The organism is Haloprofundus halophilus, from assembly GCF_003439925.1.
Taxonomy (GTDB): domain Archaea; phylum Halobacteriota; class Halobacteria; order Halobacteriales; family Haloferacaceae; genus Haloprofundus; species Haloprofundus halophilus.
The window spans coordinates 1-109325 of sequence record NZ_QQRR01000002.1; the positions used below are offsets into that span (position 1 = coordinate 1).

Genomic DNA, 109325 nt, shown 5'->3' on the forward strand with positions numbered 1-109325 from the left:
TAAGGCGGCCACAGCGGTGAGGTAACACCCGTACCCATCCCGAACACGGAAGTTAAGCTCACCAGCGTGAACGCAACTACTGGAGTGCGCGAGCCTCTGGAAACACGTTCTCGCCGCCTGCCACTCATACTTCATCCACCACCCGCAGAGCGACAGCACCGCTCCGCGGGCGTTTCTATTTCGAACCACATCGCTATCCTTAAGCGGACGACGCCAATACACTCAGATGCGCCAAGGTGGCAGAGTCCGGCCGAACGCAGCGGCCTGCAGAGCCGCCCATCGCCGGTTCAAATCCGGCCCTTGGCTTCTCATCGATTCGTCACAACGTCCACAGAAGCGACCGCGACTCGTACCGTCAGGTACCGTCGCCGGACCCGTTTTGGTCGCCCTCACTCGTGCTCGACGTTATCCGGGACGTAGTCTGAACTGCAGCCGATCCGTCCACACCCAGTTCGAGAGAGATCTTCGAATGCTACTGTAGTCGGTTTCTGTCTGCCAACTCTCTAACCCCTCGAAGGGGTCGTGGGGGCCGCCGACGTGGGTCGGTCTCCGTCGGGACGTCCCGTTTGTCTCCGTGATGCTTCCGATTTATATCAGGTGGTGCGGAATGGCCTGCTATGACGACGCCTCCGCTGAGTGAACTGGTCCCGTTCGGCGCCGAAACCCGGCCGACGAGGGTCCTCCTCGTGGACGACGACGAGGAGGCAGTCCAGACGTCGGCGGCGTTTCTCCGGCGGGAACTGGACAGCGTCGAGACGACGGCGCTCACCGACTCGACGGAGGTGCTCGAAGCGCTGCGACACGAGGAGTTCGACTGCCTCGTGAGCGATTTCGATATGCCGGGGGCGACCGGCCTCGAACTCCTGCACGAGATACGCGAAGCGGGTATCGAGACACCGTTCGTCCTGTTCACCGGAAAGGGAAGCGAGGAGATCGCGAGCCAGGCGATAACCGCGGGCGTCGACGAGTACCTTCAGAAAGGCGGTCCGGAGGTGTATCCGGTGCTCGCCAATATGGTGGAGAACCTCGCCGAGAAACACCGGGCGGAAACGTTGGTCCAGCGTGCGTTCTTGGCGATCGAGTCGGCGGAGGAAGCCATCGGAATCGTCGACGAGAACGGCGTCTATCGGTATCTCAACGAGGCGTACGCCGCGGTGTACGACCACACTCGCGCCGAACTGATCGGTCGGCACTGGGACGTGTTGTACGACGAATCGGAGGCCCGGCGGTTTCACGACGAAATCCTCCCCGAACTCGAACGGCGGGGGACGTGGCGCGGAATCTCGACCGGGCTGACGAAAGAGGGAGCCCCGGTCCCCGAACGGCTCGTCCTCACACGGATGGACGACGGCGGACACGTCTGCATCGTTCGGGAACTCGCCCGCGACGGCGAACTGGAGGCGGAACTGGCGCTCAAGACCCGAGCCCTCGACGCGGCACATCTCGGTGTCGTCGTCACCGATGCCACCGCGGAAGACAACCCCATCGTCTGGATAAACGAGGGGTTCGAGAACCTGACTGGGTACGGCCGCCGGGAGACACTCGGCCGAAACTGTCGGTTCCTTCAGGGGGAAGCCACCGACCCGGAGACGGTAGCGGAGATCCGGCGGGCGATCGGCAGCGAGGAGGCGATTTCGACGGACCTCCTCAACTACGACGCGAGCGGTGACCCGTTCTGGAACCGGCTCCACGTGTTTCCCATCGAGGACGGCCACGGGTCGGTCACGCATTTCGTCGGCTTTCAGGAGGACGTGACCGAGCAGAAGCGAAACGAGAGACTGCTGCGCGCGAGCACGATGCGGCTGGAAGCGCTGTTCGAGCACTCGCCGGACATGATCGCCATCCACGACGCCGACGGGACGATACGCGACGTCAACGAGCGAATCTGCGAGGAGCTGGGCTACACCGAAAGCGAACTCGTCGGGAGAGCGGTCTGGGAGATAGACGCGACCGCCGACTCCGAGCGTGCACGGCAGTTCTGGGCGGCGCTCCCGACGAACACGCCGCGCCGCTTCGAGGGGGCGCTGGAGCGACGAGACGGGACGACCGTCGCCGTCGAAGTCCATCTGATTCGCCTCGAGCTCGACGGCGAGGACCGATTCGTGGCGATGGACCGAGATATCGGCGACCGGAAGGCCCGCGAAGCGGCGCTCGTCGAACAGAACGAGCGGCTCGACAAGTTCGCGAGCGTCGTCAGCCACGACCTCCGAAACCCGCTGCAGGTCGCGCAGGGTCGACTCCAGCTCCTCGAAGAGGATTACGAGAGCGAACACATCCCGCACATCTCGCGCGCGCTCGACCGGATGGAGGCGCTGATAGCGGATCTCCTCGCGCTCGCACACGGCGGCGAGGCCGCGATGGAACTCGAACGAATCCAGTTGTCGTCGCTCGTGCGGGCGTGTTGGGAGACGGTCGAGACGGCGGATGCGACGCTCGTCGTTGACGCCGACGGCCACGTCGAGGCGGACCGAGACCAGCTCCGGCAACTGTTCGAGAATCTGTTTCGGAACGCTGTGGAACACGGTTCCGCAGGCAGTCGGCCCGCGTCCGACGACGATGTCGAACACGGCTCGAACGACGGGTCCGAAGCGGCTGACGACGATGCCGACCCGGTCACCGTGCGGGTCGGCCGAACGCCGACGGGCTTTTTCGTCGCCGACGACGGGCCCGGCATCCCCGAGGCGATGCGGGAGGAGGTGTTCGAGGCGGGCTACTCGACCGCGGCGGAGGGCACAGGGTTCGGACTCAACATCGTCGAGCAGGTTACGGAGGCTCACGGTTGGCGAATCGACGCCGTCGAGAGCGACAGCGGCGGTGCACGTTTCGAGATAACCGTCGCCGCCGACGGCACCAGCGACGCTCCCGAGTAGCGACCGTCGTCTCCGCGGGCACCGGCCCCGCGTTCGTCGATTCCTCTCGCGCCGACCACCGCGTTGCGGGTCCGCGAAAAGTAATTGTTATACCCCGTCTCTCCTTTGCCCAAACTATGCAACGACGCGCCGCAGCCATCTCCGTCGCGTTCTTCTTGTTAGTCGGAGCGGCCTCCTACTCGCTCATTGCGACGGCCGAAGAACCGACGATACAGTTCGAGAACGCCGAACACGAACTTCAGGAGGGTGACCAGTTCACCCAGGGAGGACAGCAGTACACCGTGACGTCGCTCGACGCGCAGGTCGAAGGCGGCGACCACGGCAGTCCGACCACGCTCTCTCGCACCGGTGAAATCGCGTGGACGAACGACTCCGCACGCTACACACAGACCTGGGAGAACAACTCCTCGGTGTCGGTCTCCAACGAGAGCTACCGCGTTCTCATCCCCAACGACTCCGACCCCGACAGCCTCACGCTCCGTGAGGAACTGAACCGCACGGCGCTGCTGCAGGCGAACGAGTCCGTCGACAACGAGATGGTCACGCGCGACGGCCAGCGGTACGTCGTCTACAACGACGGCAGCGGTAACCCGACGCTCGTCCCCGAAGACCAGTTCTTCCCGGAACCGGAGAGCACCCAGTACGACGAGGGTCAGCAGTTCGACTTCGAGGGTAACCAGACGACCGTCGAGAACATCACCGCCAGCGAGGCGACGCTGGCGTGGACCGCGCCGCAGAACAACACCGCCGCCCTCGAAGACCAGGCCAACGTGACCGTCGGCGACCAGCAGTACCTCGCCTACTTCCCGGAAAACGAGACCGTCTACCTCACGCAGGACAGAGCGAGCTACCAGGCACAACAGCAGGAGATCGCGACGTACAACCGTCACCTGAAAGGACTGCAGGGCGTCACCATCCTCTCCGGAGCGCTCGTCGTCCTGCTCATCGGTTTGGCGTACCTCCCCTCGCGGTACTGAAGCTCTCTCCCCGCGCGGAACCAGACGCAGTTCGGCCGCGTTCCCCTTCTTCCGACGCCACTTCGCGGCGATAGCCCGCCGCACGCTCGGCGACGCCCGGGCTCAGGTGTCGTCCCGCTGACGCACCGCGAGAACCGGAGCCGAGACGGTCCGGAGCACGCGTTCGGTCACGCTGCCGAGTAGATACCGTCGAACGCCGCTGCGGCCGTGCGTGCCCATCACCACGAGGTCGACGTTGTTCGAGGAGACGTACTCGCCGATCTCCTCGTGGGGAACGCCGTGGACGACGGTGGCCTCGCCGTCGACGTCGGCGTCGCGGGCGCGTTCGACGACCGCGTCCGCACCCGTCTGCGCCTGTTCCTCGAGCCGTTCGACGAAGCCGCTGTCGACGCCGCCGGCGTTGAACAGACCGCCCGCCTCCACGAGATTCACCGCCGAGAGCGCGTGGAGCTCCGCGTCGAACGCGCGGGCGATGGCCACCGCGTGTTCGGTCGCCACCGCCGCACAGTCGCTGCCGTCGGTCGGGACGAGAATCCGCTCGTACGGCGAGGCGTCGTCGTCGCCGTGGACGGTCATCACCGGACAGTCGGCCAAGCGGACGACCCGCTCGGCGACGCTCCCGAGGAGATATCGCTGCAGGCCGCTGCGCCCGTGCGTACCCATCACCACCGCGTCGACGTCTCGTTCGTCGGCGTCGGCGAGAATCTCCTCGTGCGGCACGCCCGTCCGAATCGACGTTTCGACGGGCACCGCCGTCGACGCCGCTCGTTCGTCGGCGTCGTCGAGCGTACGCTCTCCGAACCGGCGGAGGCTGTCCTGTACGTTCTCGGCGTCGCGTTCGTCGGTCGAAACCGCGACTTCGTCCGGCTCGGCGTTGACGACGTAGAGCACGTGCACCGACGCGTCGGTCGCTTCCGCCAAGAGCAGTGCGTGGTCTACCGCCCGCGCCGCCGCCTCACTGCCGTCGGTCGGAACCAGTATCGTATCGTACACACTCGAACACCACGGAGTGGTATGTCATAACTCGATATGAATGGTTCCTGCGCCCGACGGTCGGATAGAAGTGCCTCGCGGTGCAACGGCGGGTGTGTCCGAACCCAACGACGACAACGAGACGCCGCCGGCCGCCGACGTCGACGATACGCCGACGGTTCGCTGTACGCGCTGCGACCGCACCTGGGACCTCGGTTACGAACTCGACGAGCTGAGCGTCGGCAACCAGTCGTTCGAGCAGTTCGCGCTCGACCACAGACGCCACACCGGCCACTTCCCCGACGACGTGACGCCGTGGGTCGCCACCTGCCGACGGTGCCCCGACGGCGACCAGTTCCTCTCCGAACACCCCGCGCGTCGGTGGGCGGAGACCCACGCCCGACACACCGGCCACACCGTCTCGCTCGACTACGGTGACGAGCAGTCCATCGTCGAACCGGAGTGAGGTCGGCGCGAGCGACAGAGCGGGGCCGACACGAGCAACAGGGCAGGGTCGGTGCGAGCGCGGTCAGCGGCGGTACGACAGCGGTTCTCGCAGCCGCCAGACGTCCGTCTCCGGGTCGAGTCGGTGCGGTTCGGCCCCTCGTTCGGTGAGGATGCCAGCGTGGTACAGCATCGCCTTCAACTGGAACACCGTCGGCGAGTGAAAGACGTCCCCCTCCCGAAGCGCTTCGAGCCGGAGGTCGCCGTCCCCGTCCAACACCCGACTGCGAACGTCCCGGGTTCCCCGAACGAACAGTTCCACGGTGAACGTCGGGTGGAGGACGTGCAGCCACTCGACGAGGTCGACGAGCGACGGGTCGCGGACGCCGTCCTCGTGCATGGTCTGCAGTTCCTCGACCAACAGTTGGGTCGCCGGGTACGCCCAGACGACGCGTCTCGTCAACTGCCCCCACTCGGGGGCGAGGTCGCAGAACCGCGTTCTCGACCCGCGCCACTCTTCGAACGTCGACAGTGCGGCGTCGACCGAGTCGTATCGGCGCAGCGCGAACCGGACTACCTCCTCGCCGAGCGACGTGAGTTCGGTGCGGTCGGGACGCTCGTCAGTGAGTCCGAGGAACGCCGCACCCCGCCGGGCGTCGGCCGTCGCTCCGACGACGCGCTTGGCGAGTAGTTCGTCGGCGACGCCGTCGTGGTACAGCGCGAGCGGAACGCCGAGATAGTTCTTCGGGTGGTTGAGCCCGAACGACTTGTTCGCGACTCCCTGTGCCGTCGCCTGAAATCTGATGGCCGTCGCGTCGTCGGAGGTCCGGTTACCGACGACGCGCGGAACCTCCAGCGGCTCGACCGCTCCCCCCGCGTCGACGCCGAGGACGCCGACGTTGAGTTCGCGGGCGAGCGTCCGCGCCGACTGCGAAATCGCCCGAGCGGGCGCCGCGACGTACGCGGCGTTGGCCTCGTGGAGCCGGTCGTACGCCTGCACGACTCCGCGTTCGACGTCGACGGTGCCCGACCCGGTGTACCCCTTCGCTTCGACGGCGACGAGGGGCGGTTGGTCCCCGAACCGCTCGACAGCGAGTAGTTCCGACTCTAAGAGCCGGACGCCGACGAGGTCCGGGTAGCCCGACCCCACGCGAACGTGGTTGAACGGCGCGAGTTGTTCGCGTACCGTCGACGAAATCGGTTGGCCCGGGAGCCACTCCTCCATCGCGAACTGTGTGTCCACGACCGAGTAGGTGTCCGGCTGGTTCGCGTCGGGAAAGAGACGGCGTTTGGCGTGGGCGAGGACCTCCGGTTCCGAGAGCGGTGCCGCGCTGGCCATGAGCTGTCGTCTCCCGTGGATGGTATGAATGGATGGGGTTTTGTCGAAGATGCGGATTCTACAGGGTCGAACGGCCGCCGCCGAGCGCCGAGGGGTGAGAAGTCTCTAGACGGCGTTAGTCGACTGTCGATTTCGTTCCGTCGAAACGCCAAAAACGGACCCGACGGGAGTGAGCAAACGCTTCGCGTTTGCGAACTACGTCGGGGGAGCGAGACGAACGAAGTGAGTCGAGCGGACCCGACGGGATTTGAACCCGCGACATCTTGGTCCGGAACCAAGCACTCTGTCCACTGAGCTACGGGCCCTCACCCCGACGTACACGATAACTGGCTATAACCGTTGTGACCTAAACTCGCCGGCGCTGCCGTCTCGAGAGCCGTCGTCAGAAGAGAAAAAATCGAACAGTCGTCGACCGATTACGGTGCAGTACCGGTTTCGATGGTGAAATCCGCACGCGGGTAAGCGACGCAGGTGAGCGTGTAGCCCTCGTCGAGTTCGCCCTCGTCGAGCATCTGCTGGTTGTCGTGGACGACGTAGTCCTCGGAGTTGCCGCCGGAGGTGATCTGACCCGCACAGGAGACGCACTGCCCCTGTCGGCAGGCGTACGGGAGGTCCCAACCCTCCTCTTCGCCGGATTCGAGGACGGTCTGGTTGTTCGGAATCTCGATGGTCGAACCCTCTTTGACGAACTCCACCTCGAAGTACTCGACTTCGTCCTCGGGGATGTCAGCGGGGCTCGAACTCTCTTCTTGGGCCTCGCCCTCTTCGAGTTCGCCCTCCTCGCCCGCTGCCGCGCCGCCGACGGCGACGGCGCTGCCGCCGCCGATAGAGCGGTTCATCGGTTCGGGGAAGTCGGTCTCGGGGACCGTCGACGCGCGCTGTTCGAGCACTTCCTGGGAGATGTCGGCGGTGGCCGTCCACCCCGTCCCCTTCGAGAAGTGCATCGCGACGGCCAGCGCCGTCAGCGCCGCGCCCAGTCCTACCGCCACTGGGTCGATGAGAGACATATCGGCGGCTACGGAGTGCGGGTTTACAACAGTTGTGATTCCGCCGATAGCCCGGCGGCGCGGCGGTCGGCGCTCGGAGCGTCGCCGGCGAACCACCGGGAACTCCCGCTGAGCGCGTTCGCTACTCCAGCGGAATCCGCTTGAACTCCTCTTCGCTGCGGGCACGTAGCTTGTCGAATCGGCTTCGAGCGCTCACGCGCGTCTCGCCGAACGTCGCCCCGAGGAGCGCCCCGACGGCCCCGCCGGTGCTCGCGGCTTCCTTACCGAACAGTCCGCCGAGACCCGCACCGATAGCCGCGCCGATAGCTGCGTATCGCGCCCGACTCAGCATCCGTCGAAAGTGAGCAGTCGCATCGTTTCTGTCCATACTCCCCGTACGCCGCGGAGTCAGATAACGCTGTTCTCGGTTCCCCCGTCGAAACGTCGACGCAGTCAGGGCGTCTCTGTCGACGGGGGGACCGGCGAGACTGGCGGAACCGACGAGACTGGCGGGACCGGCGACTTCCGTCGTCGCGCAGTCGCAGTCCGACGGGCCTCGACCACTCGCCCGAGCAACTCGTTCGCGACCACCGGCGCAGCACCGATGAGACCTGCACCGAACGCCAGTCCGTACCAACTGAGCACCCCGCGCGGAGTCGTCTGCACCACGTAGAGCGCGGCGACTGCCGCCAGAAGCGTCGCCGCCGCGAGCGTCACGCCGCATCCGAGCAGAAGCACCGCTCTGCGGAGTTGTCTCCCCCGTCCGAGAACCGATGTCATACTTGATTCCTCGCTTCTCAGTAGTACGCTCGCCGAGGGGATAGCGTCGTCCCCGCGGTCCGTGGGACGGACCGTCCGTCTCCGAGACGCTCAGTCGCGAGCGACTTCGTGACGGCCGAAGCCGTAGCGGAGTCGGTTCGCCAACCGCCGCGAGAATCGTCCCTCGTTTCGGCTGTCGAAGCGCTCGGCGAGCGCCTGGTAGATGAGCGGCACCGGAACCTCCTGTTCGAGCGCCTCCTGGACCGTCCACGTGCCGGTCGAGCCGCCGGCGACGTGGTCGGCGACGTCGCCCAGATCAGAGCCCTCCTCGGTGAACGCCTCTTCGCAGAGTTCGAGCAACCACGAGCGGATAACCGCGCCGTTGTTCCACGTCCGGGCGACGGCTTCGAGGTCGAGGTCGTAGCGGCCGTCCGCGAGGAGTTCGAAGCCCTCGCCGTACGCCTGCATCAGCGCGTACTCGACGCCGTTGTGGACCATCTTCACGTAGTGGCCCGACCCCGACTCGCCCATCCGGTCGTGACCGTCGGGTCCGGTGGCGACGGCGTCGAAGACGGGCGTCAGTTCGTCGTACGCCCACTGGGGGCCGCCGACCATGAGCGAGAAGCCGAGTTCCGCGCCCGCGGGACCGCCGCTGGTGCCGCAGTCGAGGTACGCCGCCCGGCAGGCTTTCGCGCGCTCGACGGAGCGCTCGAAGTGGGAGTTGCCGCCGTCGACGACCACGTCGTCGGCGTCGAGGTAGGCGTCGAGGTCCGCGAGCGTCGCGTCGACGGCGTCGCCGGCCGGAACCATCAGCCAGATGCGCTTCTCGTCGCCGAGTCTCTCGACGAGGTCCTCGACGCTCGCTGCGGGCTTTGCACCCGCGTCGGCGGCGGTCTCGACCGCTCGTTCGCTCAGGTCGAACGCGACCACGTCGTGGCCCGCGGCGACCACTCGTTCGACGACTATCTGGCCCATTCGTCCGAGTCCGATGACGCCCAGTTGCATGGTCGGAGGTTTACCGGAGGGAGGTAAGGGGTTGTGGTTCGTCGGAGTCGCGGGGGTGACCCTCGCCACTCGGAGCGCCGCTGGACTTACGCTTCCCGAACCCGTACACCTCTCGACATGACGCTCTCTGACATCCTCGATGCAACCGTCGCAACGGCCGCGCCGACGACGCCCGTCGGCGACGTGACCGCCGCGATGCGCGAGGGGTCGCTCGAACTCGTCGCCGTGCTCGACGAACAGCGACCGCTCGGGCTGTTGACGCCCGCCGACATCGGTCGCGCGTACGTCGCCGGCGAGGACCTCGACGGCGAGACCGCCGGCGAGATACTCTCGGACGACCTCGTCACCGTCCGCGAGTCAGAGGACCTCTCGGCGCTGGTCGCGCACCTCGCGGACGAGAACGCTCGCCGCGCGGCCGTCGTCGACGACGCGGGCGACTTCGTCGGCGTCGTCCGGTTGGAGGACGCGCTCGTCCAGTACGGCGAGGATCTGACGCGCATCCTCTCGATGTTCGACGGGTGACGACGGCGACCGTGGTTGGTCGGCGGTCGTCCCTCCGCGTACGCCGCCGGAACCGCCCCGTTTTTCGGCCAGTCGCTCCTCCACCCGCACATGGACGAACGCGTACGCGAGCACGCCGAGGTGCTCGTCGACTGGAGCGCACGCATCGAGGCCGGTGACGACGTCGTCGTCAGCGTCGCCGAGGACGCCCACGACCTCGCCGTCGCCGTCGCGGAGAAACTCGGCGAACGCGGGGCGAACGTCGTCACCCTCTACGACTCCGCGGAGGTCTCGCGGGCGTACCTGAAGAGCCACGACGGCGAGTTCGACGAGGACCCCGCCCACGAACTCGCGCTCCTGGAGAACGCCGACGCGTACCTCCGCCTCGGCGGCGGGCGGAACACGACCGCGACCGCGGACGTGCCCGGTGAAACCCAGCGTGCGTTCGCTCGGGCACGCGAAGGAACCCGCGAGGCCCGCATGGACACCGACTGGGTCTCCACCGTGCACCCGACGCGCTCGCTCGCCCAGCAGGCCGGGATGGCCTACGAGGAGTACCGGCAGTTCGTCTACGACGCCGTGCTCCGCGACTGGGAGGCGCTGGCCGACGAGATGGCGCAGATGAAAGAGGTGCTCGACGCCGGGAGCGAGGTCCGCATCGAGAAGGAGCAGACGGACCTCACCATGTCCATCGAGGGGCGAACCGCCGTCAACTCGGCCGCGTCGGTCGCCTACGACTCGCACAACCTCCCCTCGGGCGAGGTGTTCACCGCACCGTACGCCACCGAGGGCGAGGTGTTCTTCGACGTGCCGATGACCATCCAGAGCAAGCGCGTCACCGACGTCCACCTCACCTTCGAGGACGGGGAGGTCGTCGACTTCGACGCCGGTCAGAACGAGACGGTCCTCGCGGACATTTTCGACACCGACGAGGGCGCGCGCCGCCTCGGCGAACTCGGCATCGGCATGAACCGCGGTATCGACCGCTTCACCGACAGCATCCTCTTCGACGAGAAGATGGGCGACACGATTCACCTCGCGGTCGGTCGCGCGTACGACTCCTGTCTCCCTGAAGGCGAGTCGGGCAACCAGTCGGCGGTCCACGTCGACATGATAACCGATATGAGCGAGGACTCGCGACTGCTCGTCGACGGCGAACTCGTCCAGCGAAATGGACGGTTCCGGTGGGAAGACGGCTTCGAGGAGTAACGGTCCCACGTTTTTTGGTGCAGATTTTTGCCGAGCGAGCGGAGCGAGCGAGGGAAAAAGGTGCAACGGACGATTCCGGTGGGAGGACGGGTTCGAGGAGTAACGGTTCCACGTTTTTTGGTGCAGATTTTTGCCGAGCGAGCGGAGCGAGCGAGGGAAAAAGGTGCAACGGACGGTTCCGGTGGGAAGACGGCTTCGAGGAGTAACGGTCCCACGTTTTTTGGTGCAGATTTTTGCCGAGCGAGCGGAGCGAGCGAGGGAAAAAGGTGCAACGGACAGTTCCGGTGGGAGGGCGGGTTCGAGGAGTGACCGTTCGCGCGGCTACCGACGCTCGTCGTCAGAGTCCCCTTCGACGTCGATACTGAGCGGCTTGCTCTGTCCCTCCGACTCCCCGCCGCCGAGGAGCCTCGACCGGAGGTCGTCGGTGAACGACTGCACCTGGTCGCGGACGGTCTTCACCTCTTCTTCGAACTTCTCGACCGTTCGCTCGACGTGGTACACTCGCGTCGCCGGAATTCGGCGGACGATGTCGCGCCCCTCGTCGTCCTCGCCGACTTTCACCAGCCAGTGGTCCTGGAAGTACGCGACGTGTTCGTTCTGGACGTTCTTCTCTATCGTCTCGCCGTCGGGGTCTTCGTACACGATCGTCGCCTCGCCGAGTTCTTCGTCGACCATAGGTGAGAGTGAGCGCCCAGACACGAAGTAGTGTGGGTCGATTCGACGCCGGTTGCTCGACCCGACGGCTGTTCGGCCCGACTCGACTCCCGCACGGAAAGCACTTACCGGACGACTCGCTTCTCTCCGTATGCGTCGATACGCCCTCCTGTTCGTCGTCTTCGGCCTTCTCGTCGCCGGTTGCACCAGCGTCCCGCCGGCGGACGACTCCCCCGAGACGATCGCGACGGAGTCCCCGACCGAACCGCCGGCGACGACGTCGCCGACCCCGACCACCGACGGACACTCGACGACCGCCTACGCCGACTGTCCGTACCTCCTGCACGTCGAACTCGCCGACGAGGACAGGGCCGCGGGGGCGGACCGGACGCTGGCGTACGAGAATCTCTCCGCCGACCGACGCACCGAGTTCGACCGCGCCCGCGAGAACGGAACTCTCTCGATGGAGTCGCTACCCGACACGTGGAGTGCGCCGCGAATCGTCGAGTACGAGGGAGAAGCGTACGAGACGGTCGCGGCGACCTGCTAACGTCGACTTCGGACCCCGGCGGTCGGACCCACTACCCCTGCTTCGGTTCGTGGACGTGGCCGCACTCGGGGCACTCGACCTCCTCGGCGCGCAACTGGGCACTCGACTGGCGGACCTCGCGCATGACGCTCGAAATCCGCTCCTCGGCGTCGAGTTCCTCGGCGACGGCCAGGTCGACGCCCTCTACTTCGAGGAGGAACTTCGCAATCTCGGTCACTTCGTACATCGTCTCGTCCAACTCTTCGGCGGTGAAGAAGCCGCTCATCGCGCCGTAGAGGAACGTCGCGCCTGCTTTCTTCACCTTCCCCTCGAAGGACGAACGCGCCTGATTGACCGCCTGCGGGGTGTACGTGTCGGTCATGAACGGCACCAAGCGGGGGAGGTTCTCGCCGATTTTCGTCATCTCGACGCCCGTCTCGGTCCGGAAGTCCGCGCAGAGGCGCGCGATGGCCCACTCGCGGGCGGTGATGTACGTCCGGTCGCGGAGGAAGCCGTTGACGCGGTCGTACTGCGCGCCGTCCATCTTCTTGAAGCGGGCGTACTTCTGCACGTCCTCGGGCACGTCCTCTGTGGCGGTGTCGTCGACGGGACCGTCAGCGTCGGCAGGGCTGTCGGCGTCGACGGGACCGTCAGCGTCGGCGTCGTGGCGCTCGCCGTCGGTGTCGACGGGGCCGTCGCTCGCCTCCTCGGGCGCTGCCGCGCCGTTTTTCGTCTCTGTTGTCCCGGCCTCCTCTCTCTCCGCTGCGTCCGCCGTGCGGTCGTCAGCACCGACTGTCTCGTCGCGCGCACCGTTTTTCGTCTCTCGCTCGGGCGACTCCGAGGGCGTCGCGGGGTCGTCTGCCATACTCCGCCCTTGTGAACCGGGTACAAAAGGGTTGTCGGCGTGGTCCGACCAGCATCGGGACCCGCGTCGAAGCCGTCGACCCCCGCCTTCGGCGGCAACTGTTTTGGCCCCCGCCTGCGACTGCCTCGCACATGAAGGTGTTACTGGGAATCGGCGGAAGCGAGGACTCGTATCAGGCGCTCGAACGCACGGTCGAACGGGCGGTCGCCGCGGCCGACGACCTCACCGTCGCCATCGTCGAGAACCCGGATTCCGACGCGACGCCCGAGGAGATAGAGACGCACGTCCGCGAACGACTGGAAGGCGTCGCCTTCGACGCCGAAATCCGACACGTCGAGGGCGACCCCGGAAGCCGACTGGTCGACCTCGCCGAGAGCGGCGGCTTCGACCAGGTCGTCCTCGGCGGCGGCCAGCGCAGCCCGATGGGAAAGATCAGCATCGGGAGCATCGCCGAGTTCGTGCTCCTGAACTCCCACAAGACGGTGAAACTAGTGCGATGAAGCGAGAGCGTCTCTACCCCGACGAACCGGCGGGTCCGTTCGACGCCCCGCCCATCGAGTTCGAGGACCGCGAAGGTCGCGCCATCGAGGTCCGCACCTACGACCCCGACGGCGACGACTACGAGCGACTCGTCGAGATGTACACCGAGTTCGACCCCGCCGACCGCGCGCAGGGTATCCCACCTGGCCGCGAGGAGCGCATCCGGTCGTGGCTCGACACGATTCTCGACGCCGACTGTCTGAACGTCGTCGCCTGGCACGACGACGAGGCGGCGGGACACGCGACGCTCGTCCCCGACGAGGACGCCTACGAACTCGCCATCTTCGTGCTCCAGAAGTACCAGCGCGCCGGCATCGGCACGCACCTCATCGAGGCGCTGCTCGGCCACGGCCAGACCAGCGGCGCCGAGAAAGTGTGGCTCACCGTCGAGCGGTGGAACCGCGCGGCCGTCGCGCTCTACAAGAAGATCGGCTTCGAGACGAGCAACGCCGAGAGCTTCGAGTTGGAGATGGCGATTCGGCTGAACTGACCCGACGCCGGCAGAGAACGTCCCGTGGACCGCCCACGAACCGTCCGAGGGCGTTCGCGCGCACACTCGCCGAACGCGTTCTTCCGAGAAGCGTACGACTAAGCACGTCTCCGTGCAGCACTCTGTGTATGACTCGCACACCGGACGTGCTACTGGAGAACCAGACGTGGACGGACGTCGAGAACGCCCTCGAAGACGGGACGCGAACCGCAGTCGTCGCCGTCGGCTCCGTCGAACAGCACGGACCGCATCTACCGCTCATCATGGACACGCTCGCGGGCGACGAACTCTCGCGGCGCATCGCCGAGAGACTCGGCGACGCGTTCGCCGCGCCGACGATTCGACCCGGCTGTTCCGGACACCACATGGACTTTCCCGGTACGATCACGATTCCGCCCGAGACGCTGATGGAGCTGATTCGGTCGTACTGCCGGTCGCTGGACGCTCACGGGTTCGAGCATCTCGTGCTCGTGCCGACCCACGGCGGTAACTTCGCGCCGGTCAACACCGTCGCGCCCGAGATCGCCCGCGAACTCGACGCGAACGTCATCGCGCTGGCGGAGCTCGACACGCTGATGGAACTGATGAACGAGGGCCTCCGCGCCGCGGGCGTCGAGTACGAGGAGCCGGTGATTCACGCGGGTGCGGCGGAGACGGCGATGGTGATGGCCGTCGACGAGGGGCTCGTCCGGACGGACCGACTCGAAGTCGGCCGCGAGGGAGACATCTCCGTCTCGCGGCTGCTCAGCGACGGATTCAGAGCGATAACGGAGAACGGCGTGCTCGGCGACCCGCGGGAGGCGACGCTCGAGGCGGGCGAGGAGATATTCTCGAAACTCGCCGACGCCTACGCCGAGCGAATCGAGGCCGAGCGCGACGCGGTCTGAACGGCTCCTGCCGAATCAGACCGACAGCACCGGCTGACTCGCGTACAACAGCACGTACTCGGCGGCCTTTTCGAGCACCTCGCCGGGGTCGCCGGAGACGGGCTCGCGCGGGACGACGATGAAGTCGGCGTCGAGTTCCTCGGCGGTGTCGAGGACGACGCTACCGGGGTGTCGGGTCTTCACGTGCGTCGAGAAGCCGTAGGCGGTCGACGTGGTCACTTCGACGTCGTGCACCTCGGCCATCTGCGCGACGTTGTCGGTGAACGACTCCGTCTCGGCGGCGACCTCGTCCTCGTCGACGGCGTCGCTCTCGATGGCGCGAACCATCTCTTCGCCGAGCACGTAGACGGCGTGGACGGCGGCGTCGTATCGCTCGGCGATGCCGATGGCGTACTCGATGGCCACTGTCGACTCGTCGCTCCCGTCGACCGGCACGAGCACGATGTCGAGTTCCAAGGGCGTCGTCATACCCCTCTCTGTGCGGGCCTACATCAAAAACGCTCCCCCCGAGCCGTCGCACTCGCCGTCTCCGCGCACCGACCCCCGTCGGTCGCGCGTGGTTTTATGCCGTGGCCGGGCGAACGCGGCGATATGTTCGACACCATCGTCATCGCGACAGACGGCTCCGAGAGCGTTCGCCGTGCGGTGGCCGTCGCACTCGACCTCGCGGAGACGTTCGACGCGTCGGTGCACGCGCTCTACGTCGTCGACAGCGGGGAAGTGGACTCGTCGCCGGACCGACTCCGCGACGAGATGCGCGACGCGCTTCACGAACGCGGCGAGGAGGCACTCGAAACCGTCCGCGCGGAGACGACCCGCGAGGTGACCACCGCCGTCCGCGAGGGCCGTCCCGCGGCCGTCATCAGCGACTACGCCCGCGAGCACGACGCCGACGTGGTCGCCACGGGGACACGCGGGCGACACGGCGAGAACCGGTTTCTCATCGGCAGCGTCGCCGAGCGGGTCGTCCGGACGTGTCCGGTCCCCGTGCTGACGGTGCGACAGCTCGACGCGTCGGAGAGCATCTGAACCGCGCGTTGGACTCCGGCACCGAAAGCTCGCGTCTCCCACCTCTCGGTCCCGACTTCCGTCGTGGACCGACTTCTCGGCAGTCGGTTTCGGTCGATTTTCGGCCGACCCGACCGCGGTCACTCGCCGTCGACGAGCAACTCGACGACGGGCGTATCGGCGTCTCCGCGCTCTCGCGCCGCGAGCAGTTGCCACCGGGTGACGACGCCGGCGAGCCGGTCCGCGTCGTCGACGACCAACACGAACCGCTCTCCGTCGCCGAGCGCGCGTTCGAGACACGTCTCGGCCGGAACGCCCGCCTCCACGACGAGCGGTCTCTCCGGGGTGAGATCGCCGACCGTCTCGGGCGCCAACGGGTCGGTCTCGTCGCGTTGCACCTGTCTCGGGCTGTACACGCCGAGCGGTCGCTCGCCGTCCAGCACGACGACGCACCCGCTCGGGTCGAGCCCGTCGGCCAGCGCGGCTAACGGCGTCCGCTGCGATACTCCGTAAACGGGCAACCCCAACGTCGGTTCGCCCGGCTCTCCGCCGGGTCGACCCCTCTGCACACTCCCTGACATCGCGTCTCCCTTCGGACTGTCAGACGTTAGTTACTGACAGGCTACTGTTTGTGTCAACGGGTGCTTTACCCCCGTTCGGCGCGTGGCGGTCGCTCGTGGGACTCTCGAAAACCGGGTGACTGCGGGACGGTCGAACTCGGTTTCGCTTCCGACGGCGGTGGATTCGGCTTCCGACGGGGTGTTCGGCTTCCGACGGGGTGTTCGGCTTCCGACGCGGTCGAACCGGGAGAGAGCGAGAGATTCACGTGATTTGGCTCGCTGACGCTCGCCAAATCACCGCCGTTTTCACCCCGCCACACCTCCGTCCCGTATGGACGACGACCTCATCGACTCCGGACTGCTCCCCCTCTCGCGGAAATCGCTGCTCCCCGGGACCGGCTTTTTCTACCCCGACTCGCTCGACGAAGACCGCGCCGACGAACGCGTGAAGGAAGCCGTCGACGGCGCGGAAGCCGTCGTCGTCGCCGACCTCGACGCCGACGGGCTCGGCTGCGCGGCGCTGATTCGAGAACTGTACGACGCGGCGCTCGACCCCGAACCGTTCCTGGAGGACATCGAACGCCGCACGAGCGACGACCCGCTCGCCGCAGACGAGGAAGCCGAGGACGCGGACGAAGACGAGGAAGACGAAGCGCTCGACTCGCCGGTCGCGCTCGTCGGTGCGGGTCCGCACAACATGGAGGACGCCCTCGAACGCGTCGCCGAGTACGCCGACGACGGTATCGACGTGTACGTCTGCGACCTCTGCCCGGACAGGTACGAGTACGTCGAGGAAGCCGTGGAGTCGATAGTCGCCCACGCCGACAGCGTCCGGTGGTTCGACCACCACCAGTGGGACGAAGCGGTCGAGAGCGCGGTCCGCGAGGCGGGCGTCGACCTCGTCGTCGGCGACTCCGACGAGGAGTGTACGACCGACGTCGCGCTGCGGTCGCTCGACTACGAGTTCTCCGAGCAGTTCGAGGAACTCGCCGCGGTGACCCGCGACCACGACCTCTGGATTCGAGACGACGAGCGAAGCGACGACCTCGCCGACTACGCCTACTGGGTCGACAACGAGGAGTACGTCGCCGTCGTCGGCGCGTACGGCGCCGACCTCCCCGAGCAGGCGCTCGCGTACGTCGAACACCGACGCGTCGAGAAGGAGCAACTCGTCGACCTCGCCGTCTCGCGCGCGGAGTTCAAACGCGTCGGCGAGTGGACCGTCGGCGTCACGTACGGCCGCTGTTCGCAGAACGAAGTCGCCGAAGCGCTCCGCGAGCAGGGTGCCGACGCCGCAATCATCGTCAAGCCCGCCGGGAGCGCGAGCATCCGCGGTTCGGAGGGCTTCGAGCGCGCGCACGAAGTCGCCGCGTACGTCGACGGCGGCGGTCACCCGCGCGCGGCCGGCTGCAAACCCGACATCTACGACGACATGCTCGACTACGCGAACCACTGGAGCACCCAGGGAAGCGCGGCCAAGCGAGTCATCCTGGCCGCATTCGAGCGCGTCGCCGAAGCGGTCGAAGAAGAGACGGACGCCGAGGAAGGCGTCGAGACCGAACTGTAGACCGTCTCGCTACGCGTCGACGACCCAGCGGTCCGAGTACGACTGCCCGCACTCGCACTGGGCGTAGGCGTGAATCACGTCACCCTCGGCGTAGAGGCCGCCGACCTCCTCGTTTTTCGCCTCCGCGAACGCGAAGACGAACTTGACGCGGTGGTCGCCCTCGGCTCCACCGTCTTCGTCGCTCTCGGCGGCCGGACACTCCCCGCCGCTCAGGTCGTCGGCGATGGTTCCCTCGGTGTCCATCGCGCTCTGTGCGAACTCCATCGCCTTCATCCCGGTTCCGGCGGCGAACAGCTGTCGCCCCCTGTCGCCGGGTTCGACGAGGATAACCCCGCCCTCGACCGTCTCGCCGTAGTTGGCTATCTTCCCCTGCTCGTCGAGGTAGTCGTCGGTCAGAAACAGCGCCACGTCGTCGAGGCGCTCGCCCGCGAGAAACTCGTCTCGGTCGCTCATGCACTCCCGTCGGCGTGCCAGCGGTAAAAAGCGCGTGACTGCGAGTCGCTCCTCCTCACTCGTCCAACTGCTGGGCGATGTCCGCCAGCGACGATTTCGGCTGTCGCGTGACGCTGTAGACGGCGCGTTTGCCCGGCACGCGGAGCCCGTAGAGGTGACCGGGTTCGACCTCGTCGAGTTCGACGCTCGTGCCCGGCGTTCGGCCGTTCGTCTCGGCCCACTCGACCAGTCGGTTCTCGCCCTCGCCGGGCGTGCGGGCCAGACGGCGGTTGTCGTACGCGCCGCGAATAAGCATCCCCCGGGCGTCGCTGTCGATTTTAGCGTGGTGCTCGTCGCCGTCGAGGACGAGTCTGACGATGTCGCCGTCCTCGGCGTCGAGTTCGTCGGGGAGGCGGAGACAGGGGCGTCGCGTGCCGCCGCTCCGTTCGAGTCGCGCGCGGTACGTCGTCACCGAGGGGTTCTCGTGAGACACTCGGTCCGGCATGGTCGCCACTCCGGACGCGGTGGGGAAAAACGGTCGGAATCGGGTCAGGGCGTTACTCGTCGTCTTCGTCGCCGTCTTCGTCGTCGCCGCCGAGCGCGTCGGCGACGCTGCCGCCGTCGACGACTTTGGCGTTGATCTGGACGACTTCCTCGCTGATCTCGCGGCCGCGGACGCTGATACGCTTGCGCTCGCCGTCGCGCGAGGGCTTGTAGCCGACGCCGCCTTCGAGCAGCAGCGACTTGAGGTTCGGTCCGGGGACGTCTTTGCGCATCGGTCGACCGGCTTTGTCGGAGCCGCCGGTGAGTTCGAGGGTGAACCCGTCGAGGCCCACCGCACCGCCGTCGACCTCGTCGCCGAGGTCTCGGCCGAGGAATCGGTTCGCGTCCTGTCCGTCCGCGTCGAACTGGTGCGTCGAGCCGTCTTCGGGGTCGGCGACGACGACTTTGAAATCTGCCATACGGGGTACGAAACGGTCGCGGATAAAAAGAACGTCGAAAGGCGTCGCCGGATTCTCGCGCCCCCTCCCGGTCGTTGTCGGGCGTTTGGGGGTGTGACTGGTTCGCTCAGTTCACGCCTCCGGCAACACCAGTTCGGGGTCGTCGAGCGCGAACAACACCCGCTGGTCGTTCGACAGCGGTCGCAGCGCCACTTCGAGCCGCCCGACGCTCCGCGCGGCGCTCGCCACGCCGGCGATGTCGGCGATGTCGTAGTACAGCGGGACGAACACGGCCCGTTTTTCGCCCGAGGCTTTCATCACCACGACGGCGAGGACGACGCCGTTCTCCCGCGTGCGAAGCACCTCCGACTCGTCGAACGTCGACGCCTCGACGACGCCCTCGACGGCGGTGAACTCGTTGCCCGGCAACAGCACGTCGAGTCCGCTCCAGCCGGGGCGTTCCTCGGATACATCCGTCTCGTCGCCGCCGAGTTCGTCCTCGACGTCCAGCCCGATATCGACGTTCGAGAGCGGTACCACGTCGCCCGGATGGAGCTCGGTCGTCTCCCAGCCCTCCTCTCGGTACGCCTCCGCGGTTGCCTCCATGTCGGCGACGACGGCTTCCCACGCCGCCTCCTTCCCCGACAACGGGTGGTCGTTCATAACAGCGCCGTCCCGGAGCGGAGCCAAAAAGCTTCGTTTCGGCGACGCCGTGAATCCGCTCTCGACGACAGACTCCGACGGACGACTCTCCGCGTCCGTTACTTGTTTTCGTCTCAAAATAAGGCACAACAATCATACGTGTCGTCGTGGCCCTATCCTATGCAATGTCGATTTTAGGGCAATCGCAGAACCAGACGACACGAGAATCGCAGCAGGAGATGGCGCAGGCTCAGGAGTCCGGCGCCGACGTCGCGCTCATCGCCTCGGCGCTCTCGGTGGCGCTGTCGTGGTATCAGTTCTACATCCGCGGCAACAAGACGCGCGGCATCTTCATCGGCCTCTGGCCGCCGACGTTCCTCGCGTTCGCCAGCTACATGCGCCAGAAGGGGATGGCGGACCGACTCGAGAACTCGGTCGTCGTCAACCCCGAGAGCCAGGGTCTGCTGAGCCGCGTCCTCGAATAGGCCGATAGACGACCGATAGACGCTCGACGACAGACGGTAGACGACGGACGACCGATAGACCACCGACGACCGACACGCGACGAGACGTACTCCCGAGGTGCGCCTCGGGTTTCGACGATCGCGACTCATTTTTCGGGGCGACCCGCCGCCGGAGCGACTCCGCCCGCAGGTTACTCTCTGACGTTCGCGCCCGCAGCGTCGCCGAACGTCGACGACAGCGCGCCCGTCTCGCCCTCGGGGTCGTAGACGACCCGCCCGCGGACCGTCGTCACCCGCGGGAACACCCCCGAGAAGCCCTCGAACGGGGTCCACTCGCAGTTGCTGTGGAGTTCGTCGCCGCGTATCTCGCTCGGGTCGTCGGGGTCGACGAGCACGAGGTCGGCGTCCCTGCCGACTTCGACCGCGCCCTTCTGCGGCAAGTCGAAGATGCGCGCCGGGTTCGCGGCGGTGAGGTCGCGGACGCGTTCGTACGTCAGCCGTCCCTCGCGGGCCTCGTTCAGCAGCAGCGGCAGCATCGTCTCGACGCCCGGGACGCCGCTGGGCGCGCTCCAGAGGTCGGTCTCCTTCTCCTCGCGGGTGTGCGGCGCGTGGTCGGTGGCGACGATATCGACCGTCCCGTCGGCGACGCGCTCGTAGACGGCTTCGCGGCGCGCCTCGCTCCTGAGGGGCGGATTCATCCGGCCGTAGGTGCCCAACTCCGAGAGGTCCTCGCGCGACAGCAGCAGGTGGTGCGGCGTCACCTCGCAGGTCGCGCCCGCCTCGCTCGCGGCGTCGACGCCCTCGGGCGTGCTCGTGTGGGCGATGTGAATCGACGCGGCCGACTCCGCACCCACGTCGAGGGCGCGTTCGACGGCGGCGGCCTCGGCTTCCGCGGTCCGAAAGGCGCTCCACAGGTCGGCGTCGGCGTCGCGGCCCTCGCCGCCGGCATCCTCGTCCTTCGCGCTCTCGTCGAACAGTTCAGCATCTTCGGCGTGGACGCTCACGGTCACGCCGGCCTCGGCGGCGCGGACGACGGCGTCTGCGAAGAGGTCGGCGTCGATACCCATGTCGCCGGTCGAGTCGGCGAGAAACACCTCGCCGAGCGCGAACAGCGGGCGGTCGAACAGCGAGTCGGGGTCCCACTCCTCCGTGACGCCGCCGCTGATGCCGTAGTCGACGAGCGATCTCTCGGCCAACTCGGCCTTCTCGTCGAAGGCGTCGCCGTCGATGGTCGGGGGACTGGTGTTCGGCTGGTCGACGACGGTGGTGACGCCGCCGGCGGCGGCGCTCTTCGACCCCGTCTCCCACGTCTCCTTGTGCGCGTACCCCGGTTCGCGGAAGTGGACGTGTGCGTCGATTGCACCGGGGAGGAGCAGACGGCCGTCGGCGTCGAGTTCGCGTTCGTCGCCGTCGGGCGAGAGCGACCCCGCGGGCTCGACCGCCGCGATGGTCTCGCCGGCCGTCCGGACGTCTACCTCGCGGCCGTCGGCGAGGCGTGCGTGCGTGATGAGCATTGTCTGGGTGTCCGACTCTCGTCGGGCGGGGTGGTAAACGGTGACGGTCCGCGCGAGTGACGCCGCTCCGGTCGAAGCGTCGTCGGTTCGCGGGTATCGCTTATCGTTGTGGGCGACGTTCTCTACACGATGTCTATCAACGTCAACTCGATGAACAAACTCAGTATCGTATCGACGCTCGTCGACGCCATCGTGGCGTTCTCCAAGGGGCGGCGCGTGAGCGGCGTTCTGCTTCTCGCCGCGGCCGCGCTCTCCTCGCGCGTACCGGGAATCGGGACGGCCGTCTCGATGCTGCTGCGGGTCTACCGACGAGTGCGATAGCCCGTTTTCACCCGGTCTCCGCTTCGACGCGCTCGACCGTCGCGTCCCGGTCGTCGACGAACGCGTCCTCCAGCGCCCGAGCGACCGCTTCGGCGTCTCCATCACCGCCGGCGCGGGCGACACTGCCGACCGAACCGGGGTCGAACGGAACCGCCAGCGCCGCGTACACCGGTTCCAGGACGCCGGCGATCTCCTCGTGGTCGGCGACGAGCACGCACCCGGAGACGAGCGCCGCGCCCCTGCGGACGCGCTGGGCGACGCCCGCGATTTTGCCCGCCGACTGCACCGAGTGAGCGCCCGGACAGAACGATTCGGGTGGTTCGCCCCGTTCGGCGTCGACCCCCACCGTCCGGAGTGCGCGAATCACCGTCGTCACCGCGTCGTCGTACCGCTGGTCCAGTCCGCGCCGCATGTCCTCGACCGGTCGGGCGTGCGCGAACGCGAGCGTCGTTCCGGTGTAGGCGACGGCACGACCGCCGACGCTCCGCTCGACGGGGGGGTACCCGCGCGCTTCGGCCGCCTCGCGGGCGGCGTCGTAGCGCTCGGCGCGCGCGTCGCGCCGTCCGAACGCGAGTTGCCGGTGCGGCGACCAGACGCGGAGCGCCGGGACGCCGGTCTCGGCGGCGTCTTCGAGCAGCGCCGCCGTCACGTCGCGGTCGGTCTCCGGGTCGCTCGCCCTGCCGCGTACGACTCGCATATCGCCCTCTGCGCGCCGAGCGAACCTAATCCTCTCGGCTTCCCGCTCCCGTGTTGCCGTTCTTCTCACTGCCGCCTCCGCCGGCTTCGACGGGGCTATAGCCTCGAACGCCCACCTCTCGCCAATGGCGGTCACGCTCTCTTCGCCCGTCGCCGAGCGCTATCGACGCTTCTCGCTGTACAACTCGCCGTACCCGGCGCACGACCGCGGCCGCGCCGTCGACTTCTACCCCGAGACGAACGAGGGGCTCTCGCCGATTTCGGGGGAGGTGCTGGACACGAAGTCGGTTCGCGCGCCGCCGAAACCGTACGCCGTCGAGCAGGACCATCTCATACTGGTCGCCGTCGACGAGGCGAACTCGCCGGGAGTTCGGTTCGACCGCGGAGAGCGGTCCGAAGACAGCGTCGACGGCGGCGACGGCGTCGGCGGCGGCGACAACGAGAGCGACCACGTCGCCCGAATCCTCCACGTCGACCCGGCGGTCGAACCCGGCGACTACGTCGAGGCGGGCGAGCCTCTCGGCGAGATGGTCCGGTCGGGCTTTTTCGGTCGGTGGGTCGACAACCACGTCCACCTCGGCTTCCGCCGCGCCGACCAGAACGCCTACCGCGCGGGCGGGTCGCTCCCGCTGACGCTCGACGTACCCGTCGAACCGCTCGCGTGGGACGGCACCGGAACCGTCGTCGAGGTCGGCGAGACGTACGCGCTCCTCGATGCGCCGGCACATCCCGACCCCGGTGCGTACTTCGCGGGCATCGCGGCCGACGACGGACGCGTTCTCGACGGCGGGTTGGCGCACTACGCCGGCGGCGGAGTGCTCTCGGCGGCGGACGGTCGCGCAGGTCGGGAACCGGCGGACGCACCGCTCTCGTTTCTCGGCTTTCCGGTCGGGTCCGTGGCCGGACGCGACGTGTGCTGGAACGATTTCGACGTGTTGGCCGACGGCGAGCGTGCGACCGGGCTCTCGCTGTTTCTCGCGCAGGATTCGGCGTTCGGGGCGAAACTCGTCTTCCACGAGGGCCACGCGTTCGCCGTCGGCGACGACGTCCGCGTCGAACTCGCGGAGAGCGACGACCCGATTCGTCTAGGGTGAGTGGACCGTCGAGACGGCGGAGGGGAGTCGACGGTAGGACAGAGTCGACGGTAGGGCGGAACGGCGGTAGGGCGGAACGGCGGTAGGGCGGAGGCGACGGAACAGAATCGGCGGTAGGGCGGAGGCGACGGAACAGAATCGACGATAGAGCGGGGTCGACGCCGGAGTCGGTGACCGGACTAACCGTGTTTCTCGCGGTGTTCGCGCTTCCGCTCGGCGTACGTCTCGTCGGCTTCGACTCTGTCCCACCAGACTTCGTAGACGAGCGCCGCTTCGCGTTTGTCGTCGTCGGCCCAGCGCTGGGCCTCGCACTCCTCGCCGTCGTCGTCGTACTTCTTGCCACCGGGGTAGCGCGCATACCGCATCGAGCGGGTGTAGCCCATCTGGAGGTACTTTCGGGCCATGTCCATCCCGACGAAGTCGTCGTCGTCGCGGTAGTCGAGAAATCGGTCGTAGATGGCGTCGCCGGATTCGTCGGCCGACTCCCGGTCCGCGTAACCCCACAGCGGTAGGAGTTCGTCCTTGTACGGTTGGACCTTGAAGACGCCCTCCTCGCCGCGTCCGACCGAGTAACACTCGGGGCGGTCACGGAAGTTCGTCTCGTACTCGGGTCCGCTGTCTCCGCTGCCTCCGCTTCCTCCGCTGCTTTCGGAACGTGAATCGCCGCCGGGCGCCGCTTCCGACTGCGTCTCTCCGGTCGCTGCGGCGTCCGACTCGCTCGTCGGTTCGTCCGTCGATTCGGTCCGTTCGGTTCCGCTCGCCGCCGACTCGTCGCCCGTCCGACTTCCGTCCGACGTTGAGTCCATGCGCCCAGTACGCCGTTGTTCCGTATTATTCCACCGTCGAACTCGCCTCGGAGTCGTCGGCTCGCGGCCGACGAATCGGCGGCTACAAACACCTCCGCGGACGAACACGACCATGGACGACTCCGAATCGTTCCCGTCGGACGCCGCTGCGCTCCTCCAGCAGTTCATCGAACAGGAACACGGCTACCTCTCGTGGTTGAACACGCGCGTCGACAGCATCGAGCGCGGACGCGTCACGATGTCGATTCCGTACGACGAGAAACTCACCAACACCACGTCGCCGCCGACTATCCACGGGGGCGTCGCCGCGACGCTCGTCGACACCGTCGGCGGCGTCGCCCAGCGGTCGACGTTCGAGAACCCGGCGCAGGGCGGCGTCGCCACCGTGAACCTGAACGTCAACTATCTGCGCCGCGCCTCGGGCGACCTGACGGCGACGGCGGAGGTCGTCCGCGCGGGCGGGAGCATCGGCGTCAGCGAGATCACCGTCGAGAGTCCGACCCCCGACGGGGGGACCGAGGCCGTCGCCACCGGACAGGCCGCCTACCGACTGTTCAGGTGACTCGGTCGAACGTCACGTCGTCGAGCGTCGTCGTCTCGCCGAACAGCCAGTCGGCGTGGTCGACGGCGTACTCCTTGTGCCCCTCCTCGATGTAGCCGAGCGCGTCCGTGACGAGAATCGGCCGGAAGTCGCGGAGCCCGGCGCTCCCGGCGGTGTGGAGCACGCAGACGTTCGCCAGCGTCCCGCAGATGAGCAGGTCCCTCACGCCGTGGGCGTTCAGCCAGCCCTCCAGTTCGGTCCGGTAGAACGCGTCGTACGTGTGTTTGGTGACGACGTGGTCGTCCTCGCGGACGTCGAGTTCGTCGACGAGTTCGGCCTCCCACGTCCCTTCGACGACGTGTTCGCCCCAGCGGTCGAACTCGTCGTAGTAGTGGTTGCCGTCGAACTGTTCGGGCGGGTGGACGTCGCGGGTGAAGACGACGCGCGCGCCGGCGTCGTGCGCGCGGTCGACGAGCGTCGATACCGGGTCGATGGCTTCCTCGCTGGCGGGGGCGTAGAGGCTGCCGTCGGGGTGACAGAAGCCGTTCTGCATGTCGACGACGACGACGGCGGTTCGGTCCGAATCGTACATACGCGTCTCTCGGCTCGCGGTGAGTAAATCGTTTGGCAGGTCGAAGTCGCCACCGCGGCTCGCCGTCGACGACACCCGCGCCGTCGCAGGCGACGACGCTCGGGCGACGATTTTTCACCTTCGACACCGTTGGAGACGTATGCGAAGTACTCTCGCGGTTGCGGTTGCCGTGCTGATGGTGTTGTCGGGTTGTGCCGGATTCGTCGGTTCGGAGGAATCGACGCCCGCCGCCCCCGACGGCGCGGACGACACACCGTCGAGTGCCACGGACGCGGCCGATTCGGCCGCTTCGACCGACGACGCCCCGCCGGCCGGTGACGCGCCCGGTTCCGGCGACGCGATGGCACAGTCCCCGCCGGACCCCGACTCCGACAGACTCGGTTGGGAGGGCGGCTACTGGTACAACGAGACGCTCTCGGTCGACCAGTCCGACGGCCTCAACGAATCGGAACTCGACGCGGTCGTCAATCGCTCGATGGCGCGCGTCGAGCGGATTCGCGGCCTGGAGTTCGAGCAGTCGGTCCCCGTCGAAGTGATCTCGCGGGCGGAGTTCCGCAATCAGTCCGCGGGAGGCGGCGCGAACTACCCGCCGCAGCGCCGCGCGTTCGACAACGCGAAGTTCGAGGCGCTGTTCATGATCAACGAGTCGACCGACTCCATCGCCGTCCAGAACTCGAACACCGGAGCCTCCGTCGGCGGCTACTACAGCCCCGCCGAGAAGCGCATCGTCATCGTGAGCGAGAACACCACCTCGCCGAAACTGAACGAGGTGACGCTCTCGCAGGAACTGTTCCACGCGCTGCAGGACCAGCAGTTCGACCTGACGCGCTACAACCAGTCGACGCAAGAGAGACACAACGCCGTCGACGGCCTCGTCGAGGGCGACGGCAACTACGTCGACTGGCTCTACGAACAGCGCTGCGACGGCGAGTGGGACTGTCTCGAAGACAGCGCCCGAGGCGGCGGTGGCGACGGTCTCGCCAACTACGGCCCGTACCTCATCCAGTACCAACCCTACAGCGACGGTCCCGCGTTCGTCCGACAACTCCGCGAGCGCGGCGGCTGGGAGGCGGTCAACGCCGCCTACGAGAACCCGCCCGCCAGTACCGAACAGGTCATCCACCCCGACCGGTACCCCAACGACACGCCGGTCGACCCCATCGTGACCGACCGCACGAGCGGCACGTGGCAGCAACTCGAACCCGAAGGTCGGCCGAACTACGGCGAACTCGGGGAAGCGGGCGTGAACGCGATGCTCGTCTACCCACTCTACGAGACGAGGGGGCAGACGCAGATAATCCCCGCCCAGCAGTGGTACAACCTCAACGAGAGCGGCGAAGTCGAGGAGTTCGACCCGTTCAACTACGACCACCCGTACACCGACGGCTTCCGCGGTGACCGCTTCGTCGCCTACCAGAACGACGCCGGCGAGACGGGGTACGTCTGGAAGCTCGTCTGGGACAACTCCTCGCAGGCCGGCGAGTTCCTCGACGGCTACGAGCGACTCCTCCAGTTCCGCAGCGCGCGAGAAGTCCGAGACGCCTCCGGGCCGGGGACCGTCTACCGAATCGCCGAGGGCGACAACGGCTTCGCCGACGCGTTCCGCGTCGTCCACGACGGCGACACCGTCTACATCGTCAACGCGCCGACCGTAGACCAACTTTCGAACGTCCGCGCGACGCAGTCGTAGCCCGCGCGAGCCGAACTCACGTCCGGATTCCGCGTTTCGGTCTCCGCCGTCGTCGACGGTTCCACTCGAACCTCCTCCTGTGGGAACGCTTTTCGCGGCGCATCCCAACGTAGAGGTGTGTACACGCGCATCACAGTCGCACTCGTCGCCTGCGTGGTCCTCGCCGGGTGCGCTGCACCGTTGACGGACGGGTCGCCGTTCGACGGCGGGTTCGGGCAAAGCGACGGCGAAGACCGCCTCGGCTGGGAGAACGGCTACGCCGCCGACGATTCCCTGAACGTCGACCAGTCCGACGGGTTGAACGAGACCGAGCGCGAGGCGTTCGTCGCCCGGACGATGGCCCGCGTCGAACTGGTCCGGCAGTTGGAGTTCGAAGAACCGGTCCCGGTCGAGGTCATCTCCCGCGAGGAGTACAGACAGCAACGGGGCGGAGCGACGGACCCAGCGTACGAAGCGTGGAACAACCAGGTTTGGGAGTCGCTGTTGCTCGTCGGCGAGGACCGGAACGTCTCGGACGTGATGGACTCCGTCTACGGCGGCTCTGTGTTGGGGTACTACTCGCCGAGCGAGGACCGTATCGTCATCGTCAGCGACTCCGAGACGCCCGTCATCGACCGGACGACGCTGGCGCACGAACTCGTCCACGCGCTGCAGGACCAACACTTCGGCCTCGAGAGCGGCGCGGCGACGCAGGACGGCCAGCTCGCGCGAAACGGCATCGTCGAGGGCGACGCCCGCTACACCGAGACGCTGTACGAACAGCGCTGCGGCACCGAGTGGGACTGCGTCCCCCGGCCGAACAGCGGCGGCGGTGGCGGCGGCGACAGCGGCGCACCCGGCGTCTTCCTCACCATCTACACGCCGTACGCCGACGGCCCGCAGTTCGTTCACGAACTCCACCAAGAGGGCGGCTGGGAGGCGGTCGACGCCGTCTACGAGGAGAAACCGCAGAGCACCGAACAGATAATCCACCCGGCGAAGTATCCCGACGAGCGACCGGTCAACGTCAGCGTCGAGGACCGCTCCTCCGAGGAGTGGTCGCGCTTCGACACCCGACCCGTCGCCGACACCGTCGGCGAGGCGTCGCTGTACGCGATGTTCTGGCAGAACGGCCACATCAGCCGGGAGAGCCTCCGGAACAGCCCCGACGAGTACTCGCCGTACAACTACTCGCACCCGGCGACCGAGGGGTGGGCCGGCGACGCCGTCGTCCCCTACGAGAGTGACGACGGCGAGTACGGCTACGTGTTCGAGAGCGAGTGGGATTCGGAGCGGGACGCCCGCCAGTTCGCCGACGCCTACCGCGCGACGCTGACGAACCGCCTCGGCGCGCAGCGGGTCGGCGACGGCGTCTACCGCGTCCCCGACGACAGCTCGTTCGGCGACGCGTTCCGAGTACGACAGGAGGGAACGACGGTCTCCGTCGTCAACGCACCGACGACCGGGCAGTTGGACTCGGTCCACGCGTCGGAGTGACGCGCGCTCGCGGCGTCACTCTCAGTCGTATCGGAGTCTCAGAAATTTCGTGATAACCACTATCACAGTCGGTGTCGTCCATCCGATATGCCACGGGAAGTGTTGATACCAACGGACGGGTCGCCGCTCTCGAAGGACGCGTTCGAACACGCGACGGCGACGTTCCCCGACGGAAACATCACCCTGCTTCACGTCATCGACCCTCGACACACCGCCCCGGACGACGACGAACTGAGCTCCGAACGGGTGTTCGCGGAATTGCTCGACGCCGCCGAGCGCCGCGGTATCGAGGTCGAAACCGAGACGCGAGTCGGTCACCCGAGCCGCGAGATCGTGACCTACAGCGAGCAGAACGGCGTCGACGAGATCGTGATGGGAAGCCACGGCCGAGAGCGGACGTCACGAATCCTGTTCGGGAGCGTCGCCGAGCGCGTCCTGCGACGAGCGCCCGTCCCGGTCACTATCGTTCACCCGCACCGACGGACGGGCGAGAAGCACCACCTCGTCGCGGTCGACGGCTCGGAACAGTCGAGGAGAGCGCTCGAATACGCCTTCTCCGTCTTTCCCGACGTCGAAACGACGATACTCCACGCGATCGACCCGATGGAGACGCACTACGGCGAGGGGCAGTTGGTCTACTCCGAAGCGGAGTACGAGCAGATCGAGGAGGAAGCCGAGCGGTTGCTGGCGGACGCACAGGACCTCGCGCGGGAGTACGACGCCAGCGTGACGGCGACGACGATCACCGAATGGGGGCCGAACGAGCCTGCGGATGCGATTCTCGACTACGTGGAAAACAACGACATCGACCACGTGATTGTGGGGAGCCACGGTCGGTCTGGTGCGTCTCGGCTCCTCCTCGGAAGTGTCGCAGAAACCGTCGCGAGGCGGTCTCCCGCGCCCGTGACCGTCGTCCGGTGACTGTCCCTCCACCTGCTGTAGACGCCGAGCGGAGAGACCCCAGTACCGACGACAGTACGGGCGTCCGGTGCGGCCTCGTCGAACTCCCTGACCGAGCGTTTCGACGGAGCGATTCCGCCGTCCGCGCCACTCGGCGCGCAACGGGGTGACTTTTTGCGTCGGCCGGTCGAACGCGACGTAATGAGCGACAGCGAGTTCGACATCGTCGGTCCCGAGGCCATCCGCGAGGGCCGCGCGACCGACGCCTACTTCGACCGGACCGAGACGACGCTCCGACACGCGGGCAAGAACCCGCCCGTCGTCGCCGAAGTCACCGCCGACCAGTTCCCCTCCGGCGACTTCGAGCTACTCGGCGGCGTGAAAGACGCCGCCGCGCTGTTGGCTCCTCTGGACGTCCGCGTCGACGCCCTCCCCGAGGGGACGCTGTTCGACGGCGGCCCGGTGATGCGAATCGAGGGCGACTACCTCGAGTTCGCGCGCTACGAAACGTCTCTCTTGGGCTTTCTCTCGCACGCATCCGGCGTCGCCACCGCGGCGCTCGAAACCCGGGTCGCCGCCCCGGAGTCGAACGTCCTCTCGTTCGGCGCGCGCCACGTCCACCCCTCCATCGCGGCGATGGTCGAGCGCAGTGCGCTCCTCGGCGGCCTCGACGGCTTCTCGCACGTCGCCGCCGGCGACGTGCTCGGCCGCGAGGCCAGCGGGACGATGCCGCACGCGCTGCTGCTCTGTTTCGGCCGCGGCAATCAGGAGGAGGCGTGGCTGGCGTTCGACGAGGCGGTGCCCGAGGACGTGCCGCGCGTCGCGCTCTGCGACACGTTCTCCGACGAGAAGGACGAGGTCGTCCGCGCGGCGGAGGCGCTCGGCGACCGTCTCTCCGGTGTGCGCCTCGACACGACGAGTTCGCGCCGCGGCGACTTCCGCCACATCGTCCGCGAGGTGCGCTGGGAACTGGAGGCCCGCGGCATCGACGGCATCGACATCTTCGTCAGCGGCGGTCTCGGCCCGGCGGACCTCCGCCACCTCCGCGACGCGGTCGACGGCTTCGGCGTCGGCGGCTACGTCTCGAACGCCGACCCCGTCGACTTCGCGCTCGACATCGTCGAAATCGACGGCGAGGCCATCGCCAAGCGGGGCAAACTCTCCGGCGTCAAGGAGGTGTACCGGACGCCCGACGGCCGCCACCACGTCGGTCTCCGCGGGGCGGAGCCCCCGGCGGACGGCGAGTCGCTGATGGAGCCGCTGGTCCGCGGCGGCGAGGTCGTCCGGTCGTTCGACGTCGACGCGGCCGCCGAGCGCGCGCTGGCCGACGCGGCGAAGACCGGGTTCGGCGGGGAGTAGCGCCGCTGTCGCCCTCGGGTGTCGTCACTTGGTGACTGCCCCGAGCAGTTCGGTAACGATGGCGACACCGGAGAGTACGCTGACGACGACGCCGCCGAAGAAGAGAACGAGCTGTGGAACTCCTCCCTGAAGCGGAAACCAAACACCGAGGAGCCTCGCAAGCACACCTCCAGCGGCGACGCCGACCGACGTCACGCCGAGAGCGAAGACGAGCGCGTGCGGGAGGAACCGAAGCGAGTACCGAACCGTGGAGTAGGGGCTGGTTACGGGTGTTTCAACCATTGCTTTTCAGCACTTGAACCACCGCCAAAACTCCGTCGGAGGTGAGCGCGAGGTGCAGTCGGTTTGGCTGTGGCTGGGTCGTAGCGATTCGAAAAATCGGAATCGGCGAATTACAGTTCCTGGACGCTGCCGCCGTCGGACCGCTCGCGGAACACTTGGCCCTCGAAGAGCGTCACCATCGTGTCGTCGTCCTTCCAGGCGAACGGCGAGAGCCGCGCCTTCCGGCAGACGCGCGTGAGGTACTCCTCTTTGCTCCAGCCGTTCTCGACGGGAATCGTCGGGTAGAGCCAGCCGTGTTGTCCGCCGCTGTCGACGGCGACCCCGTGGGTACCGAGTTCGAGGTCAGTGAGGGGGTCGTTGGTGAGAATCGTGTTGTTGACGATGCAGACCGAGATGTTCAGATTCGGAAGCTCCGGCGGTTCGACTTCCGAGCCGCACGAGTCGCCCGACGCCGCTTGGATGGCGGCGTCGACGATCGCGTGACCGAGCTGGTCCTTCCCTCGATAGGCTCCCGCACAGCCGCGGAGCTGTCTTCGCCCTCGTGTGGACTGCAACCGGACGAAAGCGCCCGTTCGAGCGTAGAACGCGTCGCGCATGCTTCCCGGTTGCTCTCGTTGACCGTGCAAAACGAACGATTCGACCGATTCCCGAGCGAGTTCGACCGCTCGAGCCCCATCCTCGTAGGAGAGGCGTATGGTCTGCGCCTCGGACATACAACCATTCTGGAGCGCAATTGACTTGAACGCTTCCCTTCACACAAGCTATCAATTTGGCGGATTTTAACGGCCGCATAACGGTGTTGAACCCGACCGAACGACTTATTCGACTCCTGAGAGTAGTTTCGCTCGGCAGAGAGAGCCCGACCACCGTGACCCACGGCGCGCTCGCGCGCCGCCGGGACATGAGGAAAGTCCCCCCACCGTCCGAACAGGTGACCGGGCGCAAGCCCGGAGTCGGAGACGGCTGGCTCTGGAACAGAAACGAGACCCCTCGGTCCGACCGATGACGTGCGCGAATCCGACCGTAAGGGAGGAGAGTTAACCCACGGAGGGTGCGTGGCGACTCCGTCGCCACGTTTAGCGCGAGCGGGCCTCGCCCGCTCGCGCGACGACCGAGAACGGATGGAACGGCGAAACCTCACCGGTGCAAGTCCGCGCCACGCGGCCGACGCGGCGCGATTCGTGCGTCGCCCGGCCGCACGGTAGTTCGGACGACGGACGCGGACGCTCAGCCGAATGTCGGGACGAACAGAAGGGGGCTTACTCCTCTCAGCCGCTTCTCGCGCCGAACGACGCGGTCGTCCTCTCGCGTGTTATTAACGAGAACCCGCACCAGTAATAGCCTCGGCGTAACTCACCCCCCGATTCTGGTAGTTCGATTAATAAGCGTGGACCGACTACTTCGAGTCGATGACCGATTCACGCCCGAACGACACCGACGACTGTGGGTGTTGTTCGGCGCACGACCGCGAGTCCACGTCGGACTCGGGACCGTCGGAGTGCGGTCACGACCCCGCCCGCGACGGCCGCGGTCACGACCACGGCTCCGACTCGCCACACACCCAGGACGCAACTCCTTCGACCCGGACCGGCACCGACGACGAGACGCATCTCCGCCTTTCGGTCCCCGAGATGGACTGCCCCTCCTGTGCCGGTAAGGTCGAGCGGAGCGTCGAGACGCTCGACGGGGTGAGAAACATCGACCCGCAACCGACGACCGGCACGCTGCTCGTCGACTACGACCCCGAACTGACGACCCCCGAGGCGGTCAGAGAGCGCGTCGAATCCGCGGGCTACGCCGTCGAGACCACGGCCCGAGAGACGCTCCTCGTCCCCGAGATGGACTGTCCCTCCTGCGCGGGGAAAGTCGACAACGCGCTGAAATCGACGCCCGGAATCGTCGCCGTCGAGACGCAACCGACCACCGGCCGCGTCGAGGTGACGTACGACCCCGACCGCGTCTCGCGCGGCGGCCTCGTCGCCGCCGTCGAGTCCGCGGGCTACGCCGTCGAGGAGACGACGGACTCGACAGAGTCCATCTGGCGGAGTCCCCGCGCGCTCAAGACGTGGACCGGGGCGGTCCTGCTTCTCGGCGGCGTCCTCTTCGAGTGGATTCTCCCCGGTCTGGACGCGACGCTGTTCACGTTCGTCTACGAGGTGACCGTCGCGTGGCTGTTCTTCCTCGGTGCGGCGGCCGCCGCCGGGCAGGAGATCGTCCGCAACGGCTACTACTCCGCGAAGAACCGCAGCCTCGACATCGACTTCCTGATGGGGACCGGCGTCGTCGGCGCGATACTCGTCGGGTTACCGTTCGAGGCGGCGACGCTCGCGGTGCTGTTCAGCGTCGCCGAACTGCTCGAACGCTACTCGATGGACCGCGCGCGCAACTCGCTTGAGACGCTCATGGAACTGTCGCCGGACACGGCGACGGTTCTCCGAGACGGCGACGAGACCACCGTCCCCGTCGAGGACGTGGCCGTCGGCGAGACGGTCGTCGTCCGACCGGGCGAGAAGGTGCCGCTCGACGGCACCGTCACCGACGGACAGAGCGCCGTCGACGAGTCGCCCATCACCGGCGAGTCGGTTCCCGTCGACAAGTCCGCGGGCGACGAGGTGTTCGCCGGGAGCATCGCCGCCGAGGGCTATCTGGAGGTGGAGACGACCGCCACCGCCGACGAGTCGACGCTCTCGAAAGTCATCGAGATGGTCGAGGACGCCCAGCGCGGTCAGACCGAAAGCGAGCAGTTCGTCGACCGCTTCGCCGCCTACTACACGCCCGTCGTCGTCGCCGCCGCCATCGTCACAACCGCCGTCTCGCCGTTCGTCTTCGGCGTCGCGTGGACCGAGGCGTTCACCCGCGGGCTGACGCTGCTCGTCATCGCCTGCCCCTGCGCGTTCGTCATCTCGACGCCCGTCTCCGTCGTCTCCGGTATCACGAGCGCCGCGCGGAACGGCGTGCTCATCAAGGGCGGCCAGCACCTCGAAGCGATGGGTCGCGTCCGCGCCGTCGCCTTCGACAAGACCGGTACCCTGACCACGGGCGAGCTCGGCGTCACCGACGTCATCGCGCTCAACGGCAACGACGACACCGAGGTACTCGGCTGCGCCCGCGCCATCGAACAGCGCAGCGAGCACCCCATCGCGACGGCCATCGTCGACCACGCCGAACGCGAAGGGGTCGCCGACCGCGACATCGAGAATTTCGAGTCCATCACCGGCAAAGGCGTGAAAGCCGACCTCGACGGTCGCACCCACTACGCCGGGAAACCCGGTCTGTTCGCCGACCTCGGCTTCGACCTCGAACACGCCCACGTCGAGACGGACGGGGGGGTCGTGAGTGGCGCGAACGAAGCCGAAACCGAGACGAAAGACTGCCACCACGGCACGTATCTCGACCTCGTCAACGAGACGATTCCCCGCCTCCAGTCGGAGGGGAAGACGGTCATCGTCGTCGGCACCGAAGACGAACTGGAGGGCGTCGTCGCCATCGCCGACACCGTCCGCCCCGAGGCCGAGCGCGCCGTCGCGCGACTCCACGAACTCGGCGTCGAGCGCGTCGTGATGCTCACCGGCGACAACGAACGCACCGCCCGCGTCATCGGCGAGCAGGTCGGCGTCGACGACGTCCGCGCGGACCTCCTGCCCGAACAGAAGGTCGAGGCCGTCGAGGCGCTGCGCGAGGAGTTCGAACACGTCGCCATGGTCGGCGACGGCGTCAACGACGCGCCCGCGCTCGCCACCGCCACCGTCGGCATCGCCATGGGCGCGGCCGGCACCGACACCGCGCTCGAAACCGCCGACGTGGCGCTGATGGGCGACGACCTCTCGCGGATGCCGTACCTCTACGACCTCTCGGCGCGCGCCGGGCGCGTCATCCGCCAGAACATCTGGAGTTCGCTCGCCGTCAAAGCCATCCTGGCCGTCGGCGCGCCGCTGGGCGTCGTGCAGGTCATCCACGCCGTCGTCATCGGCGACATGGGGATGAGCCTCGGCGTCACGGGCAACGCGCTCCGACTCGCGAACGTCAGCCCCGAGGACAGCGCGCCCGAGGCGGTCGCCGCCCAGAGCGACGACTGAGACGGGCAGTTCTCCGCTTTCGAGCCGTCTTTTCCGATAGAGCATCCGACGCGACACGGTCCGTGTACCGGTTTTTCGACGTAAGTCTTCGACTACGTGAAGGGTCGCAACGCTCATACGTTCGTCTGTAGCAACTCATCGTATGTCGTCTCGACTGCCGACGCTCGCCGTCGTCGCCCTCCTCCTCGTCGCGGGGTGCCTCGGCTCTCTCGCCGACGGCGGCGGCTCGTCGGACGTGCCGCTTCCGAGCAGTTCGTCGACCTCCACCGACCGAGAGCGAGCGACCGCGAGCACCGGGACCAACCCGTGGGGCGACGACCCCGTCGTCGTCGCCATCGAGAATCGCGACGAACCCGACCGCGAGTTCGCGCCGCTGGTCCGCGAGGCGACGAGTTACTGGGAGCAGAACGGCCGCGAGTACACCGGCTTCGACGTCGCGTACCGCGTCGTCCCCGACGCGGAGGACCCCGACATCGTCGTCGAGTTCGTCGACGAGGTGCCGAACTGTAGCAACGTGACCGGCGCGGCGGGCTGTGCGCCGCGCATCACCGACTCGCGACAGATTCAGCGACCCGAGACCGTCTCGGTCCGAACCGGCCTCTCCGACGCGTCGACGGAACTCGTGTTGCGTCACGAGTTCGGGCACACGCTCGGACTGGGTCACGACGACGAACCGGCGGACGTGATGGCCGCCTCGTCGGTGCTGCACACCGAACCGCAGCCGAACGCCACCGAGCGGGCGTTCCCGTGGGCCGACCCCCACTTCACCGTCTACGCCGACACCGACGACGCGTCCGACCCCGAGGCCGCCCGCGAGCAGATTCGCCACGCCTTCGGCTACTACGAGGAGGGTGCCGACGAGAACGTCCCCGGCAACCTGACGTTCGAGTACGTCGACTCGCCCGAGGACGCCGACGTGCGAATCCAGTTCGCCGAGGACTCCGCCTGCGACGACGGCCCCGGGTCGTGCGCGGTGTCGTCTGGGCCGGACCCCGACGGCGACGGCGCGATAGAGGAGTACGAACGGCTCGAAATCACGCTCGTCGAACTCGACAGCGACGCTATCGGCTGGCACGTCGGCACGTGGTTCGCCACGTACGGCCTCGGTGCGGAGAATCCCGCCGACAAACCGGAGCCGTTCCAGGACCCCGACCCCGACTACGACGAAATCCGGAGCGAATGGTGGGAGTGAGTCGGTAGCGGAGTAGCTTCGTTCAGTTCGTCGACGCCATCCCGCTCGGATTCTCCGTGCTGGTCTCGCTCTTCGCGTCGCTGTTCCTGTTTCTCTCGTGGTGGTGACGACTGTCGTCGATACAATCATTTCACCTCCGGCCGAACGGAAGGCATGGCTCCGCATCCGACGCCCCGGAGTTCGGTCTCGCTTTCGGTTCCGCCATCGGACGGCCCCAACGGCGGTGACGGCCGCCGCGTCGAGTGGCGTGCCGCGCCCGACGGCGAACTCGACCAACTCGCCAAACACGGGTTAGTCGGCCTCGTCGTCGCGTTTCTCTCCCTCGCCGTGGCGCTCGCGACGTTCGCCTCCCTCGACGCCCCGAGTGGCGGTTTCGGACGCGAGCGGCTGCTTTTGATTCTGCTTTTCGTCGGCGGCCCGGCGTCGCTGCTGTATCTGGCGGCGGCCGTCGGCGTCGAGGGGGGCGAGTCGGTGGCGTCGCTGTTTCCGGGCGTCGACACGCTCTCGCTTCCGCGTGTGACGGCGGCGACCCTCGTCGGCGGTGTGATACTTTCGACGACGCTCCTGCACCCGCTGTTGCCCGTCGCCTACGGCGTCGGACTCGTCGCACTGTACGTCGTCGACAGGGCACGGCACACCGAGGGGGGTCTCGACACCGAGTCGGCGACGCTCGCGCGTCCGGTCGCCGACAGCCAACGGCGCCACGATATCTCGTCGCTGTCGGGGTACCGTTCACTTCGTCTCGGCCGATACGTCGTCTGTTGGCTGCGGTACGACGGCGTCGCGCTCAACGCGCCGCGCGTAGTCGTGTTTCCGGCAGCGTCGTTCCCCGCGATTCGGACCGTTCTCGACGAGATTCGAGCGGCGGAGCGCGAGAACGCTGCGTCCGACCCCGCCGTCCGCGTCGCCGCGGGCGGACTGGGACTGCTGTTTCTCGGCGTGGCGGCGTTCGTCGTGCTCGTCGTCGGCAACCCGCGACTCTCCGTCTACGCCGTCTGTGTCCTCGGTCTGTTCGCGGCGCTGTTGCTGTTCGCCGCGTGGCGAGCGTGAGCGTCGCCCGGCCCGCACAGCGTTTTGTGGCTCGCGCGCGAACGAGAGAACGTGAACCTCGACGAACTCGACGCGGCGCTTCGCCGCGAGTTCACCGGTGCCGAGGCCGAGCGACGCGTGGTCGTCAGGCAGGCCGGTGACCTCGCCGACACCGAGAAGGCCGAGACCGACAGGGGCGTTCCGCTCACCGTCGACGAGATCGTCGACAATCTCTCGGACGCGCCCGACGAGGGCATCGCGAGTCGGTGGAACTGGTGGATGGGGGCGCTCGAAGCCGCCTACGGCGGCTACGAACCGTTTCAGGTGCGACGGATTCCGAAGGAGTAGCGCTCGGCGACGTTCGCAAACGCTTCGCGTTTGCTCACTCCCGCCGTCGGCGGACTCAGTCGCGCCGTCCCCGCGAACGCGGCTGCTCGGGGACGAGCGTCAGTCCGGGGGCTTCTATCAGCGCCAGATAGCCGTGGGCGTCGATGACGTGTCTTCGGAGCGTGTCGACGGAGACGCCGACGAACGACTCCCCGCAGTCGTCGACGGGGCAGAGACCGGTGACGGCAGACGACGCGCCGTCCGCCGACTTTCGGTCACTCACGTACGACACCCCCGGCCGGCGCTGCAACTCGTTTTTCCATCATTTTTCTGTCTGGTGAGACGCGATACACGGCGGTAACTGCGATTTTAACGTTGTAAACCTTCTGTTGACTGCCCGCCGAAACTGTCCGAACGGCGACCGTTGTTGCGGCCCGCCGTCGCACAGCGGCCGCAGTTCGGTTCACCCGCCGTTCACCCTCCCGCGGAGGTCAGGTCGCTCCCGACCGGAATCGACGGACCCAAACCGTCCTCTCGGCTAGTGGCCCCAGTGAAACTCCAGTTTCTCGGCGGCACGCGCGAGGTTGGTCGCAGCGCCATCCTCGTCGACGACCGTCTCCTCCTCGACTACGGGATGCTGACGGGGAACCCCCCGCAGTTTCCCGTCGGGTCGGTCGACCCCGAGGCCGTCGTCGTCTCCCACGGCCACCTCGACCACGTCGGCGCGATTCCCACGCTCCTGTCGGGCGACGCGCGCCCGCCCATCCACTGGACGCCGCCGACGTACGAACTGGCGATGACGCTCGCGCGTGACACGCTCAAACTGCACGGCGGAACGTACAGCTGTCCGTTCACCGAGAACGACCTCAAGCGCGTCACCGAGGTCGCCGAGACCCACGGCTACCGCGAGACGTTCGAGGCCGCCGGGTACGAGGTAACCCTCTACAACGCGGGTCACATCCCCGGCAGCGCGCACGTCCTCGTGGACGACGGCGAGACGCGGTTGTTGTACACGGGCGACTTCCACACCGACTCGGCTCGCGGACAACGCTTGGTGTCGGGCACGACTGCACGGCCCGAAGCCGACGTCGTCGTCTGCGAGAGCACGTACTCGGACGTCGACCACGAGCCCCGTGCCGAGGTCGAACGGCGCTTCGTCGAGTCGGTGCGGACGACGCTCTGGGAGGGCGGCACCGTCGTCGTGCCGGCGTTCGCCATCGGGCGCACGCAGGAGTTGATGCTCGTCTGCGCGGCCCACGACATCGACTGCTACGTCGACGGGATGGGTCAGGGCGTCACCCGGATGCTCCGCAGCTACCCCGAGTTCGTCCGCGACGCCGACGCGCTCAAACGGGCGACGTCGAACGCGCGCTTCGTCACCGGGAGAGACGGCCAGCGCAGGCGTATCGCCCGCAAGAACACGGTCGTCATCACCACCTCGGGGATGCTCTCGGGCGGCCCCGCGATGACGTACATCCCCGAGATTCGGACCGACCCGGTGAACAAGATCGCGATGACGGGGTACCAGGTCGAGGGGACGCCCGGCCGCGAACTGCTCGACCGCGGCCGCTGCGAACTGAACGGCGGCGTCGTTCCGGTCGCCGCGCAGGCCGAGGCGTACGACTTCTCCGCGCACGCCGACGCCGACGGCCTCCGCTCGCTTCTGGACGAGTACGGGGGGGCGAGAGTGCTGGTCAACCACGGCGACCGCTGCGAGGCGTTCGCGGCCGAACTCCGCGACGACGGGTTCGAGGCGACAGCGCCGGAGCTCGGCGAGACGGTCCGCGTCTGACTCGCGAAAACGACCGAAAGCGAGTCGGTGAACTCCGAGTTACAGCCCGCCCGCTCCGGAGCCGGCGTCGGGAAGATTCACTTCTTCGGCGGGCAGGCCGAGCGCTTCGAGCGCTTCCTTCAGGTGCTTCCCTTCGGCGTACTCCGCGCCCTCCTCGACACGCTTTTTCTGCGCCAGCGCGAGCACCTCGCCGCGGTGTTCGTCGGGAATCTCGAACTTGTCGGTGGAGAGCTCGATGACGAACCCGTTGTGGTCGGTGGTGTACAGCGAGTGGAAGATGCCGCGGTCGAACTCGTTGTAGCGGTGGCCGCGCTCCTCGAGAGCCTGCTTGATCTCCTCGATGCGCTCCGGTTCGAACTGGAAGGCGACGTGGTGGACGCCGCCCAGCGGCGTGCGCTGCGGGCCGCGGTTCGACTGCCGCCCCTCCTCGACGAAGAACGTCAGCATCCGGCCGTCGCCCGTGTCGAAGAACAGGTGGGTGACGTGCGGCGCGTCGAGGTTCGGCTGTTTCAGCACCAGCGGCATGCCGAGCACGTCGCGATAGAACGCGACTGTGTCATCGACGTTGCTGCCGACGAAGGTGATGTGGTCGACGCCGGCGGTGTGAAACGGCGCGTCCGGTAAGTCGGCGGTGACTTCGAGCTCTGTCGTCGACTGGTCGTCGCTCATGCTCCTCTCTAGTCGCTGATAACGGAAATACACTCGCTGACGCGAGCGTCACCCGGTTACCCGCGTGTCAGTAGCGGTCGGTTTCGGCGTGTCGGACGGTGAGAGGTAGACGCGGCCGATACCGCCGGACGGGGCGCTTCGTCGGAGCGCCACCGCGCCGTCACTGTACTTCCCGATACGGCCACTCGGGGTCGCGCTGGTCGCGCACCGTCGGGTCTCGTAAGTCCTCGGGGCGCTGCCCGTGTCCCGCCCAGCCGAACCGTCTCACGTTCTGCCACGCGTCGACGAGTGCGTCGGGGTTCTCGCCGCGAGTCACGGTCACCGACTCGAACTGCTCGGGATCGTCGGTCCACGCGCAGATATCACAGGCGTCGTACGACCCGCGTTCGCCTCGGCTCAGCGTCCGAAACCCGCAGCAGGGACAGAACCCTCGCAGTCGAGAGTGCCGTCGAGCCATACCGATTAGTCCACGCCCGAGTATATCAATCTTTGCAGACTTTCGGTGAGATAATCACTATTTCACGACGGTGCGTCGCGGTGGAGAGTGACAATTCGACGTACGTTGTATCCTCGTGGAGTCGGCTCGTGGTGTCGACGGTGGGTGATCTGCACTGCGTTGTCGGCGAGCGATTTCGACCGCGTGGCCCGGCCCGTCCGTTCACTCGCTCGACGCGTCGGCCAGCGCCTCGAAGTCGTACTCGACGCCGGTCAGTTCCTCGGAGACGCTCCAGAGTCGTCCGGCGGCCACCTCGTCGTAGGAGCGCTCGCTCGACTCCTGTACTTCGGGGTGGCCGCGCATGTTCATCAGCCCGCCGGGGCCGACGTAACTTCCGCCGGGAACGTCCTCGGTGGCGGCGTACAGCATCGGCAGCGCCCCCCACTCGGCGGACTGTGCGAAGATGGCGTTGGCGACGCGCATCGCCGTCTTTCTGACTCTGGACCCCTTCGCTTCCGGTCCGCGGTACTGGAGGTTCGTCGCCGCGTAGCCGGGGTGACAGCCGACGCTTCGGACGTTCTCTATCCCCTCGTCGTCCAGTCGCCGCTGGAGTTCGTAGGCGAACAGCAGGTTCGCCAGTTTGCTCTGGGCGTACGCGTCCCACTCGTCGTACGACTCCTCGCTCTGCAGGTCGTCGAAACCGATCTCGCCGCTCTCGTGGACGCCGCTGCTCTGAGTGACGACGCGCACGTCCTCGCCGGTCATCTGGTCGAGCAACAGCCCCGTGAGCGCGAAGTGACCGAGGTGGTTGACGCCGAACTGGGTCTCGAAGCCGTCTTCGGTCTCGCCGCGCGGAATCGCCATCACGCCCGCGTTGTTGCAGAGCACGTCGAGTCGGTCGTGGACGTCCGCGAACGTCTCGGCGAACGTCCGTACCGAGTCGAGGTCGGCCAGGTCGAGTTTCTGGAGTTCGAGCGCGCCGCTGGGTCGGCTCGCGGCGAGTTCGCCTCGGGCCTCCTCGCCCCGTTTCATATCCCGACACGCCATGACGACGTGCGCGCCGCGGTGGGCGAACGCGCGCGTCGCGTGGTATCCCAGGCCGCTGTTCGCGCCGGTGACGACCACCGTCTGTCCGTCGAGTCGCGGCACGTCGGCTGCCGTCCAGTCGTCTCTCGTCATGACTCCACGTACGGTTTCGAGCGCAAAGAACGTTGTAGCGCAGTCGCGTCCTCGGTCGGTTTAGTTGGCGGACTCGTCGAGTTCGTCGGCGTCGCTCGCGTCGGCGTTGTTCGCGTCGGCGTCGCCGGCGTCGTCGAGTTCGTCGAGGCCGAACTCGTCGATGGTCGTCTGCTCGGCCTCGATCATCTCGTGGTCGCGGTACTTCTTGTAGAGGCGCTTCAGTTTCGGGTAGCCCGCCTGCTGCTGGAGCGTCCACTCCGTCGCGAACGAGCCGTCGTCGATGCCGTCCATCTTCTCGCGCATGAACTCCCGGAGCGGTTCGCGGTCGAACTCGTCGATTCCCGCCAACTGACCGTACTGGCTCGTCATCGAGTGCAGCGGCATCTGCTCGACGAGTCCCATCGTCGCCGCCTTCCGGAAGATGTGGCTCAGTTCCTGGGAGAGGTACTGCTCCATCAGGATGGCCTCGGGCGGCGCGCCCGCCTCGCGTTCGACCTCCCACTTGGCGATGAGCGCGTTGGCGATGACCGGGATGAGCCCCTGTTCGGTCAGCAGGTCGAGTTTCGTCTCCGTCTCGAAGTCGCCCTCGATGACGCCCGAGCGCGTCGCGCCGATGCCGTGGGCGACGGCGAGCGCCACGTCGAGCGCCTCTCCCGAGGCGTCCTGTTCGACCGCGAGGAACGCGGGAGCGCCGCGGCCGTCGACGTACAGTTCGCGGACCATCGCGCCGACCATCCGCGGCGCGACCATCACCACGTCCACGTCGTCGGGCGGCGAGATGTACTCGTAGGTGACGTTGTAGCCGGAGGCGAAGTTGAGCACGTCGCCGGATTCCAGATTCGGCTCGATGTGCTCCTCGTAGACCGCGGGGGCGACCTCGTCGGGGACGAGCAGGAAGACGACGCTCGCGACGGAGACGGCCTCGCTCGTCTCGTAGACGGGGAAGCCGTCCTCCTGGGCCTCGTCCCACGAGGCGTCCCTGCGGTTGCCGACGACGATGTCCTCGACGCCCGCGTCGCGGAGGTTCTTCGCCTGCGCCCGTCCCTGGTTCCCGTAGCCGATGATGGCGACGGTGCGTCCGGAGAGCGCGTCGAGGTCGGCGTCCGATTCGTCGTAGACGGTGGAGTCGGCCATGCCTCTCTCTGCGTACGAGTCTCTGAAATAGCTTCGTGCCGACGCTCCCCGACACCTTCCGACACCTCGCGACGCCGCCGGCGGACCAGTACGGCCCAAGGACTTTGCCTCGTTTCGTCCTACCCATCCTATGCCACACGCAGGCGACATCGACGAGGACATCTCCGAGGCGGAGCGACAGGCGCTCCACGAGTTTCAGGTCGGTATCGAGTACGTCTACCGAGGGTACGGGGCGCTGCTCGACTTCCACCACCACCTCGGCCACGCGATGGACCGCATGGCCGACGCCGAACAACAGCTCCGAGCCGCGGGCCACGAGGAACTGGCGGACGAACTCCGGGACCGACACCTCCCGTCGGGGGCGCTCGACGACCGCTGGTCGTACGAGATCGTCGGCGACTTCCGTCGGAGCTTCCTGCAGGAGATAACCGACTACGAGGCGACCGTCCGCGACGAACTCGTCGACGGTCTCGACCACGTGACCGAGCGACGGCAACAGACGGAGTGGCGCGAGCGCGCCGAGAGCGACGCGTGGAAGTCGGAGTGAGAACTCAGTCGTCGCTTTCGCCGTCTTCACCGTCGCTCGCCGCCTCGACGCGTCCGGCGTACTTCTCCAACTCTCCGGCGAGCGTTCGCGCCTCGTCGGCGGTGAGCGTCACCCGGTCGGCGTGCGCTGGAAGGTGCTCTAACTGAGTGTTGTCGAGTTCGAGTTCGAGCGTGACGGCGTCGGGGTTCTTTCTCGGCGCGGTGACGTTGAGGACGGCGAACGCCTCCTCCTCGAAGTCGTGGCCCTTCGCCTCGCCGTCGAGCATGTCGAACGTCGTGTAGGCGTTGATGCGGAGCAGTCGGTCTGGCATACTCGCCTTTGTATTTGGTCGACAATGGGCGTGACGGGTCGTCGTCGGAGAAGCGACGAACGTCCGACTCGTCGGGTGACTGTTCTCCGAAGGTAACGACGAAAATTAGCCAATAAGGGCGTTTTCACTTCGTCCCAATGCCGATATTCATCCGGGTGGTCAAAACTGCGGGGCCGCTCCCCTTGGAGCGTTCACGGAGTTTGGTGTCCAGATTTTTTTGAACCTCGGATATCTGCTCTTGCGAGAGGTCGGCGACCAACGAGGCGGCGATGGGATTACTGTTAATCACCATGTTCCAGAGATGCGTGGCGGACCGGAACTCCGTGTCCCACACGTCGGTGTCGATGCGGATGTCGTTCAGTCTGGCGTCGGCCAACTGCTCACGCAGACTCTCGGGATCTGCCACCTGGAATGGTAGGGGTGGGGGATCCATCGGGAGCCCATCGAAGTCGGGAACGGCCGCTTGCAGAGCCCCCACGAAGAAGGTGAGAAACTCCGCCTCGGTGGGCGGACCAAACGCTAGAATCAACACCCGACCATCTGGCTTTGTGACACGCACCATCTCGCGCAGCCCGCGCTGCATGTTCGGAAACAGTGAAACACCGTTCTGCGATGCGGAGACGTCGAAGGTATCGTCCTCGAGCTCGAGGGCGTGGCCGTCCATAACGTGGGCCGTGACGTTGGACAGACCCTCGTTCTGCGCACGCGCCACGAGCAGTTCCACCATCGCGGGGGAGATGTCCGTTGCCACTACCTCTGCGCCGAGGCGTGCCACTGGGATACTGAGCGCTCCGCTGCCGGCGGCTACGTCCAGAAATCGCATTCCTGGACGAAGGTCAACTCGCTGAAGCACGGTCTCCGCGAAAGAGATGGTAAAAGGAGTGGCGTACTCGTCGAAGCCGGCTGCAATCTCGTCCCAGGCGGCCTCTGTCTCTCGGGTATCCTTAGCGGTCATGGGTATCCCTCACTTTGTCAGACCGGCAGACGGGACTGTGAAATCGCCCTTGAACGCCTCTACCTGTACTACCGTCTGCCGAGTTCACGTGCACTGTCATCGTAAGACCACTCCTAGAGACGCGACGAGAGAGCAAGCCATTTGCCACTAATGGTAATTATATAAATGCAACGTCATACAAGGGAGGGGGAGTTTCCTCGGAATCCCCTCTCCGCGAATCGACCCCCTGTCTACAGCACGTGGTTCCTATCAAGGGCTGAGGATTCTGACAGAACCGCCAACGAGTATCTCTACCGCGAGCGAGCGAAACGAGCGAGCGGGCCGAGAAGCGAACGGCGGCGCGCTTTGCGCGCCGAAGTGAGCGACGAGTGTCCTCGTGAACGAAGTGAACGAGGGCTCGTCAGAGCTCCGCTCTGACGGTGCTTTTGGTCCGAGAGCAGACGCGAAGCGTCTGCTAAGCTTTCGCGGTTTCACCGCGAAGACAGCTTTTGCCGAGCGGACGGCGAAGCCGTCCGCGCAGCGGAAAAGGTCGTAGTTAGTCGTCCGACGTAATCGGCGTCCCGTCGGCCTCCGCGGGCGCGGGGCTGTCGTCCATCTCGTCCTCGTCGGCGTACGGGTACCACGTGAGCTTCGTGTTGTGCATCATCGGGTCCTCGTAGTCGGTCTCCTCGGGTTCGACGAGTTCGGCGAGTTCCTCCTCGTCGAGGCGTTCGACGAACTCGCGGAACGTCTCCTCGCCCTCACGCTGCTCCTCGAAGTTGGCGAGCAGGTTCCTTATCGCGCCGGGAACCTCGTCGGCGGGGACGCGCTGGCCGACCCAGTCGGCGAACTGCGGATTCTCGCCGAGACCGCCGCCGAGGCCGATGTCGAGCGCCTCGACGGCCTCGCCGTTCTTGCGCGTCTTCATCCCGCGGAGGCTCACGTCCGCGATTTGGGGTTGCGCGCAGGAGGCGGTGCAGCCCGAGAGGTGGATGTGGAAGTCCTCGACGCCCTCGGGGAGGTCGACGTTCTCCTTCAGCCAGCGCGCGTAGCGCACTTGCCGGTTCTTCGTCTCGACGATGGAGAGCGAGCAGAACTCCGTCCCGGTGCAGGCGATGGAGCCGCGCATGAACGGGTGCGGGTCCGGCGAGTAGTTCTCCAGCAACTGCTCGGCGAGCAGGTCGTCGAGTTTCTCCTCGGGCACGTCGGTGACGATGGCGTTCTGGCGCTGCGTCAGGCGAACTTCGCCGGAGCCGTACTCCTCGGCGAGGTCGGCGAGTTCGAGCACGTCGGCCGCGCCCATCCGGCCGACGAGCACGTCCAGTCCGACGTAGTAGTTGCCGTCGTTCTGCTCGTGGACGCCGACGTGGTCGGAGTGACCGCCCGTCGCGTAGCCGGAGTTGTACGAGTACTCCTCGCGGAGGTCCTCGCCCGCAGTGGGTAGCTCCCAGTCGACGTACTCCTCCTGGAGGACGCGACGGAACTTCTCGGGGCCCCACTCGTCCATCAGGAACTTGACGCGGGCGTTGTAGCGGTTCTCTCGGTCGCCGTGGTCGCGGAACAGCGCCGAGATAGCGCCGCCGACCTCACTGGCCCGCTCGGGCGTGACGAACACGTCGAGGCCGCGGGCCAGTCGCGGTTCGTTGCGGGCGAGGCCGCCGCCGACGCGGACGTTGAACCCCTTCCGTCCGCTCTTCGTCGCCGGCTCGAACGCGAGGTCGTTGATGTCGCCTTGCCCGCAGCCTTCGCGGCACCCGGTGACCGACACCTTCCACTTCCGCGGGAGGTTCGTGTGTTCGTCGTTTCCTTTGTAGGTGTCGTGGAGGTTCAGCGCGACGGGGAGCGCGTCGACGTGCTCGTGTTTGTCCTTGCCGGCGACGGGACAACCGACGATGTTCCGCCAGGAGTCGCCGCAGGCCTGCTGCGTGGAGAGCCCGTGTTCGTCGAGTTTCTCAAAGATAGCCGGGACGTCCTCGATGCGAATCCAGTGGAGCTGGATGGACTGCCGGGTGGTGAAGTCGGCGTACGCCGCGCCGAACTCGGGGTTGACGCCGGGGCCGCGGGCGAACTCGTCGGCGATCTCGCCGACGGCGCGGACCTGTCCCGGTTCGAGCACGCCGTTGGGCGTCCCGATGCGCATCATGAAGTAGCTCTCCTGGCCGTTTCGCTGGTGGTACAGCCCCCACCACTTGAAGCGCTCGAACCAGGCGTCGCGTTCGTCTTTGGGAATCGACTCCCACCCCTGCTCGGCGAACTCGAACAGATGCTCCCGTATCTCGTTACCGTACACCTCGGACTTCCATCGCTCCACGTCGGTCGGCATTGGAGTTCCCTATCGCCCACACGCCTAAACCACTCGTTGCCCCGTCAACCATCCCCGGTGCTCGCTGAAAGCGGATAATGTTGCCTACTCACGGTCGTCGACTCGCGTTCGACGGCAACAGGCCGTCACGGTCGACAGTTCGCCACTCGCCGTCGACGACGCGGCCGACCGGCAACCAGTCGGTCGTCGTCTTTTCGCCGCAGACGATGCACTGACAGACCGCTCGGAGTTCGACCGTGCGGCCGTCGATTCCGGGTTCGACGAGGTTCTCGACCACCGCGTCGGCGAGGTCGCAGTCGCAGAAACCGGGGTCGTAGAGGCGCCAGAGCTCTCCGACGCCGACGCGTCGTTGGTCGTCGACGGAGAGCCACGCGCCGTCGTCCTGGATGCGAAGCGAGACGGTCACTATCCGTCGTTCGGCCTTCGGATACCTGTCTACGTCGGTCGATGCAAGCTTCCGACATCCCCACGACGGACGGTGCGCGAACAATCGCGGGACTGCGGCGGGCCAGTCCCGTTTCGGCCGTCAGAAATAGCGGCAACCGGTTCCCGTATCGGGGAGTGCTGGCACGGTTTACTACCGAAGACGCCCTTATTCGGTCGACGCTCTCAATGGGTACTGTGACGAATCTCCACGACGACGCGACCCATCGAGAACACGCGTCCGCCGACGTCGCCCCCGAACTGTACGAGGAGGTCGATGCGGCGGATGAGTGACCCGGCGCACTCCGAGAAGAGGACGCCCGACGCCGACCGCCCGGCCGATACCGACCGCTCGGCCGATGCCGACTGCCCGACCGACGACGACCACTTCTCGGGTCTCGAAGACGGCGCCGGCTGTACCGAAATCTGGGAACACCTCTCGGAACGCCGAGCGCAGGCGGACGCCCGCCCGGCCGAGAACGCCGACGACTGACTCGAATCCTCCTCAAATTCCCACAATGAGCTGCCGACTCCCAGCGCCCCGTCGTTCTCTGCGCCGCCGACCCCCAGTGCTCCGTCGTTCTCTGCACCGTCGAATCCCAGGGCTCCGCCGACAGCCGCCCGTAGTCGATATCCCGACCTGTCGGTATCGCACCCCGCAGGCCAGAGCACGGGACGCTTTTGACCGACCCCGCCCAACGGACCGTAGATGAGAGACGACCCGACGCCGAACGTGCCGCCCTCGGAGGCCGACCGCACCTCGCCCGTCGGCGAACCGGTCGTCCGCTCGGACCCCGCGGTGACGGGTGAGCGGGCGCGCGAAGCGGTCGGCTTCGACCCCGACGACCCCGAGAGCGTCGCCCACGCCGCCGAGACGGTGCGTCAGTTCGCCGACTCGACGGTCGGCAGCGCGGACAACGTCTACATGCTCCGCGGTGCCGCGGCGTGTGCGGCGCTCGTCCGCGGCGTCGGGTCGTACAAAGCGGCGGCCGAGGAGGCCGGCGGCGACGTCTCTGTCGCGTTCATCCGCAAGTGGGCGCGGGTCCACGACCTCCCGCGGTCGGTTCGTCGTCACGTCGCCCTCGGCCACATCGCGCCCACCGCGGCGAAGCACATCGCTCGCGTCTCCGGCGAGGCGCGGTTCGCGCTCGCGTGGGCGACGCTCGACGGCGACCTCACCGTCCGCGAGGTCCGTCGCCTCGCCAGCGCCGTCAACGACGGCGAGAGCGTCGAGTCCGCCCTCCGCGAGCGCGGAATCGAACTGGGACACATCTCCGTCTCGCTGCCGCCGGAGGCGTACGTCGAACTCCGCCGTCGCGCGTCGCTGTCGGACCGGTCGCCCGACGACGTGCTGAGCGACGCGCTCGTCGCGTACCTCCGCGACGGAGACGAGTAGCCCCCGCAGTTGTAGCCCCGTCAGTTCTCCGCGAGGTACCGCCGCGCCGCCGTCGCAATCGTTGCCCGCGCCGTCTCCACGTCCGGCCAGTGGATCGTCTCGTTCGGGAAGTGCGCCTGTTCTATCGTCCCCGGTCCGAACACGACGGTCGGGATACCGGCCTCGACGTAGTGACGCGAATCCGCGCCGTAGGTCGCGCCGCGGGCTTCTGTATCGGCTAACCCCGCGTCGCCCATCGCGGCCTGTAACGCCGCGACGACCGGTTCGTCGGCGTCGATTTCGGCGGACTCGAACTGGATGGTGAACCGCTCGAACTCGGGTGGGTGTTCGGTGAGCCACTCGCTCTCCGCGACGACCTCCGCGAGGCGCGCCTCGTACTCCTCCTCGACCTCGTCCACCGTCTCGCCGGGAGCGACGCCGATGCGAATCTCCGCCGTCAGCGACGCCGGAACCGTCGAGGACCACGACCCGGCCTCGACGCGGCCGATGCAGATGGGCCACGGGACGGGGAACTCCTCGTACAGCGGGTGGTGGACGCGCTCGCCGCGTTCGGCTTCGAGTTCCTCGAAGGCGTGACGAATCCGCTCGAAGTGCGGCAGGACCGACTCGCCGACCCACCGCGTCGCCGCGTGCGCCGACCGCCCGGTGAGGTGGAGACGCTTCATCACGGTCCCCTCCGTCGCCGTGACGACGGTCAGGTCGGTCGGCTCGGCGACGATGGCGGCGTCGCGGTCGAACGGGTAGGGGTTGTCGAGCGCCGCCGCGGCGGCTCCGATACCCCCGTCTTCCTCGCCGGTGACGCTCTCGACGACGATTCGACCGTCGAGTTCCAGTTCCTCGTTTTCGACGGCGTCGCGCACGTCGAGCGCCGCGAACACGCAGGCGGCAACTCCCGACTTCATGTCCACCGCGCCGCGGGCGGTGAGGTCGTCGCCGTTCCACGTCGGTTCGAAGGGGTCGCTGTCCCACAGTTCGTCTTCGGCGGGCACGACGTCGCTGTGGCCGTTCAGTACGAGCGTCGGTCCGGCGTCGGGGTTTCCGAACTCCAGCACGCCGGCGACGCTCGGTCTGTCGGCGACGACGATGTCGTCGGGGTCGTCCGGAAACGACGGATGCTCGGCGAGACGGTCGGCGTCCGCGTGCCACTCGACGGTCTCGAAGCCGAACTCGTCGAGTCGCTCGCGGAACCACGACTGCGCCGCCGCTTCCCGACAGTCGGTCGTGTCGAAACGGAGAAACTCCTCGGTGAAGGTCCGGAGATTCATGTCCACACCGACGACGCCCCCCCGCCTAAGCGTTCGGACGCCCGAGGGTTTCGCCGCGTTGTCGGGCGGCCGCCGATGTAAACACTTTTCAGCGCTCTCGCGTAACTCAGTTCGAGGGCTGGTAGCTCAGTTAGGCAGAGCGTCTGGCTTTTAACCAGACGGTCGGGGGTTCAACTCCCTCCCAGCCCGTTTTCCTGCGAACCGAGTGAGCAGTGAAAACGCTACAGGAGGTGTTGAATCAGGGAGTGAAGCGAGCGCCAGCGAGCGAAACGACCGTGGTTCAACTCCCTCCCAGCCCGCTTCTGCGACGAACCACCCGACGAGCATCGCGTAGCGGTGCGAGTCGCCCACGAGGAGCGAAGCGACTCCCGTCGGTCCGCCGACTCCGTTCGCTCCCCGCCGACGTCCGTTGCTCGTGCTCTGATGTGACGCAGAAGGTGGTGGGAGAACGGACGGTACGTGCTCTGTCACGCACCGTGAGCAATCTCAACGTCTCCCGAAGTCGAACTCTACCCAGTGACGTGGGTCAGCCAGCCATGTCTGATGCGGTCGTCGCGTCTGTCAGTGTTGTGATGAACGGAGACAGATTGGGGGTGCCTCCGGTCGCTCCGCTCAATCTCGTGCACTGACGCTGACTCGCCCGTCCGCTCTCACGGCGACCTCGAACCCTTCGTAATCGAAGGCGAGTTCGCCGCGGATGTCTCGCGGCCGTCGCGAATCAGGGCCGAAGAGTGCAGTCTCGAGCGCGTCGACGTCGACGCTGTCGTAGAGCGGGGAGAACTCGTTGTGCAGCGGGTCTACACCCGCCGCGTCGGCGACAGCGCCGAGGATAGTGACACTCAAGTCGAGGGACTCACCCGGGCGATACCATGCCTCTGATGTTCCAGGTGCGTCGTTCGCGCGCCCGTCCGCGTCGACGCTGTCCTCGGTGCTCGAGTGTTCCATCGATTCGACCTCTCCGACCATACTCCATATGTAATGAGAGACTGTGTAGCATCCTCGGTTGACTGTTCAATCATTTATATACTCTAACTCCCGGTCACTCCAGTCGACGCCGGCGAGTCCGTTCTGGACGAACGTTTTGTGGGCGCGTCGGAGGCGAACCGAGGCCGCCTGTGCGGAGATCCCCATCTCCTCCGCGAGTTCGCTCAGCGTCGTGCGCCGCGGCACCTCGAAGTATCCTCGGTCGAGCGCCCGTACGAGAATCTCGCGTTGGGGTCCCGTCAGACCGAACGACTCGCCGGGCAACTCGCCGCTCTCGCTGTACACGGCCGTCAGGTGACGGGTCACGTCGACGTCGAGGTCCTGTTTGTAGTACGCCTGGAGCGCTTCGCGGTCGGGAAACCGCATCCGAATCTGCCAGACGCCGTCCTCCCACGTCATGTTGATATTCATCGCGCCCAGTTCGACCACTGCCGGGTACGCCGAGAAACTGTGCCCGTACTCGGTGTATTCGAGGTGGTAGAGGCGTTTGTCGTCGACGTCGACGAGCGGGGTGAGGTTGGTCACCGTCGGGTCGTCGTCGACGGCGGCGGCGAACTCCTCCGCGGAGATTCCCGTCACCCAGACGAACAGCTGAATCACGCCCGCCTCGTCCGTCTGTATCAACTCGACGTCGGCGACGACGCCGGGTTCGGAGGAGAGTGCCTGCTGGAGAATCGGCGTGTCCAGAACGAACTCCCCGATGAGACTCATCTAGGCGCATCCAGTCGTCTCGAGGTAAAAAGGATGACTCTCCGACAACGTTTGCCGTGCGAACGGTTGGCTCCCGATACGTCGTTACAGATTCTCGCCCTGGTAGCTCCCGTCGTAGGTGCCGTCGTGGTCGGCCGCCGCGAGCACCAACTGCGCGATTCGCGCCCCGCGCTCTATCTCGACGTCGTGGTGGACTTCGAGGAGACCCTCGCCTTTCCCCTCGTAGCCGGCGTCCCACACCGCCGTGTTCAGCATGCAGGAGTTGCGCAAGAGCGACGACCGCGGGTAGATGAAGCCGACGTGGTCCTCCGGGATGCGGACCGTCTCCGCGTACCGGACGACGTAGCCGCCCGGCGGGAGGTAGTACGTCTCCGTCTCGCCGTCGGTCTCCTCGCGTTCGACCGCCTGTCGGTCGCCGACTTCCTTCCCGTCACACCCGATGCGACCGGGTTCGCGCTGTTCGAAGACCGCTTCGAGCGTCAGGTCGACGCCGTTCGGTTGCAGCTGCTCCGCCGAAACGGGCGAGACGTTGTCGCCGACGAACGAACCTGCTCGGTACATGTCTCGGCATGTCGGTTCCCGGCAGATAGCCGTTCCCGTTTTCTACGGGCAATTCTGTCCGCTACGCGTGTCGCATCACACAACGGTTATCACCGTCACGCCGCTACAGGTTCGGTAGTTATCGATGGTCTCTCGACGCTCTCTCACCGTCGGCGTATCTGATGTAGCGGTGATTTTAGCCGCCGTCTCGGCGACGCGGCGGCGACGGGTTGCACGCGGACAGCAGGCGACGACACTCGGGCTCAGAATCCCTCTCGTCGACGGTCTCAGAATCTCTCTCGTCGACGGTCACCGGTGACGGTGGCGCCGACCGTCACTCGACGCCTCCCCGGGATGGCGCTCCTGGCCGGTATCGCGGTCGTTGCGTCCGCGGTAGGATCGGTGACACCGGCCGTCGACGGCCTCGTTCTCGCCATCGCTGGCGGCGCACTCGTCGCCAACACCGTCGGCGTCGCCGACCGATTCCGCCCCGGTGTGGCTCTCCACACGCCGCTGCTGGAGGCGGGAATCGTGCTCCTGGGTGCGAGTCTCTCCGCCGAGGCCGTCCAGTCGTCCGGGCTCCTCCTCGTCGGTCTCGTGACGGCGACTGTCGTCTCGGGACTCCTGTTTGTCGAGGCGCTCTCGCGGGTTCCGTTCGACCTACCGACGAAAACCGGGTCGCTTCTCGCCAGCGGCGCCAGCGTCTGCGGCGTCTCGGCGGCGGCGACGGTCGGCGGGAGCATCGGCGTCGACGAGGACCAACTGGCCTACGTCGCCGCCAGCATTCTCCTCCTCGACGCGGTGACCATCGTCGTCTTTCCGGCGGTCGGGAGCCTGTTGGCGCTCGACTCCACGGAGTTCGGCGTCTGGGCCGGTCTGACGATGTTCAGCACCGGGCCGGTGACGGCGGCGGGGTTCGGCTACGACGCCGTCGCCGGACGGTGGGCGACGCTCACCAAGCTCCTCAGGAACACGTTCATCGGAGCCGTCGCCGTCGGCTACGCGCTCGCGTACGCCGCCGACACCGATTCGAAATCGGTGGCGGCGCGCCTCTGGTCGGGGTTCCCGACGTTCCTGCTCGGCTTTCTGCTGCTCGCGGTCGTCGCCAATCTCGGCGCGTTCTCGGCCGGGCAGTTGGAAATCATCTCGCGGGCGGGTGACTGGTTGTTTGCGCTCGCCTTCGCGGGACTCGGGCTCGAAATACGACTCGAGGCGATGCGCGACGCCGGTCTCAAACCGCTGTTGGTGTTGACAACGTACCTCCTCGTCGTCGGCGCCGTCGCGCTCGTCGTGGTGACCGCGCTATTTTAAACGCGTCGCCGCCGCGGTCGAGTTTTACTCGGTTCCGAATTTATACCGCCAGTTTCGCGAAAATTGCCGCCTCGATGCGATTCCACACGGTTCTTCGGGTAGGAAACACGCGGGATTTATATCCGACGGGAGACGACCATCGGACGTTATGGGACAGACGGTAACTGAGAAAATTCTCGCCGACCACCTCGTCGAGGGTGAACTCACGCCCGGCGAGGAGATCGGCATCGAGATCGATCAGGTCCTCACGCAGGACACGACAGGAACGATGGTCTGGCTGCAGTTCGAGGCGCTCGAACTGGACGAAGTCCAGACCGAACTCGCGGCGCAGTACTGCGACCACCAGACGTACCAGTTCGACTTCAAGAACACGGACGACCACCGCTTCCTCCGCTCCGCGGCGGGTACGTTCGGCGCACACTTCTCCCGACCGGGCAACGGCATCTGCCACAACGTCCACAAGGAGAACTTCGCGGCACCCGGTAAGACCCTCCTGGGCTCGGACAGCCACACCCCGACGCCCGGCGGCCTCGGTCAGCTCGCCATCGGCGCGGGCGGCCTCGACATCGCCGTCGCCATGGGCGGCGGCGCGTACTACGTCGAGATGCCGGAAGTCGTCAACGTCCGCCTGGAGGGCGAACTGCCCGCGTGGTCGACGGCGAAAGACGTCATCCTCGAGATGCTCCGTCAGCTCTCGGTGAAAGGCGGCGTCGGCAAGGTGTTCGAGTACACCGGTCCCGGCGTGGAGACGCTCTCCGTACCGGAGCGCACGACCATCACCAACATGGGCACGGAACTCGGCGCGACCTCCTCCATCTTCCCGACCGACGAGAAGACCAAGGACTTCCTCCGCCGCGTCGGCCGCGAGGACGAGCACGTCGACCTCCAGCCCGACGACGACGCCGAGTACGCCGACGAGATCGTCATCGACCTCTCGGACCTCGAACCGCTCATCGCCAAGCCGTCGATGCCCGACAACGTCGTGCCCGTCCGCGAGGTCGCGGGCGAGTCCGTCGACCAGGTCATCATCGGCTCCTGTACGAACGGCGGCTACCCCGACATCCTCCCGGCCGCGAAGATGCTGAAGGGCCGCGAGATCAACAAGAAGACCGACCTCATCGTCGCGCCCGGCTCGAAGCAGGCCTCCGAGATTCTGGCCCGTCAGGGCTGGACCGCCGAGATGATGGCCGCGGGCGTCAACTTCTCCGAGGCGACCTGCGGTGCGTGTATCGGCATCGGTCACGTGCCCGCCTCCGACTCCACGTCGCTGCGCACGTTCAACCGCAACTTCGAGGGCCGCTCCGGCATCGAGGACGACTCCGTCTACCTCTGCTCGCCGGAGGTCGCCACCGCGGCCGCCCTCAAGGGCGAAATCGTCGACCCGCGCGACCTCGCCGACGAACTCGGCGACCTCGAGGACCCGGGCCTCGAACTGCCCGACAAGTACGACGGCTCGAAGGCCGACCTCATCGCGCCCGACGAGGCCGTCGACGACGACCTCATCAAGGGCCCGAACATCGGCGACGTGCCGCTGAAGGACCCGCTGCAGTCGCACCTCGAAGGTGAGGCGCTCCTGAAGATGACCGACAACATCACGACGGACCACATCATCCCGGCGACGTCGGACATCCTCAAATTCCGCTCGAACGTGCCGAAGCTCTCGGAGTTCACGCTCTCGCGCGTCGACGAGTCCTTCGCACAGCGCGCACTCGACGCCGACGGCGGCTTCCTCGTCGCCGGCGAGAACTACGGTCAGGGCTCCTCCCGCGAACACGCGGCGCTCTGCCCGATGTACCTCGGCATCGAGGGCGTTCTCGCACAGTCGTTCGCTCGCATCCACAAGGCGAACCTGTTCAACTTCGGCCTCGTCCCGCTGACCATCGACGAGGAGACCTACGAGAAGATCGAGCAGGGCGACGACGTCGAAATCGTCGACGACGTCGGCGACGGCGTCCGCTCCGGCCAGGAGGAGTTCACGGTCCGCGTGAACGACGACTGGGAAGCGACCGCCCAGCTCGACGCCTCCGAGCGCGAGCGCGAGATTCTCGCCGCCGGCGGCAAGCTCTCGTGGACGAAGCAGCAGTACGAAGAAGGCGGCAGCGGCGCGACGCCCGCCGACGACTGAACGCGCGTTCGCACCCGACTTCTCTATTTTTCGCTCGCCGAGCGGCCGCCTCGTCACCGCCGTCTCGGACGGACACCCGAACGGTCACTCGAACGTGACTGTTGCCCGCGCGCTTATTATTCGTCGCCTCGAACGGCCTCCCGTGACTACCATCCCCGCCGACGCCGAAGGAACGACCGTCCGACGCGCCGAGCGGGCGGACCTCCTCGACGTGTTCCGAATCGAGAAGACCTGTTTCAAGCAGCCGTGGCCGTTCGCGGCGTTCGAGCAGTTTCTCGGTGAGCCCGGTTTTCTCGTCGCCGTCGACGGCGTCGACCAGTCAGCGGAACCGAGCGACGACGGCGTTCGTGTCGAGCGCGACGACGGCGGGTGCGCCGAACGCGTCGTCGGCTACGTCGTCGCCGACGTGATGCCGAACTACGGCCGCGACATCGGCCACGTCAAAGACATCGCGGTACACCCCGACGCACGCGGACGAGGGCTCGGTCGGATGCTGTTGCGGCAGTCGCTCGTCTCGATGGCGCTCGGCGGCGCGAACCTGGTGAAACTCGAAGTCAGAGAACACAACGAACCGGCGAAGACGCTGTACGAGAGCGAGGGCTTCGAACCCCTGCGGCGCATCCCGCGGTACTACGAGGACGGCGAGGCGGCGCTGGTGATGGTCGTCGACGCCGACGAGTGGCAGCGCGGCGGCGAGGAGTAGTACGCTTTTTTCGCTCCGGCGACAACGGCGAGCATGGGATACGCCTGTCCGGTCTGCGACGTGCCGCAGCGCGACGCCGAACATCTCGCCAACCACCTCGCGTTCACGGCGATGCTCCGCCACGAGGAGCACGAGGCGTGGCTCGACGAGCAGATTCCGAACTGGAGCGAGCGCGGCCCCAAAGAACTCGCCGGGGTCGTCCCCGACCACGCCGAGGAGACCGAGTACGACGAGGTGTTCGAGGACACGGTCGGGTCGACGCACACCGAGCGTGGCCACCAGCACGGACACGGCCACCAGCACGACCACGACAGTTCCCCCGGCGGCTTCTTCGACCCGGGTTCGGCCGCGCAGCGCGGGTCGGGGTCGATGAGCGCGGAGGCCCAGCAGGTGCTACAGGAGGCGCAGGAGTTGACCCAGCAGATGCTCGAAACGGACGAACCGGAGTCGGACTCGGCCGCGAACGAAGAGAGCGAGAGCGAGGTCGACGACGCCGAGGTCGGTGACGGCGACACCGACGAGGAGTAACCGACGACCCGGGACGGAAACGCGTTTAGGGCGACGCTCCGACAGGGCGAGCATGCAGACTGACGGCGCGTTCGCGCCCGACTCCGAGGACGAAGCGCGCGAGCTGTACGACTCGGTCGGCCCCGCCGCACAGGTCGTCGTCCGCGAGACGGCCAAAGCGATGGAGTTCGACCGCGACGAGTACCGCGACCGAGTGACCGGCGAAGTCGTCGAGACGGCACGCGACGCGCTGTTTGCCTCGTTGCTCGTCGTCCACGACGGCACACGCGAGGAGTTCGAGGCGTGGTGCGACGAGCACCCCGACTACGAGGTGGAGCGACTCGGCAGTGAGAACGTCGACAACGTCGTCTGGCACGCGGTTCCCTTCGCGGACCGCGTGCTCGCGGCGACGTACCAGAACGAACCGGAGGCGGCGGCGGGGACGCTCCGGCGGCAGGCGTTCGGCCGGGTGTACCGCGAGTTGTTCTGACGCACTCCCGACTTCGCGCCGCCGCGAGCGCAACCGGTTTACTTACCCCGTCCGAACGACGGACGTGCGACCGATTACGCGCCGCGTGCTGGCGCTCGTCGTCCTCCTCGCCGTCGGCCTGCTGGCGCTGGGGGCGCTCCCGAGCTATCTCGGCACGGGCGACCCGTACTACCTCACTGCCGAGGAGACGGACGCCTCGGGCCCGGCCGTGAACGTCACCGACTTCTCCGGCCAGCGGTATCCGTACCTCTCGACGGCGCTCGCGGAGGGCCGTTCGGAGGGGTATCAGAAAGGTCCGTTCGGACTGAAGGAGTCGTTCACCCACTCGCCGTTCGACGAACGGGACGCGCTCACGACGCAGAACCCGGACGCCGAACGCGACGGCCGTGTGCTCGTCGAGTACGACGGGACGCGCTACTGGGTCGCCGTGGAGCAAGTGCAACCATGAGCGACGAAACACACGACGACAGCGACCGCGACGACAGCGACCGCGACGACAGTAGGACGAACAGCGCAGCCAACGGCGGTCGCCGCGACGCGCTCGGCGACCCCGAGTGGCCCGTCCTCGACTCGAAGGCCGAGTACGAGACGGGGTGGTTCACCGGCGGCTACGACCGGGTCCGGCAACCCGACGGCACCGAGAAACAGTACTACTGGGCGGAACTCTCGACGGCCGTCGTCGTCGTCGCGGTGGCGGAGGGCCACGTCCTCTTCGTCGAGCAGTACCGACCGACCGTCCGCGAGACGCAGTTGGAACTCCCTGCAGGAATCGTCGAGCAAGGCGAGTCGTTCACGCAGGCGGCCGAGCGCGAACTCCGCGAGGAGACCGGCTTCGAGGCGTCGAGTCTCTCGCTGCTGCAGGAGTTCTGGACCTGCACCGGCCTCCTTCGACACCGCCGCGGCATCGTCTTCGCGGAGGGTCTCTCGCCCGGCGAGCGAGAACTCGACTCCAACGAGTTCCTGACGCCGAAGGCGGTACCCATTGACGACGCCGTCGCCGTCGCCCGCGCGCAACCGACGAACGACGCGACTATCGAGGGACTGTTGCTGGCGAAAGACGACGGGCTGTTGTAATCTATCCGTCGAGCGACTGCAGACCGACGACGACTCGGTTGACCACCTCGTCGACCGTCGGCGACGGAACCGACTCCGGTTTCTCCACTTCCGTCTCGCCGACGTCGCTGACCGTCGCCTCGAACTGGCCGGTCGAGACGTCGTCGCTCATCAGGTAGTGGCCCGCCGAGGCGTCGTCGGTCACGTTCATCGTCGCGCGGGTGACGATTTCCCGGTCGCGGTCGACGTGGAGCGTCAACGTCGCGGTGCTGTTCTGACTCCACGGTCCGAAGTACATCGCTCTCGTCTCCTCACCGGTGAGGTTCGCGCGGAGGACGAGGGTCCCGTTGTCCGCCGACACCTGCTCGAACGTCGCGTTCTCAACCTGCTGCGGTCGGAAGAGGTGAATATCTGTGTACGACTTGCTCGGCTTGGAGTTCCACGCGCTCGGTGTCTCGGACGTGGTGTTTCGCGTCCACACCGTGTGGTGGGTGTACATCGCCTCGTACCGGCGGTCTGCGATATCCGCGCTGCCGTGCGCGCGTCCGCTCCGCCCGTCGACGGCATACGCGAACCGGTCGTGTGCCCCGCTCTCGAACCGAACGTCGAGGTCGTAGGTGTAGTTCGTCGCTCGCAGGTTCTCCATCGCTGTCGTCGCTTTCTCGGTCGGCGTGTCGTCGGCGGCGATGGCTCGGTGTTCGGCAGTCGGTGCGGGTTGGAGTGTCAGCGCGCCCGCCGCGGAGACGACGAGGAGGGTGACGAGGAGGAGGGCTATCCGCCGCGGGGGTCGTTTCATATCACGAAATTACGTAACACAATAATAACCGTTTCCCCGCGACCCGCGCCCTTATCCGTCTTCGCCGGAATGTCGTGATATGGACGGCGAAATCACGCCCGAAGAAGTCGAGGACCTCCTCGACGGCGAGAACCCGCCGCGAGTCGTCGACATCCGCTCTCCGGCGGCGTTCGACCGCGAGCACATCTCCGGCAGCGAGAACATCCCCTTCGCCGAGTTGCCGAACCGCGTCGAGGCGCTCGCCGACGCGGACCGAATCGTCACCGTCTGCCCGCACGGGCAAGCCAGCCAACAGGCCGCCCGCCTCATCAAATCCTACGAGGGGACGAAAGACGCCCGCGTCGAGAGCATGAAAGGCGGACTCACCTCGTGGACCGGCGATGTCGACTCCGCGCGGCCGACCGAGAGCGACGAGGGACCGCAGTCGCCGTTTTAATTCTCCATTCGGAAGGAGACGAGTTTCGTTACGACACCGGCGACGACGACGGACTGCACGAAGAGAAATCCGTAGACGAGTAGCCAGATACTCGCCCCGGAGTCACCCGGAAACTCGTAGTAGAGATACCAATCGGTGAGTGAGGCGGCGACGATAGCCGGCGCACCGACTATCATCAGGTCTCGCGGAATCAACCCCCACTCCGCCGACGCGACGACGACGCCGGTCACCGTGAACATCGCGAGCGTCACCCGACCCCACAATCGCCTCGTACCGCCGTCTGGGGCGAACAGATTCGGAGCGTTCACGCTCATCGCTCTCCGTCGTCGCACAAAAGTATTGAGTAAGTGACACCCGTCCGCGGCGGCCGGGTGGACTCGCCTCTCTACGAGGGGAGCGGTGAAAGAACGGAGACTCGACGTGAGGCCGAGTCAGGAGTTGGTCATGCGGGCGTGGTCACGCGACGTTGAACCCTTTGTCGCGGAGGAAGTCCTCCACGCGACCACTGTGGTTCCCCTGCAGTTCGATGGAATCGTCTTCGATGGTTCCACCGCAGGCGAACTTCGACTTCAGGTCCGAGGAGAGACTGCTCATGTCCACGTCCTTGGGGTCGAATCCTTCGATGACCGTTACCTCCTTCCCGTAGCGGCGCTCGTCGATGCGGATGCTGATCTCTTGGGACTCTCGCGCCACGTCTTCGCAGACGCAGAGTTCCTGAGGCAGCCCGCACGTCGAGCAGACTTCCGACATTACAAGGCGGAACTACTCGATGGGGGTACAAAACAGTGTCGGGAACCGGTCCCCTCGGTCGCTTTCCGTGGGCTCTCACCGCGGGGGTCGCCTACGACCGAGGCTGCGACCGACACCGCGGCTGTCGCTGGTGACGACCGCTACGACCGGAACCGTCCCAGTATCGGCGTCGACCGGCCGACGAGCGCGTCGACCGTCTCGATCGCCGACTCCGCCTCGTCGCGGCTGACGCCCGGCCCGTACCGGGCGCGCTCGTACACCTCACCGACGCGGAGCGCTCTCTCGTCGAGGCCGAGTCGGGAGAGACTTCGCAAGTACCGCCGCGGTGTCTCGCCGGGTCGACGCGCCCGGTACTGCCGGGACAGCAGGTATTCGAGTCGCTCGAACGCCCGCTCGGTATCCCGCTCGGGCGTCCGTCGCCGTCCCTGAACCCGCACCCAGACGCTCCGATACGCTCGCGTACTGACACCGGTTCGGCGCGCCACCGCCGCCAGTCCGACGAGCGCCGCCAGTCCGACGCCGAGCGTCTCGCTCGACGGGAGGCCGCCGCCGGCGTCCTCCTCGGCTGCGCCGACGCTCTCGCTCGTCGTCGGCACGGCCGTCTGGTTCTCTCCGAGTCCGCTCACCGCCCCACTGGGACGGCTCTCGTTCGCGCCGGACTGCTCGGCCTGCGGCCCGTCGACGTCCGCGCTCGTGTCGGTGGACGTCGTGTCGGTGGTCGTCTCGTCCGGCGTCTCGGTGGGCGTCGGCGTCCACTCGCCCTCCGAGGAGTTGCCGGTGTCGACGTTGCTCTCGTCGCCCTGTCGCGCGCTCTCCAGACGAGCGTTCTCGGCGGACTGACGCGGGTCGCTCGGCGTCGGGTCGAACTGCACCCAGCCGACCTCCGGGAAGTACACCTCGACCCACGCGTGGGCGTTCAGCCCGCGGACGACCCACTCGTTCTCGGCGACCTGCTGACCGGGCGTGTAGCCGGTCGCCATCCGCGCGGGAATCCCCTCCGAGCGGAGCATCACGGCCATCGTCGACGCGTAGTACGTGCAGTATCCCGCCTCCATCTCGAAGAGGAACGCGTCGGCGACGTCGCCCGACGGTTCGTCGACGGTCAGCGAGTACTCCTTGGTCGACTCCAGATGCTCCTCGACGGCGACGGCCTTGTCGTAGGCGTTCTCCTCGTCTTCGGTCACGTTCGCGGCGCGCTCGCGGAGGCGGTCGGACGTGCTGTCGGGCAACTGGAGATACCGCTCCGCTACCTCGTCGGGGTAGTCGTCGCCGGAGCGCCGCAGCTGCTCGGACGTGTAGCGCGGCGGTTCGCTGACGACGGTGTAGCTCTCGTTCGCGCGGAGCGACCCGCCGGCGCGCAGCGTCCCCTGGTCGGTGACGAGCGCGTCGTCGGCGGGGCCACCCCGCAGTTCGACCGGTTCGGCCGCCGCCGGCAGCGACTCCAGTCGCGTCCGCGCTGTCACGCGCTGGGTGAGTTCGCGGCGCTCGCCCGGCCCGCTCTCCAGTCGGCCGTCGTACACTCGGGTCTCGGATTCGGACCGCACCCACCCGCCGCCGGTGTAGCGGTCGTACACCGAGGTGCGCCAGTAGCGCGGTTCAGCGCTCTCGACGCTGAACCGCACTTTCGGTGACAGTCTGATGCTCCCTTCGATGTCGACTTGGTCGCTCGACTGGACGAGATTCTGTTCGCTCGTCGGCGCGTTCGTCTCCGGGAGCAGCGGTTGCGTCGCACCGCCCGGAACGACCGACAGCGACGCCGAGGCGACGATCATCGCCGCGATTACGATAGCGAACGTATCCAGTTGCGCGCTGACACCTCCGCGGGCTTCGAGCGTTCCCAGGCCGACCGCGCCGGCGACGCCCACGACGCCGGCGAGCGTCGTCAGGGGGTCCGCGTCGCCCGTGAGTACCAACAGCAGGAGCGTCGCCCCGCCGACCGTCGCCGCGCTCACGTAGCGCCGACGGAGCGCCAGATACCACGTGAAGAACACCGGCGCGGGCGTCGCCGCGAGCGCCCACACGTCCGCCTGCGCCAGCCGCAGCACCGACAGACCGGTGAGCAACGCCACGACGTCTGCGAGCACTCCGTCGAGAGAGAACGCGGCGCGCTGCGCCTCCGGTAAGGAGAAGAAGTACGCCGCGAACCCCGCCAGGAGAAACAGCAGCGTCAACACGAACGCCGTTCGCGGCCGGAACAGCCGCGCGACTCCCGTCGCGGCCAGCACGGTTCCGGCGACGACGAGGAGATACGTCGCACTCTCGCCGACGCCGACGACGTCGGTGATGTGATAGAGCACGCTCGTGAGCGCGAACAGTAACAACGCGACGGCCGCGAGCGCGCCGCCGCGGAAGGTGCGGCGACTCGTGCGACGGCTCACGCAGTCTCACCCGTCGACCGCTGGCCGCCGTCCGAGCGCGCGGTTTCCGGCCGGTCGGTCGACGACTCCCCGTCTGCAGCGGCGCTTCTGTCGGTCGCCCGTCGCCTCTCGGTCAGCGCCTCGAACGACGTCTCCCGGTCGTCGACGAGCACCCGAACCGCGTCGCGCTCGGCGCGGACGACCACGTCGGCGGTCGCCTCCGGCGGTTCCCCTCCGCCGGTTCGCGCCAGCAGTTCGAGCAACCGCCGTCTGTCGCGGGCGGTCGGTTCCGCGTCGATTCGTCCGCCGGGCGCCGAGACCGTGACCGGCACGCCCGCCTCCAACAGCGCGAACGAGAGGCTGGCGACGGCCTCGGCCATCGCGTCGGCGCGCTTTGTCTGCCCGCCCGCCGTGAGCGTCACTGCGCGTCGCTCCTCGTCGGCGCTGTACTCCGTGACGATGAGGTTGCCGCGCTTGGCGCTGGAGCGCCAGTGAACGTCGCGCAGGGCGTCGCCGGGGCGGTACTCGCGGATGGTGTTGAACTCGTCGCGGTCCTCGGTGAGTCCGACGCCGTGGACGCCCGAGAGCTCCGCGCGCGCCCACCCGGGGACCCGCCGAACCGACGGATAGACGAGCACGCGGTCGGTGTCGCGGCAGGTAAACTCCGTCTCGAGCAGCCCGAACACGTCGCGCGCGACGACGGTCACGGGACCGAGCGTGCGCTCGCCTCGTCGCTCGTACGTCACGTCGTAGCCGACGGGGTCGCCGCCGACGGTGGTCTCGGTTCTCGCCGCGCCCGTCCGGCGCGAGAGGCCGTCGCCGACGCGGTCGACGACGTCCGCGCTGTACGGCGTCCCGTCGGTCGCGAGTTCGAGCGTCACCTCGTGGGTCTCGCCGACGAAGCCGTCGTCGGGGACGGCGCGGTGGACGCTCGGCTCGTCGAACGACTGGAGTTGGACGACCGCGGCGACGAGCGCGACGAGCGCGGGGAAGACGACGGCGTTCAGCGAGCGGGAGCCGTACAGTTCGGCGGCGACGACCCCGGCGACGCAGACGCCGACGACGGCCACACCGCGCCGCGTGAGTCTCATTCCACCGAGACGGCCTCTAACGCCGCCTGAACGACACTCGTCCCGGTTTCGCTTCCCGTCTCCGGACGGATGCGGTGGGCCCACACGCTCCGGAGCTCCGTCTGCACGTCGTCGGGAACGACGTACTCGCGGGCGTCGAGCACCGCTCGGGCCTGCGAGGCGCGAACCAGCGCGATGCTGCCGCGCGGACTGACGCCCAGTTCGGCATTGTTCCGCGTGTACGTCGCCAGTTTCGAGACGTACGACCGGACCGGCTCGGACACCTCGACGGCGGCGACCGTCTCTCGCGCCCGCAGCACGTCTTCGGTGGTCGCGACCGGTTCGAGCGTCTCGATGGGGTGCCGGTTCGAAACGCGGCCCAGCAGTTCCGTCTCATCGGCCTCGTCCGGGTAGCCGAGACGGAGCTTCTTCATGAAGCGGTCGATCTCGGCGATCGGTAGTTCGTACGTACGACTGAGTTCGACGTCGTTCTGCGTCGCGATGACGGTGAAGGGGTTCGGCAGCGGGTGCGTCGTGCCGTCGACGGTGACCTGCGACTCCTCCATCGCCTCCAACAGCGCGCTCTGAGTTTTCGGCGGTGCGCGGTTTATCTCGTCGCCGAGGACGACGTTGCCGAACACCGGACCGGGCTGGAACTCGAACTCGCGCGTCTTCTGGTCGAAGACGTTGACGCCCGTCACGTCCGACGGGAGCAGGTCCGGCGTGAACTGAACGCGCGTGAACGAACAGTCGACCGAGCGGGCGATAGACCGCGCGAGCATCGTCTTACCGACCCCCGGCACGTCTTCGAGCAGCAGATGCCCTCTGGCGAGAAGCGTTATGACCATGTGCTCGATGGCGTCGCCGTGGCCGACGATGACGCGCTCGACGTTCTCGGAGATCCGCCCGACGAGGGCCGCTGTCTCCTCGACGGGTAAGGCTGTGCGTTCGCTCGCTCCGTGGGTCGTCGTCTCTGCGTCAGTCATATGATGCGTAGTGAGGACACATTCGGCACTGCTCGGGCGTCGCGTCGGTCCGGGTTAACTGGCCGTGAGGCTGAGGCGCACACGTCTCTCGCTGTTCTATAACGGTCGAATCCACGTAACTTTGCCGGGCGTACGCGTGTGGCGCCGCGACGCCGCGGCCCGTTGTCGTGTGGCTTTTACCGCCCGCGCTCCCCTCTCTCGGTATGACCGCGGTCACGGGACCTCCGGCGAAGATGCGGGCGAACCGCGAGGACCTGACGCCGATGCTGAGCCAGTACTACGACCTCTGCGCGGCGTACGACGAGTTCCTGGTCCTCTTTCAGGTCGGCGACTTCTACGAGACGTTCTGCGAGGCGGCCGAGGAGACCGCCCGCGTGCTCGAACTGACGCTCACCCAGCGGGAGGACTCGACGGGCACCTACCCGATGACGGGCATCCCCATCGACAACGCCGCCTCCTACGTCGAGACGCTCTTGGACGCGGGCTACCGCGTCGCCGTCGCCGACCAGGTCGAAGACGCCTCTGAGGCCTCCGGCCTCGTCGACCGCGCGGTGACGCAGATCGTCACCCCCGGCACCGTCGTCGACGACGAACTGCTCGCGCCGGGGTCGACGAACTACGTCGCCTGCGTCGCCAGCGAGGAACGAGACGACGCCGGCCGCGCCACCGACGACAGCGACCCCGCACACCACGCCGTCGCCGCCGTCGACGTCTCTACGGGCGAGTGCCTCGTCACGAGCGCCGACACGCCCGAACGCGCGCTCGAAGAGCTTCAGCGAGTCGCCCCCGCGGAGGTGGTCGTCGGCCCCGACGCCGCCGTCGACCCCGCAGACCTCGACGGCGACGCGATGCGCACCGAGTTCGACCCCGACGCGTTCGAGCGCGACGCCGCCGGCGAGACGCTCGCAAAGTACGTTCCTCGGCCCGAGGCGGTCGTCGGCAACGACGCCGAACTGCGCGCGGTCGGCGCGCTGCTCGCCTACGCCGAGTACACGCAGGGCGACGAGACGCTGGAGTACGTCTCGCGCATCCGGCGCTACAACCCCCGCGACGGCCTCCGCCTCGACGCGACGGCGCTGCGGAGCCTCGAACTGTTCGAGTCGCAGGGACCATCGGCGGGACCGACGCTGTTCGACACCCTCGACGACACCGCCTGCGCGCTCGGTCGTCGTCGCCTCCGGCAGTGGCTCCGCCGCCCCCTCGTCGACCGCGAGCGCATCGTCGCGCGCCTCGATGCCGTGGACGAGCTCGCGTCTCGCTCCTTCGTCCGCGAGGACCTCCACGACCACCTGCGGGACGTGTACGACGTGGAGCGACTCGTCGCCCGCGTCTCCCGCGGCCGGGCGAACGCGCGCGACCTCCGCTCGCTGAAGGCGACGCTCGACGTGGTGCCCGACGTGAAGGCGGCGCTCGAAGACGCCGAGAGCGACCGCCTCCGTTCGCTCCGCGACTCGCTCGACGAACTCGAAGACGTGCGCGACCTGGTGGGCAGGGCCATCGCGTCGGACCCGCCGATGGAGATTACCGAGGGCGGCGTCATCAGGGAAGGATTCGACGACGAACTCGACGAGTTGCGCGCGACCGAGCGCGAGGGCCGGCAGTGGGTCGCCGACCTCGAAGAGCGGGAGCGAGAGCGAACCGGCATCGACTCGCTGTCGGTCGGCCACAACCAGGTCCACGGCTACTACATCGAGGTGACGAACCCGAACCTCGACCGGGTGCCCGACGACTACACGCGGCGGCAGACCCTCAAGAACTCCGAGCGCTTCTACACGCCCGAACTGAAGCGCCGCGAGGACGAGATTTTCGGCGCGTCAGAGCGCGCCGACGCCCTCGAATACGAACTGTTCAGAGACGTTCGTCGCGACGTCGGCGAAGAGAGCGAGCGCATCCAGTCGGTCGCCGACGCGCTGGCGACTATCGACGTGCTGACCACGCTCGCCTCGGTCGCCGTCGAGAACGACTACGTCCGCCCGGAACTCGGTGCCGAGGGAATCCGCATCGAAGGCGGCAGACACCCGGTCGTCGAGCGCCAGCAGGAGTCGTTCGTCCCCAACCCCACGGACCTCACCGACGAGCGAATCGCGCTCGTCACCGGGCCGAACATGAGCGGCAAATCCACCTACATGCGGCAGGTCGCGCTCGTCGTCGTCCTCGCGCAACTGGGGAGTTTCGTGCCCGCCGACTCCGCTCGCCTGCCGGTCGTCGACCGCGTGTTCACCCGCGTCGGCGCGTCCGACGACATCGCGGGCGGCCAGTCGACGTTCATGCGCGAGATGAGCGAACTGACGACGATTCTGCACCACGCCACGGAGAACTCGCTCGTCCTCCTCGACGAGGTCGGCCGCGGCACGAGCACGACCGACGGCCTCGCCATCGCGCGGGCGACGACCGAGTTCCTCCACGACGAGGTGGGGGCGACGACGCTGTTCGCCACGCACTACCACGAACTCACGGGCGTCGCCGAGGAGCTGTCGGGCGTTCAGAACCTCCACTTCACCGTCGAACGCGGAAACGACAACGACCCCGACGGAGACGAAACCGGAGCGGAGGTGACGTTCCTGCACCGCGTCGCCGAGGGCGCGTCGTCGTCGTCGTACGGCGTCGAGGTCGCGCGGATGGCCGGCGTGCCGAGTTCGGTCGTCGAGCGCTCCGAACGACTCGTCGACGACTCGCAGACCGGCGACGGCGGTGGCGACAGCACCGACTCGGCGACCCAGACCCGCCCCGAGTCGCGCCCGACTCGGGCCGAGAACACGTCGCTCGCGTCGTTCTCGACGAACGGACAGTCCGCTGACGGGACCGACGAAACCCCCATGCTCGCGGAGCGACAATCGACAGACGGCACCGACGACCGCCTCCGCGAGGTGGCCGAAACCCTCCGCGACGTCGACGTGGCGACGACGACGCCGCTGGAGGCGTTGACCCTGCTGAACGACCTCCAACGCACCCTCGACGAGTAGATTCGATGATCTCACGATTAGACAGCGAAACGATAGCGAAGATCGCCGCCGGCGAGGTAGTGACGCGCCCGGCCAGCGTCGTCACCGAACTGGTGGAGAACAGCCTCGACGCGGGCGCGACCCGCGTCGACGTGACCGTCGACGGCGACGGCACCGAACGCATCCGCGTCGCCGACGACGGCGCGGGGATGGGCGAGGACGACGCCGCCCTCGCCGTCGAACGCCACACGACGAGCAAACTCGACGGTCCCGACGACGTCGACGCCGTCGACACGCTCGGATTCCGCGGCGAGGCGCTGCCGAGCATGGCATCGGTGGCGACGCTCGACGTGACGACGAACGACGGCGGCCCGCGGGGGACCCGCGTCGTCGTCGAAGACGGCGAGAAGCGCGTCGACCCGGCGGGACGCGCCGTCGGGACGACCGTCGAAGTCCGGGACCTCTTTCACAACCGCCCGGCGCGTCGGAAGAGCCTCGCCGCCGCGCGAACGGAGTTCGGCCGCATCAGCGACGTGGTGACCCGGTACGCCCTGGCGAACCCCCGCGTCAGATTCTCGCTCACCCACGACGGCCGCGAGACGTTCAAGACGACTGGAACGGGCTACACCGACGCCGTCCTCGGGGCGTACGGCCGCGACGTGGCCGGACAGAGCACCGAGTTCGACCACCGGACGACAGTCGAGTTCGACGGAGACGAGTACTCGCTCGAAGTCGAGGGGCTGCTCGTCTACCCCTCCATCACCCGCGCGCAGCACAGCCACGTCCACACCGCCGTCAACGGCCGAGCGCTGCGCGACGAGGTGGTCCGCAGGGCGGCGGTCCGCGGCTACGGCAACCTGCTCTCGAACGGTCGCTTCCCCGTCGCCGTCGTCGCCGTCTCGCTTCCCCCGGAACTGGTCGACGCGAACGTCCACCCCGCCAAGGAACGGGTCGCCTTCCGCGACGAGTCGGCCGTCGCCGACGCCGTCGAGACGGCGGTAAACGACGCGCTCACGACCGCCGACCTCCGCCGGAGCGCCGCCGTCGCGATGAACCTCGACTCGTCTCTCGCCTCCGTCTCCCACGACTCCGACTTCGACGACGTGAGCGTCATCGGGCAGTTCCGCGAACTGTACCTGCTCTGCGAGGCCGACGACGACCTGCTCGTCGTCGACCAGCACGCCGCCCACGAGCGCGTCAACTACGAGCGTCTCCGAGCGGCGCTCGACGGCGAGGAGGTGGCGTCGGTCGACGTCGACCCCGCCCAGACGCTCTCGCTGTCGCCGCCGGAGGCCGCCGCGGTGGAGGCCCACCGCGAGACGCTGTCGAGACTCGGCTTCGACCTCGACCCCTTCGGCGGGTCGGCGTTCCGACTCACCGCCGTCCCCGCGCCGCTCGGGCGCGTGCTCGACGCCGACGCGCTCCGCGACACGCTCGACACCCTCCGGGCGGGTGCGAAACCCGAGGAACTGCGCGACGAGTTGCTGAAGGACCTCGCCTGTCACCCGTCGCTGAAGGCGGGCGACACGCTCTCCGGCGAGGACGCGACGGCGCTCCTCCGGCGACTCGGCGAGTGCGACCAGCCGTACGCCTGCCCGCACGGCCGCCCGACGGTGCTCTCCATCGAGGAGGAGGCGCTCGTTCGCGGTTTCCAGCGCGGGCAGTCTCGATTGGCGTAGTCGGGCGCTGCCCTCGCTTCGTCTCGCTACCGCGCTACCACGGCTTGCAGTCGATACAGACGAACCCGTCGGTCTCCTCGTCGCGCCAGCGCCGCTGGACCGTCTCGCCGCAGGCGTCGCAGGCCGCGCCCGTCGACGACCATCGGAACGTGGGGATCGCCGGTTTCGCGTCCTCGGCGTCGCCGTCGCTCGGTGACTTGATGTCGCCGTCGCTCGGTTCGCTCCGCTCGGTGTCTTCCTCCGGCGACTCCCCGTCGCCGACGCTGTCCGCCCCCGACTTGCCGAGGAACTCGTCCAGCGAGCGGTCCTCTCCCATGCTCGTTCGTCGTCGTCGGCGACGCTTAAGCGGTTCCGTTGAACGGTTCACGCGGTGCGCTCGGTGTCGGAGACGAGCGACCGGACGAGGATGCCGAGTGCGGCCAGACGGGACGCCGAGTGCGACCGGACGAGGACGCCGAACACGGCCATCGCCGTGAACGGCGCGACGACGGACGCTAACCACCAACACCCATATACCGGCGGTTCCAACGCCCGTGCATGGTTACGATACTCGACTTCCTCACACAACTCGTCGTGAGCGCGTTCCAACTCGTCGGCCTGTTCGTCACCGACGTGCTGCTGTCCGGCGGCGACGTCGTCTCCACCGTTTTCCGCGCGGTTTCGATGGCCGCCGGCGGCGCGATGGTCGTCGGCGCGTCGCTCGTGCTACTCTACCTCGCCGCCGGCGCGGTCGTCCGCGAGTTCGGCGTCAACGTCTCGTCGCCCGGTCGTACGCGCGTCCGGCGAGACTGATCGCGGATTCGAGGTCCGGACCGAGCGGCGACCCGACGACCACGCCGTCGGCGTGCCGAAGCACCTTCTCCATCCGCGTCGTCACCTCGCCGACCGTCCCGGCCATGCAGAACGCGTCGACCATCGCGGGCGTGACGAGGTCGAAGGCTGCTGAAAACTCGCCCGCGCTTATCTTCTCGCCGATTTCGCCGGCCCGCTCGCGGTCGATACCGTGTCGCTCCAGCACCGGCGGGGCCGCCCCCGCGGCGATGAACGCGACCGGCGGCCGGGCGGCCTCGCGCGCCGACTCTCTGCCCTTGGCGACGCTGACCGAGGCGTAGGCCGCGAGGTCGAACTCGCCGCGCTCGTCGGGTCGGTCCGCGAGTCCCTGTTCGACCTGTTCGCGCGCCCACGCGAGGTCGTCGGGGTGGGAGCCGTTGAACAGGAGGCCGTCGGCGTGCTTGGCGGCCATCCGGCACATGTGCGGCCCCTCGCCGCCGACGTACACGGGAATCTCGCCTGGCGGGTCGTAGTTCAACCCGGCGTCGTGCGCCTCGAACGTCCCCTCGTGGTCGACGCGCTCGCCGTTCCAGAGCTTCTGTGCGACTTTGAACGCCTCTAGCACGGGCCGGAGGCCCCGCTCGTCTTCGAGGCCCAGATTTCGCAACGTCGAGGGATCGCCCGGCCCGATGCCGAACGTCGCGCGGCCGTCGCTGGCTTCCGCGAGCGTCGCCACCTTCGAGGCGAGCGTGACGGGGTGCGTCTCGAAGGGGTTGGCGACGCCCGGGCCGAGTCGAACCGAGTCGGTCGCGGCGGCCAACTGCGAGAGGACGGCGAACGCGTCGCGGTTGTTGTAGTGCGCCGAGACGAACACCGAGTCGAAACCGGTCTCCTCGGCGGCGACGCCGAGTTCGACGAGTTCCGAGACCGGATGTTCGGGCGTCAGTTCGATGCCGAGCATCACCGCTCACCTCGTCTCGTCGGTCGGCGGCGGGAGTGGCGGCGCTTGCGGGGTGTCGTCATTCGTGTGCGCCGAGGGTGTGCGCAAATAAAAAGACCGGCGTCCCGTCACGACCTGCCTCTGTCTGCGCGCACTTCGCCGGTTCCGGCCGCCTGCGTTCGCGTCACGTCGTCGCCCACCGTCGCGCGCGAAACGCCGCCACGCGAACGTTTTTGCGGCGCTGGTCGCCACCACGACCATGGCAACACCCACCGAACGCGTCCGGGCGGTCGACCGCTCCAGCATCCGCGTGATGTTCGACCTCGCGGAGGCGACCGACCGCGACCTCGTCCGCCTCGAAGTCGGCGAACCGGACTTCGACACGCCCGAACACGTCGTCGACGCCGCCGCCGAGGCCGCCCGCGCGGGAGAGACGCACTACACCTCGAACGCCGGCCTCCCCGAAGTCCGCGAGGCCATCTCCGGGACGATGGCCGACCGCTTCGACGTGGAGGTCGCCGCCGACGAGGTCGTCGTCACCAACGGCGGGATGGAGGCGCTGCTGCTCGCCGTGCTTTCGACTGTGGGCCCCGGCGAGGAACTGCTCATCCCCTCGCCCAGCTGGCCGAACTACTGGGCGCAGGCGAAACTCGCCGACGGCGTCCCCGTCGAGGTGCCGATGCCCGCAGACGAGGGCTACTCGCTCGACGTCGCGCGCGTCACCGACGCGCTGAACGAGAACACCGCCGCGGTCGTCCTCTGTTCGCCCTCGAACCCGACGGGGCGGATGTACGACGAAAGCGCGATTCGAGAGGTTGTCGCCGCGGCCGCCGAGTACGACGCCTACGTCATCGCCGACGAGGTGTATCTGGGACTCGCCTACGACCGCGACCCGACGGGCATCGCGGCGCTCACCGGCCATCCCGACCACGTGCTGACCGTCAACTCCTGCTCGAAGACGTACGCGATGACGGGGTGGCGCGTCGGCTGGCTCTGCGGCCCCGGCGAAATCATCGACGAGGTGACCAAGATTCACGAGAGCACCACCTCGTGCGCGTCGAGCGTCGCCCAGTACGCCGCGCTCGCGGCGCTGACGGGCCCACAGGAACCGGTCGAGGCGATGTACGAGGCGTTCCGCGAGCGCCGCGACTACGTCGTCGATCGCGTCGACGGCATCGAGGGTCTCAGCTGTCCGAAACCGCAGGGGGCGTTCTACGCCTTCCTCGACATCGACGTGGAGGGGTCGAGTCTCGACGTGGCGAAGGAACTTCTCACGGAGTACGGCGTCGTGCTCGCGCCCGGCGACGGCTTCGGCGACGCCGGCGCGGGGAAGCTTCGGCTCAGTTTCGCCAACAGCCTCGACCGACTCGAACTCGGCTTCGACCGCATCGAACGCGCGCTCGACGAGCGCTGAGTCGCTTCGCCGCGCGTCGCGTCGCTCGCCGAACCCCTTCAGTTCGACTCGAACGTCCACTCTCTGAGCGCCTGCCGAACGAAGTCGCCGTCGACCTCGCGGAAGTGCGCGTCCGATTCCTCGTGGTCGCCGAACTCGAAGCCGCGGACGACGACGACGGGCGTGCCGCCGTCGCCCTCGCCGGCGACGAGGTTCGCCGCCGCCGCGAGTTCGTCGACGACGTTCTGGACCGTCACGCCGAGTTCGCGGCCGTCGCGGTCGGACTCGCCGCGCCAGTCGCGGGCGGCGGGCATCCCGGCCCAGCCGATGGCGACGCCGCGCTGGCCGTGGCGGAACGGTCGCCCGCAGGTGTCGGTGACGACGACGCGGTCGGCGGGGAGTTCCTCGCGGATGCGCTCGGCGCTCTCGGAGGGTCGTTTCGGCAGGAGGAGGAGGTCCGCGTCCGCCACGTTCGAGCGGTCGATGCCGGCGTTGACGCCGACGTGGCCGAACCGCGACTCGGTGAGGAGAAACGGGGCCTCCATGATAATCTCGGTGCTCTCCTCCAGGACGGCCTGTGCGAATCGCGGGTCTTTCTCGTCGCCGGAAATCGCTTCGAGGCGTGCGGCGATCTCTCTGGCGCGCGGCCCCGCCGGGAACTCCGAGAGCTCCGCGAGGCGGCCCTCGCTCTTCGAGACCACCGTGCTGGCGACGCAGACGACGTCGTCCGGTTCCAGTTCGATACGCTCGCGAATCAGCGCCGCGAGGTCGTCTCCCGGCCGAATCTCCGGGAGGTCGGGGACGGCGAGCAGTTCCATACTCCGAGGTTGCGGAGCGGCGTGAAAAGCGCCGCGCTGCCGGTCAATCGAACTGCAACTCCTCGTACGGTCGCAGCGCCGTCTCGTACTCGCCGTCTTCGACCTGCGCGACGAACATCGTCGGTTGGGCGGTCGGCGGCGCGCCGGTCGCGCTGCCCGGACGAAGCACTCGAACGCCGTCGACGCGCTCGTCTGTCGGGTCGTGGTCGTCGCCGAGGACACCGACCACGTCGAGGCCACCTTCGGAGTCGTCGCCGACGGGAGCGCCGTCGAGACGCTCTCGCACGGCGTCGGCGAGGCGCGCCCGGTCGCGGGTCACGACGAACGTGACGCCCTCCAACTCGACGGCTTCGACCGGTTGAAGGTCCAACTCCGACGGGTCGGCGTCGCCGGCCACCGCCGTCAGCATGCCGTCGGTGAGCGCCAGCACTGTCTCGTACGCCTCGACCGAGTCGAACTCCCCGGTGTGGAGCGTGTAATCGGCGTCGGCCAGCCGAGTCCGAACCCACTCGGGGAGGTCGTCCGCACTCGACGGAATGTGCGTGTCGCCGAGTATAGCAACCTGCATACGGAATAGACGGCCACGTCGACCACAAAAGTCGTTGTGCCGGTCGACTAACGTCGCGTATGACTCACGTCGTAACGGTCTTTCTCCGCGACGGCGCGGACGTCCTGCTGGTTCGACGAAGCGACGCCGTCGGCACCTACGCGGGGCTGTGGGGCGGCGTCTCGGGCTACGTCGAGGGTTCGCCCGAGGACGCCTCCGCGGACGCTCGCCGCGAGATACGCGAGGAGACGGGCATCGACGGTGCGACGCTCGTCCGCGCGGGCGACCCGCTCGACGTCACGGACGAAGCAAACGACCGCGAGTGGACCGTCCACCCGTTTCTGTTCGACTCCGACTCGCGCGGGGTGTCGCCCAACGAGGAACTCGCCGGCTGGGAGTGGCTCCCCCCGCAGTCGATGCTCGACCGACCGACCGTTCCGAAGCTCTGGGAGACGTATCGACGCGTCGCACCGACCGTCGATAGCGTGCGAGAGGACGACATCCACGGCGCAGCGTACGTCTCGGTTCGCGCGCTCGAAGCGCTGCGCGACGAGGCGGCGGACGTCGCGCGCGGCCTCGAACGCGGAAGCGGCGGGGGAGGCCGTGAACACGGCGACGACGGTGAGGACGGCTGGGCCCGCGTCGCCGCCGTCGCCCGCGAACTCCGCGACGCTCGGCCGGGGATGGCCGTCGTCGCCAACCGAATCAACCGGACGATGTTCGAGGCGGTGGAGCGCGGCCAAACGCCGGCGGGCGTCCGCGACGCGGCGGAGGCGGTGATTCGAGCGGCGCTCGACGCGGACGAGGAGGCGGCGGCGCGGGCGACCGAACTCCTCTCGACGCTCGACGAGGGCGCGATAGCGACGCTCTCGCGCTCCGGGACGGCGACAGTCGCGCTCTCGGCGACCGAACGGCCCGTGCTCGTCGCCGAGTCTCGGCCGGGGGGCGAGGGCATCGACGCCGCCGAATCGTTCGCCGAGGCGGGGCTGGACGTGACGCTCACGACGGACGCGGCGCTCGCGCACGTCGCCGCCGGGAGCGACGTTTCGGCCGCGTTGGTCGGCGCGGACGCGGTCTTTCCGGACGGGAGCGTCGCAAACAAAGCGGGGACGAGGATGCTGGCGCTCGTCGCCGAGCGCGAGGGAGTCCCTCTCTACGTCGTCGCCGCCGCGGACAAAGTGAGCGCAGACGACGAGTTCTCGCCGGAGTCGCGGCCCGAGTCGGAACTGTACGACGGGGAGGCGCCGCTATCGGTCGAGAACCCGCTGTTCGACCGGACGCCCGCGGCGTTCGTCTCGGGAGTCGTCACCGAGTCGGGCGTTCTCGACGCCGAGGAGGTGGCGCGGTTGGCCGAGGACCGACGCGAGTGGCGGGAGTGGAGCGAGTGACGGGAGTGGAGCGAGTGGCAGGAGTGGGGCGAGTAGCGGTTCGGCCTCCGTCGACCGCGCCCCGACGGCGGACCGTGACGGTCAAAACCCCGTCTCTCGTACTCCCGGTGGGCGACAGTGACGAGGGTTACCCCCTCCGAGCCCCTTGTGACGACACCCTCACTCCGAGTCGCCCTTCCTCACGACCGCCAGCGACGACTCCGGCGGATTCGACCGGCCTCGAAACGTTCAGGAGCGTCCTCCGTGACGTACCCCGTATGAATCTCACTCGCATCGCGGTTCACGAGTCGGTCGAGGAGGCGCTTCCCGGCGCGGCGCTCGCGGACGCGCTGTCGGACCTCGACGTCCCGGTCGAGCAGGTCGAAGACGGCACCGAGTTCGGCCCCGGCGACGCGGTCGTCGCCTTCGGGCCCGGGACGGGCTTTCTGGACGCCGACTGGGTCCACTGCATCCGCGCGGGTTACGACGAGTTCGACGTTCCGGCCTACGAGGAAGCCGGCGTCGCACTGACCAACAGCACCGGTATCCACGGGACCACCATCGGCGAGACGGTGGCCGGGATGATGCTCTCGTTCGCGCGCGGGCTGTACGTCTACCGCGACGCGCAGAACGAACGGGAGTGGACGCGCCTGCCGTACGAGCGACCGTTCACCGTCGACGGCGAGCGAATCTGCGTCGTCGGCCTCGGGACGCTCGGCCGCGGCATCGTCGAGCGGGCGAACGGCCTCGGGATGGACGTCGTCGGCGTCCGCCGGTCGGGCGACCCCGTCGACGGCGTCGAGACGGTGTACACCCCCGACCGCCTGCACGAGGCTATCGCCGACGCGCGGTTCGTCGCGGTGGCGACGCCGCTGACCGAGGAGACGGAAGGGCTCGTCGACGCGGCCGAGTTCGAGGCGATGCGCGAGGACGCCTACCTCGTCAACGTCGCTCGCGGTCCCGTCGTCGACGAGGACGCGCTGGTCGCGGCGCTCCGCGAGGGCGAGATTGCGGGCGCAGGGCTCGACGTGTTCGCCGAGGAACCGCTCCCCGAGGACTCGCCGCTCTGGGAGTTCGAGCAGGTCTTGCTGACGCCGCACGTCGGCGCGATGACGCGCGACTACCACCGCGATATCGCCGGTCTCCTTCGGGAGAACGTCGAGCGGGTTCGGGACGGCGAGGAGATGGTCAACCGGGTCGTCTGAGCGGTCCGACACTCGGCGACGGAGACGACGCGGCGTCAGAAGTAGCTGGAGTGGCGGCCGACCCGCGTCTGCGGGTGAAGCGGCCGTTCCGTCCCGCTGGTCTCGCGGTCGTCAGCCTCGTACTCCGTGACGTACTCGTCGACGATGTCGGCGAGGAGGTCGTCGACGGAGCAACCCTCCTCCGCGGCGATATCGGTGACTTTCGTGTACTGTTCGGTCGTGAGGTGCTGTGAGAGCACCGTCTCTGTCTGTTTCGTAGCCATGGATGTCACCGGCGCAGTGAGAACAGCACGAGGGACCATAAATCGTGTATGGGTGTTCTTGACTATATAGAGACAGTTCGGCCGTGGTCTATACAGCGCGGCAGTCGAGAGCCGACCCGCGAACGGGACCGCGCCGCTACTTCACGAACTTCAGTAAGTCGTCTCGCTTGGCCTCGTGAAAGTGGAATCGGAGCGCCTCCTTGAGCGGTTCGATGCTGCCGCGTTTGGCGCTGATGGGGGCGACGACCTCGCCTTCCCACTGCTCCCACGGCGGAAACAGGCCGAGGCGGTCGCAGAGTTCGTTCAGCCGTTCGTCCCTGTCGTCGACTTTGTCCATCTTGTTGACGGCGACGACGACGGGGACGTCGAGTTCGTCGAGGAAGTAGAACATCTCCACGTCGTGAGGAATCTCGTCGTCGTTCGTGTGGCGGTCGATGATGTCGACGACGCTCTTGCCGTCGACGACGAGCACCGCGGCGAGAATCGAGTCGGCGTTGTCCTCGATGTAGCGGACGATATCGGTTTTGATCCGCTCGCGACGGCCCTCCTCGACGCCGGACATGAAACCGAAGCCCGGGAGGTCGGTGAACATGAAGCTCTCGGCGGCCCAGTCGAAGTGGTTCGGCTCGCGGGTGACGCCAGGCTTCTTTCCGGTGCTGAACCCGGAGTGGCCGGTCAACTCGCGCATCAGCGTCGACTTCCCGACGTTCGACCGGCCGACGAACACCACCTCGGCGTCGCGGTTCGGTCGGTTCTCGAACATACGCTCGATAGTTCGCTCGGCCGGATAAACGCCGCGGGACGCGCCGCTTGTCGTCGTCGACTCCCGTCCGCGCCGTCGGACGCCGTTCTCGCCGGGGGGCGTCGCTCCGGGCCCGTCCGAGGCCGCCCGACTCGGGGTCATTCGGGTCTGTCCGACTCGGGGTCGTCCGAGTCGGGCGCGGACCCGGTGGTCTTTTCGTGGCGTCGGCGACAACCCCCTCGCGATGGAGAAACAGGACCTCCGCGAACGCGTCTGGACCACCCTCGAAACCGAGGGCGTCAACCGCTTTCCGTACCCGCCGGAGGGCCGAATCACGAACTTCGCCGGAGCGAAAGCGGCCGCCGACGGACTCGCCGACACCGACGAGTGGCGAGCGGCGGAGACAGTGAAGGCGAATCCCGACGCGCCGCAGCTGCCCGTTCGACGCCGAGCGCTCCGCGACGGCAAGACGGTCTACGTGGCCGTCCCCCGACTCCGCGACGGGAAACCGTTTCTGAAACTCGACCCCGCGGAGATAGCCGACATCGACGCCGCGACGACGATCTCCGGGTCGGCGAAGCACGGCGTCCCCGTCGGCCCCGACGAGATGCCGCACGTCGACTTCATCGTCGCCGGCAGCGTCGCCGTCACCGAGACGGGTGCGCGAATCGGCAAGGGAGAGGGGTACAGCGACCTCGAGTTCGCGGTGCTTCGGGAACTCGACTGCGTCGACGACGAGACGACAGTGGCGACGACGGTCCACGAACTGCAAGTCGTCGACGACGCCGAGGTGACGCCCGACGCCCACGACGTTCCGCTCGACCTCGTGGTGACACCCGAGCGGACGGTTCGGACCGAGACGCGGTACGACCGGCCCGGCGGCGTCGACTGGAACGCGCTCGGCGCGGAGAAGCTCGCCGAGATACCGGTACTACAGCGTCTGGAACCGAACTGAGCCCGCCCCCTCCTCGGACGGCCCACTCCTCAGGATATTTCCCCTCTCGCTGTGAGTATCGGGTGTGCGACTCGTTCAGGTGATGGTTCCGGCGGGCAAGCGGGAGGCGATTTTGAACCTCCTCGACGACGAGGGCATCGACTACGCGCTCTCAGACGAGACCAGCGGCCGCGAGTACATCGCCATCGTCTCGATTCCGTTGCCGACGAACGCGGTCGAACCGGTGCTCGAGAAACTCCGAGAGACGGGAATCGAGCGCGACGCGTACACCGTCGTTCTCGACGCGGAGACGGTTATCTCGCGGCGCTTCGACGGTCTGCGAGAGAAGTACGCCGAGGAGGAGGATAACGGCGACAGAATCGCCCGCGAGGAGCTCGTCGCCTCGGCCGAGCAACTCGCTCCGGAGATGCCGGTGTTCGTGACGATGACGGTGATCAGCGCCGTCGTCGCCACGGCCGGCCTGCTGCTCAACGACGCCGCGGTTATCGTCGGGTCGATGGTTATCGCGCCGCTCGTCGGCCCCGCGATGGCGACGAGCGTCGGCAGCGTCGTCGACGACCGCGACCTGTTCCTGAGAGGGGCCAAACAGCAGATCGCGGGCGGTGCCCTCGCCATCGTCAGCGCCGCCGTGTTCGCGTTGATTCTCCGTCTGACCGGCATCGCTCCCTTCGGCGTCCAGGAGGTGTTTCAGGTTCAGCAGGTGCGCCTCCGTCTCGCGCCCGACGTGCTCTCGCTGGCGGTGGCGCTCGCGGCGGGCGTCGCGGGCGCGCTGAGCATCTCTTCCGGGGTCTCGGCGGCGCTCGTCGGCGTGATGATCGCCGCGGCGCTCGTCCCGCCCATCGCCGTCGTCGGCATCGGTATCGCGTGGGGGAGTCCGGCGACCGTTCTCGGGTCGTTCGTCCTCGTGTTGGTCAACTTCATCTCGATAAACTTCACCGCTCTCGGGGTGCTCTGGTACATGGGGTACCGCCCCGTCGACCTCTTTCAGCGCCCGAGCGCCGAAGACGCGACGTTTCGACGCATCCTGGTGCTCGGCGTCGCCATCCTCGTGCTCTCGTCGTTTCTCGGGGGCGTCACGTACGCCAGTTTCCGGACGAGTAGCTTCGAGGAGACCGCCCGAACGTCCGTCGACGCGGTGCTGTCCGAACACGAGGACCTGACGCGTCTCAACCTCGAAGTCCAGTACGACGACGAGATTCCGTTCCGTCAACCGCGGCAGGTCACCGTCACGGTCGGCCACCCGGTCGGTATGGACCCGCCGCCGGTGGCCGACGCCATCGTCGAGCGCATCCGCGCGAACACGAACGCACCGTTCGGTATCGCCAGTTCCGAACGAACCACGGTCGTCGTCAGATACGTCGAAATCGACCGGTCGACGGACCGAACCGGGTCCGTGTCGCAGTCGGAGGGAGCAGCAGCCCGGTCGGCGGTTCCCTCGCGGACGCGCGCAGCGGTATGTAAAACGGCTCTTTGTGCTTAGCGCGCCTTGATAGTTTCAGGTGACCATCTGACGGTATGCGCCTCAGATTACCCGCAGTCGTGTTGGCCGTCGCGCTGTTGACGGCCGGGTGTCTCGCACCGTTACAGACCTCGTCTCCGTCCGCCGCAGACGGTCAGCAGCTCTCCGTCTCCGGGTCGGGCGAAGCCAGCGCCGACCCGGATGTCGCGGTGCTCTCGGTCACGGTCGAAGCGCGCGCCGACAGCGCCGCCGAGGCCCGCGACACCGTTGCTAACCGCTCCGACACGCTCGTCGCGGCGCTCGTCGACGCCGGCGTCGCCGAGGACGATATCACCACCCAGTACTACGCCGTCCAGCCCGACTACGACCACAGCGGCGAGGAGCGCCGGGTCGTCGGCTACACCGCCCGCCACGCCTACCGCGTGGAGGCGACGCCCGACCACGCCGGCGAACTCATCGACGTCGCCGTCGACAACGGCGCCTCCCGCGTCGACGGCGTCCAGTTCACGCTGAGCGACGAGAAGCGCGCCGAACTCCGCGAAGAAGCCATCGACGCCGCCGTCGCCGACGCCGAGGGCGAGGCGTCGAGTCTCGCTTCGGCCGCCGACCTCGAACTCGGTGAAGTCAGAACCCTCTCGACGACTAGCGCGAGCGACCCGTACTCGCCCCGCTACGAGATGGCCAGCGACGCCGGAGCGGCCGGGACGAGCGTTCGCCCCGGACCGGTCTCCGTCACCGTGACGGTGCAAGCGACGTACGCGGCCAACTGAGCGACGAAGTAGAGTGGTCCGATTGGTCGTCCGCTGACGCCACCTCCCTCCGCCGTTCGCCTCCCGCTGACGCCACCTCCCTCCGCGGTTCGTTTCCCGGTTCCCCGCTGACGCCGCCTCCCTCCGCGGTTCGCCCCGCTGACGCGCCTTCCATCCGCCGTTCGCCTCTCGGGTGTCCGCTGACGCCACTCCCCTCCATCTTACCGATATGCACCTCGACGTTTCGGCCCTCTTTTCACCCGACTCTGTGGAACCCAGAAAAATTACATCCGGAGACTCGTAGTCGACTGTATGCCCCACGACACGCTCGTTTCGTGGCGGACGTTCGCCCTCTTCGTGTTGTTTCCACCGGCCGCACTCGTCGCAATCGTGTTCTTCCCGGTGACGGTTCTGGTGCTCTTTTGGCTGTACCAGCGTGGCAAACATCGAGAACTGGCGGAGCGACGAAACTAGTCCGAAGGCCGCCCGAATCGGTAGTGCCGTAGCACCTGCTCCCGCCAGGCCTAAGTGTGCTAATAACCAACACGGCATGCAGTATGCACTCACCCATCACTCGCACGGACAAGTCCGCGTTTGACCGGGTTCGAGATGCAATCCTCAACCGCGGTGACAAGGAGGACGACGAAACGCCGATGGGGCCCGGCACGCCCACGCCTGGATGACCGTCTACCGGTAGCGGACAGCCGTTCGGGCGCTATCCAGTCACTTTATTTCGGAAACCTACCGAACACTTCGAGGGAGCCCTCGGCTTCGGCTTACTCGCGCCGCGACGGCGGGATGTCAGGTTCGAAGCCGACGGCGTCGACGGCCATGTCGAGCACGTCGTCGACGCCCTCCCCTTCGGTGACGCTCATGTAGGCGTCGGCGTCGACGTCCGTCGAGCGGTCGCTCTTGTTACAGACGGTGAGGACGGGCGCGTCGAACCGTCGCTGCAGTTCGTCGCGGAGCTCCAACTGCGCGTCGAGCGGGTAGCCGCAGTCGCCGCTGGCGTCGACGACGAACAGCACGGCGTCGGCGAGGTGTTCGAGTGCGCTGACCGCCTGCCGCTCGATGTCGTTGCGCTCGGCTTCGGGTCGGTCCAGGAGGCCGGGCGTGTCGATAATCTGGTAGCGGATGCGGTTGCGCTCGAAGTGACCGAGTTGGACGCCTTTCGTCGTGAACGGGTAGGAGGCGATTTCGTTGCTCGCGCGGGTCACCGTGTTGACGAACGACGACTTGCCGACGTTCGGGTAGCCGGCGACGACGATGGCCGGTTCGTCCGGGCGCACGTCGGGGAGATTCTTCAGCGCGTCGCGCGCCTCGCTGACGCGCAGCAGGTCGTCTTCGATCTGCTCGATTATGTCGGCCATCCGCGCGAACGCCTGTTTGCGGTGTTTTCGCGCCGTGTCGATGTTGCTGCGGCGGAGCTTCGAGACGTACTCGCGGTGGAGCTCTTTGATTTGACGCCCGGCCCACGTGAGGTTCGCGAGGCTCTGCCGGAGCGTGTCGACGCCGCCGTCGCCCTCGATGTCGTCGGCCTCGGACGCGAACGTTCCCTGTCGGCGGAGCACGGCGTCCGCGAGTTCGTAGTAGAACGGGTCGACCGTCTCGAAGTCCGGCCACGCCGTCACGACGTTCTGGACGTTGTCCGAGAGGATGTTCGCCGCCGTCTGCAGCATCGACTCCTGGGCTTCGAGGCCCGACTTGGCTCGCCCCGCCCGCGCCGCCCGCGAGAACGCTTTGTCGATGAGCTCCTCCGACCGGGGCGTCGTCGGAAGATTCTCGAAAATCATGGTCATCCTTTGACGACGGGCGTACTAAAGGGCGTCCGTTTGTGTGGCCCGTGCGCCAACGTTTCACGCTCGGTTCTCTCCGGGGCCCAAATCCGGCCCAGGCACGACGCTTTTGCCCCGTGACGCCCTACGTTCGCCCATGACAGATTGGCGCGCGGTCGGCGTCGGCTTCGTCGTCCTCCTCGTCGTCGGAGCCGTTGGCCTCTCGGTACCGATAGTCGGACAGATCGGCGCGGGTCTCATCGGCGGGTTCGCCGCGGGCTACCTCGCGGGCGGGAGTCTCGGCCGCGGCGCGTGGCACGGCCTCGTCGCGGGGTCGATCTCGGGTATCGTTCTCACCCTCTTCGTCGCGCTGCTCGGCGGCCTTCTCGGCTTCGCCGGCGGCCCGCTCGGCGGTCTCGTCGCCGGCGGCGGCATCCTCGTCGTCGGCGCGGTGATCACCCTCCTGTTCGCCGTAGACAGCGCGCTCGCGGGTGCGGTCGGCGCGTGGGCGAAGAGCTGAGTCGACGCCGCGTCTCGCCGGTTTCCGGGAGTGTCCGAGAGTTCGTCAGACGAGTTCAATATCCTGCGTCGCGTTCTCTCCGTTGCTATGGCAGAGTTGAACTGGCGCGCAATCGCCATCGGATTCGTCGTCACGCTCGCACTCGGACTACTCGGCGGCAACGCGATCCCGCTGACCGACCTCACGCTCCCCGTCGTCGGATGGGGTGTGACGGGTATCGTCGGCGGACTCGCCGCCGGGTACGTCGCGGGCCACGGAATGGGCAACGGTGCCGTCAACGGTATCGTCGCCACGACTATCGGCGCGATACTGGTGTACGCGGTGCTGGCGGTTCTGGGGACGGTACTCCTCGGCTTCGTCGGCCTCACGTTTGCGCTCGTCGCTCTCCTGTTCCTCGGCCTCTACGCCATCCCCGGCGCGGTCGGCGGTGCGATTGGTGCCATGCTGAAGCGTTCGTCGCCCGTCGACCGGACCCAACCGACCGGTCGCTGACGAACCCAAACCGATTTTCCACATTTTCGACGTTGCTGACGCTCCCGCGTCCGGTGACTACACTCCCACGTCCAGTGACTACACTCCCGCGTCCGGTGACTACTCACTTCCGCGTCCGGTGACCACTTACTCCCGGTCGAGATACTCGGCCTGCACTTCGACGACTTCGGTCGAGTCCGCACACGAAGCGTAGCGCCGCAGCGGCTCCTCGTTCAGTTCCAGAAAGGTGTGGCCCCACGTGAACTTCGAGAGAATCTCCTCGGCGTAGTCGTCGTGACCGAAGATACAGAGCGCCGCCGCCAGCGCCTCCACCGTCGTGAGTTCCATCGGTCGGCCGAAGTTCACGGGGTTGCCGGCGACGAGAAACGGCAGTGCGCGGTGGATGCCGCCGAGCGTGAACATCGCGCGTTCGGCGGACTCCCACGAGCAGTCGAGCGCGACGAGTCCCCGCTCCTCGGCCCGTGGCGCGTCCGCGGGCGACAGCGCCTGGTCGGCGTGGGGGTTGAGGATGACGCCGCGGGGCGCTGCCCGGTCGGTACGATGTAACTCCGTGAGGTCGAATCGGGCGAGTTTCCTCGCCGTACATTTTGTCGGGTCGTCGTCACCCTCGTACCGGACGTGAAGCTCCACACCGGGGATGGACGACCGTAGCAGAAAAACGCCTCGTTCGCCGGCCGGACGACGCGTCACTGCGAGCGTTTATCCGCGATGACGGGGCCACCTCGCCTCGTGACCTGACGAGCCGACGCGCGTCGAACGAGGCGGGAGCGCGAGCATCCGACGTGCGACTCCGATGGCTCATCGATTCGCTCGTCTGTTCGCCAAAACCATCATACGGCACCACCACGGAGTGAGGACACATGGACCACGTCGCCGTCGTCCGCGCGTACTACTCGGCGCTCGACGAACACGACTACCCGGCGCTGTCTGACCACCTCGCGCCGACGTTCGTCCACGACCGTCCCGACAGGACGCTCGACGGCCGCGAGACGTTCGTCTCGTTCATGCGCGACGAGCGACCGAACAAGCGCACGAGTCACGAACTCGACGAGGTGTACGAGAACGGCGACGGCTCGGAGCTCGTCGTTCGCGGCCGTCTGCTCGGCGTCGACGGCGAGCGCCTGTTCGAGTTCGTCGACGTCCATCGGTTCGAAGGTGACGTCGTCGCCGAACTCCGGACGTTCGCGAGAGACGACTAACTCAGCGGGAGTCAGCGGGAGTCGCTACGTCTCCCGTTCGAGGCGCTGTCGGCGTGATTCGTACTCCTCGTCGGTCAGTTCGCCGCGGGCGTAGGCGACCCGAAGTTCTTCGAGTGCACGGTCGTCACCGCGTTCACCGCCACCGCCGAGCGCGCGGAGGAACAGGTAGCCACCGCCCAGCACGGCGAGAAGCGGCACGAGCATCCAGAGGGCCATCACGACGAGCGCCCCCGAGCCACCGCCCCACGCGTCGCCGGCCATGTGGCCGCCCGCCCACCATCCCATCGGCGGCCCGCCGACCAACGCCATCGTCAGCAGCGGCAGTGCGACCAGTATCGCTAACCCGACGAGACCGATTCGAGCGACTCTCGTAACTGTCTGGCCCATGAGAGAGGGTAGGCGTCGAACGAGAAACAGAGTGTCGCCGATTCCCAGCGAGAGGGAATCAGTCGAGAAAGTCCCGAACTCAGTCCTTCTTGCCGGCACCGACGGCGCTCTCGCCGACCGGTTCGTGGCCCTCGATGACCTCGCGGCCGCCCATGTACGGCCGGAGCGCCTCGGGCACCGTCACGGTGCCGTCGTCGTTCTGGTAGTACTCCAGCAGCGCGACCATGACTCGACCGACGGCCGTTCCCGAGGCGTTGAGCGTGTGGAGGTACTCCGCCGACTCGTGGCGCTCGGGGCGGTACCGGAGACCGGCGCGGCGCGCCTGGAACTCCTCGAAGTTCGACGCCGACGACACTTCGAGCCACCGACCGCCGCGGTCGGGCCCGTCGTCGCTCTCGGTGCCCGGTGCCCACACCTCGATGTCGTACGTCTTCGCCGACGCGAAGGTGAGGTCGCCGGTGCAGAGCGTCAACACGCGGTACGGCAGGCCCAGGCGCTTCAGCACTTCCTCCGCCTCTTCGACTAAGGCCTCGAGACGGTCGTAGCTCTCCTCGGGTTCGACGAAGTTGACGAGTTCGACCTTGTTGAACTGGTGGACGCGGACGATGCCCCGCGTCTCGGTCCCGTGTTCGCCCGCCTCGCGTCGGAAGTTCGGCGTGTACGCCTGGTGTTTGAGGGGGAGGTCGTCCCTCAGCAGAATCTCGTCGGCGTACATGTTCGTCACCGGCACTTCGGCCGTGGGACAGAGCCACAGGTCGTCGTCCTCGTACGCTTCGGTCTCGCCGCCGCCGATGCGGTAGGCGTCCTCGGCGAACTTCGGTAACTGTCCCGTGCCGACCATCGACGCGCTCTTGACCGGAATCGGCGGGAACAGGTCGACGTATCCCTGCTCGCGGTGGACGTCGAGGAAGAACTGGATGAGCGCGTGTTCGAGCATCGCTCCTTCGCCCTTGAGGAAATAGAACCCCGACCCCGTCGTCTTCGCGGCGCGCTGCTCGTCGATGATGTCGAGTTCCTCGCCGAGTTCGAAGTGCGGCGTCACCTCGTCGGGAAGGTCACGCAGGTCGTCGAACCCCCAGCGGCGGTCCTCGACGTTGTCGTCCTCGTCGTCGCCGACGGGTACGTCCTCGTGAGGGACGTTCGGGAGTTCGAGAAGCGACTCCTGCAACTCGGCTTCGAGTTCGTCGGCGCGCTGCTCGACGTCCTGAAGCTTCTCCTTCAGTTCCTGTGAGCGAGCGATGGCCGCGTCGGCCTCGTCGTCCTTCCCGTCGGCTTTCAGTTGGCCGATCTCGCTCGACACCTGGTTGCGCTCGTGCCGCAGGTCGTCGCCCTCGCTCTTCAGCGAACGCCACTCCTCGTCGACGGTCAGAATCCGGTCGAGGTCCACGTCGTCCATCCCCCGCTGGTCGAGGGCGGCCCGGACCTCCTCGGCGTGTTCCCGGAGGTACTGTCTGCTGAGCATTTGTTCGAGATTCAGTCGGCCCCGGCAAAACCGTGTCGCATCCGTGTGCCGCCGTCTCATCGTCGCCGTCGCGTCGCCGCCTCTGGTTCCGGTCACCGCCGTCCGAACGCTTTTCTCCGCCGCGGACGCCAACGGTACATGGCAATCGGCGACGTCGCTCCAGTTCCCGGCATCGAGGACACCTACTACGTCGACACCGGCATGTACGACACCGAGTCGTACGGGTCGGTCTACCTCGTCGACGCGGACCGACCGGCGGTGGTCGACACGGGCATCGGCACCCACTACGAGTACATCCTCGACGCGATGGACGAAGTCGGAATCGACCCCGAGGCGGTGGCGTACGTCCTCCCGACGCACGTCCACCTCGACCACGCGGGCGGCGCGGGCTTTCTCGTCGAAGCGTGCCCGAACGCATCGGTCCTCTGTCACGACATCGGCGTCCGCCACCTCGTCGACCCCTCGCGTCTCGTCGAGGGGACGAAAGCCGCCGTCGGGGACCAGTGGGAGTTCTACGTCGACCCGAAACCCGTCCCCGAAGAGCGCATCGACGGCGTCGAGGGCGGAGACGAGATAGACCTCGGCGACCGGACGCTCGACGTGATTCACGCGCCGGGACACGCGCCCCACCAGGTGATGTTCCACGACCGCGAGACGGACGCGCTCTACACCGGCGACGCCGCCGGTATCTGGGTCCCGAGCGAGAACGAGATTCGGCAGACGTCGCCGCCGTCGCAGTTCGACCTCGAACAGTGCCTCGAAGATGTCAACACCATCGTCGAGCGCGACCCCGAGACGCTCTGTTTCGGTCACTTCGGCCCCTGTGAGTTCAGCGAGGAGCTGATGGGCGAGTACAAACGCGTGCTCGTCGAGTGGGTCGAAGCGGTCCGCCGCCAACGCGAGGCGCTCGACGACGACGAGGCGGTCATCGACCACTTCGCCGAACACACCGATATGGCGGGGACGTGGGGCGAGCGGAAGGCGACCGCCGAGGAACGGTTGAACGTCCGCGGCGTGTTAGGCTACCTCGACTACCGCGACCAGCAGCGCGAGTAACGCCGCCGACGGTTCGTTCTCTCCCTCGGGTCGATTCAATCCTATACAACGCACGCCGCGTTGTGGTGTTCGCAAACGTACATTCTTTTAAATGTGGGATACCGTATCTGCGTGGTATGAACTGGCGGGACGCGGAAGCGGCGTACGACAGCGAGGTCCTCGGTCGAACGACGCTCCCCGTGATGTTCGAGGAGAGCGCCGAACGCAACGCCAACCGCATCGCCCAGCGGTACAAAGGCGGCATCTACGACCGCTCGCTCGCGCCCGACGTGGTTCCGGCGGCGGCGGCCGACGAGTACGGCACCGTCACCTACGCGGAGATGCGCAATATCGTCCGCAACCTCGCGGCGGGCTTCCGTGGCCTCGGCCTCGAAACCGGCGACCGAGTCGGTATCCTCTCGCACACGCGGATGGAGTGGGCACAGACCGACTTCGCGGTTCTCGCCGCTGGCGGCGTCGTCACCACCGTCTACACCTCGTCGTCGGAGCGACAGGTGAAGTACCTGCTCGGCGACCCCGACGCCTCGGCCGTCGTCGTCGAGAACGCCGACCTGCTGCGGAAGGTGCTCGCGGTCGAAGACGACCTCGACCTGGAGTTCATCGTCGTCGTCGACGACCTCGCCGACGGCAGCGGGATGGGCGGGGCGCTCCGCGACCGCGACGACATCCTGACGCTCGGCGACCTCCACGACCGCGGCGCGGCCGTCTTCGACGAGGCCGAGTACCAGTCGTGGCTCGACGCCCGCGACCCCGAGGACCTGGCGAGTCTCATCTACACCTCCGGGACGACCGGCCAACCGAAGGGCGTCCAACTCACCCACCGGAACTTCCGCTCGAACGTCAACCAGTGCTACCGACGGTTCGGGCCGCGGCGCGACAAAGGCGACCTCCCGGTCATCGACACGCAGTCGACGACGCTCTCGTTTCTGCCGCTGGCGCACGTGTTCGAGCGCCTCGCCGGTCACTTCCTGATGTTCGCGGCGGGCGCTACGGTGGCGTACGCCGAGAGCCCCGACACGCTCCGCGAGGACTTCCAACTCGTTCAGCCGACCGTCGGCACGAGCGTCCCCCGCGTCTACGAGAAACTGTACGACGCGATTCGGACGCAGGCATCGGAATCGCCGGTCAAAGAGCGCATCTTCGAGTGGGCGACCGGCGTCGGTCGCGAGTACCACACGACCGAGAGTCCCGGCACGCTGCTCACGGCGAAGCACCGCGTCGCCGACAGACTCGTCTTCGACCAAGTGCGGGAGGCGCTCGGCGGTCGCATCGACTTCTTCATCAGCGGCGGTGGCAGCCTCTCGGCGGACCTCTGCGCGCTGTACCACGGGATGGGCCTGCCCATCCTCGAAGGCTACGGGCTGACCGAGACGTCGCCGGTCGTCGCCGTCAACCCGCCCGAGAATCCGCAGATCGGCACTATCGGTCCGCCGGTACAGGACGTGGAGATCCGCGTCGACGACAGCGTCGTCGGCAAAGAGACGCAGGAGTCGGCGGCCGGCGACGTGGGCGAACTGCTCGTCAAAGGCCCGAACGTCACGCAGGGCTACTGGAACCGCCCCGAAGAGACCGAAGACGCCTTCGACGAAGAGGCCCCCGTGAGCGACGCGAACGGGGAGTCGGAAGCACAGAGTGCTTCCGGAAGGTGGTTCCGCACCGGCGACGTCGTCGAGATTCGACCGGACGGCTACATCGCCTTCCGCGAGCGCGCAAAGCAGATTCTCGTCCTCTCGACGGGGAAGAACGTCGCCCCCGGTCCCATCGAGGACGCGTTCGCGTCCAGCGCGCTCGTCGAGCAGTGCATGGTGCTCGGCGACGGCCGCAAGTTCGTCAGCGCGCTCGTCGTCCCCAACTTCGACGGCGTCCGCGAGTGGGCCGAGCGCGAGGGTATCGACCTCCCGGACGGTCCGAAAGCCATCTGCCGCGACGACCGCGTGTACGAGCGAATCGAGGCCGAAATCGAGGAAGCGAACGAACAGTTCGAGTCCTACGAGCAGATAAAGCAGTTCCGTCTCGTCCCCGAGGAGTTCACGGAGAACAACGACCTGATGACGCCGACGATGAAGAAGAAGCGCCGAAACATCCTCGACCGATACGCCGACCAGGTCGACCTGCTGTACGACGCCCCCGCGGCGAACTGAGTCGGGCAACCCGCCGACACCGACCGCACTAGGTCGACCGCCCACCCGGGACGCGGTTTCGGCCTGCGACGAGACGATTCTTGAGCGCCGCCTCCCTACCGACGCCCGTGCAAGACCTCTCGCACCAGCTCTCGCCCGACACGCCCGTCTACCCCGGCGACCCGTCGGTCCGACTGCGTCCGCACGCGAGCCACGCCGCGGACGGCTATCGCGTCACCGACATCGGGGTCGGTAGCCACGCCGGCACTCACGTCGACGCGCCGTCGCACGTCCTCGAAGACGGCGACCCGCTCTCGGCGTTTCCGGTCTCGCGCTTCCGACTCGACGCGGAACTCGTCGACCTCCGACCGCTCGACGCGGGGGCGACGGTGTCGCCCGCGGCGCTCGAAGCCGCCGACCCTGCTCCCGACGGCGAGGCGCTCGTCCTCCGCACGGGGTGGGACGTCCACTGGGGGACAGGCGAGTACCACGACCACCCGTCGCTGTCGCCGGAGGCGGCGGCGTGGTGTGCCGACCGCGGCTACGACGTGGCGCTCGACTGCGCCAGCCCCGACCCGTTCGGGAGCACCGACCTCACGGCGCACCGGGCGCTCTCGGGCGCGAACCGGCTAATATTCGAGAACCTGCGCCTCGCTGACGCCGACCTCCCTACCCGATTCCGTCTTCACGCGTACCCGCCGTCGTTCGTCGGCGTCGACGGCTCGCCAGTGCGCGTCGTGGCCGAAGAACGCGCACCCGTCGTCACCGAGTAACGTTCACGAACGTTTATCGGAGTGTCCACGAAACCGGGGCGTATGCACCACGTACAGGGACCGCTGCTCTCCATCGACGTCGGGGAACGGACCGCCGAGCGAATCGACGTGGACGACGTGCTCGACTCGTTCGTCGGCGGCCGGGGCGTCTGCACGAAACTCGCGTCCGACCGCGTCCCGACCGACGCCGACCCGTTCGGGCCCGAGAACAGCGTCCTCTTCGCCACCGGTCCGCTGCAGCACTCGCAGATGAGCTTCACCGGTCGGATGAGCGCGACGGGTCTCTCGCCGCTCACCGACGGCCTGCTCTCCTCGAACGCCGGCGGGTTCCTCTCGCGGAACTTCGTGGCTGCGGGCTACGCCGCCGTCGAGGTGACCGGCGCGAGCGACGAACTGCTCGCCGTCCACGTCACCGACGCGGGCGTCGAGTTCGAGGCGGTGCCCGAACTCGTCGAGGCGACGACCTCCGAGGTCTCCGACTACGTCGAGGAGACGCACGGACTCGGCTCGGACCACGTGCTCTGCGTCGGCCCGGCGGGCGAGAACCGCGTCCGCTTCGCCTCCATCATGACCTCCGAGAGCCGCGCGTTCGGTCGCGGCGGCCTCGGCGCGGTGCTCGGCGCGAAGAACGTGAAACTCGTCACGTTCGACGGCGACGCGGAGTCGACGCTCGACCTCGCGGACGTGACCGCGGAGATCCACCGCGAGGCGGCGACCGCCGACCACCCGATGAAGCGGTCGGGGACCGCCGGGATGACCGAGTACGCGAGCCAGGTCGGCGCGTTGCCAACGCGCTACTTCTCGGAGCTCTCCTTCGAAGGCGCGGAAGCCATCGGCGGCGACGCCGTCGCCGAGAAGAAGTACAAGCGCGGCACTTGCTCGGCCTGCGCGTTCGCCTGCAAACTGCCGACCCGCGACGAGGAGAGCGGCCTGGAAACCGAGGGTCCCGAGTACGAGACGGTGATGGCGTTCGGCGCGAACGCCGGGGTTTCGGACCTCGTCGCCGTGATGAAGTCGAACAGACTGTGCGACGAACTCGGGATGGACACTATCTCCTGCGGCGACACCGTCTCGGCGTACCTCGCCAGCGAGGACGCCTTCGGCGACGCCGACCTCGTCCACGAACTGGTCGAGCGGATCGCCTACCGCGAGGGAGTCGGCGACACGCTCGCGGAGGGCGTCGCCCGCGTCCACGAGGAACTGGGCGTCGAGAACTGGAGCGCGAAGGGGATGGAGTTCCCCGCCCACGACGGTCGCCACCTCAACGGACAGGGCCTCGCGTTCGCCACCTCGAACCGCGGCGCGGACCACATGTACGCCGAGTTCTACGCCAAGGAGTACCCGCTGGTCCCCCGCGACCAGGCGGTCGACCCCGACGGACTCGACGGGAAAGCGCCGCTGGTCGTCGAGAAGGAGAACCACAACGCGGTGCTCGACAGCGCCGTCGCCTGCAAGTTCTCCCGCGACTTCCTCTCGCCGGAGCGACTCTCGACGCTGCTCGACGCGCCGTACGACGAACTTCGAGAGATCGGCGCGCGCGTCGTCGAACTCGAACGCGCGTTCAACAACGCCCGCGGCTTCGACCGCGACGACGACGCGGTCCCGTACGACCTCCCCGACTTCGACGCCGCGCTCGACGAGTACTACGAGGTCCGAGGGTGGAACGCCGACGGAACCGTTCCCGGCGCGGTCGACTCGGCCGGTTCGTCCGACCCGACCTCCGCAGACGACTGAGGCGCGACGGTGCCGCGACGGTCAGCGACCGTTCATCCGCCGACTGAGACGCCGCGACGGTCAGCGACCGCTCATTCGCCGACCGAACGCGTACACCACCGCGGCGAGACCGACGAGCGTCGACACCGCACCGACGCCGGCGGTCGTCGCTCCGCGACGCTCGACGGACGAATCGACGGCGGCGTGTGCGGTCTCCGAGAGATTCGAGGCCCCCCGGCTCGCGCTGATTCGTTCGAGGCTCAACCGCGTCCGACCGCCTTCGCGGCGGTGGTTCTCGACGGCGAACAGCGACCCGGTTCGGAGCGTCGACGGTCCGAGAACGAGCAGGTCGACGCGGGTCGCTCGAACACCTCCCGCGGCGGGGTCGACGACCACGACTTCGTACCGTCGAACGTCTCCGTCGACCGAACGACTTTGTCCCCCGGAGGCGGCGTCGGTGTCGGTCTCCGCGACCCGGCCGACGACGTGCACCAACCGGCCGGTGTAGTCGGCTCCCTCGGATGTCGGCTCTGGCCCCGTCGCCACCTCGGGCGTCGGCCCCGACCCCACCGCTGCCTCGGGCGTCGGCTCCGAACCCGCCGCCACCTCGGCCGTGACCGTCTCTCCCTGTCGTTCGTCCGGATTCACCACGAACGCCGGTCCGACAGTCGTCGTCCCCGACCCCGACGCGGCGGCGCGGACCAGCTCTCGCCGCGTCACGCCGACCGCCGTCTCGTCAGCCTCCGACATTCTGATACGAGCAGAGACCGACGCCACCCCAATAAACGATATCACTTCTCTCACGGCGGGCGAACGCGGATGACAGCGCGGTGATGTGGTGACGCGACGACGCGACGGTGCGACGACGTGACTGTGCGACTACTCGCGGTCGGTGGAGCGGCCGAACCAGAGGGCCGCGCCGCCGAGACCCGCGGCGGCAGCAAGCGGTCCGAAGCCGGGCGTCGTCGTCTCCGTCGACCCCGTCGTCTCCCCATCGTCGGCCGTGTCTTCACCGCCCGTCGCCGTCGACTCCTCGCCGGAGCCGCTCTCGGTGGCCGCGCCGCCACCGTCACCGGTAGAGACGTTTATGGTACTGGCACCGACGGATTCGAGTTCGAGTTCGACGAGCGGACCGCCGCAGGACTGCTGGTTGCTCACCACGTAGAGGTTTCCGACGCCGAGCTCGTCGGTCCCCTCGACGGCGTAGAGCAGCGTCTCCTCGCTCGGGTGGTCGTCAGCGGTGCGGTCGATGAGGCGGACGATGTAGACGATGGCCTCGTCGTCGCCGCCGAAGAAGTCGCAGCTGTCGAGCCTGGAGACGCTCTGGTCGTTCGAGACGCCTCGAACGTGAACGAACAGTCCGGTGTAGTCGGTGCCGCTGAACGTCGGCGCGTCGCCCGAGATCGCCGCCGTCGTCGTCACCGTCTGCGCGGACCCGACGGCGGCGGGCACGCTCGTCGCCGCGAGTCCGGCGACGGAGACGCCCGCGGCGCGTAGCAGTCCTCGACGAGTCGTCTCCGCACGCCCTGACGTATCGTTGCGAGCCATCGCCTCGGAGGGCAACGCCCAGCCGTAAAAATCAAGCGTCGGCAGCGACGCTCCACTCTCCGCCGTCTACCGCGAGAACTCGATGGCCGCGCCCTGACGCGACGACCTTTTTCGCTTCGCTCCCTCGCTGACGCTCGGTCGCTCGGAAAAAGCTCGAACAAAAGCCGCCGTCGGGGCCTTCCGTCCGGTCGGACCCTCCTCGGCCCGCACCCGCTCGCTCGCGCTTCGCCCCTGTGGTCTACCGCGAGAACTCGATGGCCGCGCCCTGACCGAAGCCGACGCAGAGCGTCGCCAGTCCGCGGTCGACGTCGCGGCGAATCATCTCGTGGACGAGCGCCACGGGGAGGCGAGCGCCGCTCGCTCCCAGCGGGTGACCGACCGCGATTGCGCCGCCGTTGACGTTGTACTTCTCCTCGTCGATGCCGAGTTCGCCCCGGGCGTAGACCGCCTGCGAGGCGAACGCCTCGTTCAGTTCGACGAGGTCGTAGTCGTCGATGGAGCGACCGTTACGTTCGAGGAGGTTCCGCGTCGCCGGGACCGGGCCGATGCCCATCACCGTCGGGTCGACGCCCGCGACGGCGTTGGTGCCGATTTCCGCCAGCACGTCGAGGCCGTGGTCCTCGGCGAACTCGCGGCTGGTGACGAGCGTCGCCGCCGCCCCGTCCGAAATCTGCGAGGAGTTGCCCGCCGTCACGGTGCCGTCGCCGGTGAACGCCGGCGGCAGGTCCGCGAGCGTCTCCAGCGACGTGTCGCGGCGAATCCCCTCGTCCTCGTCGACGACGCCGTCCTCGGTCTCGATGGGGACGATCTGGTCGTCGAAGTAGCCTTCGTCGGTGGCCGCCGCCGCTCGCTCGTGGCTGCGGAGCGCGTACTCGTCCTGTTCCTCGCGGCTGACGCCGTACTCCTCGGCGACTTTCTCGGCGGTCATCCCCATCTGGAGTTGGAAGATGTTGTACCGCTCGGAGAGCTCCGGGTGGAGGTGCTGGTAGGAGTCGCCGTCCATCGGCACCCGCGACATGTTCTCGACGCCGCCGGCGATGATGGCGTCGCGGTTGCCCGCGGCGACGGCGTCGCTGGCGCTGATGATGGCCTGCATCGAGGACGCGCACCAGCGGTTGATGCTCGTCGCCGGCGTGTTCTCGCCGAGTTCCGAGAGCAGCGCGATGACGCGGGCGACGTTGTTGTCCTGCTCGCCGCGCTGTTGGGCGACGCCCCACATCAGGTCGTCGATGTCGTCGCCGGAGAGTCCCGTCTCGTCGAGGATGGTGTCGATGAGCGGAACCGAGAGGTCTTCGCTGCGGACGTCCTCGAAGACGCCGCCGCCCTTGCCCTGTGCGGTCCGCCGCGCGGCCGCGATGACTGGTGTTGGCATACCTGCCCATCCGGGGTCTATCCTGATAAACGTGGGAGAACCGGGGGCCGGAGAAACCGAGTTTATCCGGCGTCCGTTGCGGCGTCGTCGCGGCTCGAACGCTCGCCGAGCGCACTGACGACTTCCGCGTCGCCGTCGACGACTTCCGCGCCGACGCCGTCGGCCGACGCGTCGCTATCGGCGGACGCGCGGTCGGGGACCGACGGTCGGTGTCGCTCGCGAGTGGGGCGTTCGCGCCGGTTCGACGGTATTAAGATTCTCTGGCAGCTAATTCTCGGGGATGAGCACCCCGGCTCTCGAAGTCGTCGAATTCCTTCTCACGGCCCACGTGTACAACGAAAACCGGGAGTTGGACGAGAACGACCTCCCGCCACGCTATCGGCGCGTCTTCTGGGCCGAGCGCGACGGGGACACCGACACCGACACCGACTCCGCGGAGGTCGAACCCCTCGGCGGCGTCGAACGCCCGCTCTCGGTCACCGAGACCGACGCCCGGACGGCCACCGGCGTCGAACGTCCCTGGGAGGCGGTCTCGGACCTGTTGTTCACCGACCGGACGGAGTTCTCCGGCACGCTCTCGTTCACCCAACCGGAGATGGCGCTGGAGTGGTACCTCAAACGCGCCGACCGCGACCGCCTCGTCACGAATCCGACGCTCGCGTTCGTCGCGGAAGGCCGCGACGGCATCGACGTGACCCACGAGGAGGCCCGCGAGCAGAACCGCCCCATCCACGCCGACCGCGTCTGGATCGACAGCCTGCTGGAGGCGTACTTCGACACCGACGACGAGGAGGGCGACGCCGAGATGCTCGACCTCGTCCACGTCCGCGCGCCCGAGGAGATAGAGATGACGCTCGATGACCTCGTGCTCACGAGCGACCAGGAGGGCGAGATCAGCAAGATCGTCAAAGCCATCGAACACCGCGACTACCTCGCCGAGATCGGCCTCCGCGAGATCGGAAAACTGCTGTTCGTTGGCCCGCCAGGAACCGGTAAAACCACTATCTCACGCGCTCTCGCGCACGAACTCGGTCTCCCGTTCGTCGAGGTCAAACTCTCGATGATCACCTCGCAGTACCTCGGCGAGACGGCGAAGAACGTCGAGAAGACGTTCGAGGTCGCAAAGCGGCTCTCGCCGTGCATCCTCTTCATCGACGAGTTCGACTCCGTCGCCAAAACCCGCCGCAGCGACGAGCACGCGGCGCTCAAGCGCGCGGTCAACACCCTGCTGAAGAGCATCGACGACATCTCGCTCATCCGCGACGACGTGCTGCTCATCGGGGCGACGAACCACCCCGACCAGCTCGACGCGGCGGCGTGGCGGCGCTTCGACGAGATCGTCAACTTCCCGAAACCCGACCGGCAGATGCGCGCGGACATCCTCCGCGTCATCACGCAGCGGATGGATATCGCCGAGTTCGACCCCGAATCGGTCGCCGACAGAACCGAGGGCCTCACCGGGAGCGACCTCCGACTCGTCCTCCGCGAGGCCGTCTTGGAAGCACTGACCGAGGAGCGGATGTCGCTCACGCAGGACGACATCCTCGACGCGGTCGCCGACTTCGAGGAGCGGGACAACCTGAAGAACATGGACATGATGGACAGCGACTCCGACTCGCTCATCGCGGGCAACGGCGAGTCGTCGGACGCCTCGGACCACGGCGACGACCACGATCACGCGCACGACCATCAGCACTGATGCGCGTCACCCTCCTCGGAACCGGCGACACGACGGGCACGCCCACCGTCGGGTGCGACTGCGACACCTGCCGGGCGGCGCGCGAACGGGGGGTCGAACGCTCGCGCTTTTCGGTTCACGTCCAGAACGAGCGGACCGGCGAGGCGCTGCTCGTCGACGCCAGCCCCGACTTCCGAAGCCAGTTTCTCTCCCACGACGTGCCGCTGCCCGACGCGCTGGTCGTCACCCACATCCACTTCGACCACCTCGACGGCCTCGGCAACGCCTACCGAATCTTCGACGACCTCCCGGTGTACGCCGCCGACGAGACCGACCCGAAGACGGGCGAGAGCGTCGCCGAGACGGTCCGCTCGAAGTTCGACTACCTCGACCGAATCACCGTCCACGCCGTGACGCCGTTCGAGTCGTTTCGCGTCTGTGGCTTCGACGTGACGCTCGTCCCCGTCGACCATCCGCCGCTGCTCTGCTACGGACTCGTCGTCTCCGACCCCGAGACGGGTGCGAAGCTCTCGCTGTCGGGCGATACGAGCTACGACGTCCCCGAGGACTCGCGCGCGGCGCTCGCCGGCCCGGACCTCTTTCTCGCCGACGCTATCGTCCCGGCGGCGCTCTGCGAACACCACCCGGCCGGCGGCCGCCACCGCGACGAGGAGGGCGTCCCGCGGACGTTCGGCCACAAACACATGACCCGCGAGGGCGCGCTCTCGATGGCCGAGGAGCTGCGCGCGAAGCAGACTCGTTTGGTCCACACTTCGCACTTCTACCCGGCCGACGAGGCGTTCGAGGAACCGCTGGCGGTCGACGGCGAGCAGTACGTGTTGTAGCTCTCACCCGAACTGGTCTAACCCGCTCTGTCGCCGCGCGACACCCGAGGGTTCCCGGACCCACGGCGAGCGCTCGGCGCGGATCGCGTCCAACCCCGGTTCCGACGGGTCGCTCGCCTCGAACCCCGGACACGACTCGCCGCAGTCGCTGCCGGGGTCGACGACGCGTCCGAAGTGCTCGCAGTAGGGTCGCCCGTCGTCGGTGAGGTTCATCCGGGCACAGGCGGGCAGGTCGTAGCTCCGCCACCCCTTCCCGTACGCGCGTTCGGCGATTCGCCGCCGCTTCCGCGCTTTCTCGCCCGCGCCGACGACGGCCACGTCCGTCCGGAGCGGCCGCTCGTCGAGCAGTTCGACGCCGGGGTCGGCGACGGAGAGTGTCGCCGCCTCGCGGACGACCTCGCGCTCGCCGCTGTCGGGGTCGAAGCGCCAGACGCCGACCTCCTCGGGGATTCGGTTGAGATGCGCGCGCGTCACGTAGCTCTCGGTGGCGAGCACCACCTCGTCGAACAGCGCGAGACTCACGTCCGTCCTGAGTTGTCGTTCGAGGTCGCCCGGTCGCCCGAGGTCGGGTTTGTTCTCGATGCCGACCAGGCGGGAGAACCAGTCGTCGGGGTAGCGCGTCGTCCGGCGGACGTACTCGCGGCCGCCGCGGCGCTCGCGCTCGAAGAACCCGAGTTCGACGGCGCGGTCGGCGACGCGGCGAGCGACGTCGGGGTGGCAGTCGAAGGCGTCCTTCCAGTACGTCGCGCGGCCGACGCCCGCGGCGCTCTCGACCGCCAGCGCGGGGATGGTGCTCGGGGTGATTCGCGTCCGCGCGTCGAACTCGGGCCCCGGTTCGACGAGGACGGTGTCGACGATGCGGCTGCCGGGGGAGGCGACCGCCGCCCCGAGCTGTCGGGCGACGAGCGAGTCCGTCGTCTCTTCGAGATGCGCACAGAGGGCCAACTCGAACCCGAACTCCTGCACGGGCGAGCGGAGGCGGCGGGCGGGCAAAAGGGAACTGGTCGTCGCCGGCGCGGTGCGCGGCGAACCGCCGACGAGTCGGCGGAGACCCGCGGAGAGCCGCCGAAGCGCCGAAACCAAGTCAGTTGTTCACACGGCGCGAACCGTCAGCCGCGGTGAGAACAGCAACTTTATCACTCGCACGGGGCGAATCTTTCGCAAGATTGCTCTTAGGAGGTCAATGGTGACACAAACACAACAACCGGAGGTGAACATCGGACTCGTCGGCCACGTCGACCACGGGAAAACGACGCTGGTGCAGGCGCTCAGCGGGTCGTGGACCGACCAGCACTCGGAGGAGATGAAACGCGGTATCTCCATCCGCCTGGGCTACGCCGACGCGACGTTCCGACGCTGTCCGGGTATGGACGAACCGGAGTGTTACACGGTCGAAGAGGAGTGCGAGAACGGCGAACCGAGCGAACCGATTCGCACGGTGTCGTTCGTCGACGCACCCGGCCACGAGACGCTGATGGCGACGATGCTCTCGGGCGCGGCGCTGATGGACGGCGCGGTGCTCGTCGTGAGCGCCACCGAGGACGTGCCGCAGGCGCAGACCGAGGAACACCTGATGGCGCTCGACATCATCGGCATCGAGAACGTCGTCATCGCACAGAACAAGGTCGACCTCGTCGACCGCGACCGCGCCGTCGAGAACTACGAACAGATCAAGGAGTTCGTCGAGGGAACCGTCGCCGAGGACGCGCCCATCGTCCCGGTGAGCGCCCAGCAGGGCGTCAACCTCGACCTGCTCATCGACGCCATCGAGCGCGAGATTCCGACCCCCGAGCGCTCCGACAGCGACGACGCGCGGATGTTCGTCGCGCGCAGTTTCGACATCAACCGACCGGGGACGACGTGGGAGAACCTCTCCGGCGGCGTCGTCGGCGGCAGTCTCGTCGACGGGACGCTCAGCGTCGACGACGAGATCGAACTGCGCCCCGGCCGCGAGGTCGAAGAGGGCGGCCAGTCCGAGTGGCAGCCCATCACGACGACGGTTCGCTCGTTGCAGGCGGGCAGTCAGATGCTCGACACGGCAACGCCCGGCGGACTTCTCGGCGTCGGCACCGGTCTCGACCCGAGTCTCACGAAGGGTGACGCGCTGGCCGGGCAGGTCGCCGGGACGCCCGGCACGCTGCCGCCGACCCGCGAGGCGTTCGAGATGGAGGTCGACCTGCTCGAACGCGTCGTCGGCGGGGACGACGAAATCGACGAGATTTCGACGGGCGAACCGCTGATGCTGACCGTCGGCACCGCGACGACCGTCGGCGCGGTCACGAGCGCCCGCGAGAACGAGTGCGAGGTGTCGCTGAAGCGCCCCGTCTGTGCGGCCGAAGGGGCGAAGATAGCCATCAACCGCCGCGTCGGCGCGCGCTGGCGACTCATCGGCATCGGAACGCTCGTCGAGTAACGGATGGTCGTCGTCGCCATGGACACCAACGCGCTCATGATGCCCGTCGAACTCGACGTTCGCGTCTTCGACGAACTCGACCGACTGTTCGGTCCGGGGACCGTCGACCTCGTGGTCCCCGAGACCGTCGTCGACGAGTTGGAGACGCTCTCGGCGGGCAACGGCGAGGAGAGCGTCGCGGCGAGCGTCGGTGCGGATCTGGCGGCCGACCGCTGTCAGCAAGTCGAGACCGAGGCGACGTACGCCGACGACGCGCTGGTCGAACTCGGCGCGCGCGGCGACTGTGAGTACGTCGCCACGAACGACCAACCCCTGCGCGACCGTCTGCTCGAACGCGGCGTTCGGGTAATCGGTTTAAGGGGTCGGAACACACTGAGTATCACAGAACCATAACATGTACAAGAGGGTACGACTCAAGGACACGGTCGAGGTGCCCCCGCGGCACCTCGCCGACGTGACGCCCGAACGGGTGAAGCGTCTGCTACAGGACAAGTTGGAAGGACGGATGGACGAGGACGTCGGCAGCGTCGTCAGCATCGCCGAGGTGGTAGATATCGGCGACGGCTCGGTGCTCCCGAACCGACCGGGGGTGTACTACGAGGCGGAGTTCGACGCGATAACGTACGACCCCCACATGCAGGAAGTCGTCGACGGCATCGTCGTCGAAGTCGTCGAGTTCGGCGCGTTCGTCGGTATCGGTCCGGTCGACGGACTGCTGCACGTCTCGCAGATATCGGACGAGTATCTCGCCTACGACGGCGAGAACCAGCAGTTGGCGTCGACCGAGTCGTCGGACACGCTCGGCGTCGGCGACTCCGTGCGCGTCCGCGTCGTCACCAAGAGCATCGACGAGCGCAACCCGCGCGACTCGAAGATCGGCCTCACGGCGAAACAGCCCGGCCTCGGCAAGCACGGCTGGCTCCAGGCCGAACGCGAGGAGCGACAGGCCACGACGGAGGGTAACTGATGGCTAAACCCCGCCTCGCCTGCCGTGAGTGCCACTACATCAACGAACCGGACTCACAGAGCTGTGACCACTGCGGGTCGTCGAGCCTCACCGAAGACTGGGCGGGGTACGTCGTCATCACCCACCCGGAAGAGAGCGAAATCGCCCGCGAGATGAACGTCGACGAACCCGGCGGCTACGCGCTGAAGGTCCGGTGAGCCGCTGATGCTGCGGCTCCCCGAAGCGCTCCGGGGAGCGTTCAAAGAGCCGCTGGGCCCCGTCTACGTCGACGCCGAGCGACTGCTCTCGGAAGCAGAGGGTCCGATTATCGCCGTCGGCGACGTCGTCACCTACCACCTCCGAACCGCCGACCGCGACCCCGACGTGGCCGTCGTCGACGGCAAGACCAAGCGCGAGGCCGTCGGCGACGAGATCAGCCGCGTCCTCTCGGGGGACAACCCGCGCATCGAAGTCGAGAACCCGGCGGCGACGCTCTCTCGGGAGTTGCTCGCGGCGCTCCGCGAGGCCGTCGACAGCGACGAGAACACCGTCGTCGTCGTCACCGAGGGCGAAGAGGACCTGGCGACGCTCCCCGCTATCTTGGTCGCTCCCGTCGGCGCGCTCGTCGTCTACGGCCAGCCCGACGAGGGGATGGTCGGTGTGGCCGTCACGCCGGATGCGAAGGCTGAGGCGCGCGACCTGATGGAGCAGTTGGAGGGCGACTCCGACGCAGCGTTCGAGACGCTCGGCGTCTGACCCCCGGCTCGCATCTCGCGGCCGTCGTCCGCTCCCCCTCTCTTCGAAATCCTTTTACTTGCTTCGCCGGGATTTATGAGCAACTGAACTATGGAAATCGAAATCATCGACGAGGAGGAGAACCCGATGTTGCACAGAACGGACGTTCGATTCACGATGACCCACGACGAGGCGACGCCCTCGCGCCTCTCGGTCCGCGACAGCCTCGCGGCGAAACTCGACAAGAACTCCGACGAAGTCGTCATCCACGAACTCGACACGAAGTTCGGCATGCGCAAGACCGCCGGCTACGCGAAAGTGTACGAGAGCCCCGAGTTCGCCCGCGACGTCGAGCAGGAGTACATGCTCGAACGCAACAAGATCACCGCGGAGGACGGCGACGCGGAAGCCGAAGAAGCGTAATCTGAGACGTGCGCGTTCTGGGTATCGAAGGGACGGCGTGGGCCGCCAGCGCCGCGTTGCACGATACAGAACGCGACGAGACTTTTATCGAATCAGACCCGTACGAACCCGACAGCGGCGGCATTCACCCGCGCGAGGCGGCCGAACACATGAGCGAGGCCATCCCGCGCGTCGTCGAAACCGTTCTGGAGCGCGCCGAAGCGACGAGTGGGGAACAGAGCCCTCCGATAGATGCGGTTGCGTTCTCCCGCGGCCCCGGCCTCGGCCCGTGTCTCCGCATCGTCGGCACCGCCGCCAGAGCGCTCGCCGGCGCGCTCGACGTGCCGCTGGTCGGCGTCAACCACATGGTCGCGCACCTCGAAATCGGCCGCCACGAGTCCGGTTTCGACTCCCCGGTCTGTCTCAACGCCTCGGGGGCGAACGCCCACCTGCTCGGCTACCACAACGGTCGCTACCGCGTCCTGGGCGAGACGATGGACACCGGCGTCGGCAACGCCATCGACAAGTTCACCCGACACGTCGGCTGGACCCACCCCGGCGGGCCGAAAGTCGAACGGGCGGCCGCAGACGGCGAGTACATCGACCTCCCGTACACGGTGAAGGGGATGGACTTCTCCTTCTCGGGCATCATGAGCGCCGCCAAGCAGGCCGCTGACGACGGCGAGGCGGTCGAAGACATCTGCTTCTCGCTCCAGGAACACGTCTTCGGCATGCTCACCGAAGTCGCCGAGCGCGCGCTCTCGCTCACGGGGACCGACGAACTCGTCTTGGGCGGTGGGGTCGGACAGAACCGGCGCCTCAGGGAGATGCTGGCGTCGATGTGCGAGGAACGCGGCGCGGAGTTCTACGCGCCGGACCCGCGTTTCCTGCGGGACAACGCCGGGATGATCGCGGTTTTGGGCGCGAAGATGTGCGCCGCCGGCGACACCGTCCCCATCGACGAATCCGCCATCGACCCGAACTTCCGCCCCGACCAGGTGCCGGTGACGTGGCGCGGCGACGCGGAGTCGGTCGCCCGCGCCGTCGACGACGACGGCGCCGTCAGGGGCGCGGAAGCGACCGTCGAGTTCCACGGCGAGCGCGTCGTGAAACGGCGCGTCCCGAAGGCGTACCGCCACCCCGAACTCGACGCGCGGCTCCGCCGCGAGCGGACGGTCGCGGAAGCGCGGCTCACGAGCGAGGCGCGGCGGGCGGGCGTCCCGACGCCGCTGGTTCGGGACGTCGACGTGCGCGAGGCGACTATCACGTTCCAGCGCGTCGGCGAGGCCGACCTCGCGGCGACGCTCGACGCCGACGCCGTCGCCGACGTGGGTCGCTCCCTCGCGTCGCTGCACCGCGTCGGAATCGTCCACGGCGACCCGACGACGCGGAACGTCCGGGTCGGCGAGAGTCGGACGTTCCTCATCGACTTCGGCCTCGGCTTTCACACCGGCCACGTCGAGGACCACGCGATGGACCTGCACGTGTTCGAACAGAGCATCGAGGGGACGGCTGCCGACCCCGACCCGCTTCTGGAGGCGTTCGAGGCGGGCTACGCGGAGACCGGCGGCGACGACGTGCTCGCGCGCCTCCGCACCGTGGAGTCGCGCGGGCGCTATCGCTGACCGACCGGGTTGCGCTGACCCATCGACCGGGTCGCGCCGCGATTTGCACGCGCGACGACACAGCCAAAACGATTTATCAGAGGCGAGTGTATCGCTCTCGTATGGCCGACAAACCCGAGACCGGCGAACTGTTCGGCGTCCCGTACAACTTCGAGCGCCCGAGCGCCGGTCGGATGCTGTCTTCGTACTGGCAACCCGGTGACCGAATGCTGGTGAAGAAACCGTTCGGCGTGGGCTACACGCTCAACCTCGCCAACTGGCGCTCGTGGGTCGTCCTGCTGGTCGCGGCGGTGCTGCTCTTCCAGGAGCGCAAGAGCCGCGAAGAAGCCGAGTACGAGGACGACGGACCGGTCGAAGTCGTCGTCGACGACGACTGAACCGCGCTCTTCTCTCACTTCGACGGACCGCGAGTCGTCACTGACGCGAACGAGCGAGACCCGTCGCGCGCCAGACGTTGCCGCGCGTGCCGACCGGACGCAGTTCCAGCGGAACCGACGCCCCGGCGGGCAGTTGCTGTAGCGTCGACTGCAACTGCGAAGTCTCGTACTCGGCGATGTGGCGCGTGGCGTTCGAGTCGACTGCCTCGACGGTCATCGCGCCGTGCGCGTTCATCTCCTTCCTGACTGTCACCAACTCCACAGCGCGCTGTTGCCGTGCCCCGGACATACCCGGCTTGTTCGACCCTACTGGCTTAAAACCTGATATTTTTCTTACCTTCTGATACCGAGTCCTATGTAGTTCTCGCCCCATGACAAACGATAATACAGTTTCTCCCGGCGCGTGTGCTCTACGCGTACACTCCGCGTGCGGTCGGCGCTTCGCGAGACCGACGCCTCTTTGCGACCGGCGACCCCCTCCTCGGATATGCTCCACTACGTGACGACGAACGAGGGGAAAGTCGCGGAGGCGACGTCGTACCTCGGCGAGTCGGTCGGACAGGTCGACTTCGACTACACGGAGATTCAAAGCGACGACCTCGGGCGTATCGCGGCTCACGGCGCGCGCGAGGCGTACCGACAGGTGGGCGAACCCGTCCTCGTCGACGACGCGGGGCTGTTCGTCGACGCCCTCGGTGGGTTTCCGGGTCCGTACTCCTCGTACGTCGAGGATACCGTCGGCATCGACCGCGTCTGGCGGTTGGGCGAACAGGAGGAGAACCGGAAGGCGTCGTTCCGCTGCGTGCTCGCCTACTGCGACGGCGAACCGTTCGCGGCGTCGCCGGACCCGGTGGACCGAGACGACCGCGTCGCCGCCGCCGCGACGGGCGCGGAGCGAGACGCCGAGGAGACCGAACCTCTGCCCGTCAAACTGTTCGAGGGTGTCGTCCGCGGCCGGCTCGTCGCCCCGCGCGGCGAGGGCGGGTTCGGCTACGACCCCATCTTCGAGCACGACGGAAAGACGATGGCCGAGATGAGCACCGAGGAGAAAAACGCCATCTCGCATCGGGGGCGTGCGCTGGCGAAGTTCGGGGAGTGGTACGCCGAGCGATAGCGAGGCGTGCCTCGGAGGGCTCTGTCCTCCGGCGGTTCGCTGAACGGTAGTGAAGCGAATCTCGAAAATCGAAGATTTTCGGCGGTACGCCGAGCGCTAGCGAAGCAAACCTCGTCGGGCGCGAAGCGTCCGACGTAGGTTCAAACGCGAACGAATTGAGCGTTTGAATGTCTGAATCGATACATTATCTGAAAAAACACTGTTTAGATGCCTGTTCAAAACAGCTCTACTGTTTTCTATCACCGACTATCAAACAGTCCCGACCACGGCCGCTTACGTCCGCGGGTCGCGGTCCGGACCCGGATACTCGCCGCCTTCGACTTCCCGATACAGACTCGCGGCGTCGAACAGCGTCGCGAACGCCTTCGGGTGGCGGACGCTCAGCGAGACGCGTTTCCGAAGCGTCGCGCCCGCCTGCGCCGTCTGGAGGCGCGGGTCGAGCGTCAGGAGGTGCATCGCGCCGCCGTGGTACGCCGAACCCAGCGCCGGGTGGTCGCCGTCGGCGTGGTCGACCGGTTCGCGCAGCGTCTCGACTCTCTCGCGCCAGTCGGTCGCCAGTTCCGCGTCCGCCAGCGAGGTGACGACGGCCTCGGCGTCGTCCAACAGCGCGTCGCTGGCGACGAGCGTCGTCCACGAGTGCTCGCGGAGACAGTCGAGCGCTCGCCGGGAGTCGCCGCCGACGAGCAGGTCCGCCGCGAGCACGTCCGCGTCGGCGACGACGCGCGCGGGAGACGCCTCGGATCGCTCGGTCACTTCCGCGCGCTCAGTCATCCTCGCTCCGCCTCCGTTCGAGCTCGTCGCGCACCTCGTCCTCGGCTACGTCGTACTCCGCCGCTCGCTCGAAGAGGTCGGCCCAGGTCATACCCGAAGATGGCGGCGCGACCACAAGACGCTTACCGGTCTGCGGTCCCGGCCGCGCCCAACCTCGACGCGCCGAGCCACAGCACGACTCCGACGACGAACGCGACGCCGACGTTCGTCGCCACTCCGACGAGGCCCACGAGAACGGTCAGCGCGAGCGACTCCGTCCCAAGTGCGCTCCGAGCCAACTGCGCCGCGACGAGCACCAGGAGGACGCCCAGAAGCGCCATCGGGAACGCGAGTACGACGCCCGCGAACAGCGCGGCGACGACGTAGAGGGCGCCGAGGACGACGTTCGCGCCGCCGGTCCGCGCGCCGAAAGCGTACTTGCCGGCGAGGCCGCCGCTACCGTGACACATCGGCAACCCGCCGAAGGGGACGGAGAGAAGCGTCATCACGCCCATGCTCGTCGAGAGGTCGTCGGCCGACACGTCCGCGTCGAAGAGGTCCGAGCAGAGAAGCGACGTGGCGACGGCGGCGTTGCCGACGGTCATCGCCAACTGCGCCGTCGCACCCTCCACGGCGCCGAGGGTGAGCGCGGGACCGCCAGCGGGGAAGACGCCGAGAGCCGGTAGCTGCGGCGTCGGCACGCCGGCCGTCGCGGCCGCCATCGCCCCGCCGACGCCGAGCACGACGAGCGTCGCCGCCCGCGGCCGCCCCGCGAGGACGACGCCGAGCGTGAGCGCAACCGCCAGCGCCGCGAGCGCGAGATTGCCGAGGCCGAGTTCGACGCCGGTCTGCGCCAAGAGGAGCGCGACGGCGAGTTGGACGCCGCGAACCACCGGCTCTCCGACGTAGCGTTCGACCGACGAGATGGCGTTCGTCCGACCCGCCAGGAGGAGTACCGCGCCCGCGACGAGGCCGGCGGCGACGAGTTCGCCGTAGCTCAGCGCCCCGGCGATGGCGAGCGCCGCGAGCGCTTTCATCGGTTCGACCGACAGCGGGAGGCCGTAGGCGACGCCCCAGACGACCTGGAACAGGCCGAAGGCGACGAGGACGTGCGAGAGCGACATCGGCGTCAGCGCGCCGAGCGCGACGACTATCGGGAGGACCGTAACCGAACCACCCAACGCGCCGGTCACCTCCCCGGTGTCGAACCGAATCGTCCTGCTCTCTCGAACGTCCGCGAGTGCCATTACCGGGCGCTGTACGGCGGGAATCATGAGTGTTCTCAGTAATCGTATCTCTCCACCCGAGCGACCGGACGAAACCGCGAGCGGTTACGGCGAGTGAGTAACACTTAACCACCCGCTCTCCATCGATGAATCCATGAAGATACAACGTCGACGGTTCGTTCAGGCCGCGGGCGTGGGGGCGATTCTCGGGCTGAGCGGCTGTTCGAGTCAGAATCCCTCCGAGAACGACACCGACAACGGTTCGACGGGCAACCAGAGCGACAGCGGCGGTCAGGGCGACGGCGACGGCGGTAACCGACGAGAACTCACGCTGGCGACGACGACGAGCACGTACGACACGGGTCTGCTCGACGAACTGAACCCGATGTTCGAAGAGCGGTTCGACGCGACCATCAACACCATCCCGCAGGGAACCGGCGCGGCCATCGAGACGGGCGCGGCCGGCGACGCAGACGTGATTCTCGTCCACGCGCGCGGGGCCGAAGACGAGTTCCTCCAGCAGGGTCACGGCGTCAACCGCCGCGACGTGATGTTCAACGACTTCGTCGTCGTCGGCCCCGAGAGCGACCCGGCGGGTATCGACGGGATGGACAACGCGACGGAGGCGTTCTCGACCATCGCCGAGACCGGGTCGACGTTCGTCTCCCGCGGCGACGACTCGGGGACGAACAAGAAGGAGTTGCTCGTCTGGGAGGAGGCGGGCGTCGACCCCGGCGGGCAGTGGTACCGCGCCATCGGTCAGGGGATGGGCGACACGCTCAACCAGGCGAGTCAGTCGGGCGCGTACACCATCGCCGACCGGGGGACGTACCTCTCGATGCAGGACGAAATCGACCTCGTCGTCCACGTGCAGGGGCCGCTGCAGGGCGGTCCGGTCATCCTGCAGAACCCCTACGGCGTCATCCCGGTCAACCCCGCCCAGCACGACAACGTCGAGTACGACCTGGCGATGGCGTACGTCGGCTTCCTCACGAGCCCCGAGGGGCAGGGCACCATCGACAGTTACACCGCCAACGGCTCGCAGCTGTTCTTCCCGAACGCGCTCTCGGAGGAGCCGAACTTCGAACAGTACGTCCCGCAGGGGTACAGCGCCGAGGAGAGTCAGTCGCTCTCGCGGCGCGACAAACAGTATCTCTACTGGGTCGAACACCACGTCCCGGCGGATTATTAGTCGGGTGCTACC

General features: G+C 67.6%; 119 protein-coding genes, 3 tRNA genes, 1 rRNA gene, 1 other RNA gene and 1 pseudogene. 68 read left to right on the top strand and 57 right to left on the bottom strand.

Going from position 1 to position 109325, the window contains the following annotated elements:
- From rrf to DV709_RS09560, 4 genes are all read left to right on the top strand, one after another.
- Positions 1 to 122 (top strand): 5S ribosomal RNA (gene rrf / locus DV709_RS09545).
- A 108-nt stretch (positions 123 to 230) separates the two neighbouring features.
- Positions 231 to 306: transfer RNA gene (locus DV709_RS09550), tRNA-Cys, on the top strand.
- Between the two features lie 311 nt (positions 307 to 617).
- The gene (locus DV709_RS09555) at positions 618 to 2870 is read left to right on the top strand and encodes a PAS domain S-box protein (protein ID WP_117594227.1); all 2253 of its coding nucleotides are present in this window, start codon (positions 618 to 620) and stop codon (positions 2868 to 2870) included.
- A 116-nt stretch (positions 2871 to 2986) separates the two neighbouring features.
- Positions 2987 to 3847, top strand: coding sequence for a hypothetical protein (locus tag DV709_RS09560; protein ID WP_117594229.1), 861 nt, complete (start codon positions 2987 to 2989; stop codon positions 3845 to 3847).
- A gap of 102 nt (positions 3848 to 3949) precedes the next feature.
- On the opposite strand, the gene DV709_RS09565 is transcribed toward DV709_RS09560, so the two are convergent.
- Positions 3950 to 4840, bottom strand: coding sequence for a universal stress protein (locus DV709_RS09565; protein ID WP_117594232.1), 891 nt, complete (start codon positions 4838 to 4840; stop codon positions 3950 to 3952).
- A gap of 94 nt (positions 4841 to 4934) precedes the next feature.
- On the opposite strand from DV709_RS09565, the gene DV709_RS09570 reads away from it, so the two are divergent.
- On the top strand, positions 4935 to 5285 hold the full coding sequence (locus DV709_RS09570) for a hypothetical protein (RefSeq protein ID WP_117594233.1): 351 nt from the start codon (positions 4935 to 4937) through the stop codon (positions 5283 to 5285).
- Positions 5286 to 5348: 63 nt separating this feature from the next.
- On the opposite strand, the gene DV709_RS09575 is transcribed toward DV709_RS09570, so the two are convergent.
- The 6 genes from DV709_RS09575 to gnd form a co-directional block, all read right to left on the bottom strand.
- On the bottom strand, positions 5349 to 6602 hold the full coding sequence (locus tag DV709_RS09575) for a hypothetical protein (RefSeq protein ID WP_117594234.1): 1254 nt from the start codon (positions 6600 to 6602) through the stop codon (positions 5349 to 5351).
- Positions 6603 to 6834: 232 nt separating this feature from the next.
- A tRNA-Arg gene (locus tag DV709_RS09580) sits at positions 6835 to 6907 on the bottom strand.
- 111 nt (positions 6908 to 7018) lie between these two features.
- Positions 7019 to 7609 (bottom strand): 2Fe-2S iron-sulfur cluster-binding protein, encoded by a 591-nt coding sequence (locus tag DV709_RS09585; protein ID WP_117594235.1) that lies wholly within the window; start codon positions 7607 to 7609, stop codon positions 7019 to 7021.
- Between the two features lie 121 nt (positions 7610 to 7730).
- Positions 7731 to 7976 (bottom strand): hypothetical protein, encoded by a 246-nt coding sequence (locus tag DV709_RS09590; RefSeq protein WP_117594236.1) that lies wholly within the window; start codon positions 7974 to 7976, stop codon positions 7731 to 7733.
- Positions 7977 to 8041: 65 nt separating this feature from the next.
- Entirely contained in the window at positions 8042 to 8368 is a 327-nt protein-coding gene (locus DV709_RS09595) for a hypothetical protein (RefSeq protein ID WP_157972703.1), read from the bottom strand.
- 90 nt (positions 8369 to 8458) lie between these two features.
- Entirely contained in the window at positions 8459 to 9352 is an 894-nt protein-coding gene (gnd, locus tag DV709_RS09600) for a phosphogluconate dehydrogenase (NAD(+)-dependent, decarboxylating) (RefSeq protein WP_117594238.1), read from the bottom strand.
- Positions 9353 to 9469: 117 nt separating this feature from the next.
- On the opposite strand from gnd, the gene DV709_RS09605 reads away from it, so the two are divergent.
- Positions 9470 to 9874, top strand: coding sequence for a CBS domain-containing protein (locus DV709_RS09605; protein ID WP_117594239.1), 405 nt, complete (start codon positions 9470 to 9472; stop codon positions 9872 to 9874).
- 90 nt (positions 9875 to 9964) lie between these two features.
- Positions 9965 to 11062, top strand: coding sequence for an aminopeptidase (locus DV709_RS09610; protein WP_117594240.1), 1098 nt, complete (start codon positions 9965 to 9967; stop codon positions 11060 to 11062).
- Between the two features lie 321 nt (positions 11063 to 11383).
- On the opposite strand, the gene DV709_RS09615 is transcribed toward DV709_RS09610, so the two are convergent.
- Complete coding sequence (locus tag DV709_RS09615) at positions 11384 to 11737, bottom strand: hypothetical protein (RefSeq protein WP_117594241.1); 354 nt, start codon at positions 11735 to 11737, stop codon at positions 11384 to 11386.
- Between the two features lie 130 nt (positions 11738 to 11867).
- Here DV709_RS09615 and DV709_RS09620 point away from each other — a divergent pair, with 130 nt between their 5' ends.
- Entirely contained in the window at positions 11868 to 12266 is a 399-nt protein-coding gene (locus DV709_RS09620) for a hypothetical protein (RefSeq protein ID WP_117594242.1), read from the top strand.
- Between the two features lie 31 nt (positions 12267 to 12297).
- On the opposite strand, the gene DV709_RS09625 is transcribed toward DV709_RS09620, so the two are convergent.
- Entirely contained in the window at positions 12298 to 13110 is an 813-nt protein-coding gene (locus tag DV709_RS09625) for a DUF5806 family protein (RefSeq protein WP_232819723.1), read from the bottom strand.
- Positions 13111 to 13241: 131 nt separating this feature from the next.
- Here DV709_RS09625 and DV709_RS09630 point away from each other — a divergent pair, with 131 nt between their 5' ends.
- The 3 genes from DV709_RS09630 to DV709_RS09640 all read left to right on the top strand — a co-directional run bounded on the left by DV709_RS09630 (position 13242) and on the right by DV709_RS09640 (position 15027).
- On the top strand, positions 13242 to 13610 hold the full coding sequence (locus DV709_RS09630; RefSeq protein WP_117594243.1) for a universal stress protein: 369 nt from the start codon (positions 13242 to 13244) through the stop codon (positions 13608 to 13610).
- Positions 13607 to 14140, top strand: coding sequence for a GNAT family N-acetyltransferase (locus tag DV709_RS09635; RefSeq protein WP_117594244.1), 534 nt, complete (start codon positions 13607 to 13609; stop codon positions 14138 to 14140). Before DV709_RS09630 ends, DV709_RS09635 begins: the two co-directional genes overlap by 4 nt.
- 128 nt (positions 14141 to 14268) lie before the next feature.
- Positions 14269 to 15027, top strand: a complete 759-nt coding sequence (locus DV709_RS09640) for a creatininase family protein (RefSeq protein WP_117594245.1) — start codon at positions 14269 to 14271, stop codon at positions 15025 to 15027.
- Between the two features lie 15 nt (positions 15028 to 15042).
- On the opposite strand, the gene DV709_RS09645 is transcribed toward DV709_RS09640, so the two are convergent.
- Complete coding sequence (locus tag DV709_RS09645) at positions 15043 to 15495, bottom strand: universal stress protein (protein WP_117594246.1); 453 nt, start codon at positions 15493 to 15495, stop codon at positions 15043 to 15045.
- A gap of 123 nt (positions 15496 to 15618) precedes the next feature.
- On the opposite strand from DV709_RS09645, the gene DV709_RS09650 reads away from it, so the two are divergent.
- Positions 15619 to 16056 (top strand): universal stress protein, encoded by a 438-nt coding sequence (locus DV709_RS09650; RefSeq protein ID WP_117594247.1) that lies wholly within the window; start codon positions 15619 to 15621, stop codon positions 16054 to 16056.
- A gap of 119 nt (positions 16057 to 16175) precedes the next feature.
- Here DV709_RS09650 and DV709_RS09655 read toward each other — a convergent pair whose 3' ends face one another.
- Complete coding sequence (locus DV709_RS09655; RefSeq protein ID WP_117594248.1) at positions 16176 to 16616, bottom strand: CBS domain-containing protein; 441 nt, start codon at positions 16614 to 16616, stop codon at positions 16176 to 16178.
- A 310-nt stretch (positions 16617 to 16926) separates the two neighbouring features.
- Between DV709_RS09655 and DV709_RS09660 the strand changes: the two genes are divergently transcribed.
- Positions 16927 to 18162, top strand: a complete 1236-nt coding sequence (locus tag DV709_RS09660) for a DHH family phosphoesterase (protein ID WP_117594249.1) — start codon at positions 16927 to 16929, stop codon at positions 18160 to 18162.
- A gap of 9 nt (positions 18163 to 18171) precedes the next feature.
- Here the strand turns inward: DV709_RS09660 and DV709_RS09665 are convergent, their stop codons facing one another.
- From DV709_RS09665 to DV709_RS09680, 4 genes are all read right to left on the bottom strand, one after another.
- On the bottom strand, positions 18172 to 18615 hold the full coding sequence (locus DV709_RS09665) for a DUF5807 family protein (RefSeq protein WP_117594250.1): 444 nt from the start codon (positions 18613 to 18615) through the stop codon (positions 18172 to 18174).
- 55 nt (positions 18616 to 18670) lie between these two features.
- Entirely contained in the window at positions 18671 to 19099 is a 429-nt protein-coding gene (locus DV709_RS09670) for a DUF7112 family protein (protein WP_117594251.1), read from the bottom strand.
- A 52-nt stretch (positions 19100 to 19151) separates the two neighbouring features.
- Positions 19152 to 19556 carry a 30S ribosomal protein S6e gene (locus DV709_RS09675; RefSeq protein ID WP_117594252.1) on the bottom strand — a complete coding sequence of 135 codons (405 nt, stop codon included), beginning with the start codon at positions 19554 to 19556 and terminating at the stop codon, positions 19152 to 19154.
- Between the two features lie 111 nt (positions 19557 to 19667).
- The gene (locus DV709_RS09680; RefSeq protein ID WP_117594253.1) at positions 19668 to 20198 is read right to left on the bottom strand and encodes a DUF7529 family protein; all 531 of its coding nucleotides are present in this window, start codon (positions 20196 to 20198) and stop codon (positions 19668 to 19670) included.
- Positions 20199 to 20416: 218 nt separating this feature from the next.
- On the opposite strand from DV709_RS09680, the gene DV709_RS09685 reads away from it, so the two are divergent.
- Positions 20417 to 20662: a hypothetical protein gene (locus DV709_RS09685; protein ID WP_117594254.1), complete on the top strand. Its 246-nt coding sequence runs from the start codon at positions 20417 to 20419 to the stop codon at positions 20660 to 20662.
- Positions 20663 to 20832: 170 nt separating this feature from the next.
- On the opposite strand, the gene DV709_RS09690 is transcribed toward DV709_RS09685, so the two are convergent.
- On the bottom strand, positions 20833 to 22155 hold the full coding sequence (locus tag DV709_RS09690; protein ID WP_117594255.1) for a dihydroorotase: 1323 nt from the start codon (positions 22153 to 22155) through the stop codon (positions 20833 to 20835).
- A gap of 129 nt (positions 22156 to 22284) precedes the next feature.
- Between DV709_RS09690 and DV709_RS09695 the strand changes: the two genes are divergently transcribed.
- Positions 22285 to 22476 (top strand): hypothetical protein, encoded by a 192-nt coding sequence (locus DV709_RS09695; protein WP_117595272.1) that lies wholly within the window; start codon positions 22285 to 22287, stop codon positions 22474 to 22476.
- A gap of 7 nt (positions 22477 to 22483) precedes the next feature.
- On the opposite strand, the gene DV709_RS09700 is transcribed toward DV709_RS09695, so the two are convergent.
- Complete coding sequence (locus tag DV709_RS09700) at positions 22484 to 23173, bottom strand: lipoate--protein ligase family protein (RefSeq protein ID WP_117594256.1); 690 nt, start codon at positions 23171 to 23173, stop codon at positions 22484 to 22486.
- A gap of 124 nt (positions 23174 to 23297) precedes the next feature.
- Here DV709_RS09700 and DV709_RS09705 point away from each other — a divergent pair, with 124 nt between their 5' ends.
- A complete protein-coding gene (locus DV709_RS09705) occupies positions 23298 to 24266 on the top strand; it encodes a hypothetical protein (protein WP_117594257.1) in 969 nt (322 codons plus the stop codon).
- Positions 24267 to 24445: 179 nt separating this feature from the next.
- Here DV709_RS09705 and DV709_RS09710 read toward each other — a convergent pair.
- Positions 24446 to 24886: pseudogene (locus DV709_RS09710) on the bottom strand (DUF4385 domain-containing protein); the annotation flags it as partial.
- 298 nt (positions 24887 to 25184) lie between these two features.
- Here DV709_RS09710 and DV709_RS09715 point away from each other — a divergent pair.
- Positions 25185 to 25634 carry a PaaI family thioesterase gene (locus DV709_RS09715; RefSeq protein WP_117594259.1) on the top strand — a complete coding sequence of 150 codons (450 nt, stop codon included), beginning with the start codon at positions 25185 to 25187 and terminating at the stop codon, positions 25632 to 25634.
- Here DV709_RS09715 and DV709_RS09720 read toward each other — a convergent pair.
- Entirely contained in the window at positions 25627 to 26205 is a 579-nt protein-coding gene (locus tag DV709_RS09720; protein WP_117594260.1) for a cysteine hydrolase family protein, read from the bottom strand. The two genes, DV709_RS09715 and DV709_RS09720, sit on opposite strands and share 8 nt — an antisense overlap.
- A 139-nt stretch (positions 26206 to 26344) precedes the next feature.
- Here DV709_RS09720 and DV709_RS09725 point away from each other — a divergent pair, with 139 nt between their 5' ends.
- The 4 genes from DV709_RS09725 (at position 26345) to DV709_RS09740 (ending at position 31630) form a co-directional block, all read left to right on the top strand.
- On the top strand, positions 26345 to 27895 hold the full coding sequence (locus tag DV709_RS09725; protein ID WP_117594261.1) for an Hvo_1808 family surface protein: 1551 nt from the start codon (positions 26345 to 26347) through the stop codon (positions 27893 to 27895).
- A 117-nt stretch (positions 27896 to 28012) separates the two neighbouring features.
- Positions 28013 to 29371, top strand: a complete 1359-nt coding sequence (locus tag DV709_RS09730) for an Hvo_1808 family surface protein (protein WP_117594262.1) — start codon at positions 28013 to 28015, stop codon at positions 29369 to 29371.
- 87 nt (positions 29372 to 29458) lie between these two features.
- Entirely contained in the window at positions 29459 to 30292 is an 834-nt protein-coding gene (locus DV709_RS09735) for a universal stress protein (RefSeq protein ID WP_117594263.1), read from the top strand.
- Between the two features lie 180 nt (positions 30293 to 30472).
- Positions 30473 to 31630 carry a nicotinate phosphoribosyltransferase gene (locus DV709_RS09740; RefSeq protein ID WP_117594264.1) on the top strand — a complete coding sequence of 386 codons (1158 nt, stop codon included), beginning with the start codon at positions 30473 to 30475 and terminating at the stop codon, positions 31628 to 31630.
- 24 nt (positions 31631 to 31654) lie between these two features.
- Here DV709_RS09740 and DV709_RS09745 read toward each other — a convergent pair whose 3' ends face one another.
- Together DV709_RS09745 and DV709_RS09750 are read right to left on the bottom strand one after the other, a co-directional pair.
- Entirely contained in the window at positions 31655 to 31912 is a 258-nt protein-coding gene (locus tag DV709_RS09745; protein ID WP_117594265.1) for a hypothetical protein, read from the bottom strand.
- Positions 31913 to 32022: 110 nt separating this feature from the next.
- Positions 32023 to 32625, bottom strand: a complete 603-nt coding sequence (locus DV709_RS09750; protein WP_117594266.1) for a TIGR00296 family protein — start codon at positions 32623 to 32625, stop codon at positions 32023 to 32025.
- A 134-nt stretch (positions 32626 to 32759) separates the two neighbouring features.
- Here DV709_RS09750 and rnpB point away from each other — a divergent pair.
- From rnpB to DV709_RS09775, 5 genes are all read left to right on the top strand, one after another.
- An RNA gene (gene rnpB, locus DV709_RS09755) (RNase P RNA component) lies at positions 32760 to 33186 on the top strand.
- Positions 33187 to 33321: 135 nt separating this feature from the next.
- On the top strand, positions 33322 to 35988 hold the full coding sequence (locus tag DV709_RS09760; RefSeq protein ID WP_117594267.1) for a heavy metal translocating P-type ATPase: 2667 nt from the start codon (positions 33322 to 33324) through the stop codon (positions 35986 to 35988).
- Positions 35989 to 36130: 142 nt separating this feature from the next.
- Complete coding sequence (locus DV709_RS09765; RefSeq protein WP_117594268.1) at positions 36131 to 37180, top strand: matrixin family metalloprotease; 1050 nt, start codon at positions 36131 to 36133, stop codon at positions 37178 to 37180.
- 153 nt (positions 37181 to 37333) lie between these two features.
- Complete coding sequence (locus tag DV709_RS09770) at positions 37334 to 38230, top strand: hypothetical protein (RefSeq protein ID WP_117594269.1); 897 nt, start codon at positions 37334 to 37336, stop codon at positions 38228 to 38230.
- A gap of 51 nt (positions 38231 to 38281) precedes the next feature.
- Positions 38282 to 38557, top strand: a complete 276-nt coding sequence (locus DV709_RS09775) for a hypothetical protein (RefSeq protein ID WP_117594270.1) — start codon at positions 38282 to 38284, stop codon at positions 38555 to 38557.
- Between the two features lie 55 nt (positions 38558 to 38612).
- Here the strand turns inward: DV709_RS09775 and DV709_RS09780 are convergent, their stop codons facing one another.
- Positions 38613 to 38819, bottom strand: a complete 207-nt coding sequence (locus DV709_RS09780) for a hypothetical protein (RefSeq protein WP_157972704.1) — start codon at positions 38817 to 38819, stop codon at positions 38613 to 38615.
- A 267-nt stretch (positions 38820 to 39086) separates the two neighbouring features.
- Here DV709_RS09780 and DV709_RS09785 point away from each other — a divergent pair, with 267 nt between their 5' ends.
- A complete protein-coding gene (locus tag DV709_RS09785) occupies positions 39087 to 40328 on the top strand; it encodes an MBL fold metallo-hydrolase (protein WP_117594272.1) in 1242 nt (413 codons plus the stop codon).
- A gap of 39 nt (positions 40329 to 40367) precedes the next feature.
- Here DV709_RS09785 and DV709_RS09790 read toward each other — a convergent pair whose 3' ends face one another.
- The 4 genes from DV709_RS09790 to ilvC form a co-directional block, all read right to left on the bottom strand.
- Positions 40368 to 40997 carry a VOC family protein gene (locus DV709_RS09790; protein WP_117594273.1) on the bottom strand — a complete coding sequence of 210 codons (630 nt, stop codon included), beginning with the start codon at positions 40995 to 40997 and terminating at the stop codon, positions 40368 to 40370.
- 160 nt (positions 40998 to 41157) lie between these two features.
- On the bottom strand, positions 41158 to 41454 hold the full coding sequence (locus tag DV709_RS09795; RefSeq protein WP_117594274.1) for a CPCC family cysteine-rich protein: 297 nt from the start codon (positions 41452 to 41454) through the stop codon (positions 41158 to 41160).
- A 201-nt stretch (positions 41455 to 41655) separates the two neighbouring features.
- Positions 41656 to 42612 carry an oxidoreductase gene (locus DV709_RS09800; protein WP_117594275.1) on the bottom strand — a complete coding sequence of 319 codons (957 nt, stop codon included), beginning with the start codon at positions 42610 to 42612 and terminating at the stop codon, positions 41656 to 41658.
- Positions 42613 to 42672: 60 nt separating this feature from the next.
- Entirely contained in the window at positions 42673 to 43746 is a 1074-nt protein-coding gene (gene ilvC / locus DV709_RS09805) for a ketol-acid reductoisomerase (protein ID WP_117594276.1), read from the bottom strand.
- A gap of 130 nt (positions 43747 to 43876) precedes the next feature.
- Between ilvC and DV709_RS09810 the strand changes: the two genes are divergently transcribed.
- Complete coding sequence (locus DV709_RS09810) at positions 43877 to 44293, top strand: hypothetical protein (protein WP_117594277.1); 417 nt, start codon at positions 43877 to 43879, stop codon at positions 44291 to 44293.
- Positions 44294 to 44297: 4 nt separating this feature from the next.
- On the opposite strand, the gene DV709_RS09815 is transcribed toward DV709_RS09810, so the two are convergent.
- From DV709_RS09815 to DV709_RS09830, 4 genes are all read right to left on the bottom strand, one after another.
- Positions 44298 to 44603, bottom strand: a complete 306-nt coding sequence (locus tag DV709_RS09815) for a DUF6360 family protein (protein ID WP_117594278.1) — start codon at positions 44601 to 44603, stop codon at positions 44298 to 44300.
- Positions 44604 to 44727: 124 nt separating this feature from the next.
- Positions 44728 to 45558 carry a class I SAM-dependent methyltransferase gene (locus DV709_RS09820; protein ID WP_117594279.1) on the bottom strand — a complete coding sequence of 277 codons (831 nt, stop codon included), beginning with the start codon at positions 45556 to 45558 and terminating at the stop codon, positions 44728 to 44730.
- A gap of 535 nt (positions 45559 to 46093) precedes the next feature.
- Positions 46094 to 47860, bottom strand: coding sequence for a nitrite/sulfite reductase (locus DV709_RS09825; RefSeq protein WP_117594280.1), 1767 nt, complete (start codon positions 47858 to 47860; stop codon positions 46094 to 46096).
- 88 nt (positions 47861 to 47948) lie between these two features.
- Positions 47949 to 48266 carry a hypothetical protein gene (locus DV709_RS09830; protein WP_117594281.1) on the bottom strand — a complete coding sequence of 106 codons (318 nt, stop codon included), beginning with the start codon at positions 48264 to 48266 and terminating at the stop codon, positions 47949 to 47951.
- 303 nt (positions 48267 to 48569) lie between these two features.
- On the opposite strand from DV709_RS09830, the gene DV709_RS09835 reads away from it, so the two are divergent.
- Both DV709_RS09835 and DV709_RS09840 read left to right on the top strand, forming a co-directional pair.
- Complete coding sequence (locus tag DV709_RS09835) at positions 48570 to 48776, top strand: hypothetical protein (protein ID WP_117594282.1); 207 nt, start codon at positions 48570 to 48572, stop codon at positions 48774 to 48776.
- Between the two features lie 216 nt (positions 48777 to 48992).
- Complete coding sequence (locus tag DV709_RS09840; RefSeq protein WP_117594283.1) at positions 48993 to 49679, top strand: DUF7119 family protein; 687 nt, start codon at positions 48993 to 48995, stop codon at positions 49677 to 49679.
- 20 nt (positions 49680 to 49699) lie between these two features.
- On the opposite strand, the gene DV709_RS09845 is transcribed toward DV709_RS09840, so the two are convergent.
- Positions 49700 to 50944, bottom strand: a complete 1245-nt coding sequence (locus DV709_RS09845; protein WP_117594284.1) for a M20/M25/M40 family metallo-hydrolase — start codon at positions 50942 to 50944, stop codon at positions 49700 to 49702.
- A gap of 115 nt (positions 50945 to 51059) precedes the next feature.
- Between DV709_RS09845 and DV709_RS09850 the strand changes: the two genes are divergently transcribed.
- A tRNA-Lys gene (locus DV709_RS09850) sits at positions 51060 to 51133 on the top strand.
- A 423-nt stretch (positions 51134 to 51556) separates the two neighbouring features.
- Here the strand turns inward: DV709_RS09850 and DV709_RS09855 are convergent.
- The 3 genes from DV709_RS09855 to DV709_RS09865 all read right to left on the bottom strand — a co-directional run bounded on the left by DV709_RS09855 (position 51557) and on the right by DV709_RS09865 (position 53200).
- Positions 51557 to 51910, bottom strand: coding sequence for a HalOD1 output domain-containing protein (locus DV709_RS09855; protein WP_157972705.1), 354 nt, complete (start codon positions 51908 to 51910; stop codon positions 51557 to 51559).
- A gap of 45 nt (positions 51911 to 51955) precedes the next feature.
- Positions 51956 to 52639 carry a helix-turn-helix domain-containing protein gene (locus DV709_RS09860; RefSeq protein ID WP_117594285.1) on the bottom strand — a complete coding sequence of 228 codons (684 nt, stop codon included), beginning with the start codon at positions 52637 to 52639 and terminating at the stop codon, positions 51956 to 51958.
- Between the two features lie 84 nt (positions 52640 to 52723).
- Positions 52724 to 53200: a deoxyuridine 5'-triphosphate nucleotidohydrolase gene (locus DV709_RS09865; RefSeq protein ID WP_117594286.1), complete on the bottom strand. Its 477-nt coding sequence runs from the start codon at positions 53198 to 53200 to the stop codon at positions 52724 to 52726.
- Positions 53201 to 53533: 333 nt separating this feature from the next.
- Here DV709_RS09865 and DV709_RS09870 point away from each other — a divergent pair, with 333 nt between their 5' ends.
- The 7 genes from DV709_RS09870 to DV709_RS09900 all read left to right on the top strand — a co-directional run bounded on the left by DV709_RS09870 (position 53534) and on the right by DV709_RS09900 (position 59389).
- Positions 53534 to 54490, top strand: a complete 957-nt coding sequence (locus DV709_RS09870) for a YeiH family protein (protein WP_117595274.1) — start codon at positions 53534 to 53536, stop codon at positions 54488 to 54490.
- A gap of 148 nt (positions 54491 to 54638) precedes the next feature.
- Positions 54639 to 56615: an aconitate hydratase gene (locus tag DV709_RS09875; RefSeq protein ID WP_117594287.1), complete on the top strand. Its 1977-nt coding sequence runs from the start codon at positions 54639 to 54641 to the stop codon at positions 56613 to 56615.
- Between the two features lie 142 nt (positions 56616 to 56757).
- Positions 56758 to 57318 carry a GNAT family N-acetyltransferase gene (locus tag DV709_RS09880; RefSeq protein WP_117594288.1) on the top strand — a complete coding sequence of 187 codons (561 nt, stop codon included), beginning with the start codon at positions 56758 to 56760 and terminating at the stop codon, positions 57316 to 57318.
- Positions 57319 to 57351: 33 nt separating this feature from the next.
- Positions 57352 to 57846, top strand: a complete 495-nt coding sequence (locus tag DV709_RS09885) for a DUF5810 domain-containing protein (protein WP_117594289.1) — start codon at positions 57352 to 57354, stop codon at positions 57844 to 57846.
- A 52-nt stretch (positions 57847 to 57898) separates the two neighbouring features.
- Complete coding sequence (locus DV709_RS09890; protein WP_117594290.1) at positions 57899 to 58315, top strand: DUF5809 family protein; 417 nt, start codon at positions 57899 to 57901, stop codon at positions 58313 to 58315.
- A 64-nt stretch (positions 58316 to 58379) separates the two neighbouring features.
- Positions 58380 to 58763 carry a hypothetical protein gene (locus DV709_RS09895; protein ID WP_117594291.1) on the top strand — a complete coding sequence of 128 codons (384 nt, stop codon included), beginning with the start codon at positions 58380 to 58382 and terminating at the stop codon, positions 58761 to 58763.
- Positions 58760 to 59389: an NUDIX hydrolase gene (locus tag DV709_RS09900; RefSeq protein ID WP_117594292.1), complete on the top strand. Its 630-nt coding sequence runs from the start codon at positions 58760 to 58762 to the stop codon at positions 59387 to 59389. Before DV709_RS09895 ends, DV709_RS09900 begins: the two co-directional genes overlap by 4 nt.
- Before the next feature lies 1 nt (position 59390).
- Here the strand turns inward: DV709_RS09900 and DV709_RS09905 are convergent, their stop codons facing one another.
- Complete coding sequence (locus DV709_RS09905) at positions 59391 to 60164, bottom strand: hypothetical protein (RefSeq protein ID WP_117594293.1); 774 nt, start codon at positions 60162 to 60164, stop codon at positions 59391 to 59393.
- Positions 60165 to 60243: 79 nt separating this feature from the next.
- Here DV709_RS09905 and DV709_RS09910 point away from each other — a divergent pair, with 79 nt between their 5' ends.
- On the top strand, positions 60244 to 60600 hold the full coding sequence (locus DV709_RS09910; protein ID WP_117594294.1) for a rhodanese-like domain-containing protein: 357 nt from the start codon (positions 60244 to 60246) through the stop codon (positions 60598 to 60600).
- Here DV709_RS09910 and DV709_RS09915 read toward each other — a convergent pair.
- The 5 genes from DV709_RS09915 to DV709_RS09935 form a co-directional block, all read right to left on the bottom strand.
- Entirely contained in the window at positions 60597 to 60908 is a 312-nt protein-coding gene (locus DV709_RS09915) for a hypothetical protein (RefSeq protein WP_157972706.1), read from the bottom strand. The two genes, DV709_RS09910 and DV709_RS09915, sit on opposite strands and share 4 nt — an antisense overlap.
- Positions 60909 to 61056: 148 nt before the next feature.
- Positions 61057 to 61350: a stress response translation initiation inhibitor YciH gene (gene yciH / locus DV709_RS09920; RefSeq protein WP_058581971.1), complete on the bottom strand. Its 294-nt coding sequence runs from the start codon at positions 61348 to 61350 to the stop codon at positions 61057 to 61059.
- A 140-nt stretch (positions 61351 to 61490) separates the two neighbouring features.
- Positions 61491 to 63728 carry a transglutaminase TgpA family protein gene (locus DV709_RS09925; protein ID WP_117594296.1) on the bottom strand — a complete coding sequence of 746 codons (2238 nt, stop codon included), beginning with the start codon at positions 63726 to 63728 and terminating at the stop codon, positions 61491 to 61493.
- The gene (locus DV709_RS09930; RefSeq protein WP_117594297.1) at positions 63725 to 64798 is read right to left on the bottom strand and encodes a DUF58 domain-containing protein; all 1074 of its coding nucleotides are present in this window, start codon (positions 64796 to 64798) and stop codon (positions 63725 to 63727) included. The genes DV709_RS09925 and DV709_RS09930 overlap by 4 nt, the downstream gene beginning before the upstream one ends.
- On the bottom strand, positions 64795 to 65763 hold the full coding sequence (locus DV709_RS09935) for an AAA family ATPase (RefSeq protein WP_117594298.1): 969 nt from the start codon (positions 65761 to 65763) through the stop codon (positions 64795 to 64797). The genes DV709_RS09930 and DV709_RS09935 overlap by 4 nt, the downstream gene beginning before the upstream one ends.
- A gap of 203 nt (positions 65764 to 65966) precedes the next feature.
- On the opposite strand from DV709_RS09935, the gene mutS reads away from it, so the two are divergent.
- Together mutS and mutL are read left to right on the top strand one after the other, a co-directional pair.
- On the top strand, positions 65967 to 68726 hold the full coding sequence (gene mutS / locus DV709_RS09940; RefSeq protein WP_117594299.1) for a DNA mismatch repair protein MutS: 2760 nt from the start codon (positions 65967 to 65969) through the stop codon (positions 68724 to 68726).
- Between the two features lie 5 nt (positions 68727 to 68731).
- The gene (gene mutL, locus DV709_RS09945) at positions 68732 to 70384 is read left to right on the top strand and encodes a DNA mismatch repair endonuclease MutL (RefSeq protein ID WP_117594300.1); all 1653 of its coding nucleotides are present in this window, start codon (positions 68732 to 68734) and stop codon (positions 70382 to 70384) included.
- 34 nt (positions 70385 to 70418) lie between these two features.
- Here the strand turns inward: mutL and DV709_RS09950 are convergent, their stop codons facing one another.
- A complete protein-coding gene (locus DV709_RS09950; RefSeq protein WP_117594301.1) occupies positions 70419 to 70700 on the bottom strand; it encodes a DUF7573 domain-containing protein in 282 nt (93 codons plus the stop codon).
- Between the two features lie 221 nt (positions 70701 to 70921).
- Between DV709_RS09950 and DV709_RS09955 the strand changes: the two genes are divergently transcribed.
- Entirely contained in the window at positions 70922 to 71176 is a 255-nt protein-coding gene (locus tag DV709_RS09955; RefSeq protein WP_117594302.1) for a hypothetical protein, read from the top strand.
- Here DV709_RS09955 and DV709_RS09960 read toward each other — a convergent pair.
- On the bottom strand, positions 71133 to 72116 hold the full coding sequence (locus DV709_RS09960; RefSeq protein WP_117594303.1) for a 5,10-methylenetetrahydromethanopterin reductase: 984 nt from the start codon (positions 72114 to 72116) through the stop codon (positions 71133 to 71135). The two genes, DV709_RS09955 and DV709_RS09960, sit on opposite strands and share 44 nt — an antisense overlap.
- Positions 72117 to 72354: 238 nt before the next feature.
- Here DV709_RS09960 and DV709_RS09965 point away from each other — a divergent pair, with 238 nt between their 5' ends.
- A complete protein-coding gene (locus tag DV709_RS09965) occupies positions 72355 to 73509 on the top strand; it encodes a pyridoxal phosphate-dependent aminotransferase (RefSeq protein WP_117594304.1) in 1155 nt (384 codons plus the stop codon).
- Between the two features lie 38 nt (positions 73510 to 73547).
- On the opposite strand, the gene DV709_RS09970 is transcribed toward DV709_RS09965, so the two are convergent.
- The gene (locus tag DV709_RS09970; protein ID WP_117594305.1) at positions 73548 to 74306 is read right to left on the bottom strand and encodes a coenzyme F420-0:L-glutamate ligase; all 759 of its coding nucleotides are present in this window, start codon (positions 74304 to 74306) and stop codon (positions 73548 to 73550) included.
- A 43-nt stretch (positions 74307 to 74349) separates the two neighbouring features.
- Positions 74350 to 74874 (bottom strand): metallophosphoesterase family protein, encoded by a 525-nt coding sequence (locus DV709_RS09975; protein ID WP_117594306.1) that lies wholly within the window; start codon positions 74872 to 74874, stop codon positions 74350 to 74352.
- A gap of 59 nt (positions 74875 to 74933) precedes the next feature.
- Here DV709_RS09975 and DV709_RS09980 point away from each other — a divergent pair, with 59 nt between their 5' ends.
- Together DV709_RS09980 and ddh are read left to right on the top strand one after the other, a co-directional pair.
- Positions 74934 to 76241, top strand: a complete 1308-nt coding sequence (locus DV709_RS09980; RefSeq protein WP_117594307.1) for an NUDIX domain-containing protein — start codon at positions 74934 to 74936, stop codon at positions 76239 to 76241.
- Positions 76242 to 76498: 257 nt separating this feature from the next.
- Complete coding sequence (gene ddh, locus DV709_RS09985; protein WP_117594308.1) at positions 76499 to 77425, top strand: D-2-hydroxyacid dehydrogenase; 927 nt, start codon at positions 76499 to 76501, stop codon at positions 77423 to 77425.
- A 35-nt stretch (positions 77426 to 77460) separates the two neighbouring features.
- Here the strand turns inward: ddh and DV709_RS09990 are convergent, their stop codons facing one another.
- Both DV709_RS09990 and engB read right to left on the bottom strand, forming a co-directional pair.
- Positions 77461 to 77688, bottom strand: coding sequence for a hypothetical protein (locus tag DV709_RS09990; protein ID WP_117594309.1), 228 nt, complete (start codon positions 77686 to 77688; stop codon positions 77461 to 77463).
- A 136-nt stretch (positions 77689 to 77824) separates the two neighbouring features.
- Positions 77825 to 78451, bottom strand: a complete 627-nt coding sequence (gene engB, locus DV709_RS09995) for a GTP-binding protein EngB (protein ID WP_117594310.1) — start codon at positions 78449 to 78451, stop codon at positions 77825 to 77827.
- Positions 78452 to 78674: 223 nt separating this feature from the next.
- Here engB and DV709_RS10000 point away from each other — a divergent pair, with 223 nt between their 5' ends.
- From DV709_RS10000 to DV709_RS18050, 4 genes are all read left to right on the top strand, one after another.
- Positions 78675 to 79385 carry a 5-formyltetrahydrofolate cyclo-ligase gene (locus DV709_RS10000; protein WP_117594311.1) on the top strand — a complete coding sequence of 237 codons (711 nt, stop codon included), beginning with the start codon at positions 78675 to 78677 and terminating at the stop codon, positions 79383 to 79385.
- Between the two features lie 64 nt (positions 79386 to 79449).
- On the top strand, positions 79450 to 80865 hold the full coding sequence (locus DV709_RS10005) for a TIGR00341 family protein (protein ID WP_198665694.1): 1416 nt from the start codon (positions 79450 to 79452) through the stop codon (positions 80863 to 80865).
- Between the two features lie 35 nt (positions 80866 to 80900).
- A complete protein-coding gene (locus DV709_RS10010) occupies positions 80901 to 81614 on the top strand; it encodes an SIMPL domain-containing protein (RefSeq protein ID WP_117594312.1) in 714 nt (237 codons plus the stop codon).
- A 291-nt stretch (positions 81615 to 81905) separates the two neighbouring features.
- The gene (locus DV709_RS18050; protein WP_198665695.1) at positions 81906 to 82067 is read left to right on the top strand and encodes a hypothetical protein; all 162 of its coding nucleotides are present in this window, start codon (positions 81906 to 81908) and stop codon (positions 82065 to 82067) included.
- Between the two features lie 302 nt (positions 82068 to 82369).
- Here the strand turns inward: DV709_RS18050 and DV709_RS10015 are convergent, their stop codons facing one another.
- Positions 82370 to 83386, bottom strand: a complete 1017-nt coding sequence (locus DV709_RS10015) for an NOG1 family protein (protein ID WP_117594313.1) — start codon at positions 83384 to 83386, stop codon at positions 82370 to 82372.
- 139 nt (positions 83387 to 83525) lie between these two features.
- Here DV709_RS10015 and DV709_RS10020 point away from each other — a divergent pair, with 139 nt between their 5' ends.
- Both DV709_RS10020 and DV709_RS10025 read left to right on the top strand, forming a co-directional pair.
- Entirely contained in the window at positions 83526 to 83888 is a 363-nt protein-coding gene (locus tag DV709_RS10020) for a DUF5518 domain-containing protein (protein WP_117594314.1), read from the top strand.
- Positions 83889 to 83975: 87 nt separating this feature from the next.
- Positions 83976 to 84380, top strand: a complete 405-nt coding sequence (locus DV709_RS10025) for a DUF5518 domain-containing protein (protein ID WP_117594315.1) — start codon at positions 83976 to 83978, stop codon at positions 84378 to 84380.
- 126 nt (positions 84381 to 84506) lie between these two features.
- On the opposite strand, the gene DV709_RS10030 is transcribed toward DV709_RS10025, so the two are convergent.
- Entirely contained in the window at positions 84507 to 85010 is a 504-nt protein-coding gene (locus DV709_RS10030) for a DUF367 family protein (RefSeq protein ID WP_117594316.1), read from the bottom strand.
- A 230-nt stretch (positions 85011 to 85240) separates the two neighbouring features.
- Here DV709_RS10030 and DV709_RS10035 point away from each other — a divergent pair, with 230 nt between their 5' ends.
- Positions 85241 to 85579, top strand: a complete 339-nt coding sequence (locus DV709_RS10035; protein ID WP_117594317.1) for a nuclear transport factor 2 family protein — start codon at positions 85241 to 85243, stop codon at positions 85577 to 85579.
- A 24-nt stretch (positions 85580 to 85603) separates the two neighbouring features.
- Here the strand turns inward: DV709_RS10035 and DV709_RS10040 are convergent, their stop codons facing one another.
- Together DV709_RS10040 and serS are read right to left on the bottom strand one after the other, a co-directional pair.
- Positions 85604 to 85966: an SHOCT domain-containing protein gene (locus DV709_RS10040; protein WP_117594318.1), complete on the bottom strand. Its 363-nt coding sequence runs from the start codon at positions 85964 to 85966 to the stop codon at positions 85604 to 85606.
- Between the two features lie 79 nt (positions 85967 to 86045).
- The gene (gene serS, locus DV709_RS10045; RefSeq protein WP_117594319.1) at positions 86046 to 87428 is read right to left on the bottom strand and encodes a serine--tRNA ligase; all 1383 of its coding nucleotides are present in this window, start codon (positions 87426 to 87428) and stop codon (positions 86046 to 86048) included.
- A gap of 138 nt (positions 87429 to 87566) precedes the next feature.
- On the opposite strand from serS, the gene DV709_RS10050 reads away from it, so the two are divergent.
- The 4 genes from DV709_RS10050 to DV709_RS10065 all read left to right on the top strand — a co-directional run bounded on the left by DV709_RS10050 (position 87567) and on the right by DV709_RS10065 (position 93111).
- Positions 87567 to 88484 carry an MBL fold metallo-hydrolase gene (locus tag DV709_RS10050; protein WP_117594320.1) on the top strand — a complete coding sequence of 306 codons (918 nt, stop codon included), beginning with the start codon at positions 87567 to 87569 and terminating at the stop codon, positions 88482 to 88484.
- Between the two features lie 116 nt (positions 88485 to 88600).
- Complete coding sequence (locus tag DV709_RS10055) at positions 88601 to 90625, top strand: AMP-dependent synthetase/ligase (protein ID WP_117594321.1); 2025 nt, start codon at positions 88601 to 88603, stop codon at positions 90623 to 90625.
- Positions 90626 to 90732: 107 nt separating this feature from the next.
- Positions 90733 to 91377 carry a cyclase family protein gene (locus tag DV709_RS10060; RefSeq protein WP_117594322.1) on the top strand — a complete coding sequence of 215 codons (645 nt, stop codon included), beginning with the start codon at positions 90733 to 90735 and terminating at the stop codon, positions 91375 to 91377.
- Positions 91378 to 91419: 42 nt separating this feature from the next.
- Positions 91420 to 93111: an aldehyde ferredoxin oxidoreductase family protein gene (locus DV709_RS10065; RefSeq protein ID WP_117594323.1), complete on the top strand. Its 1692-nt coding sequence runs from the start codon at positions 91420 to 91422 to the stop codon at positions 93109 to 93111.
- A 60-nt stretch (positions 93112 to 93171) separates the two neighbouring features.
- Here DV709_RS10065 and DV709_RS10070 read toward each other — a convergent pair whose 3' ends face one another.
- From DV709_RS10070 to DV709_RS10080, 3 genes are all read right to left on the bottom strand, one after another.
- On the bottom strand, positions 93172 to 93840 hold the full coding sequence (locus tag DV709_RS10070) for a hypothetical protein (protein WP_117594324.1): 669 nt from the start codon (positions 93838 to 93840) through the stop codon (positions 93172 to 93174).
- 129 nt (positions 93841 to 93969) lie between these two features.
- Positions 93970 to 94638 carry a hypothetical protein gene (locus tag DV709_RS10075; RefSeq protein WP_117594325.1) on the bottom strand — a complete coding sequence of 223 codons (669 nt, stop codon included), beginning with the start codon at positions 94636 to 94638 and terminating at the stop codon, positions 93970 to 93972.
- 238 nt (positions 94639 to 94876) lie between these two features.
- A complete protein-coding gene (locus DV709_RS10080; RefSeq protein ID WP_117594326.1) occupies positions 94877 to 96010 on the bottom strand; it encodes a thiolase family protein in 1134 nt (377 codons plus the stop codon).
- A gap of 280 nt (positions 96011 to 96290) precedes the next feature.
- Here DV709_RS10080 and DV709_RS10085 point away from each other — a divergent pair, with 280 nt between their 5' ends.
- Together DV709_RS10085 and DV709_RS10090 are read left to right on the top strand one after the other, a co-directional pair.
- Positions 96291 to 97709, top strand: coding sequence for an ATP-binding protein (locus DV709_RS10085; RefSeq protein ID WP_117594327.1), 1419 nt, complete (start codon positions 96291 to 96293; stop codon positions 97707 to 97709).
- Positions 97709 to 98533: an MBL fold metallo-hydrolase gene (locus DV709_RS10090; RefSeq protein WP_117594328.1), complete on the top strand. Its 825-nt coding sequence runs from the start codon at positions 97709 to 97711 to the stop codon at positions 98531 to 98533. Before DV709_RS10085 ends, DV709_RS10090 begins: the two co-directional genes overlap by 1 nt.
- A 3-nt stretch (positions 98534 to 98536) precedes the next feature.
- Here the strand turns inward: DV709_RS10090 and DV709_RS10095 are convergent, their stop codons facing one another.
- Positions 98537 to 99499: a DUF5787 family protein gene (locus DV709_RS10095; RefSeq protein WP_198665696.1), complete on the bottom strand. Its 963-nt coding sequence runs from the start codon at positions 99497 to 99499 to the stop codon at positions 98537 to 98539.
- Positions 99500 to 99716: 217 nt separating this feature from the next.
- Between DV709_RS10095 and DV709_RS10100 the strand changes: the two genes are divergently transcribed.
- The 8 genes from DV709_RS10100 (at position 99717) to DV709_RS10135 (ending at position 105031) form a co-directional block, all read left to right on the top strand.
- A complete protein-coding gene (locus DV709_RS10100; protein ID WP_117594329.1) occupies positions 99717 to 100946 on the top strand; it encodes a translation initiation factor IF-2 subunit gamma in 1230 nt (409 codons plus the stop codon).
- Positions 100947 to 100964: 18 nt separating this feature from the next.
- Positions 100965 to 101339, top strand: a complete 375-nt coding sequence (locus tag DV709_RS10105; RefSeq protein WP_117595277.1) for a twitching motility protein PilT — start codon at positions 100965 to 100967, stop codon at positions 101337 to 101339.
- A gap of 1 nt (position 101340) precedes the next feature.
- Positions 101341 to 101913 carry a DNA-directed RNA polymerase gene (locus tag DV709_RS10110; RefSeq protein ID WP_117594330.1) on the top strand — a complete coding sequence of 191 codons (573 nt, stop codon included), beginning with the start codon at positions 101341 to 101343 and terminating at the stop codon, positions 101911 to 101913.
- Complete coding sequence (gene spt4 / locus DV709_RS10115; protein ID WP_117594331.1) at positions 101913 to 102110, top strand: transcription elongation factor subunit Spt4; 198 nt, start codon at positions 101913 to 101915, stop codon at positions 102108 to 102110. Before DV709_RS10110 ends, spt4 begins: the two co-directional genes overlap by 1 nt.
- 7 nt (positions 102111 to 102117) lie before the next feature.
- Positions 102118 to 102648, top strand: a complete 531-nt coding sequence (locus tag DV709_RS10120) for a GTP-dependent dephospho-CoA kinase family protein (RefSeq protein WP_117594332.1) — start codon at positions 102118 to 102120, stop codon at positions 102646 to 102648.
- 90 nt (positions 102649 to 102738) lie between these two features.
- Positions 102739 to 103050 carry a 30S ribosomal protein S24e gene (locus DV709_RS10125; RefSeq protein ID WP_117594333.1) on the top strand — a complete coding sequence of 104 codons (312 nt, stop codon included), beginning with the start codon at positions 102739 to 102741 and terminating at the stop codon, positions 103048 to 103050.
- An 8-nt stretch (positions 103051 to 103058) separates the two neighbouring features.
- The gene (locus tag DV709_RS10130; RefSeq protein ID WP_117594334.1) at positions 103059 to 104654 is read left to right on the top strand and encodes a bifunctional N(6)-L-threonylcarbamoyladenine synthase/serine/threonine protein kinase; all 1596 of its coding nucleotides are present in this window, start codon (positions 103059 to 103061) and stop codon (positions 104652 to 104654) included.
- 101 nt (positions 104655 to 104755) lie between these two features.
- A complete protein-coding gene (locus DV709_RS10135) occupies positions 104756 to 105031 on the top strand; it encodes a DUF5808 domain-containing protein (RefSeq protein ID WP_117594335.1) in 276 nt (91 codons plus the stop codon).
- Between the two features lie 37 nt (positions 105032 to 105068).
- On the opposite strand, the gene DV709_RS10140 is transcribed toward DV709_RS10135, so the two are convergent.
- Positions 105069 to 105320, bottom strand: a complete 252-nt coding sequence (locus DV709_RS10140) for a hypothetical protein (RefSeq protein WP_117594336.1) — start codon at positions 105318 to 105320, stop codon at positions 105069 to 105071.
- A 198-nt stretch (positions 105321 to 105518) separates the two neighbouring features.
- Here DV709_RS10140 and DV709_RS10145 point away from each other — a divergent pair, with 198 nt between their 5' ends.
- Entirely contained in the window at positions 105519 to 106145 is a 627-nt protein-coding gene (locus DV709_RS10145) for a non-canonical purine NTP pyrophosphatase (protein WP_117594337.1), read from the top strand.
- A gap of 273 nt (positions 106146 to 106418) precedes the next feature.
- Here DV709_RS10145 and DV709_RS10150 read toward each other — a convergent pair whose 3' ends face one another.
- On the bottom strand, positions 106419 to 106916 hold the full coding sequence (locus DV709_RS10150) for a DUF7384 family protein (RefSeq protein ID WP_117594338.1): 498 nt from the start codon (positions 106914 to 106916) through the stop codon (positions 106419 to 106421).
- A gap of 122 nt (positions 106917 to 107038) precedes the next feature.
- Positions 107039 to 108142, bottom strand: coding sequence for a putative sulfate/molybdate transporter (locus DV709_RS10155; RefSeq protein WP_117594339.1), 1104 nt, complete (start codon positions 108140 to 108142; stop codon positions 107039 to 107041).
- A 133-nt stretch (positions 108143 to 108275) separates the two neighbouring features.
- On the opposite strand from DV709_RS10155, the gene DV709_RS10160 reads away from it, so the two are divergent.
- Positions 108276 to 109313, top strand: coding sequence for a substrate-binding domain-containing protein (locus DV709_RS10160; RefSeq protein ID WP_117594340.1), 1038 nt, complete (start codon positions 108276 to 108278; stop codon positions 109311 to 109313).
- The last annotated feature ends 12 nt before the right edge of the window (positions 109314 to 109325 follow it).

Bases quoted from the DNA above. Each gene is read 5' to 3' on its own strand.
- DV709_RS09970 (WP_117594305.1), bottom strand. From the start codon at position 74,306: ATGGAACTGCTCGCCGTCCCCGACCTCCCGGAGATTCGGCCGGGAGAC.
- DV709_RS09610 (WP_117594240.1), top strand. From the start codon at position 9,965: ATGGACGAACGCGTACGCGAGCACGCCGAGGTGCTCGTCGACTGGAGC.
- DV709_RS09555 (WP_117594227.1), top strand. From the start codon at position 618: ATGACGACGCCTCCGCTGAGTGAACTGGTCCCGTTCGGCGCCGAAACC.
- DV709_RS09890 (WP_117594290.1), top strand. From the start codon at position 57,899: ATGCAGACTGACGGCGCGTTCGCGCCCGACTCCGAGGACGAAGCGCGC.
- DV709_RS09800 (WP_117594275.1), bottom strand. From the start codon at position 42,612: ATGACGAGAGACGACTGGACGGCAGCCGACGTGCCGCGACTCGACGGA.
- DV709_RS10140 (WP_117594336.1), bottom strand. From the start codon at position 105,320: ATGTCCGGGGCACGGCAACAGCGCGCTGTGGAGTTGGTGACAGTCAGG.
- ilvC (WP_117594276.1), bottom strand. From the start codon at position 43,746: ATGGCCGACTCCACCGTCTACGACGAATCGGACGCCGACCTCGACGCG.
- DV709_RS10160 (WP_117594340.1), top strand. From the start codon at position 108,276: ATGAAGATACAACGTCGACGGTTCGTTCAGGCCGCGGGCGTGGGGGCG.
- DV709_RS09650 (WP_117594247.1), top strand. From the start codon at position 15,619: ATGTTCGACACCATCGTCATCGCGACAGACGGCTCCGAGAGCGTTCGC.
- DV709_RS10065 (WP_117594323.1), top strand. From the start codon at position 91,420: ATGCACCACGTACAGGGACCGCTGCTCTCCATCGACGTCGGGGAACGG.
- DV709_RS09810 (WP_117594277.1), top strand. From the start codon at position 43,877: ATGCCACACGCAGGCGACATCGACGAGGACATCTCCGAGGCGGAGCGA.
- DV709_RS09655 (WP_117594248.1), bottom strand. From the start codon at position 16,616: ATGTCAGGGAGTGTGCAGAGGGGTCGACCCGGCGGAGAGCCGGGCGAA.
- DV709_RS10110 (WP_117594330.1), top strand. From the start codon at position 101,341: ATGTACAAGAGGGTACGACTCAAGGACACGGTCGAGGTGCCCCCGCGG.
- DV709_RS10120 (WP_117594332.1), top strand. From the start codon at position 102,118: ATGCTGCGGCTCCCCGAAGCGCTCCGGGGAGCGTTCAAAGAGCCGCTG.
- DV709_RS10015 (WP_117594313.1), bottom strand. From the start codon at position 83,386: ATGATTTTCGAGAATCTTCCGACGACGCCCCGGTCGGAGGAGCTCATC.
- DV709_RS10145 (WP_117594337.1), top strand. From the start codon at position 105,519: ATGCTCCACTACGTGACGACGAACGAGGGGAAAGTCGCGGAGGCGACG.
- DV709_RS09680 (WP_117594253.1), bottom strand. From the start codon at position 20,198: ATGAACGACCACCCGTTGTCGGGGAAGGAGGCGGCGTGGGAAGCCGTC.
- DV709_RS09870 (WP_117595274.1), top strand. From the start codon at position 53,534: ATGGCGCTCCTGGCCGGTATCGCGGTCGTTGCGTCCGCGGTAGGATCG.
- DV709_RS09765 (WP_117594268.1), top strand. From the start codon at position 36,131: ATGTCGTCTCGACTGCCGACGCTCGCCGTCGTCGCCCTCCTCCTCGTC.
- DV709_RS09575 (WP_117594234.1), bottom strand. From the start codon at position 6,602: ATGGCCAGCGCGGCACCGCTCTCGGAACCGGAGGTCCTCGCCCACGCC.
- DV709_RS09645 (WP_117594246.1), bottom strand. From the start codon at position 15,495: ATGACGACGCCCTTGGAACTCGACATCGTGCTCGTGCCGGTCGACGGG.
- DV709_RS09630 (WP_117594243.1), top strand. From the start codon at position 13,242: ATGAAGGTGTTACTGGGAATCGGCGGAAGCGAGGACTCGTATCAGGCG.
- DV709_RS09975 (WP_117594306.1), bottom strand. From the start codon at position 74,874: ATGCAGGTTGCTATACTCGGCGACACGCACATTCCGTCGAGTGCGGAC.
- DV709_RS09595 (WP_157972703.1), bottom strand. From the start codon at position 8,368: ATGACATCGGTTCTCGGACGGGGGAGACAACTCCGCAGAGCGGTGCTT.
- DV709_RS09670 (WP_117594251.1), bottom strand. From the start codon at position 19,099: ATGCCGGACCGAGTGTCTCACGAGAACCCCTCGGTGACGACGTACCGC.
- DV709_RS09725 (WP_117594261.1), top strand. From the start codon at position 26,345: ATGCGAAGTACTCTCGCGGTTGCGGTTGCCGTGCTGATGGTGTTGTCG.
- DV709_RS09560 (WP_117594229.1), top strand. From the start codon at position 2,987: ATGCAACGACGCGCCGCAGCCATCTCCGTCGCGTTCTTCTTGTTAGTC.
- DV709_RS09990 (WP_117594309.1), bottom strand. From the start codon at position 77,688: ATGGCTACGAAACAGACAGAGACGGTGCTCTCACAGCACCTCACGACC.
- DV709_RS09835 (WP_117594282.1), top strand. From the start codon at position 48,570: ATGAGTGACCCGGCGCACTCCGAGAAGAGGACGCCCGACGCCGACCGC.
- DV709_RS10150 (WP_117594338.1), bottom strand. From the start codon at position 106,916: ATGACTGAGCGCGCGGAAGTGACCGAGCGATCCGAGGCGTCTCCCGCG.
- DV709_RS09720 (WP_117594260.1), bottom strand. From the start codon at position 26,205: ATGTACGATTCGGACCGAACCGCCGTCGTCGTCGTCGACATGCAGAAC.
- DV709_RS09700 (WP_117594256.1), bottom strand. From the start codon at position 23,173: ATGCGAGTCGTACGCGGCAGGGCGAGCGACCCGGAGACCGACCGCGAC.
- DV709_RS10135 (WP_117594335.1), top strand. From the start codon at position 104,756: ATGGCCGACAAACCCGAGACCGGCGAACTGTTCGGCGTCCCGTACAAC.
- DV709_RS10070 (WP_117594324.1), bottom strand. From the start codon at position 93,840: ATGTCGGAGGCTGACGAGACGGCGGTCGGCGTGACGCGGCGAGAGCTG.
- DV709_RS09665 (WP_117594250.1), bottom strand. From the start codon at position 18,615: ATGAGCGACCGAGACGAGTTTCTCGCGGGCGAGCGCCTCGACGACGTG.
- DV709_RS09760 (WP_117594267.1), top strand. From the start codon at position 33,322: ATGACCGATTCACGCCCGAACGACACCGACGACTGTGGGTGTTGTTCG.
- mutS (WP_117594299.1), top strand. From the start codon at position 65,967: ATGACCGCGGTCACGGGACCTCCGGCGAAGATGCGGGCGAACCGCGAG.
- DV709_RS09745 (WP_117594265.1), bottom strand. From the start codon at position 31,912: ATGGTTGAAACACCCGTAACCAGCCCCTACTCCACGGTTCGGTACTCG.
- DV709_RS09735 (WP_117594263.1), top strand. From the start codon at position 29,459: ATGCCACGGGAAGTGTTGATACCAACGGACGGGTCGCCGCTCTCGAAG.
- DV709_RS10020 (WP_117594314.1), top strand. From the start codon at position 83,526: ATGACAGATTGGCGCGCGGTCGGCGTCGGCTTCGTCGTCCTCCTCGTC.
- engB (WP_117594310.1), bottom strand. From the start codon at position 78,451: ATGTTCGAGAACCGACCGAACCGCGACGCCGAGGTGGTGTTCGTCGGC.
- DV709_RS09980 (WP_117594307.1), top strand. From the start codon at position 74,934: ATGACTCACGTCGTAACGGTCTTTCTCCGCGACGGCGCGGACGTCCTG.
- DV709_RS09615 (WP_117594241.1), bottom strand. From the start codon at position 11,737: ATGGTCGACGAAGAACTCGGCGAGGCGACGATCGTGTACGAAGACCCC.
- DV709_RS10050 (WP_117594320.1), top strand. From the start codon at position 87,567: ATGGCAATCGGCGACGTCGCTCCAGTTCCCGGCATCGAGGACACCTAC.
- DV709_RS09885 (WP_117594289.1), top strand. From the start codon at position 57,352: ATGGGATACGCCTGTCCGGTCTGCGACGTGCCGCAGCGCGACGCCGAA.
- DV709_RS10075 (WP_117594325.1), bottom strand. From the start codon at position 94,638: ATGGCTCGCAACGATACGTCAGGGCGTGCGGAGACGACTCGTCGAGGA.
- DV709_RS09910 (WP_117594294.1), top strand. From the start codon at position 60,244: ATGGACGGCGAAATCACGCCCGAAGAAGTCGAGGACCTCCTCGACGGC.
- DV709_RS10035 (WP_117594317.1), top strand. From the start codon at position 85,241: ATGGACCACGTCGCCGTCGTCCGCGCGTACTACTCGGCGCTCGACGAA.
- DV709_RS10080 (WP_117594326.1), bottom strand. From the start codon at position 96,010: ATGCCAACACCAGTCATCGCGGCCGCGCGGCGGACCGCACAGGGCAAG.
- DV709_RS09855 (WP_157972705.1), bottom strand. From the start codon at position 51,910: ATGGTCGGAGAGGTCGAATCGATGGAACACTCGAGCACCGAGGACAGC.
- DV709_RS10155 (WP_117594339.1), bottom strand. From the start codon at position 108,142: ATGGCACTCGCGGACGTTCGAGAGAGCAGGACGATTCGGTTCGACACC.
- yciH (WP_058581971.1), bottom strand. From the start codon at position 61,350: ATGTCGGAAGTCTGCTCGACGTGCGGGCTGCCTCAGGAACTCTGCGTC.
- DV709_RS09865 (WP_117594286.1), bottom strand. From the start codon at position 53,200: ATGTACCGAGCAGGTTCGTTCGTCGGCGACAACGTCTCGCCCGTTTCG.
- DV709_RS09955 (WP_117594302.1), top strand. From the start codon at position 70,922: ATGGTTACGATACTCGACTTCCTCACACAACTCGTCGTGAGCGCGTTC.
- DV709_RS09965 (WP_117594304.1), top strand. From the start codon at position 72,355: ATGGCAACACCCACCGAACGCGTCCGGGCGGTCGACCGCTCCAGCATC.
- DV709_RS09950 (WP_117594301.1), bottom strand. From the start codon at position 70,700: ATGGGAGAGGACCGCTCGCTGGACGAGTTCCTCGGCAAGTCGGGGGCG.
- DV709_RS10025 (WP_117594315.1), top strand. From the start codon at position 83,976: ATGGCAGAGTTGAACTGGCGCGCAATCGCCATCGGATTCGTCGTCACG.
- DV709_RS09635 (WP_117594244.1), top strand. From the start codon at position 13,607: ATGAAGCGAGAGCGTCTCTACCCCGACGAACCGGCGGGTCCGTTCGAC.
- DV709_RS09740 (WP_117594264.1), top strand. From the start codon at position 30,473: ATGAGCGACAGCGAGTTCGACATCGTCGGTCCCGAGGCCATCCGCGAG.
- DV709_RS09750 (WP_117594266.1), bottom strand. From the start codon at position 32,625: ATGTCCGAGGCGCAGACCATACGCCTCTCCTACGAGGATGGGGCTCGA.
- DV709_RS09705 (WP_117594257.1), top strand. From the start codon at position 23,298: ATGGCGGTCACGCTCTCTTCGCCCGTCGCCGAGCGCTATCGACGCTTC.
- DV709_RS09845 (WP_117594284.1), bottom strand. From the start codon at position 50,944: ATGAATCTCCGGACCTTCACCGAGGAGTTTCTCCGTTTCGACACGACC.
- mutL (WP_117594300.1), top strand. From the start codon at position 68,732: ATGATCTCACGATTAGACAGCGAAACGATAGCGAAGATCGCCGCCGGC.
- DV709_RS09695 (WP_117595272.1), top strand. From the start codon at position 22,285: ATGTCTATCAACGTCAACTCGATGAACAAACTCAGTATCGTATCGACG.
- DV709_RS09675 (WP_117594252.1), bottom strand. From the start codon at position 19,556: ATGGCAGATTTCAAAGTCGTCGTCGCCGACCCCGAAGACGGCTCGACG.
- DV709_RS10010 (WP_117594312.1), top strand. From the start codon at position 80,901: ATGCGCCTCAGATTACCCGCAGTCGTGTTGGCCGTCGCGCTGTTGACG.
- DV709_RS09685 (WP_117594254.1), top strand. From the start codon at position 20,417: ATGGCGCAGGCTCAGGAGTCCGGCGCCGACGTCGCGCTCATCGCCTCG.
- DV709_RS10085 (WP_117594327.1), top strand. From the start codon at position 96,291: ATGAGCACCCCGGCTCTCGAAGTCGTCGAATTCCTTCTCACGGCCCAC.
- DV709_RS09585 (WP_117594235.1), bottom strand. From the start codon at position 7,609: ATGTCTCTCATCGACCCAGTGGCGGTAGGACTGGGCGCGGCGCTGACG.
- DV709_RS09715 (WP_117594259.1), top strand. From the start codon at position 25,185: ATGGACGACTCCGAATCGTTCCCGTCGGACGCCGCTGCGCTCCTCCAG.
- DV709_RS09840 (WP_117594283.1), top strand. From the start codon at position 48,993: ATGAGAGACGACCCGACGCCGAACGTGCCGCCCTCGGAGGCCGACCGC.
- DV709_RS10105 (WP_117595277.1), top strand. From the start codon at position 100,965: ATGGACACCAACGCGCTCATGATGCCCGTCGAACTCGACGTTCGCGTC.
- DV709_RS09960 (WP_117594303.1), bottom strand. From the start codon at position 72,116: ATGCTCGGCATCGAACTGACGCCCGAACATCCGGTCTCGGAACTCGTC.
- DV709_RS09815 (WP_117594278.1), bottom strand. From the start codon at position 44,603: ATGCCAGACCGACTGCTCCGCATCAACGCCTACACGACGTTCGACATG.
- DV709_RS09905 (WP_117594293.1), bottom strand. From the start codon at position 60,164: ATGAAACGACCCCCGCGGCGGATAGCCCTCCTCCTCGTCACCCTCCTC.
- DV709_RS09795 (WP_117594274.1), bottom strand. From the start codon at position 41,454: ATGGCTCGACGGCACTCTCGACTGCGAGGGTTCTGTCCCTGCTGCGGG.
- DV709_RS10090 (WP_117594328.1), top strand. From the start codon at position 97,709: ATGCGCGTCACCCTCCTCGGAACCGGCGACACGACGGGCACGCCCACC.
- DV709_RS09935 (WP_117594298.1), bottom strand. From the start codon at position 65,763: ATGACTGACGCAGAGACGACGACCCACGGAGCGAGCGAACGCACAGCC.
- DV709_RS09770 (WP_117594269.1), top strand. From the start codon at position 37,334: ATGGCTCCGCATCCGACGCCCCGGAGTTCGGTCTCGCTTTCGGTTCCG.
- DV709_RS09690 (WP_117594255.1), bottom strand. From the start codon at position 22,155: ATGCTCATCACGCACGCACGCCTCGCCGACGGCCGCGAGGTAGACGTC.
- DV709_RS09625 (WP_232819723.1), bottom strand. From the start codon at position 13,110: ATGGCAGACGACCCCGCGACGCCCTCGGAGTCGCCCGAGCGAGAGACG.
- DV709_RS09620 (WP_117594242.1), top strand. From the start codon at position 11,868: ATGCGTCGATACGCCCTCCTGTTCGTCGTCTTCGGCCTTCTCGTCGCC.
- DV709_RS09930 (WP_117594297.1), bottom strand. From the start codon at position 64,798: ATGAGACTCACGCGGCGCGGTGTGGCCGTCGTCGGCGTCTGCGTCGCC.
- DV709_RS10100 (WP_117594329.1), top strand. From the start codon at position 99,717: ATGGTGACACAAACACAACAACCGGAGGTGAACATCGGACTCGTCGGC.
- DV709_RS09605 (WP_117594239.1), top strand. From the start codon at position 9,470: ATGACGCTCTCTGACATCCTCGATGCAACCGTCGCAACGGCCGCGCCG.
- DV709_RS09825 (WP_117594280.1), bottom strand. From the start codon at position 47,860: ATGCCGACCGACGTGGAGCGATGGAAGTCCGAGGTGTACGGTAACGAG.
- DV709_RS10000 (WP_117594311.1), top strand. From the start codon at position 78,675: ATGGAGAAACAGGACCTCCGCGAACGCGTCTGGACCACCCTCGAAACC.
- DV709_RS18050 (WP_198665695.1), top strand. From the start codon at position 81,906: ATGCCCCACGACACGCTCGTTTCGTGGCGGACGTTCGCCCTCTTCGTG.
- DV709_RS10125 (WP_117594333.1), top strand. From the start codon at position 102,739: ATGGAAATCGAAATCATCGACGAGGAGGAGAACCCGATGTTGCACAGA.
- DV709_RS09820 (WP_117594279.1), bottom strand. From the start codon at position 45,558: ATGACCGCTAAGGATACCCGAGAGACAGAGGCCGCCTGGGACGAGATT.
- ddh (WP_117594308.1), top strand. From the start codon at position 76,499: ATGAATCTCACTCGCATCGCGGTTCACGAGTCGGTCGAGGAGGCGCTT.
- serS (WP_117594319.1), bottom strand. From the start codon at position 87,428: ATGCTCAGCAGACAGTACCTCCGGGAACACGCCGAGGAGGTCCGGGCC.
- DV709_RS09640 (WP_117594245.1), top strand. From the start codon at position 14,269: ATGACTCGCACACCGGACGTGCTACTGGAGAACCAGACGTGGACGGAC.
- DV709_RS10040 (WP_117594318.1), bottom strand. From the start codon at position 85,966: ATGGGCCAGACAGTTACGAGAGTCGCTCGAATCGGTCTCGTCGGGTTA.
- DV709_RS09875 (WP_117594287.1), top strand. From the start codon at position 54,639: ATGGGACAGACGGTAACTGAGAAAATTCTCGCCGACCACCTCGTCGAG.
- DV709_RS09860 (WP_117594285.1), bottom strand. From the start codon at position 52,639: ATGAGTCTCATCGGGGAGTTCGTTCTGGACACGCCGATTCTCCAGCAG.
- DV709_RS09660 (WP_117594249.1), top strand. From the start codon at position 16,927: ATGGACGACGACCTCATCGACTCCGGACTGCTCCCCCTCTCGCGGAAA.
- spt4 (WP_117594331.1), top strand. From the start codon at position 101,913: ATGGCTAAACCCCGCCTCGCCTGCCGTGAGTGCCACTACATCAACGAA.
- DV709_RS09590 (WP_117594236.1), bottom strand. From the start codon at position 7,976: ATGGACAGAAACGATGCGACTGCTCACTTTCGACGGATGCTGAGTCGG.
- gnd (WP_117594238.1), bottom strand. From the start codon at position 9,352: ATGCAACTGGGCGTCATCGGACTCGGACGAATGGGCCAGATAGTCGTC.
- DV709_RS09790 (WP_117594273.1), bottom strand. From the start codon at position 40,997: ATGAGCGACGACCAGTCGACGACAGAGCTCGAAGTCACCGCCGACTTA.
- DV709_RS09900 (WP_117594292.1), top strand. From the start codon at position 58,760: ATGAGCGACGAAACACACGACGACAGCGACCGCGACGACAGCGACCGC.
- DV709_RS10055 (WP_117594321.1), top strand. From the start codon at position 88,601: ATGAACTGGCGGGACGCGGAAGCGGCGTACGACAGCGAGGTCCTCGGT.